Origin of the sequence: Enterobacter cloacae complex sp. IR5450, from assembly GCF_049238665.1 — a bacterium.
Classification (GTDB): domain Bacteria; phylum Pseudomonadota; class Gammaproteobacteria; order Enterobacterales; family Enterobacteriaceae; genus Enterobacter; species Enterobacter hormaechei_C.
Map to the genome: position 1 here is coordinate 1 of NZ_JBMKIC010000007.1, position 112649 is coordinate 112649.

The 112649-nt window shown below is 55.8% G+C and carries 108 protein-coding genes, 1 other RNA gene and 1 other annotated feature (1 of these 110 running past the window's edge); of the genes, 49 read left to right on the forward strand and 60 right to left on the reverse strand.

Annotated elements, in window-relative coordinates; translation table 11 throughout:
* Positions 1-96: 96 nt before the first annotated feature.
* Positions 97-1482 (reverse strand): cysteine--tRNA ligase, encoded by a 1386-nt coding sequence (cysS, locus tag ACOTYB_RS07920; protein ID WP_058659127.1) that lies wholly within the window; start codon positions 1480-1482, stop codon positions 97-99.
* A 175-nt stretch (positions 1483-1657) separates the two neighbouring features.
* Between cysS and ppiB the strand changes: the two genes are divergently transcribed.
* The 5 genes from ppiB (at position 1658) to mnmH (ending at position 5725) form a co-directional block, all read left to right on the forward strand.
* Entirely contained in the window at positions 1658-2152 is a 495-nt protein-coding gene (ppiB, locus tag ACOTYB_RS07925; RefSeq protein WP_000256009.1) for a peptidylprolyl isomerase B, read from the forward strand.
* Positions 2153-2155: 3 nt separating this feature from the next.
* Entirely contained in the window at positions 2156-2878 is a 723-nt protein-coding gene (gene lpxH, locus ACOTYB_RS07930; protein ID WP_022650517.1) for a UDP-2,3-diacylglucosamine diphosphatase, read from the forward strand.
* Positions 2879-2996: 118 nt separating this feature from the next.
* A complete protein-coding gene (gene purE, locus ACOTYB_RS07935; protein ID WP_003858921.1) occupies positions 2997-3506 on the forward strand; it encodes a 5-(carboxyamino)imidazole ribonucleotide mutase in 510 nt (169 codons plus the stop codon).
* Positions 3503-4570 carry a 5-(carboxyamino)imidazole ribonucleotide synthase gene (gene purK, locus ACOTYB_RS07940; protein WP_003858922.1) on the forward strand — a complete coding sequence of 356 codons (1068 nt, stop codon included), beginning with the start codon at positions 3503-3505 and terminating at the stop codon, positions 4568-4570. The genes purE and purK overlap by 4 nt, the downstream gene beginning before the upstream one ends.
* Before the next feature lie 84 nt (positions 4571-4654).
* Complete coding sequence (mnmH, locus tag ACOTYB_RS07945) at positions 4655-5725, forward strand: tRNA 2-selenouridine(34) synthase MnmH (protein WP_022650516.1); 1071 nt, start codon at positions 4655-4657, stop codon at positions 5723-5725.
* A gap of 125 nt (positions 5726-5850) precedes the next feature.
* Here the strand turns inward: mnmH and ACOTYB_RS07950 are convergent, their stop codons facing one another.
* The 3 genes from ACOTYB_RS07950 to ybbA form a co-directional block, all read right to left on the reverse strand.
* Positions 5851-6996, reverse strand: a complete 1146-nt coding sequence (locus ACOTYB_RS07950) for a porin (protein ID WP_022650515.1) — start codon at positions 6994-6996, stop codon at positions 5851-5853.
* A 182-nt stretch (positions 6997-7178) separates the two neighbouring features.
* Positions 7179-9593, reverse strand: coding sequence for a putative ABC transporter permease subunit YbbP (gene ybbP, locus ACOTYB_RS07955; protein WP_220153619.1), 2415 nt, complete (start codon positions 9591-9593; stop codon positions 7179-7181).
* The gene (ybbA, locus tag ACOTYB_RS07960) at positions 9590-10276 is read right to left on the reverse strand and encodes a putative ABC transporter ATP-binding protein YbbA (RefSeq protein ID WP_126524782.1); all 687 of its coding nucleotides are present in this window, start codon (positions 10274-10276) and stop codon (positions 9590-9592) included. The genes ybbP and ybbA overlap by 4 nt, the downstream gene beginning before the upstream one ends.
* Here ybbA and tesA point away from each other — a divergent pair.
* Genes tesA through ACOTYB_RS07975 form a run of 3 tightly spaced genes read left to right on the forward strand, consistent with a single transcriptional unit; the run spans position 10247 to position 12582 of the window.
* Positions 10247-10879 carry a multifunctional acyl-CoA thioesterase I/protease I/lysophospholipase L1 gene (gene tesA / locus ACOTYB_RS07965; RefSeq protein WP_421765790.1) on the forward strand — a complete coding sequence of 211 codons (633 nt, stop codon included), beginning with the start codon at positions 10247-10249 and terminating at the stop codon, positions 10877-10879. The genes ybbA and tesA overlap by 30 nt on opposite strands.
* Positions 10860-11669 (forward strand): SDR family oxidoreductase, encoded by an 810-nt coding sequence (locus ACOTYB_RS07970; RefSeq protein WP_104468573.1) that lies wholly within the window; start codon positions 10860-10862, stop codon positions 11667-11669. Before tesA ends, ACOTYB_RS07970 begins: the two co-directional genes overlap by 20 nt.
* A gap of 58 nt (positions 11670-11727) precedes the next feature.
* Positions 11728-12582: a co-chaperone YbbN gene (locus ACOTYB_RS07975; RefSeq protein WP_220153618.1), complete on the forward strand. Its 855-nt coding sequence runs from the start codon at positions 11728-11730 to the stop codon at positions 12580-12582.
* Positions 12583-12633: 51 nt separating this feature from the next.
* On the opposite strand, the gene fetB is transcribed toward ACOTYB_RS07975, so the two are convergent.
* Positions 12634-13416: an iron efflux ABC transporter permease subunit FetB gene (fetB, locus tag ACOTYB_RS07980; RefSeq protein WP_017383223.1), complete on the reverse strand. Its 783-nt coding sequence runs from the start codon at positions 13414-13416 to the stop codon at positions 12634-12636.
* Positions 13409-14080: an iron efflux ABC transporter ATP-binding subunit FetA gene (fetA, locus tag ACOTYB_RS07985; protein WP_015571235.1), complete on the reverse strand. Its 672-nt coding sequence runs from the start codon at positions 14078-14080 to the stop codon at positions 13409-13411. The genes fetB and fetA overlap by 8 nt, the downstream gene beginning before the upstream one ends.
* A 142-nt stretch (positions 14081-14222) precedes the next feature.
* On the opposite strand from fetA, the gene ACOTYB_RS07990 reads away from it, so the two are divergent.
* The 3 genes from ACOTYB_RS07990 to ACOTYB_RS08000 all read left to right on the forward strand — a co-directional run bounded on the left by ACOTYB_RS07990 (position 14223) and on the right by ACOTYB_RS08000 (position 16594).
* A complete protein-coding gene (locus ACOTYB_RS07990) occupies positions 14223-15077 on the forward strand; it encodes a hypothetical protein (RefSeq protein WP_023324252.1) in 855 nt (284 codons plus the stop codon).
* 153 nt (positions 15078-15230) lie between these two features.
* A complete protein-coding gene (locus tag ACOTYB_RS07995; protein ID WP_003858941.1) occupies positions 15231-16145 on the forward strand; it encodes an SPFH domain-containing protein in 915 nt (304 codons plus the stop codon).
* Entirely contained in the window at positions 16142-16594 is a 453-nt protein-coding gene (locus tag ACOTYB_RS08000; protein ID WP_022650512.1) for an NfeD family protein, read from the forward strand. The genes ACOTYB_RS07995 and ACOTYB_RS08000 overlap by 4 nt, the downstream gene beginning before the upstream one ends.
* Here the strand turns inward: ACOTYB_RS08000 and cueR are convergent.
* Positions 16591-17001, reverse strand: coding sequence for a Cu(I)-responsive transcriptional regulator (gene cueR / locus ACOTYB_RS08005; RefSeq protein WP_017383222.1), 411 nt, complete (start codon positions 16999-17001; stop codon positions 16591-16593). The genes ACOTYB_RS08000 and cueR overlap by 4 nt on opposite strands.
* Before the next feature lie 108 nt (positions 17002-17109).
* Between cueR and copA the strand changes: the two genes are divergently transcribed.
* The 3 genes from copA (at position 17110) to ybaK (ending at position 21131) form a co-directional block, all read left to right on the forward strand.
* The gene (gene copA, locus ACOTYB_RS08010) at positions 17110-19608 is read left to right on the forward strand and encodes a copper-exporting P-type ATPase CopA (protein WP_003858946.1); all 2499 of its coding nucleotides are present in this window, start codon (positions 17110-17112) and stop codon (positions 19606-19608) included.
* 50 nt (positions 19609-19658) lie between these two features.
* A complete protein-coding gene (locus ACOTYB_RS08015; protein WP_003858948.1) occupies positions 19659-20453 on the forward strand; it encodes a TraB/GumN family protein in 795 nt (264 codons plus the stop codon).
* 198 nt (positions 20454-20651) lie between these two features.
* Positions 20652-21131: a Cys-tRNA(Pro)/Cys-tRNA(Cys) deacylase YbaK gene (gene ybaK, locus ACOTYB_RS08020; RefSeq protein ID WP_126524786.1), complete on the forward strand. Its 480-nt coding sequence runs from the start codon at positions 20652-20654 to the stop codon at positions 21129-21131.
* 120 nt (positions 21132-21251) lie between these two features.
* Here ybaK and ushA read toward each other — a convergent pair whose 3' ends face one another.
* Positions 21252-22904 (reverse strand): bifunctional UDP-sugar hydrolase/5'-nucleotidase UshA, encoded by a 1653-nt coding sequence (ushA, locus tag ACOTYB_RS08025; protein WP_022650509.1) that lies wholly within the window; start codon positions 22902-22904, stop codon positions 21252-21254.
* A gap of 164 nt (positions 22905-23068) precedes the next feature.
* On the opposite strand from ushA, the gene ACOTYB_RS08030 reads away from it, so the two are divergent.
* Both ACOTYB_RS08030 and ybaL read left to right on the forward strand, forming a co-directional pair.
* Positions 23069-24289, forward strand: a complete 1221-nt coding sequence (locus ACOTYB_RS08030) for an MFS transporter (RefSeq protein ID WP_022650508.1) — start codon at positions 23069-23071, stop codon at positions 24287-24289.
* 232 nt (positions 24290-24521) lie between these two features.
* A complete protein-coding gene (gene ybaL / locus ACOTYB_RS08035; RefSeq protein WP_409248817.1) occupies positions 24522-26198 on the forward strand; it encodes a YbaL family putative K(+) efflux transporter in 1677 nt (558 codons plus the stop codon).
* A gap of 93 nt (positions 26199-26291) precedes the next feature.
* On the opposite strand, the gene ACOTYB_RS08040 is transcribed toward ybaL, so the two are convergent.
* The 9 genes from ACOTYB_RS08040 to ACOTYB_RS08080 form a co-directional block, all read right to left on the reverse strand.
* Entirely contained in the window at positions 26292-27596 is a 1305-nt protein-coding gene (locus ACOTYB_RS08040; protein WP_022650506.1) for an inosine/guanosine kinase, read from the reverse strand.
* Positions 27597-27658: 62 nt separating this feature from the next.
* The gene (gene hemH / locus ACOTYB_RS08045) at positions 27659-28621 is read right to left on the reverse strand and encodes a ferrochelatase (protein ID WP_022650505.1); all 963 of its coding nucleotides are present in this window, start codon (positions 28619-28621) and stop codon (positions 27659-27661) included.
* A gap of 124 nt (positions 28622-28745) precedes the next feature.
* Positions 28746-29390: an adenylate kinase gene (adk, locus tag ACOTYB_RS08050; protein WP_006809841.1), complete on the reverse strand. Its 645-nt coding sequence runs from the start codon at positions 29388-29390 to the stop codon at positions 28746-28748.
* Between the two features lie 195 nt (positions 29391-29585).
* Entirely contained in the window at positions 29586-31460 is a 1875-nt protein-coding gene (htpG, locus tag ACOTYB_RS08055; protein ID WP_023324248.1) for a molecular chaperone HtpG, read from the reverse strand.
* Between the two features lie 110 nt (positions 31461-31570).
* The gene (recR, locus tag ACOTYB_RS08060; protein ID WP_006809843.1) at positions 31571-32176 is read right to left on the reverse strand and encodes a recombination mediator RecR; all 606 of its coding nucleotides are present in this window, start codon (positions 32174-32176) and stop codon (positions 31571-31573) included.
* Positions 32176-32508 carry a YbaB/EbfC family nucleoid-associated protein gene (locus ACOTYB_RS08065; RefSeq protein WP_003858972.1) on the reverse strand — a complete coding sequence of 111 codons (333 nt, stop codon included), beginning with the start codon at positions 32506-32508 and terminating at the stop codon, positions 32176-32178. Before ACOTYB_RS08065 ends, recR begins: the two co-directional genes overlap by 1 nt.
* Before the next feature lie 53 nt (positions 32509-32561).
* A complete protein-coding gene (dnaX, locus tag ACOTYB_RS08070) occupies positions 32562-34490 on the reverse strand; it encodes a DNA polymerase III subunit gamma/tau (RefSeq protein ID WP_045343201.1) in 1929 nt (642 codons plus the stop codon).
* Positions 33168-33232 (reverse strand) — a sequence feature (DnaX frameshifting element). (Overlaps the previous gene by 65 nt.)
* Before the next feature lie 88 nt (positions 34491-34578).
* On the reverse strand, positions 34579-35130 hold the full coding sequence (gene apt, locus ACOTYB_RS08075; protein WP_000127359.1) for an adenine phosphoribosyltransferase: 552 nt from the start codon (positions 35128-35130) through the stop codon (positions 34579-34581).
* Positions 35131-35281: 151 nt separating this feature from the next.
* Positions 35282-35659, reverse strand: a complete 378-nt coding sequence (locus ACOTYB_RS08080) for a DUF454 family protein (RefSeq protein ID WP_045330219.1) — start codon at positions 35657-35659, stop codon at positions 35282-35284.
* A 50-nt stretch (positions 35660-35709) separates the two neighbouring features.
* On the opposite strand from ACOTYB_RS08080, the gene priC reads away from it, so the two are divergent.
* Complete coding sequence (gene priC, locus ACOTYB_RS08085) at positions 35710-36237, forward strand: primosomal replication protein N'' (RefSeq protein ID WP_045346373.1); 528 nt, start codon at positions 35710-35712, stop codon at positions 36235-36237.
* 12 nt (positions 36238-36249) lie between these two features.
* Positions 36250-36426, forward strand: a complete 177-nt coding sequence (gene rsmS / locus ACOTYB_RS08090; protein WP_022650501.1) for a pleiotropic regulatory protein RsmS — start codon at positions 36250-36252, stop codon at positions 36424-36426.
* Between the two features lies 1 nt (position 36427).
* Here rsmS and mscK read toward each other — a convergent pair whose 3' ends face one another.
* Together mscK and acrR are read right to left on the reverse strand one after the other, a co-directional pair.
* Positions 36428-39775, reverse strand: coding sequence for a mechanosensitive channel MscK (mscK, locus tag ACOTYB_RS08095; RefSeq protein WP_032657418.1), 3348 nt, complete (start codon positions 39773-39775; stop codon positions 36428-36430).
* 113 nt (positions 39776-39888) lie between these two features.
* On the reverse strand, positions 39889-40542 hold the full coding sequence (gene acrR / locus ACOTYB_RS08100; RefSeq protein WP_045337214.1) for a multidrug efflux transporter transcriptional repressor AcrR: 654 nt from the start codon (positions 40540-40542) through the stop codon (positions 39889-39891).
* A 141-nt stretch (positions 40543-40683) separates the two neighbouring features.
* On the opposite strand from acrR, the gene acrA reads away from it, so the two are divergent.
* The 6 genes from acrA (at position 40684) to ACOTYB_RS08130 (ending at position 47520) form a co-directional block, all read left to right on the forward strand.
* Positions 40684-41877, forward strand: a complete 1194-nt coding sequence (gene acrA / locus ACOTYB_RS08105; protein ID WP_022650498.1) for a multidrug efflux RND transporter periplasmic adaptor subunit AcrA — start codon at positions 40684-40686, stop codon at positions 41875-41877.
* Positions 41878-41899: 22 nt separating this feature from the next.
* Positions 41900-45046, forward strand: a complete 3147-nt coding sequence (acrB, locus tag ACOTYB_RS08110; RefSeq protein WP_022650497.1) for a multidrug efflux RND transporter permease subunit AcrB — start codon at positions 41900-41902, stop codon at positions 45044-45046.
* Between the two features lie 509 nt (positions 45047-45555).
* Positions 45556-45930: an Hha toxicity modulator TomB gene (gene tomB / locus ACOTYB_RS08115; RefSeq protein ID WP_409248818.1), complete on the forward strand. Its 375-nt coding sequence runs from the start codon at positions 45556-45558 to the stop codon at positions 45928-45930.
* A 27-nt stretch (positions 45931-45957) separates the two neighbouring features.
* On the forward strand, positions 45958-46176 hold the full coding sequence (locus ACOTYB_RS08120; RefSeq protein WP_015571250.1) for an HHA domain-containing protein: 219 nt from the start codon (positions 45958-45960) through the stop codon (positions 46174-46176).
* A 208-nt stretch (positions 46177-46384) separates the two neighbouring features.
* Positions 46385-46936, forward strand: a complete 552-nt coding sequence (gene maa / locus ACOTYB_RS08125; RefSeq protein WP_022650496.1) for a maltose O-acetyltransferase — start codon at positions 46385-46387, stop codon at positions 46934-46936.
* Positions 46937-47052: 116 nt separating this feature from the next.
* Entirely contained in the window at positions 47053-47520 is a 468-nt protein-coding gene (locus ACOTYB_RS08130; RefSeq protein ID WP_022650495.1) for a YlaC family protein, read from the forward strand.
* On the opposite strand, the gene ACOTYB_RS08135 is transcribed toward ACOTYB_RS08130, so the two are convergent.
* Complete coding sequence (locus ACOTYB_RS08135) at positions 47492-48952, reverse strand: PLP-dependent aminotransferase family protein (protein ID WP_220317125.1); 1461 nt, start codon at positions 48950-48952, stop codon at positions 47492-47494. The two genes, ACOTYB_RS08130 and ACOTYB_RS08135, sit on opposite strands and share 29 nt — an antisense overlap.
* A 101-nt stretch (positions 48953-49053) precedes the next feature.
* Here ACOTYB_RS08135 and ACOTYB_RS08140 point away from each other — a divergent pair, with 101 nt between their 5' ends.
* Positions 49054-49764: a GNAT family N-acetyltransferase gene (locus tag ACOTYB_RS08140; RefSeq protein WP_022650493.1), complete on the forward strand. Its 711-nt coding sequence runs from the start codon at positions 49054-49056 to the stop codon at positions 49762-49764.
* On the opposite strand, the gene ykgO is transcribed toward ACOTYB_RS08140, so the two are convergent.
* Positions 49761-49901: a type B 50S ribosomal protein L36 gene (gene ykgO, locus ACOTYB_RS08145; protein WP_003859006.1), complete on the reverse strand. Its 141-nt coding sequence runs from the start codon at positions 49899-49901 to the stop codon at positions 49761-49763. The two genes, ACOTYB_RS08140 and ykgO, sit on opposite strands and share 4 nt — an antisense overlap.
* Positions 49902-49903: 2 nt before the next feature.
* Positions 49904-50164 carry a type B 50S ribosomal protein L31 gene (locus tag ACOTYB_RS08150; protein WP_015571255.1) on the reverse strand — a complete coding sequence of 87 codons (261 nt, stop codon included), beginning with the start codon at positions 50162-50164 and terminating at the stop codon, positions 49904-49906.
* Between the two features lie 216 nt (positions 50165-50380).
* On the opposite strand from ACOTYB_RS08150, the gene ACOTYB_RS08155 reads away from it, so the two are divergent.
* Positions 50381-51940, forward strand: coding sequence for an EAL domain-containing protein (locus tag ACOTYB_RS08155; RefSeq protein WP_421765791.1), 1560 nt, complete (start codon positions 50381-50383; stop codon positions 51938-51940).
* A gap of 51 nt (positions 51941-51991) precedes the next feature.
* Here ACOTYB_RS08155 and ACOTYB_RS08160 read toward each other — a convergent pair whose 3' ends face one another.
* The 3 genes from ACOTYB_RS08160 to ACOTYB_RS08170 all read right to left on the reverse strand — a co-directional run bounded on the left by ACOTYB_RS08160 (position 51992) and on the right by ACOTYB_RS08170 (position 56944).
* Positions 51992-55081: a beta-galactosidase gene (locus ACOTYB_RS08160; RefSeq protein ID WP_126524788.1), complete on the reverse strand. Its 3090-nt coding sequence runs from the start codon at positions 55079-55081 to the stop codon at positions 51992-51994.
* Between the two features lie 103 nt (positions 55082-55184).
* The gene (locus tag ACOTYB_RS08165) at positions 55185-56255 is read right to left on the reverse strand and encodes a LacI family DNA-binding transcriptional regulator (RefSeq protein WP_023324240.1); all 1071 of its coding nucleotides are present in this window, start codon (positions 56253-56255) and stop codon (positions 55185-55187) included.
* A 77-nt stretch (positions 56256-56332) separates the two neighbouring features.
* Positions 56333-56944, reverse strand: a complete 612-nt coding sequence (locus ACOTYB_RS08170) for a YczE/YyaS/YitT family protein (protein WP_032608660.1) — start codon at positions 56942-56944, stop codon at positions 56333-56335.
* 84 nt (positions 56945-57028) lie between these two features.
* Here ACOTYB_RS08170 and ACOTYB_RS08175 point away from each other — a divergent pair, with 84 nt between their 5' ends.
* Positions 57029-58450: a PLP-dependent aminotransferase family protein gene (locus ACOTYB_RS08175; protein WP_022650488.1), complete on the forward strand. Its 1422-nt coding sequence runs from the start codon at positions 57029-57031 to the stop codon at positions 58448-58450.
* 70 nt (positions 58451-58520) lie between these two features.
* Here ACOTYB_RS08175 and ACOTYB_RS08180 read toward each other — a convergent pair whose 3' ends face one another.
* The 3 genes from ACOTYB_RS08180 to ffs form a co-directional block, all read right to left on the reverse strand.
* Positions 58521-58736, reverse strand: coding sequence for a hypothetical protein (locus tag ACOTYB_RS08180; RefSeq protein ID WP_015571263.1), 216 nt, complete (start codon positions 58734-58736; stop codon positions 58521-58523).
* Positions 58733-58984, reverse strand: a complete 252-nt coding sequence (locus tag ACOTYB_RS08185) for a hypothetical protein (RefSeq protein WP_006809862.1) — start codon at positions 58982-58984, stop codon at positions 58733-58735. The genes ACOTYB_RS08180 and ACOTYB_RS08185 overlap by 4 nt, the downstream gene beginning before the upstream one ends.
* Before the next feature lie 246 nt (positions 58985-59230).
* An RNA gene (gene ffs, locus ACOTYB_RS08190) (signal recognition particle sRNA small type) lies at positions 59231-59327 on the reverse strand.
* A gap of 170 nt (positions 59328-59497) precedes the next feature.
* On the opposite strand from ffs, the gene ACOTYB_RS08195 reads away from it, so the two are divergent.
* On the forward strand, positions 59498-59809 hold the full coding sequence (locus ACOTYB_RS08195) for an MGMT family protein (protein WP_003859016.1): 312 nt from the start codon (positions 59498-59500) through the stop codon (positions 59807-59809).
* Positions 59810-59846: 37 nt separating this feature from the next.
* Here ACOTYB_RS08195 and ACOTYB_RS08200 read toward each other — a convergent pair whose 3' ends face one another.
* A complete protein-coding gene (locus tag ACOTYB_RS08200) occupies positions 59847-60374 on the reverse strand; it encodes a YbaY family lipoprotein (protein WP_003859018.1) in 528 nt (175 codons plus the stop codon).
* 203 nt (positions 60375-60577) lie between these two features.
* On the opposite strand from ACOTYB_RS08200, the gene tesB reads away from it, so the two are divergent.
* Positions 60578-61438, forward strand: a complete 861-nt coding sequence (gene tesB, locus ACOTYB_RS08205) for an acyl-CoA thioesterase II (RefSeq protein ID WP_032657403.1) — start codon at positions 60578-60580, stop codon at positions 61436-61438.
* Positions 61439-61531: 93 nt separating this feature from the next.
* Here the strand turns inward: tesB and amtB are convergent, their stop codons facing one another.
* The 5 genes from amtB to ACOTYB_RS08230 all read right to left on the reverse strand — a co-directional run bounded on the left by amtB (position 61532) and on the right by ACOTYB_RS08230 (position 67422).
* Positions 61532-62818: an ammonium transporter AmtB gene (amtB, locus tag ACOTYB_RS08210; RefSeq protein ID WP_022650485.1), complete on the reverse strand. Its 1287-nt coding sequence runs from the start codon at positions 62816-62818 to the stop codon at positions 61532-61534.
* A 35-nt stretch (positions 62819-62853) separates the two neighbouring features.
* On the reverse strand, positions 62854-63192 hold the full coding sequence (gene glnK / locus ACOTYB_RS08215; RefSeq protein ID WP_006809867.1) for a P-II family nitrogen regulator: 339 nt from the start codon (positions 63190-63192) through the stop codon (positions 62854-62856).
* Between the two features lie 212 nt (positions 63193-63404).
* Complete coding sequence (locus ACOTYB_RS08220) at positions 63405-65186, reverse strand: SmdB family multidrug efflux ABC transporter permease/ATP-binding protein (RefSeq protein WP_022650484.1); 1782 nt, start codon at positions 65184-65186, stop codon at positions 63405-63407.
* On the reverse strand, positions 65179-66933 hold the full coding sequence (locus ACOTYB_RS08225; protein ID WP_023315528.1) for a SmdA family multidrug ABC transporter permease/ATP-binding protein: 1755 nt from the start codon (positions 66931-66933) through the stop codon (positions 65179-65181). Before ACOTYB_RS08225 ends, ACOTYB_RS08220 begins: the two co-directional genes overlap by 8 nt.
* 30 nt (positions 66934-66963) lie before the next feature.
* Entirely contained in the window at positions 66964-67422 is a 459-nt protein-coding gene (locus ACOTYB_RS08230) for an Lrp/AsnC family transcriptional regulator (protein ID WP_015571267.1), read from the reverse strand.
* A 115-nt stretch (positions 67423-67537) separates the two neighbouring features.
* Here ACOTYB_RS08230 and ACOTYB_RS08235 point away from each other — a divergent pair, with 115 nt between their 5' ends.
* Entirely contained in the window at positions 67538-68584 is a 1047-nt protein-coding gene (locus ACOTYB_RS08235; protein ID WP_045343214.1) for a PLP-dependent cysteine synthase family protein, read from the forward strand.
* A gap of 41 nt (positions 68585-68625) precedes the next feature.
* Here ACOTYB_RS08235 and cof read toward each other — a convergent pair whose 3' ends face one another.
* A complete protein-coding gene (gene cof, locus ACOTYB_RS08240) occupies positions 68626-69444 on the reverse strand; it encodes an HMP-PP phosphatase (protein WP_032657397.1) in 819 nt (272 codons plus the stop codon).
* Between the two features lie 101 nt (positions 69445-69545).
* Between cof and ACOTYB_RS08245 the strand changes: the two genes are divergently transcribed.
* Positions 69546-71246: an SgrR family transcriptional regulator gene (locus ACOTYB_RS08245; RefSeq protein WP_045343215.1), complete on the forward strand. Its 1701-nt coding sequence runs from the start codon at positions 69546-69548 to the stop codon at positions 71244-71246.
* A 66-nt stretch (positions 71247-71312) separates the two neighbouring features.
* On the forward strand, positions 71313-72008 hold the full coding sequence (gene queC, locus ACOTYB_RS08250; protein WP_015571271.1) for a 7-cyano-7-deazaguanine synthase QueC: 696 nt from the start codon (positions 71313-71315) through the stop codon (positions 72006-72008).
* A 3-nt stretch (positions 72009-72011) separates the two neighbouring features.
* On the opposite strand, the gene ACOTYB_RS08255 is transcribed toward queC, so the two are convergent.
* The 11 genes from ACOTYB_RS08255 to bolA form a co-directional block, all read right to left on the reverse strand.
* Positions 72012-72341 (reverse strand): DNA-binding protein, encoded by a 330-nt coding sequence (locus ACOTYB_RS08255; RefSeq protein ID WP_421765792.1) that lies wholly within the window; start codon positions 72339-72341, stop codon positions 72012-72014.
* Positions 72334-72678 carry a type II toxin-antitoxin system RelE/ParE family toxin gene (locus ACOTYB_RS08260; RefSeq protein WP_045343216.1) on the reverse strand — a complete coding sequence of 115 codons (345 nt, stop codon included), beginning with the start codon at positions 72676-72678 and terminating at the stop codon, positions 72334-72336. The genes ACOTYB_RS08255 and ACOTYB_RS08260 overlap by 8 nt, the downstream gene beginning before the upstream one ends.
* A 47-nt stretch (positions 72679-72725) precedes the next feature.
* Positions 72726-73124, reverse strand: a complete 399-nt coding sequence (locus ACOTYB_RS08265) for a YbgC/FadM family acyl-CoA thioesterase (protein WP_023315524.1) — start codon at positions 73122-73124, stop codon at positions 72726-72728.
* A gap of 97 nt (positions 73125-73221) precedes the next feature.
* Positions 73222-73602, reverse strand: a complete 381-nt coding sequence (locus ACOTYB_RS08270) for a helix-hairpin-helix domain-containing protein (protein WP_003859045.1) — start codon at positions 73600-73602, stop codon at positions 73222-73224.
* 148 nt (positions 73603-73750) lie between these two features.
* The gene (gene ppiD, locus ACOTYB_RS08275; RefSeq protein WP_421765793.1) at positions 73751-75622 is read right to left on the reverse strand and encodes a peptidylprolyl isomerase; all 1872 of its coding nucleotides are present in this window, start codon (positions 75620-75622) and stop codon (positions 73751-73753) included.
* Positions 75623-75834: 212 nt separating this feature from the next.
* On the reverse strand, positions 75835-76107 hold the full coding sequence (gene hupB / locus ACOTYB_RS08280) for a nucleoid-associated protein HU-beta (protein WP_002444653.1): 273 nt from the start codon (positions 76105-76107) through the stop codon (positions 75835-75837).
* A gap of 210 nt (positions 76108-76317) precedes the next feature.
* Positions 76318-78672, reverse strand: coding sequence for an endopeptidase La (gene lon, locus ACOTYB_RS08285; RefSeq protein WP_006809878.1), 2355 nt, complete (start codon positions 78670-78672; stop codon positions 76318-76320).
* A 184-nt stretch (positions 78673-78856) separates the two neighbouring features.
* The gene (gene clpX, locus ACOTYB_RS08290; protein WP_006809879.1) at positions 78857-80131 is read right to left on the reverse strand and encodes an ATP-dependent protease ATP-binding subunit ClpX; all 1275 of its coding nucleotides are present in this window, start codon (positions 80129-80131) and stop codon (positions 78857-78859) included.
* A 127-nt stretch (positions 80132-80258) separates the two neighbouring features.
* The gene (clpP, locus tag ACOTYB_RS08295) at positions 80259-80882 is read right to left on the reverse strand and encodes an ATP-dependent Clp endopeptidase proteolytic subunit ClpP (protein ID WP_006809880.1); all 624 of its coding nucleotides are present in this window, start codon (positions 80880-80882) and stop codon (positions 80259-80261) included.
* A 260-nt stretch (positions 80883-81142) separates the two neighbouring features.
* Positions 81143-82441, reverse strand: coding sequence for a trigger factor (tig, locus tag ACOTYB_RS08300; protein ID WP_421765794.1), 1299 nt, complete (start codon positions 82439-82441; stop codon positions 81143-81145).
* A gap of 331 nt (positions 82442-82772) precedes the next feature.
* The gene (bolA, locus tag ACOTYB_RS08305; RefSeq protein WP_003859051.1) at positions 82773-83090 is read right to left on the reverse strand and encodes a transcriptional regulator BolA; all 318 of its coding nucleotides are present in this window, start codon (positions 83088-83090) and stop codon (positions 82773-82775) included.
* 303 nt (positions 83091-83393) lie between these two features.
* Here bolA and ACOTYB_RS08310 point away from each other — a divergent pair, with 303 nt between their 5' ends.
* The 8 genes from ACOTYB_RS08310 to ACOTYB_RS08345 all read left to right on the forward strand — a co-directional run bounded on the left by ACOTYB_RS08310 (position 83394) and on the right by ACOTYB_RS08345 (position 92269).
* Positions 83394-83972, forward strand: coding sequence for a lipoprotein (locus tag ACOTYB_RS08310; protein ID WP_003859052.1), 579 nt, complete (start codon positions 83394-83396; stop codon positions 83970-83972).
* 45 nt (positions 83973-84017) lie between these two features.
* Positions 84018-85493: a muropeptide MFS transporter AmpG gene (gene ampG / locus ACOTYB_RS08315; protein WP_022650474.1), complete on the forward strand. Its 1476-nt coding sequence runs from the start codon at positions 84018-84020 to the stop codon at positions 85491-85493.
* A 479-nt stretch (positions 85494-85972) separates the two neighbouring features.
* On the forward strand, positions 85973-86920 hold the full coding sequence (cyoA, locus tag ACOTYB_RS08320; RefSeq protein ID WP_045343217.1) for a cytochrome o ubiquinol oxidase subunit II: 948 nt from the start codon (positions 85973-85975) through the stop codon (positions 86918-86920).
* Positions 86921-86936: 16 nt separating this feature from the next.
* Positions 86937-88928: a cytochrome o ubiquinol oxidase subunit I gene (cyoB, locus tag ACOTYB_RS08325; protein ID WP_022650473.1), complete on the forward strand. Its 1992-nt coding sequence runs from the start codon at positions 86937-86939 to the stop codon at positions 88926-88928.
* Positions 88918-89532 carry a cytochrome o ubiquinol oxidase subunit III gene (locus tag ACOTYB_RS08330; RefSeq protein WP_003859057.1) on the forward strand — a complete coding sequence of 205 codons (615 nt, stop codon included), beginning with the start codon at positions 88918-88920 and terminating at the stop codon, positions 89530-89532. Before cyoB ends, ACOTYB_RS08330 begins: the two co-directional genes overlap by 11 nt.
* On the forward strand, positions 89532-89858 hold the full coding sequence (locus ACOTYB_RS08335; protein ID WP_006809888.1) for a cytochrome o ubiquinol oxidase subunit IV: 327 nt from the start codon (positions 89532-89534) through the stop codon (positions 89856-89858). The genes ACOTYB_RS08330 and ACOTYB_RS08335 overlap by 1 nt, the downstream gene beginning before the upstream one ends.
* A gap of 11 nt (positions 89859-89869) precedes the next feature.
* Positions 89870-90757: a heme o synthase gene (cyoE, locus tag ACOTYB_RS08340; RefSeq protein WP_003859062.1), complete on the forward strand. Its 888-nt coding sequence runs from the start codon at positions 89870-89872 to the stop codon at positions 90755-90757.
* 150 nt (positions 90758-90907) lie between these two features.
* Entirely contained in the window at positions 90908-92269 is a 1362-nt protein-coding gene (locus tag ACOTYB_RS08345; RefSeq protein WP_022650465.1) for an MFS transporter, read from the forward strand.
* Between the two features lie 32 nt (positions 92270-92301).
* Here the strand turns inward: ACOTYB_RS08345 and ACOTYB_RS08350 are convergent, their stop codons facing one another.
* Complete coding sequence (locus ACOTYB_RS08350) at positions 92302-92793, reverse strand: YajQ family cyclic di-GMP-binding protein (protein WP_017383179.1); 492 nt, start codon at positions 92791-92793, stop codon at positions 92302-92304.
* A gap of 125 nt (positions 92794-92918) precedes the next feature.
* Between ACOTYB_RS08350 and panE the strand changes: the two genes are divergently transcribed.
* Positions 92919-93830, forward strand: a complete 912-nt coding sequence (gene panE, locus ACOTYB_RS08355) for a 2-dehydropantoate 2-reductase (protein ID WP_045343219.1) — start codon at positions 92919-92921, stop codon at positions 93828-93830.
* Positions 93793-94383 (forward strand): protein deglycase YajL, encoded by a 591-nt coding sequence (gene yajL, locus ACOTYB_RS08360; protein ID WP_023315520.1) that lies wholly within the window; start codon positions 93793-93795, stop codon positions 94381-94383. Before panE ends, yajL begins: the two co-directional genes overlap by 38 nt.
* A gap of 125 nt (positions 94384-94508) precedes the next feature.
* Here the strand turns inward: yajL and thiI are convergent, their stop codons facing one another.
* Positions 94509-95957 carry a tRNA uracil 4-sulfurtransferase ThiI gene (thiI, locus tag ACOTYB_RS08365; RefSeq protein ID WP_022650463.1) on the reverse strand — a complete coding sequence of 483 codons (1449 nt, stop codon included), beginning with the start codon at positions 95955-95957 and terminating at the stop codon, positions 94509-94511.
* A 178-nt stretch (positions 95958-96135) separates the two neighbouring features.
* On the opposite strand from thiI, the gene xseB reads away from it, so the two are divergent.
* The 4 genes from xseB to ACOTYB_RS08385 all read left to right on the forward strand — a co-directional run bounded on the left by xseB (position 96136) and on the right by ACOTYB_RS08385 (position 100202).
* Positions 96136-96378, forward strand: a complete 243-nt coding sequence (xseB, locus tag ACOTYB_RS08370; protein ID WP_003859094.1) for an exodeoxyribonuclease VII small subunit — start codon at positions 96136-96138, stop codon at positions 96376-96378.
* Positions 96379-97278, forward strand: a complete 900-nt coding sequence (gene ispA / locus ACOTYB_RS08375) for a (2E,6E)-farnesyl diphosphate synthase (protein WP_032608639.1) — start codon at positions 96379-96381, stop codon at positions 97276-97278.
* 24 nt (positions 97279-97302) lie between these two features.
* Entirely contained in the window at positions 97303-99165 is a 1863-nt protein-coding gene (gene dxs / locus ACOTYB_RS08380; RefSeq protein ID WP_015571294.1) for a 1-deoxy-D-xylulose-5-phosphate synthase, read from the forward strand.
* Between the two features lie 62 nt (positions 99166-99227).
* Positions 99228-100202, forward strand: coding sequence for an aldo/keto reductase (locus ACOTYB_RS08385; protein WP_045343220.1), 975 nt, complete (start codon positions 99228-99230; stop codon positions 100200-100202).
* Positions 100203-100271: 69 nt separating this feature from the next.
* Here the strand turns inward: ACOTYB_RS08385 and thiL are convergent, their stop codons facing one another.
* The 5 genes from thiL to nrdR all read right to left on the reverse strand — a co-directional run bounded on the left by thiL (position 100272) and on the right by nrdR (position 103877).
* Positions 100272-101243 carry a thiamine-phosphate kinase gene (gene thiL / locus ACOTYB_RS08390; RefSeq protein ID WP_023315516.1) on the reverse strand — a complete coding sequence of 324 codons (972 nt, stop codon included), beginning with the start codon at positions 101241-101243 and terminating at the stop codon, positions 100272-100274.
* 77 nt (positions 101244-101320) lie between these two features.
* On the reverse strand, positions 101321-101740 hold the full coding sequence (gene nusB, locus ACOTYB_RS08395; protein ID WP_006809908.1) for a transcription antitermination factor NusB: 420 nt from the start codon (positions 101738-101740) through the stop codon (positions 101321-101323).
* Positions 101741-101761: 21 nt separating this feature from the next.
* Positions 101762-102232 carry a 6,7-dimethyl-8-ribityllumazine synthase gene (gene ribE / locus ACOTYB_RS08400; protein WP_003859098.1) on the reverse strand — a complete coding sequence of 157 codons (471 nt, stop codon included), beginning with the start codon at positions 102230-102232 and terminating at the stop codon, positions 101762-101764.
* Between the two features lie 87 nt (positions 102233-102319).
* Positions 102320-103423, reverse strand: coding sequence for a bifunctional diaminohydroxyphosphoribosylaminopyrimidine deaminase/5-amino-6-(5-phosphoribosylamino)uracil reductase RibD (ribD, locus tag ACOTYB_RS08405; RefSeq protein WP_022650459.1), 1104 nt, complete (start codon positions 103421-103423; stop codon positions 102320-102322).
* Between the two features lie 4 nt (positions 103424-103427).
* Positions 103428-103877, reverse strand: coding sequence for a transcriptional regulator NrdR (nrdR, locus tag ACOTYB_RS08410; RefSeq protein ID WP_003859099.1), 450 nt, complete (start codon positions 103875-103877; stop codon positions 103428-103430).
* Between the two features lie 152 nt (positions 103878-104029).
* On the opposite strand from nrdR, the gene ACOTYB_RS08415 reads away from it, so the two are divergent.
* Both ACOTYB_RS08415 and ACOTYB_RS08420 read left to right on the forward strand, forming a co-directional pair.
* Positions 104030-104569 carry a DUF3251 domain-containing protein gene (locus tag ACOTYB_RS08415; RefSeq protein ID WP_003859100.1) on the forward strand — a complete coding sequence of 180 codons (540 nt, stop codon included), beginning with the start codon at positions 104030-104032 and terminating at the stop codon, positions 104567-104569.
* Between the two features lie 268 nt (positions 104570-104837).
* Entirely contained in the window at positions 104838-105722 is an 885-nt protein-coding gene (locus ACOTYB_RS08420; protein WP_032610182.1) for a nucleoside-specific channel-forming protein Tsx, read from the forward strand.
* A 118-nt stretch (positions 105723-105840) separates the two neighbouring features.
* Here the strand turns inward: ACOTYB_RS08420 and ACOTYB_RS08425 are convergent, their stop codons facing one another.
* From ACOTYB_RS08425 to queA, 7 genes are all read right to left on the reverse strand, one after another.
* Entirely contained in the window at positions 105841-106521 is a 681-nt protein-coding gene (locus ACOTYB_RS08425; protein WP_006809913.1) for a helix-turn-helix transcriptional regulator, read from the reverse strand.
* 10 nt (positions 106522-106531) lie between these two features.
* Positions 106532-106897: a VOC family protein gene (locus tag ACOTYB_RS08430; protein WP_032657358.1), complete on the reverse strand. Its 366-nt coding sequence runs from the start codon at positions 106895-106897 to the stop codon at positions 106532-106534.
* Positions 106898-107034: 137 nt separating this feature from the next.
* A complete protein-coding gene (gene secF / locus ACOTYB_RS08435; RefSeq protein ID WP_003859105.1) occupies positions 107035-108006 on the reverse strand; it encodes a protein translocase subunit SecF in 972 nt (323 codons plus the stop codon).
* Between the two features lie 10 nt (positions 108007-108016).
* Positions 108017-109864, reverse strand: coding sequence for a protein translocase subunit SecD (gene secD, locus ACOTYB_RS08440; RefSeq protein WP_220153609.1), 1848 nt, complete (start codon positions 109862-109864; stop codon positions 108017-108019).
* Positions 109865-109891: 27 nt separating this feature from the next.
* On the reverse strand, positions 109892-110224 hold the full coding sequence (gene yajC, locus ACOTYB_RS08445) for a preprotein translocase subunit YajC (RefSeq protein WP_003859109.1): 333 nt from the start codon (positions 110222-110224) through the stop codon (positions 109892-109894).
* A gap of 22 nt (positions 110225-110246) precedes the next feature.
* Positions 110247-111374 carry a tRNA guanosine(34) transglycosylase Tgt gene (gene tgt, locus ACOTYB_RS08450; RefSeq protein WP_045343222.1) on the reverse strand — a complete coding sequence of 376 codons (1128 nt, stop codon included), beginning with the start codon at positions 111372-111374 and terminating at the stop codon, positions 110247-110249.
* A 53-nt stretch (positions 111375-111427) separates the two neighbouring features.
* Positions 111428-112498 carry a tRNA preQ1(34) S-adenosylmethionine ribosyltransferase-isomerase QueA gene (gene queA / locus ACOTYB_RS08455; RefSeq protein WP_006809916.1) on the reverse strand — a complete coding sequence of 357 codons (1071 nt, stop codon included), beginning with the start codon at positions 112496-112498 and terminating at the stop codon, positions 111428-111430.
* A gap of 92 nt (positions 112499-112590) precedes the next feature.
* On the opposite strand from queA, the gene acpH reads away from it, so the two are divergent.
* Positions 112591-112649, forward strand: the 5' portion of a protein-coding gene (acpH, locus tag ACOTYB_RS08460; protein WP_045343223.1) for an ACP phosphodiesterase. 523 nt of this gene lie beyond the right edge of the window; 59 of the gene's 582 nt are visible here — the first part of the coding sequence; it begins with the start codon at positions 112591-112593; its stop codon lies off the right edge, out of view.

Here is a 112649-nt window from a genome sequence, read left to right on the forward strand (position 1 = left end):
AGCTGGGAAAAGAGTACAGTAATATGGTCATGGTGGCATGACCATATTACTGGGGATCCCTCAGCCCTGTGGGAGAGGGTTAGAGTGAGGAGAAAATTACTTACGACGCCAGGTGGTTCCCTGCGGGCCATCTTCCAGAATAATGCCCATCTCGGTCAGACGGTTACGCGCCGCATCCGCCGCCGCCCAGTCTTTCGCCTGACGCGCTTCCAGACGCGCTTTAATCAGTGCTTCAATTTCCGCCACTTCGCCGTCGTCCGCCTGCGCGCCGCTTTGCAGGAACACATCCGGCTCCTGCTCCAGCAGGCCGAGCACGGAAGAGAGCTTACGCAGATGAGACGCCAGCGCATTGGCCGCCGCCATATCTTCTGACTTCAGGCGATTCACCTCACGCGCCATGTCGAACAGCACGGAATAGGCTTCAGGGGTGTTGAAGTCGTCGTTCATGACCTCAACGAAGCGGGCTTCGAACGCCTCGCCGCCTGCGGCTGAAACAGACTTGTCGGTGCCGCGCAGTGCGGTATACAGACGCTCCAGCGCAGCGCGCGCCTGCTTCAGGTTCTCTTCGCTGTAGTTCAGCTGGCTGCGATAGTGGCCAGACATCAGGAAGTAGCGCACGGTTTCCGCGTCGTAATACTTCAGCACGTCGCGCACGGTGAAGAAGTTACCCAGCGATTTCGACATCTTCTCGCGGTCAACCATCACCATCCCGGAGTGCATCCAGTAGTTCACGTACTCGCCGCCGTGAGCACAGGTGGACTGCGCGATTTCGTTTTCGTGGTGCGGGAACATCAGATCCGAACCGCCGCCGTGGATGTCGAAATGGTTTCCCAGCTGCTTGCAGTTCATCGCGGAACATTCAATGTGCCAGCCCGGACGCCCTTCGCCCCACGGGGATGGCCAGCTCGGTTCGCCCGCTTTGGACATCTTCCACAGCACGAAGTCCATCGGATTACGCTTCACGTCAACCACGTCCACGCGCGCACCGGCCTGGAGCTGGTCCAGATCCTGGCGGGAAAGCGCACCGTAGGTTGGGTCCGTCGGCACCGAGAACATCACGTCGCCGTTGTCCGCCACATAGGCGTGACCGCGCTCGATCAGCTTTTGGGTGATATCAATGATTTCATGGATATGGTGGGTCGCACGCGGCTCGCTGTCCGGGCGCAGAATATTTAAGGCGTCAAAATCCTTGTGCATTTCGGCGATCATGCGATCCACCAGCGCGACAAAGCTTTCGCCATTTTCATTAGCACGTTTAATGATTTTGTCGTCGATGTCGGTGATATTGCGCACATACTTCAGGTTGTAGCCCAGGAAGCGCAGGTAGCGTGACACCACGTCGAACGCGACAAAGGTACGGCCATGGCCGATGTGACAGAGATCGTAAACCGTAATACCACACACGTACATGCCGACTTCCCCGGCATGGATAGGTTTAAATTCCTCTTTTTGGCGCGTCATTGTATTAAAGATTTTTAACATCGAAGATTCCATGTAAACACGTGTGTGGATTGTTTGTTCCTTATAATACCCATAATTCGGAGTACGGTCAGCACACAATGCAAGGTGATCGTGTCCTGTGGTTATGCTATAACAAGCCCCTATATGTGACCCGAGCACGGGTCGACGCACCACAATAACGGAACAGGATGCAAAAATGGTTACTTTCCACACTAATCATGGCGATATCGTAATCAAAACTTTTGATGACAAAGCGCCTGAAACAGTTAAAAACTTCCTGGACTACTGCCGCGAAGGTTTCTACAACAACACTATTTTCCACCGTGTGATCAACGGCTTTATGATCCAGGGCGGCGGTTTCGAGCCTGGCATGCGCCAGAAAGAGACGAAAGAAGCGATCAAAAACGAAGCGAACAACGGCCTGAAAAACACCCGTGGTACGCTGGCAATGGCCCGTACTCAGGCGCCACATTCTGCAACCGCACAGTTCTTCATCAACGTAGCGGACAACGACTTCCTGAACTTCTCTGGCGAAAGTCTGCAAGGCTGGGGCTACTGCGTATTCGCAGAAGTGGTTGAAGGGATGGACGTGGTCGACAAGATCAAAGCCGTTTCTACTGGCCGCAGCGGTATGCACCAGGACGTTCCTAAAGAAGACGTTGTGATTACAAGCGTGACCGTCAGCGAGTAATTCGTGGCGACACTCTTTATTGCGGATCTGCATCTGCAAACAGAAGAACCGGCGATAACCGCCGGTTTTCTGCGTTTTTTACGCGGTGAAGCGAAAAACGCCGACGCGCTGTACATTCTGGGCGACCTGTTTGAGGCCTGGATTGGCGACGACGATCCGAACCCGCTGCACCGTGAGATGGCTGCGGCCATTAAAACGCTGGTGGATTCCGGCGTCCCCTGCTATTTCATTCACGGCAACCGTGATTTCCTGATCGGCCAGCGCTACGCCCGCGAGAGCGGCATGACGCTGCTGCCGGAAGAGCAGGTGCTAAACCTCTATGGCCGCAATATTCTGATCATGCACGGCGACACGCTCTGCACTGACGATACCGGCTACCTGGCGTTTCGCGCCAAAGTTCACACCCCGTGGATCCAGAAAGTGTTCCTCGCCCTGCCGCTGTTTATTCGCAACCGCATCGCCGCCAGAATGCGCGCGGGCAGCAAGGCCGCCAACAGCAGCAAATCGATGACCATCATGGACGTCAACCCGCAGGCGGTGGTGAAGGTGATGGAGAAGCATCGCGTTCAGTGGCTGATCCATGGCCATACCCATCGTCCCGATGTGCATTCCCTTATCGCCAACGGCGAGCCCGCCCATCGCGTGGTTTTAGGGGCCTGGCACAGCGAAGGATCGATGGTCAAAGTCACGCCGGAAGGTGTTGAACTGATCGCCTTCCCGTTTTAACCCTCCCCGTCTTTTCGCCCATTTCCCGACCACGCAACCGTTTTCCTTGCCGGTATTACATGCTATTCTCTGTGCCCTCGAAAGCAGTGTGTTCCGCACCACAGGAGTTTTAAGACGCATGTCTTCCCGCAATAATCCGGCGCGTGTCGCCATCGTGATGGGGTCCAAAAGCGACTGGGCTACCATGCAGTTCGCCGCCGAAATCTTTGAAATCCTGAATGTTCCGCACCACGTCGAAGTGGTTTCCGCGCACCGTACGCCGGATAAACTGTTCAGCTTCGCCGAAAGCGCCGAAGAGAACGGTTACGAGGTGATCATTGCCGGTGCGGGCGGCGCAGCACATCTGCCGGGCATGATTGCCGCCAAAACGCTGGTGCCGGTACTGGGTGTTCCTGTGCAAAGCGCCGCGTTAAGCGGGGTTGATAGCCTTTACTCTATCGTCCAGATGCCGCGCGGTATTCCTGTCGGTACGCTGGCGATTGGTAAAGCGGGTGCGGCAAATGCCGCCCTGCTGGCCGCGCAGATCCTGGCGACGCATGATAAAGAGTTACATCAGCGTCTGGCGGAGTGGCGTAAAGCCCAGACCGACGAGGTGCTGGATAACCCGGATCCGCGGGGTGCAGCATGAAGCAGGTTTGCGTTCTTGGTAATGGTCAGCTTGGCCGGATGCTGCGTCAGGCCGGTGAGCCGCTGGGTATTGCCGTCTGGCCCGTCGGGCTGGATGCCGAGCCGGAAGCCGTGCCGTTCCATCAGAGCGTGATCACCGCCGAAATTGAACGCTGGCCGGAAACCGCCCTGACCCGCGAGCTGGCGCGTCATAACGCCTTTGTAAACCGCGACGTCTTCCCGATCATTGCCGACCGTCTCACGCAAAAACAGCTTTTCGACAAGCTCGGCCTCGCGACCGCGCCGTGGCAGCTGCTTTCCGATAAGCGCGAATGGGATGACGTCTTTGCGATGCTGGGAGACCTGGCGATTGTGAAGCGTCGCGTCGGCGGCTACGACGGCCGCGGGCAGTGGCGCCTGCGCGCGAACGACACCGCCGAGCTGCCGGATGACTGCTACGGCGAGTGCATCGTTGAGCAGGGCATTAACTTTAGCGGTGAAGTGTCGCTGGTTGGCGCGCGCGGGCATGACGGGCACACCGTTTTTTACCCGCTAACGCATAACCTGCATCAGGACGGGATTCTGCGCACCAGCGTCGCCTTCCCGCAGGCCAATGCTGACCAGCAGGCGCAGGCGGAAGAAATGCTCTCTGCCATCATGCATGAGCTGGGCTATGTGGGCGTAATGGCGATGGAGTGTTTCGTCACGCCGTCGGGTCTGCTGATCAACGAACTTGCGCCGCGCGTGCACAACAGCGGTCACTGGACGCAAAACGGCGCCTCCATCAGCCAGTTCGAGCTGCACCTGCGCGCCATCACTGACCTGCCGCTGCCGCAGCCGGTGGTGACCAGCCCGTCGGTGATGATCAACCTGATCGGTACCGATCTGAACTACAACTGGCTGAAGCTGCCGCTGGTGCACCTGCACTGGTACGACAAAGAGGTACGTCCGGGGCGTAAGGTCGGTCACCTGAACCTGAACGATACCGACACGGACCGCCTGAGCGCTACGCTGGAAGCGATTGTTCCCCTGCTGCCGCCAGAATACGCGAGCGGCATTGTCTGGGCGCAGTCAAAACTGAAGTAAGTATCCCCCGCCGGGGAGTTGACCTTCCCCTTCCCCGGCGTACAATTCCCGCCCATTGCTGCTCAGTTTTCTTCTGGAATCACCATGAACGATGGAACGGACTATCGCGCGATCCTCGCGTCCGATACCCCTTTAATCGACGTTCGCGCGCCGATCGAATTTGCCCAGGGTGCGATGCCCGCCGCACTCAACCTGCCCTTAATGAACGACGACGAGCGTGCCGCCGTCGGCACCTGCTATAAACGCCAGGGTCCGGACGCCGCGCTGGCGCTCGGCCATAGCCTGGTCAACGGCGAGACGCGAGAGGCGCGCATCAACGCTTGGCGGGAAGCCAGCCTGGCCCATCCTGAGGGCTACCTTTGCTGCGCGCGCGGTGGCCAGCGCTCACACATCTCCCAGGCCTGGCTGAAAGAGGCGGGAATCGATTATCCGCTGATCCGCGGCGGCTATAAGGCCCTGCGTCAGACGGCGATTCAGGTGACCATTGAGCAGTCACAAAAACCGATGGTGCTTATCGGCGGCTGTACCGGAAACGGTAAAACGCTGCTGGTTAAGCAGCATGCGCAGGGCATCGATCTGGAAGGGCTGGCGCACCATCGCGGCTCATCATTTGGTCGCACGCTCACCCCGCAGCTTTCCCAGGCCAGTTTTGAAAATCACCTTGCCGTCGAACTGCTAAAAAAAGACGCCGCGCGCTGGGTGCTGGAAGATGAAGGCCGGATGATTGGCTCTAACCACCTGCCGGAATGCCTGCGCGACCGCATGGTTGACGCCCCTGTCGTTGTCGTCGAAGACCCCTTTGAAGTCCGCCTGGAGCGCCTGCGCGAAGAGTATTTCGACCATATGTGGGCCGATTTTTCTGCTGCCTACGGCGAGAAAGCGGGCTGGAAAGCGTATAGCGAATATCTGCATCACGGCCTGTACGCCATTCGTCGCCGTCTGGGGCTGCAACGCTTCGCGGAATTTACCGCCCTGCTGGATGCCGCGCTTGTCGAGCAACAGCGTACTGGCAGCACTGACGCGCACTTCAGCTGGCTTGTGCCGCTGCTGAAGGATTATTACGACCCGATGTACGGCTATCAGCTGGAGAAAAAGGCGGAGAAGATTGTGTATCGCGGGACGTACGAAGAAATTGCTGAGTGGCTCGATCGCTGAAAAATAAAGCCGGGTGGCGAGGTAAAAGCAAAACGGCAACCTGGGTTGCCGTTTTTAATGTTTTTTCCCTCTCCCCGTGGGAGAGGGTCAGGGTGAGGGCATCAGGCCGCACCCTACATGACAACTTAGAAGTCGTAACGCAGACGCACCAGGTTCATGTCGCCCAGGTTGTCGGTGCTGGAGGTGAACACGTGTTCGTAATCCACGCGGAAACCGTAATCCAGCTGGAAGCTGATACCCACACCGTTGTCGATGCGCTGGTAGTTACGGCCATTCACGTACTCGATACGGTCGCCCATGAAGTACGGCTGGATGGATTTCACCGCATACTGACCAACAGGGAACTTGTAACCCGCAAAGTATTCAATACCCCATGCATCACCGGCGAAGTAGTCGTTAACGGACACTTTTTTGGTGGTCAGGAAGTTTTGATACCAGCCGCCGCCTGCGGAGAAGGTCCAGTTATCCGGCGTCCAGCTCAGGGCGGTACCAAGGATGTTCTGGTCGTAGGATTTGCTGTCGCCGTTGTCCGGGTTACGCATGTCCGCGCGGGTGTAGTTCCACGCTGCGCCCCAGGTCAGATCGGTGGTCAGGTGATAATCGATACCCAGTGAACCGCCGCCTTTACGCTTGTAGCGCAGGCCGTTGCCCGGCAGGTATTCGCTGTCTTCAAACAGGTAAGAGGCGTAGATGTCAGCATCGCCCACGGTTTTCTTGTACTTCAGCATCTGGCGTGAACGGTAAGAGCCGTCGTAGTCGCCATTAATCCCGTTACCTGGCGCCTGACCAATCATGTCGTAGTCCCAGATATCGGTTTTTGCGCCCACCACGTCATAGTACACGCTGTTCTGCTGGCCGAAGGTCAGCGTACCCCAGGTGTCGCTCTTCAGACCGGTGTAGAGCATACGGCGTGAAGTATCGTGCGCGCCGTCGGCGTAGTGGTTATCCCAGTTAAACTGCGCCGGAATGTTCACACCCAGCTCGTAGTAAGTGATCCAGCTGATGTCATCGAACAGGTAGTAGTCTGCCGCGAAACGGAAGCGGGTACCGCCGTCAAAGCCGTTGCGCTTGTAGCCGTTTTTGCCGTCATCGCCGGTCATGTTCTGGAACTGAGGACGAATACTACCGCCAACGGTGAAGTTCAGGCGGCTCAGCGGGTTACCCGCCTGCGGATCCTGTTTCAGAAGAGTGATTTCCGCCTGGGATGCGAAAGAAGCCAATGCCACTGCTGCGCCGATCGTTGTCGCCAGCGCTGTTTTTCTTATAGTCATTCTTTTTCCTTGATAGACACGCTGCTAAATATTTAGCTGGTGAATATTAACCGGAAAAATTCGGGCTGTGTGGGCGGGTTTTTAATGTTTTGTGCTACTAAATGCAGGGGAATTAACGATTTGTGCCGTTAAGCAATGACGCACCAGCAGAAATGCCGGTGCGTCATCATCACGTCAGTAAACTAGCTAACAAACTGGCGGAATAGCGCTTTACCTTTCAACAGCCGGGATCCGAGCCAGCCGCCGCACAGGGACAGCAGCACGGCGCCGCAGACGGGCAGCGTGAACCACAGCCGCCAGTCGGGCTCCCACGGGAAGTCGAAGACTTTGCTCTGGAGTACCGCCAGCGCCGTTTCCGCCCCGATGGCCGCCACCAGGCCCGCCACCAGCCCGAGCAGGGCAAATTCGCTCCACAGCGTGGCGCGCAGCAGCCGTTTACTGGCCCCCAGCGTGCGGTAGACAACCAGCTCCTGATGACGCTGACGCATGCCGACCTGCACCTGCGCCAGCAGCAGCAATATGCCACAGATCGTCACCAGCACCACCATCACCTCCAGCGCGCGGCTTACCTGCTCCAGCACCTGCCCGACCTGTTTAAGGATCGCGCCGATATCCAGCAGGCTCACCGTCGGAAATTCCCGGTTAAGCTGCGTCAGCATGCCGTTGCCGTTTTCCCAGCGGAAGCTGGTGAGCCAGCTCTGGGGCTGTCCGTCCAGCGCACCCGGCGGGAAGATGAAGAAGAAGTTTGGCCGCAGGCTTTCCCAGTCCACTTTACGCAGGCTGGTAACTTTGGCGGTGAAATCCTGGGTATCACCGGTGAAGGTCACGCTGTCGCCGAGGTTCACGTTCAGGCGTGTCGCCAGCCCCTCCTCCATCGACACTTCCCCCGCTTTCGGCGGCCAGGTGCCAGCAACGATCGGGTTATGGTCCGGACGTTTCGCCTGCCAGGTCAGGTTGAGTTCGCGGTTGAGCGATTCATCCTTATTTCCCTCCGTCGACTGGCCGTTGATCTGCGTCAGTCGGGCGCGCACGATCGGATAGAACGACTCGGGAATAATGTGATGCTCGGACAGGAAGCCCTTCAGCGGCGTCACCTGCTCGGGCGCGATGTTGATCAGGAAATAGTTCGGGCTTTCTGGCGGAAGCTGCTGCTGCCAGCGATCCAGCAGATCCCCGCGCAGCACCAGCAGAAGCGCCAGCAGCATAAACGACAGCGAAAATGCCGAGAGCTGGCTGAGGGTAGACCACGGCTGGTGCAGCAGTCGGTTAACCGCTAACCGTATGGGAAGTGATTTAACTGTCAGCTTTCTCAGCACATTAAGCAGTATCCAGCCCACTACGCCGCACAGCAGCGCCAGCACCACCGCGCCCGCCAGCACCGCCCACAGCAGCGTACTACCGCCCATCAGCCAGGCCAGCAGCCCGACCGCCACCGCAATAATCACCGGCAGGTAGAACTTCAGCGGCCAAACGCTGGCCACCACATCGCGGCGCAGCACGCGCAGCGGCTGGGTGGCGAGCAGCAGTCGGTACGGGCGTAACCCCACCAGCAGGGAGATCGTCGTCATCGCGCCGATTGCCCACAGCCACGGCCAGAGGCTGGCAGGCGGTAATGCGGCGGGCAGTACCGGTTTGAGCAGCACCATCAGCAGCTTTTCAAACAGCAGCCCTATCGCCCCGCCGGTCAGAGCCGACAGCGCCAGCACCATCAGCCACTGGCCGACAATCAGCTTGCGCAGTTGCGCGCGGCCCGCGCCGAGGGTTTTGAGGATCGCCACCAGATCGTAACGGCTGCGGCAGTAGTGCCCCATCGCCACGGCAACCGCCGCAATGGCAAGCAGCAGGGTTAACAGCGCCGACAGCAGCAGGAACTGCTGGGAACGTTCGAGGGATTTGCCGAGCGCCCCGTCATCCTGCTCCAGCCCGTACCAGCGGTGTTCCGGCTTGAGCTGCGGCAGGAGCCATTTTTCGTACGCCTCCAGCTGAGCAGGCGTCCCGCCAAACTTATACCGCCAGGTGACACGGCTTCCCGGCTGGACGGCGTTGGTTTTCGCCACATCAGCGGTGTTCATCAGCAGGCGCGGCGCAAGCTGGAACGGATTAAATCCAGAGTCGGGCTCCTGCACCACTTCCCCGGCAATTTTGAGTGTCGCGTCGCCGACGTCGATACTGTCGCCGGGTTTCAGGTTCAGCAGCGCCATCAGTCGCGATGCCAGCAGGACCGTACCGGCCGTCGGTTTTAGCCCCGGCGGGCTGGTTTGTAAGTCACCGTACATCGGGTAGATGTCATCCACGGCTTTTACGCTGGCAAGCTGCGGCGTGTCGCCCGCAAAGGTCATAGTCTGAAAGGTGATCTGCTCCCCTACCTTCAGCCCCTCTTTGCGCGCTTCCTCAATCCAGCCCGGCGGCACGGGGCGAGAACTTTGCAGAGCCCGGTCCCCGGCCATAAATTCCCGACTCTGCTGGCTAAGCCCTTTCTCCATACGATCGCTGACGCTGCCGAGCGCCAGCACGCAGGCCACCGCCAGGCTCAACGCCAGCCAGACAATCAGCAGCGAGGGCGAGCGCCACTCACGCCAGAACCAGCGGGCAATCATGCTTCCTCCTGAAGAATACCGTTCACCAGCCGCAGGCGGCGGTCGCAGCGGGCGGCCAGCTGCGGGTCGTGGGTTACCAGAATCAGCGTGGTGCCGTGCTCACGGTTGAGGGAAAACAGCAGATCGGCAATTTTGTCCCCGGTTTTACGGTCGAGATTGCCCGTTGGCTCATCGGCAAACAGCACTTCCGGGCGCCCGTTAAACGCCCTGGCCAGCGCCACGCGCTGCTGCTCACCGCCGGAAAGCTGTGCCGGAAGGTGGTCGAAACGTTTTCCCAGCCCCAGCTGTTCCAGCAACGCCTTCGCGTGATCGCGGCTTTCACGGGTATTTTCACCGCGCAGCAGGCCAGGTAGCTCAACGTTTTCCAGCGCGTTCAGCGTCGGGATCAGCATGAATGACTGAAAGACAAACCCGATATGCCGGGCTCGCAGCGCGGCGCGGGCCTCTTCATCAAGCGCGTGGAGGGGCTGGCCGACCAGGTTCACTTCCCCACTGCTGCCATCGTCCAGACCGGCGAGAATGGCCAGCAGCGTGGACTTACCGGAACCGGATTCACCAATCAGGGCGATGGTTTCGGCACGTTTGACAACGAGTTCAACTCCGGTGAGGATGGAAAGCTCGTGTTCCCCCTGACCGACGGACTTCTTAAGACGATGAACTTCAACAATGTTTTCCGCTGGCATTTGCCCTTCCTGTTTTTGATGCTGATGACCTTCCGCGCGGCGGCTGCGGACACGTTATTGATTCTGGGCGACAGCCTGAGCGCGGGCTATCGTATGGCCGCCAGTGCGGCCTGGCCCGCCCTGCTCAATGATAAATGGCAGTCCCGGGCCTCTGTCGTGAACGGCAGCATCAGCGGCGATACGTCGCAGCAAGGCTTATCGCGCCTGCCTGCCCTGCTTAAGCAGCATCAACCGCGTTGGGTGCTGGTCGAACTGGGCGGTAATGATGGTTTGCGCGGCTTCCAGCCACAGCAAACGGAGCAAACGCTGCGGACCATTTTGCAGACCATTAAGGCCGCCAATGCCCAGCCGCTGCTGATGCAAATTCGCCTGCCCGCTAACTACGGCCGTCGGTATAATGAGGCGTTTGGCGCGATCTATCCTAAGCTTGCCAAAGAGTTTGATATTCCGCTGCTGCCATTTTTCATGGAAGAGGTCTATCTGAAACCCCAGTGGATGCAGGATAATGGCATTCACCCCAATCGCGATGCCCAGCCGTTTATTGCCGACTGGATGGCAACCCGGCTGGCTCCTTTAGTAAAACATGACTCGTCAAACAGCTGAGAACCTGACAGGTAAAGTTATGCAAAAATCGGTCTTAATAACAGGATGTTCCAGCGGAATTGGCCTTGAAAGCGCCCTTGAACTGAAACGTCAGGGGTTTTGGGTGCTGGCAGCCTGCCGCAAACCCGAGGATGTCGAACGCATGCGAGGGCTGGGATTTACCGGCATTCTGCTGGATCTCGATTCGCCAGAGAGCGTAGAGCAGGCCGCCGATGAGGTTATCGCCCTGACCAACAACCGTCTTTACGGTCTGTTCAACAATGCGGGCTACGGCGTGTACGGCCCGCTACAGACTCTCTCACGGGAACAGCTGGAGCAGCAGTTCTCCGCAAACTTTTTCGGGGCGCATCAGCTTACCATGCACCTTCTCCCGGCCATGCTGCCGCACGGCGAAGGGCGGATTGTCATGACCTCCTCGGTGATGGGCCTGATCTCCACGCCGGGCCGCGGGGCTTACGCTGCCAGTAAATATGCGCTTGAAGCCTGGTCCGATGCGTTGCGCATGGAGCTGCGCCACAGCGGTATTAAGGTCAGCCTGATTGAACCCGGCCCGATCCGCACCCGCTTTACGGAAAACGTTAACCAGACGCAGGCGGACAAACCGGTCGAAAATCCCGGCATCGCGGCGCGTTTTACGCTTGGGCCAGAAGCCGTCGTTGCCAAAGTGCGCCACGCGTTTGAGAGCGATACCCCTAAAATGCGCTATCCGGTCACGCTGGTGACCCATGCCGTCGGCTGGTTGAAACGCCTGCTGCCGGGGCGGATGATGGACAAAATTTTGCAGGGTTGAGTTGAAGCGACCACGCTTACCCCCATGTAAAGAGTAAACCGATAAAAGAGAATGCCGCATGTCCGTACAGAATATCGTCAACATAACTGAAGCTAACCTGCAACAGACGCTCGAACAGTCAATGACTAAACCGGTGCTGTTCTACTTCTGGTCTGAACGCAGCCAACACTGCCTGCAACTGACGCCGGTCCTGGAAAGCCTTGCCGCGCAGTACAATGGTCAGTTCATTCTGGCGAAGCTGGATTGTGACGCCGAACCGATGGTGGCTTCCCAGTTTGGCCTGCGTGCGATCCCAACCGTCTACCTGTTCCAGAACGGTCAGCCGGTGGATGGCTTCCAGGGGCCGCTGCCAGAAGAGGCGATCCGCGCCCTGCTGGATAAAGTCCTGCCGCGCGAAGAAGAGCTGAAAGCGCAGGAAGCCATGGCGCTGATGCAGGAAGGCAAGTACGACGAGGCGCTGCCGCTGTTAAAAGACGCGTGGCAGCTGTCGAACCAGAACAGCCAGATTGGTCTGCTGCTGGCAGAGACCCAGATTGCACTGCACCGCCCTGAAGACGCGGAAGCCGTGCTGAAAACGGTGCCGATGCAGGATCAGGATACCCGTTATCAGGGTCTGGTGGCGCAGATTGACCTGCTTAAACAGGCGGCCGATACCCCTGAAATTCAACAGCTTCAGCAGCAGGTTGCGGACAACCCGCAGGATGCCGCGCTGGCAAGCCAGCTGGCGCTTCAGCTTCATCAGGTGGGGCGTAACGAAGAGGCGCTGGAGCTGCTGTTTAGCCATCTTCAAAAGGACCTGGGCGCCGCAGACGGACAGGCGCGGAAGATGTTCCAGGAGATCCTGGCCGCGCTGGGTACCGGTGACGCGCTGGCGTCGAAATATCGTCGTCAGCTGTACGCGTTGCTCTACTAGCAAAAAAATGCCCGGTGGCGCTAACGCTTACCGGGCCTACAAAAGCAGATATTACCCCGTCTTTTTCAACTGCGTCACCACCAGCTGGTGGCGAGCGTTGTAAAACTTCCGATAGGTCAGGTAGCAGGCAATGATGGTGGACAGGCTCGCCGTAGAGAGCAGCATAAACGTCACCATAATCTGGTATTTAATGGCTTTTACCGGATCGATACCGGCAAAAATCAGCCCCGACATCATGCCCGGCAGGCTCACCAGACCCACTGTTTTGGCGGAATCCACCGTTGGGATTAGCGAAGAGCGAATGCTGTCGCGGATCAATCTCGCCGAGGCCACCTTCGGCGTCGCGCCAAGGCTTAGCTTCTCCTGAAGCTGCTGCTGTTCACTGCTGAACCGTTGCCCCAGATTGTTGTAGCACAACCCGACCGCCACCATCGCATTGCCCGCAATCATCCCGGAAATGGGGATCACCTGCATCGGCGTAAATTCTATCGAGCCGGAAAGCACCAGCACAGCCAGCGTTAACGCGGTCCCGGTAGTGATGGCGATCAACGACGAAATGAACGCTTTATCGATGTATTTACTGCGTTTCTGCGCGTTCCATGCCGCGTTAAAGCAGATAAACAGTACCATCAACAGGGTCAGCACGGCATGATTAACGTTGAAGATGTATTTCAGCACATAGCCGACGATGATGAGCTGAATGACCGCGCGGGCGATACTCCAAAGAATATCTTTTTCCAGCCCCAGCTTTTCCCGGTAGCTGACCACAATCGCCACCAGCACCAGGACCATCGACAGCGCCAGCGATTCGTTAGTTATGTTATGTTCACCCACGGTGAGCCTCCTCCATTTTCCCGCCCTGCGGCCTGAGCGTGATGACATCATCCGCATGGGTAATTTCATTTGAATCATGCGTCACCCACAGCACGGCAATATTCTGCTCCCGGGCGTAGCGATGGATAATGTCATTGACGTTGCGCTTGTTAGCGTCATCCAGCGCGCTGGTGATTTCGTCCAGCAACAGCGCCTTCGGCAAGAATTGCAGGTTACGGATCAGCGAGACGCGCTGCTTTTCCCCGCCCGACAGTTCGGCGATCGATTTGGTCAGCGTCTCCGGCGAAAGCCCGAACCGGGTCAGATCGTCGGTAAACTTTTTCGGATCAGGCGTTTGGTTGCGGATGTGCCAGGGGAAAACCAGATTGTCGTACACCGTGTCGCCAAACAGGGACGGCGTCTGCACGCAGTATGACACCTGCTGGCGATAGCTTTCCGGTGAAAGCGTGGCGATATCTTTTCCTGCAAACAGGATGGTTCCCTCCGTTGGGCTCAGTAGCGAAGCCACGATTTTCAGGAGGGTGCTTTTGCCGCAGCCGGAGGGACCGGTTATCAGTTTAAATTCGCCCGGAGAGAGACAAAAATCGACGTGCTGAAGGATGGTGTTATCACCCACACGAAAGCCAACATCCCTGATATCCAGAAGATTTTTTTTATTATTCATTCCGATTCCATTAACCGCTGTGATAAGAAGAGCCTTTAGCATAATCCTTTCCGCTACGCAGCGCGAATAGCCTTAACCTATAGCAAGTGTTAAACTTTTTGCCTGTTTATTGTCACCTCTATCACTACAGGAAGTCAGCAACATGACACATATCTTTTATGAGTTCTCCTCCCTGAAGCCTGGTGTTCCTGATGTGGAAACATTAATGGAAGTCATCAATTCTTCTGAACTCACGCGTTTTGTCATGGGTGCAGAGGTGGTCGATTTTGTTAAGAAGGCGCTCATCGTTAACACCACAATCGGTAGCTTTAAAAACTGCTATTTTGCTTTTGATGATGGGGCTTACTTTCTCGAGTTTGACGGCAAGGGTAAATCCAGACGCTTTACTGAGGTGCCTGACTGGTTCGTTTCCCCTGCGGAATTTGCCCGCTCGCAATGGCTGATTAACCATGACCTGGCCGATGTGAAGGCGACGGCGTTTATTGACGTGCTGATGTCCTACCCGCTTAAAGAGCGCCGGGCGCACTGCAATCTGCTGTTTGGTCTGGATCTGCATAAGGTCAATGTGGTTCCGGCACCTACAGCCCCTGCCGGAAAAATGGGCAATAAAAATGGAAAAACTACCAAGCCTCGCGTTACGGATCTCGGCTCTTTTGAGCTTTTTACCGCGTTCTTTGCGCGTATGAAAACCGCCGTCAATGCTAATGAATTCCCTACCCTACAGGTGCTGACCGGCCAGGAGGATCTTACAAAAGCGCCGCACAACTTAAAGCAAGGGATCAGAACCTGGTTTAAAGCGATTACTGGCGATCTGCCGCCGAACAACAAACGTGTCGGGGCGGGCAATGCGGTATTGTTCTGCGCTCCCGTTCGCGAGCAGATCCAGCAGATAGAGGCCATCGGCCTGGAAAAATACTATCAGGGCTTATCAAAAGCCATCGCTGACGCCGGGGATGGGTTTATCACTGACTTCAGCTATACCTGGTCTGAAAAGTAACGCTTTGCGCCCCGCATCCCGAACGGGGCGTTTTATTTCTGCCAGTCCGGTTCCCACCTCTTTACAGGGGCGAAATCCTGTTCGTTAGCCGATATACTTACGTTCAACAAATACGCAGTTTTCTCGTTACGGCATGCAAAACAGGAGGTTTTTATGCTCATCGTTGTTCCTGTCCTTATTTTCGTTGCGCTGGTTATCGTGGGCGCAGGCGTCAAAATTGTCCCGCAGGGTTACCAGTGGACCGTCGAACGCTTCGGTCGCTACACCAATACCCTTCAGCCGGGTTTAAGCCTGATCGTCCCGTTCATGGACAGAATTGGGCGCAAGATCAACATGATGGAGCAGGTGCTGGATATCCCTTCTCAGGAAGTCATCTCCAAGGATAACGCCAACGTCACCATCGATGCGGTGTGCTTTATTCAGGTGATTGATGCGCCAAAAGCGGCCTATGAGGTGAGCAACCTGGAGCTGGCGATCGTCAACCTGACCATGACCAACATCCGTACCGTGCTTGGCTCGATGGAGCTGGATGAAATGCTCTCCCAGCGCGACAGCATTAATACCCGCCTGCTGCACATTGTGGATGAAGCCACCAATCCGTGGGGGATCAAAGTGACACGCATTGAGATCCGCGACGTGCGCCCACCGGCAGAGCTGATTGCCTCCATGAACGCGCAGATGAAGGCCGAGCGTACCAAGCGTGCCTATATTCTTGAAGCCGAAGGGGTGCGTCAGGCTGAAATCCTGAAAGCGGAAGGGGAAAAACAGTCGCAGATCCTGAAAGCCGAGGGCGACCGTCAGTCTGCCTTCCTCCAAGCGGAAGCGCGTGAACGTTCGGCAGAAGCGGAAGCCCGCGCGACGCAAATGGTCTCCGAGGCGATTGCCGCCGGGGATATCCAGGCCGTGAACTACTTCGTCGCACAAAAATATACCGATGCGCTGAAGGAGATCGGCTCCGCGAACAACAGCAAAGTGGTGATGATGCCGCTGGATGCCAGCAGCCTGATGGGGTCTATCGCCGGAATTGCCGAACTGATCAAAGACGGCGGAAACGAGCGTAAAAAATGATTGAGCTCATCGTTGCACATCCTCATGCGTTCTGGCTAAGCCTTGGCGGACTGCTGCTGGCCGCCGAGATGCTTGGCGGCAACGGTTATCTGCTGTGGAGCGGGGTTGCCGCGGTGATTACCGGGCTGGTCGTCTGGCTGCTGCCTGTCGGCTGGGAGTGGCAGGGCGCGCTGTTTGCCGTGCTGACGCTGCTGGCCGCCTGGCTGTGGTGGCGCTGGCTGAACAAACGGGTGAAGGCGCAGAAGCCGGTCGACGCGCATCTCAACCAGCGTGGGCAGCAGATCGTGGGTAAACGCTTTACGCTTGATAACACGCTAATAAACGGACGCGGTCATATGCGCGTGGGGGACAGTTCGTGGCCGGTGGTGGCCGATGATGACCTCAGCGCCGGCACGCGGGTTGAGGTCATCGCGGTGGAAGGTATTACCCTGCGGGTTAAAGCCTGTTAGGCGTGGGTTTTACGGTGGCAGCAGCCGGAAAGATTGTCGATAATCGGGCACTCGGCGCTGTCATCTCCCGGGCAGGATTCTGCCAGCTGTAACAGTTGCTCACGCATCGCCTGTAATTCGATGATATGGCGTTCGATCTCCGCCACTTTTTCCAGCGTACGTTTTTTCACGTCGGCACTGTGGCGTTTCGGATCGTTAAACAGGTTAACCAGCTCGCCGCACTCTTCAAGGTTAAATCCTACCTGTCTTGCCTGGCGCAGTAACGTCAGTTCATCAAGATGCAGCTGCGTATAGCTGCGGTAGCCGTTCTCACTGCGCAACGGTGGCGTCACCAGCCCTTTTTCCTCATAAAAGCGAATCGCTTTGCTGGTTAAGCCGGTTTTTTTCGCAACATCGCTGATATTCACATTTCCCCCTTGACCTTCCCCTTGATGGAAGGTTTAACCTTCATAACAGTTAGCGAAAAGCAGAGTGAAGGTCAACAATTGACCAGAACATTATACGGGAGTTTTGTTATGTCTCACACTATTGACCTGACACTGGACGGCCTCTCCTGCGGCCACTGTGTCAAACGCGTTAAAGAAAGCCTGGAGCAGCGTCCTGACGTGGAAAGCGCTGAGGTGACTATCGATCATGCCGCCGTGACCGGCAGCGCCAGCGCCGACGCGCTGATTGATACCATTAAACAGGCCGGTTACGGGGCGGAGTTAAGCCACCCAAAGGCTAAACCGCTGGCAGAGTCATCATCCCCGTCGGAAGCACTGACAGCGGCCACTCCTGAGCTTCCGGTAGCTGATGACATTGATGACAGCCAACAACTGCTGATCAACGGCATGAGCTGCGCCAGCTGCGTTTCCCGGGTACAAAACGCCTTACAGGCGGTACCGGGTGTAGCACAGGCACGGGTAAACCTGGCGGAGCGTACTGCGCTGGTGATGGGCAGCGCCTCCGCCGCAGAGTTAGTGCAGGCCGTGGAGAAAGCGGGCTACGGGGCGGAGGCCATCGAAGATGATGCCGAGCGCCGCGAGCGCCAGCAGGAAACGGCTGTCGCCACCATGAAGCGCTTCCGCTGGCAGGCGATTGTCGCCCTGCTGGTCGGTATTCCGGTGATGGTGTGGGGCATGATGGGTGACAACATGATGGTCACCGCTGACAACCGCACCCTGTGGCTGGTGATTGGTCTGATTACCCTTGCGGTGATGGTGTTTGCTGGCGGACATTTCTATACCAGCGCCTGGAAGAGCCTGAAAAACCGCACCGCGACGATGGACACGCTGGTCGCGCTCGGTACCGGCGCGGCGTGGCTGTATTCGATGAGCGTGAACGTCTGGCCGCAGTGGTTCCCGATGGAGGCGCGCCATCTCTATTATGAAGCGAGTGCGATGATTATCGGTCTGATTAACTTAGGCCATATGCTCGAAGCCCGCGCGCGTCAGCGCTCGTCGAAAGCGCTGGAAAGATTACTCGATTTAACCCCGCCGACGGCCCGCGTGGTCACGGACGACGGGGAAAAAAGCGTTCCGCTCTCAGAGGTACAGCCGGGAATGACGCTGCGCCTGACCACCGGCGACCGCGTGCCCGTCGACGGTGAAATCACCCAGGGCGATGCCTGGCTGGATGAAGCGATGCTGACCGGCGAGCCGATCCCTCAGCAGAAATCTCAGGGCGATGCAGTGCATGCAGGTACGGTGGTACAGGACGGCAGCGTGCTGTTCCGCGCCAGCGCGGTCGGCAGCCATACCACGCTGTCACGCATCATTCGCATGGTCCGCCAGGCGCAGAGCAGTAAGCCGGAGATTGGTCAGCTTGCCGATAAAATCTCCGCCATTTTTGTGCCGGTAGTCGTCGGTATTGCCCTGCTGAGCGCGGCAATCTGGTATTTCTTCGGCCCGGCGCCGCAGATTGTCTACACCCTGGTGATCGCCACCACGGTACTGATCATCGCCTGCCCTTGTGCCCTTGGCCTGGCCACGCCGATGTCGATTATCTCTGGCGTCGGACGCGCCGCCGAATTTGGCGTACTGGTCCGTGATGCTGACGCCCTGCAACGGGCAAGCACGCTGGACACCCTTGTTTTTGATAAAACCGGCACGCTCACCGAGGGCAAACCGCAGGTGGTAGCCGTCAGTACCGTTGGCTGTACGGAGACGGATGCCCTGCGCCTGGCCGCCGCGCTGGAACAAGGCTCCAGCCACCCGCTGGCGCGCGCCATCCTGGAGAAAGCCGGTGATGCCCGTCTGCCGCAGGTAAGTAACTTCCGCACCCTGCGCGGTTTAGGGGTCAGCGGTGAAGCCGAAGGCCATACGCTGCTGCTGGGAAACCAGGCACTGCTGACTGAACACGGCGTTGATACGTCCGCGCTGGACGCAGAGCTGAACGCGCAGGCCTCTCAGGGCGCGACGCCGGTTCTGCTGGCGAGGGATGGTCAGGTGGCGGCGCTACTGGCCGTGCGCGATCCGTTACGCCAGGACAGCGTAGATGCCTTACAGCGCCTGCACCGCGCGGGCTATCGTCTGGTGATGCTGACCGGGGACAACCCGACCACCGCCAACGCCATCGCCAAAGAAGCCGGTATTGATGAGGTGATCGCGGGCGTGCTGCCGGACGGCAAAGCGGACGCCATCAAGAACCTGCAAAGTCAGGGTCGCCAGGTGGCGATGGTGGGCGACGGCATCAACGACGCCCCGGCGCTGGCGCAGGCTGACGTAGGAATTGCGATGGGCGGCGGGAGCGATGTCGCCATTGAAACCGCGGCGATCACCCTGATGCGCCACAGCCTGATGGGCGTGGCGGACGCGCTGGCGATTTCGAAAGCCACGTTGCGCAACATGAAGCAGAACCTGCTGGGGGCGTTCGTCTATAACTCGCTCGGCATTCCGATTGCCGCCGGGATTTTGTGGCCGCTGACCGGTACCCTGCTGAACCCGGTTGTTGCGGGTGCGGCGATGGCGCTCTCGTCAATTACCGTGGTGAGCAACGCTAACCGTCTGCTGCGGTTTAAACCGAAGGATTGAACCTTGTACCCGTACGCGCTAGCATGAACCTTTCCGTTTATGGAGCGCGTATGGGTCTGTTTAATCGTATAAAAACATCGTTTCGCGCCCTTTTTCCCCGCCGTTATGCCTGGCCCGGTATGGATATTTCGCTTCCGGGCGGGCAGCATCTGCACCTGGTGGGAAGCATTCATATGGGCACGCAGGATATGTCCCCCCTGCCCTCCGGCCTGATTAAACTACTGAAGCGCGCCGACGCGCTGATCGTCGAAGCCGACATCTCCGGCCATGAATCGCCGTTTGCCGGGCTGGAAAGCGGCCGCCCCCTGGCGGAACGTCTTAACGAGACGCAGTTGGCTGAGCTTACTCGTCTTGCGGATGAGACCGGCGTCTCGCTCTCAATGCTCGACACCCTGCCCCTGTGGCAAATTGCCATGGTGCTACAGGCAACCCAGGCGCAGCGCCTGGGGCTGCGCGGCGATTACGGTATCGATTATCAACTGCTGAATGCGGCAAGGGCGCGCAACCTGTCCGTTATTGAACTGGAAGGCACGGACAGCCAGATTGCGCTCCTTCGCCAGCTTCCCGATGACGGCAAGATGCTACTGGATGATACCCTGACCCACTGGCACACCAACGCGCGTCTGCTGCAAACGATGATTGGCTGGTGGCTGGATGCGCCGCCCGCAGACGGTAAGCTGGCGTTACCGTCGACGTTCAGTGAATCGTTGTATGATGTGCTGATGAACGCGCGCAACCAGGCGTGGCGGGAGACGCTATATGCCCTGCCTGCCGGTCGTTATGTTGTCGCGGTTGGCGCGTTGCATTTGTACGGAGAAGGGAATTTGCCGTCGCTGCTGAAATAAAAAAATGGCCAATATTTCTATTGGCCCGTCAAAGAGGAATTTCATCGTTTTTATTATACCGAAGTGACCTTCGGCTACGCCGATTGTCGCTCAAAGTAACCATCACTGCCAATACTATTGCGCAAGATGGTGCTATTTTTTAGACAAACGTCAGGCGTATGCTGCTGGCATGAATCGTCTGTCGTAAGAAGGATAGCCATGACTCCCGCCGTTAAATTACTCGAAAAAAACAAAATTTCTTTCCGGATCCACACCTACGATCACGATCCGAACGAAACCAACTTTGGTGATGAAGTGGTGCGCAAGCTGGGGCTGAACGCGGACCAGGTCTACAAAACGCTGCTGGTCGCGGTGAACGGCGATATGAAGCACCTCGCCGTAGCAGTAACGCCCGTCGCCGGACAGCTTGATCTGAAGAAAGTGGCCAAAGCGATGGGAGCGAAAAAGGTCGATATGGCAGACCCGATGGTTGCGCAACGCACAACGGGTTATCTGGTCGGCGGGATCAGCCCGCTCGGTCAGAAAAAGCGTCTGCCCACGCTGATCGATGCGCCTTCGCAAGAATTTGAAACGATCTATATTTCTGGCGGCAAACGCGGGCTGGATATCGAACTGTCCGCAGGCGATCTGGCGAAAATGCTGGACGCGAAATTTGCGGATATTGCGCGCCGGGATTGAGAAAATTGCCCGGTGGCGCTGCGAGGTAAAAGCAAAACGGTAACAGGCGTTACCGTTTTTTGTGTTCGCGCCCTCTCCCGGTGGGAGAGGGTTGGGGTGAGGGCATCAGGCCGCACAACACTACTGCCAGCTCACCTCACCTTTCGGCTCATACGCGTTCACGTCAATCGGTGAATTTTGCTGGATAAACTGCTTCAACACTTCCGCATCAATAAACCCGGTATTTACATAGCCCGGTTTGTTATCGATATGCGGATAGCCGTCGCCGCCGGTGGCGTTAAAGCTTAACGTTGCCAGGCGGTAGGTTTTCGCCGTATCAACCGGTTCGCCTTTGATTTTGAGATCGTTGAGCTTACCGTCCTTCGCGACGAAGCTGACGTTAGCAAACTGCGGATACGCCCCGGAATCTGGCTTCATCTGCGCCACGGCGGTCAGGTAGTCAATCACCTCCTTCCCGCTCATGTCCGCATAGACCACCACGTTGCCAAACGGCTGCACTTTGAGCACGTCTTTATAGGTGATGTCTCCGCCTTCGATGGAGTCACGAATACCGCCGCCGCTCATCACGGCGAAATCCGCATTCGTGCGCGCCATCTGCGCGGCCAGCACCAGACGCCCCATGTTGGTCTGTACAAAGCGGACTTTGCTGCGGTCCCCTTCCAGTCGTCCGTTAAGCGTGCCAATCTTCACGTCCAGCTGCGCTTTCCCTTTGCTCTGGAACGGCGTCAGCAGAGAGAGCATCTGCTGGTTTTCAGCGATCTCTGGCGTGTAGAGTACCCGCTCGCTTTTGCCATCCGGGTAGGTCACTTTCTTCTTCAGGTTGACCGGGATGAGCTGATAGTGCACCAGCTTCATCTCGCCGTTACGGAATTCGAAATCCGCGCGGCCAACGTATTTACCCCACTCGTGGGCCTGTACAATCCAGATCCCGTTCTGACGATCCGGCGCGCACGGCGTGCCGGGCACATAATCTACCTGCTTTTTATTCTCAGAAGCCATGCAGACCGGATCCTGCGAATGACCGCCCACAATCATCGCCAGCGAGCCCGCTGGAAGGCTGCGCGCCATCTCCACGTCGCCCGGCGCGTTAGAGCCGTGCTGACCGTTATCGTAATGCCCCATGTGGGTGGTCGCGATAATCACATCCGGTTTTTCATTCTGCTGCAACTCCTGGATCACCAGCTTCGCTTCGTCCGCCGGTTTACGGAATTCGATGTCGGTGAAAAATTCAGGGTTGCCAATTTTGGCCGTATCGTCGGTGGTTAAGCCGATGACCGCGATCTTCAGATCCTGACGCTTGAACAGCGCCCACGGTTTAAACAAGCGCTCGCCGGTGCTTTTCTGATAAATATTGGCGGAAAGGAACGGGAATTTGGACCACTTCTCCTGCTGGCGCAACACGCTCAGCGGATTATCAAACTCGTGGTTTCCGACCGCCATCGCGTCGTAACCAATTAAATTCATGCCGCGGAAATCAGGCTCGGCATCCTGCAAATCAGATTCCGGTACGCCGGTATTAATATCCCCGCCCGACAGCAACAGCACGCTGCCGCCCTGGGCCGCGACCTCTTTACGAATGCCATCCACCAGCGTTTTTTGCGCCGCCAGGCCATATTCACCGTATTCGCTGCGCCAGAAATGGCCGTGATGATCGTTAGTATGCAGAATGGTAATTTTATAGGTTTTATCTTTTTCATACGCCTGCGCGGGCAGGCTTGTTAGCCCCCATGCGGCGATGAGCGCCAGCGCGACGCCACGCTTCATTAACTTCATCTTCTCTCTCCCTGACCCATAGACAAACGCAAAAATTACAGTGACTCACAAGAATAGACAAATAAGTTTTCAGAATTGCGACTTTCTTCAAATGTCACGGACGGGTATGTTAGTCGGATAATAATTACTCCCTGCATCTCTAATAACAAATCGACGTGGTATTTATGGCAATCAGTGAATCAACCCAGCCCGTCCAGGGCGCTCCGGCGTCGCCGCCGAAATCGCGCACTTCCTTTAAAGTATTAGGCGCAATCAGTCTCTCTCATCTGCTCAACGACATGATCCAGTCGCTGATTCTGGCGATCTACCCGCTGTTGCAGTCTGAGTTCTCATTAACCTTCGTGCAGATCGGGATGATCACCCTGACCTTCCAGCTGGCCTCTTCGCTGCTACAGCCGGTGGTGGGCTATTGGACGGACAAATACCCGATGCCATGGTCGCTGCCCATTGGGATGTGCTTCACCCTGAGCGGGCTGGTGCTGCTGGCCATGGCGGGCAGCTTTGAGGCGGTACTGGTTGCCGCGGCGCTGGTGGGAACCGGTTCATCGGTGTTCCATCCGGAATCGTCCCGCGTGGCGCGTATGGCCTCCGGCGGACGCCACGGGCTGGCGCAGTCTCTGTTCCAGGTGGGGGGGAACTTTGGTAGCTCCCTCGGTCCTCTGCTGGCGGCGGTGATTATCGCGCCCTACGGTAAAGGCAACGTGGCGTGGTTTGTGCTGGCCGCGCTGCTGGCGATTGTCGTCCTGGCGCAAATCAGCCGCTGGTATGCCGCGCAGCATCGCGTAAATAAGGGAAAACCTGCCGTGAAGATAACCAACCCCCTTCCGCGCAATAAGGTGATCCTTGCCGTCAGCGTGCTGCTGGTGCTGATTTTCTCGAAATATTTCTATATGGCGAGCATCAGCAGCTATTACACCTTCTATCTGATGCAAAAATTCGGATTATCGGTACAAAACGCCCAGTTCCATCTCTTTGCCTTCCTGTTTGCGGTGGCGGCAGGCACGGTGATTGGCGGCCCTGTGGGGGATAAAATCGGACGTAAATATGTGATTTGGGGCTCTATCCTCGGCGTTGCACCGTTTACGCTTGTTTTACCCTACGCAACGCTGGAATGGACTGGAATATTGACGGTGATTATTGGTTTTATTCTCGCATCGGCATTTTCAGCCATCCTGGTCTACGCGCAGGAGCTGCTGCCGGGACGTATCGGTATGGTTTCCGGCCTCTTTTTCGGTTTTGCCTTTGGCATGGGCGGCCTTGGCGCAGCCGTTTTAGGGATGGTTGCCGACCACACCAGCATCTTCCTGGTCTATAAAATCTGCGCTTTCCTGCCACTTCTGGGGATGTTGACCATATTCCTGCCTGACAACCGTCATAAAGCGTAACTTCACGGCTGCCAAAGTTAAACTTTGGCAGCCGGATAACCTGATGCCATAAGGCTTTCCTCTCCCTCCCCTCAGCAAATTTATCAAAATCTGCCTTTTTTCATGCTTATTGCCTTTTTATTGTGTTTTCAACAATTATTCATAAACATAAGCGTAAAAATTGTCATAAACTATTAATCGGCTTTTTGGTATTTGCACCAAAAATGGATCACCCATCGCAAAAGGAGACGGAATGCACCACGCCACACCGCTTATCACCACCATTGTTGGTGGACTTGTGCTCGCTTTTATTCTCGGCATGATTGCCAATAAACTGCGTATTTCGCCCCTGGTAGGCTATTTGCTGGCGGGCGTGCTGGCAGGGCCCTTTACGCCGGGTTTTGTCGCAGATACCAAACTGGCGCCTGAGCTGGCGGAATTAGGCGTGATCCTGCTGATGTTTGGCGTCGGGCTGCATTTTTCCCTGAAGGATCTGATGGCGGTAAAGTCGATCGCCATACCGGGAGCGATCGCCCAGATAGGGGTGGCGACGCTGCTGGGCATGGCGCTTTCGGCGGTGCTGGGCTGGTCAATCATGACCGGTATCGTATTTGGGCTGTGTCTTTCAACCGCCAGTACCGTGGTGCTGCTGCGCGCGCTTGAAGAGAGGCAGCTGATAGACAGCCAGCGCGGGCAAATCGCGATAGGTTGGCTGATTGTTGAAGATCTGGTAATGGTGTTGACGCTGGTTCTGCTGCCCGCCGTCGCCGGGATGATGGAAAAAGAGAATATCGGCTTCGCCTCGCTGGCACTGGATATGAGCATTACCATCGGTAAAGTCATGGCGTTTATCGCCATCATGATGCTGGTGGGCCGCCGTCTGGTGCCGTGGATCATGTCCCGCAGCGCCGTCACGGGCTCGCGTGAACTGTTCACGCTTTCAGTCCTTGCGCTGGCGCTGGGCATTGCCTTTGGCGCCGTCGAGCTGTTTGACGTCTCCTTTGCGCTGGGCGCGTTCTTCGCCGGGATGGTGCTGAACGAGTCCGAGCTGAGCCACCGCGCCGCGCACGATACCCTGCCGCTACGTGATGCATTCGCGGTGCTGTTCTTCGTCTCCGTCGGGATGCTGTTCGACCCGTTGATCCTCATCCAGCAGCCGCTGGCCGTGCTGGGTACGCTGGCAATCATCATCTTTGGTAAGTCCGTTGCCGCCTTCTTCCTGGTGCGGATGTTCGGTCACTCGCCGCGCACGGCGCTGACCATCGCCGCCAGCCTGGCGCAGATTGGCGAGTTCGCCTTTATTCTTGCCGGTCTGGGGATGGCCCTGAACCTGCTGCCACAGGCTGGGCAAAATCTGGTGCTGGCGGGGGCGATCCTCTCCATCATGTTGAACCCGGTATTGTTTGCCCTGCTGGAAAAATATCTCGAGAAGACCGAAACCCTCGAAGAGCTGACGCTGGAAGAGGCGACAGAAGAAGAGAAACAGATCCCGGTGGATATCTGCAACCACGCGCTGCTGGTCGGTTTTGGCCGCGTCGGCAGCCTGCTGGGTGAAAAACTGATGGCTCAGGGCATTCCACTTGTAGTGATTGAAACGTCACGCACCCGCGTCGACGAACTTCGCGAGCGCGGCATCCGCGCGGTGCTGGGCAACGCGGCTAACGAAGAGATTATGAATCTGGCGCATCTGGACTGCGCTCGCTGGCTGCTGCTCACTATCCCGAACGGTTACGAGGCTGGTGAAATTGTCGCCACAGCCCGTGAAAAATGCCCGCATATCGAAATCATTGCCCGCGCCCATTATGATGACGAAGTGGAGTACATCACCGAGCGCGGCGCGAATCAGGTGGTGATGGGTGAGCGTGAGATTGCGAATACGATGCTGACAATGCTGACGAAACCGCCGGTTGAAGAGGCAGTAACGGGGTAAGTTTTGTGCTGCCTGATGCCCTCACCCTGACCCTCTCTCGCAGGGAGAGGGAACAAACACTAAAAACGGCAACCACAGGTTGCCGTTTTACTTTTACCTGTCCCAGTACGCCTCTTCGAGGCTGTCTTCCCGTTCCGGCAGCCCCCGCGTTAAGCGCGGAGAATGCTGGTTCAGCACCTGATAACTCACGCGGTTCGCGTACTTACACACCTGCGCCAGCGAGGAATAGGTCAGCCAGTCGAAGGTATGTTTGCTGGAATTCGGCACGTTGGTTTTGTGGTAGGCGTTGGCGGTAATGTCGTGCAGCAGCGCGGCCAGCGCGCCGTCGCCCGCGCCGTTGGTGTTCATGATCTTCTCAGGGCCACCCATATACGGTGCGATGTGAGAGAAGATACGCAGCGGGTTGATGCAGTCTTTATGACGCATAGCGCGGCTGAACTCGTACTGGTTAAATTCGGCGATTGCGCCCGGCAGCAGCGGGTGCTGGGTTTTACGCTTGCTCTCTTCTTCCGTGAAGCCCGCCATGTACAGCCCGACCGGCCCGGCGGTGCAGAGCACCAGGTCCACCCAGTCCAGCGCCTTATCAGACGCCAGCAGCGGATCGCTTTCACCGGTCAGCGCTTCGGCTTCTTCTTCATTCATCGCCAGAATCGAGACGTGTTCTTTCAGGAAGGCCTGCCACCACTCCGGGTTGTCGGCAATGACGAATTTGGTGCCCAGCGTCAGAACCACAGGCACGTTGTATTTCTTCGCGTACTCAATTGCCTTCATGGTTGCGTCCGGCATTGGTTCGCCCGGCTTGCAGCGCACCAGATAGGAGGTCAGTACCAGCGCAGACGCGCCCGCGATCACCTCTTCCGGGATACTTTCAGCGCGCAGCTTATTCATATGGCCGGGGCTGATGGCAAAGGTACGCTCGCCGGAATCGCTTATCAGCGTAAAGCAGCGGCCAATCGGCCCGTCAACGCCCTGTAAATAGTTCAGATCGGTGCGGCTGGAGGTATTGCACAGGTAGCGGTAGGCGTAGCCACCGATTTCGATATTGCTACACATCACGCCAAGCAGCACCGAGCGGTCGTCTGCCAGTACGGAGTAGTTGTGCATGGTGTTGCCGATAGTGCCGCCGGCAAACTGGTGGGTGATAAGATTTTCGCGCACCAGCTCCTGATACAGCGCTTCAGCAACGTCATCCTCAATTACCAGCGAGTGCCCGGCGCTCAGACCGTAACGTGCGACAAATGCATCATCCACTTTGGCTTCAATGTCCACCAGCGTCTGATCGATACCGACCACCCAGGCAGCGCTGGTTTCGCTTTCCTGCTGAATTTGCTGTAACAGCGGATCGCGGGCATCGACGGGGAAATAGTGTTTGGACTTACGTTTACCGGGAAATTTCATGGTCTGAACTGTGCAAAGAATACGGGCCGGGAATGGTAGCACAAACCCGGCCCGTAACGCGATCAGCGGCGGGTGGTGACCAGTGACACCATCATGTCGATGTGTTCAGGGGAGTCGTTAAGCGCAGGAATGTATTCGTATTTCGTTCCGCCCGCCTCCATAAAGAACTCTTTGTTCTGGACGGCAATTTCTTCCAGCGTTTCCAGACAGTCCGCCGAGAAGCCCGGCGACATCACCTGAATGTGCTTCACGCCCTTCTCGCCCAGCATTTTTAGCGTTTCATCAGTATACGGGGTCAGCCAAGGTTCACGGCCGAAGCGCGACTGGAAGGTCATCATCACCTTCTCAGGCGGCAGGCCGAGGGCGGAGACCAGCTCGCGGGTGGTATCGCGGCAACGCTGGGGGTAATCGTCCCCTTCGTTCGCGAAACGCTGCGGAATACCGTGATAGGAGAGCAGCAGCAGATCCGGCTCGCCGTGTTTTTCAAACGACGCGCGCGCGCTGCTGGCAAGCGCCTGAATGTACAGCTCGTTATCGGCGTAGTCGCGGATAAAGGTGATACCCGGTATACGGCGGCGGGTCGCCAGAATGCGCCCCAGTTCGTCCCAGACGGCAGCTACCGTGGAGCACGAATACTGCGGATATAGAGCCAGCACCACAATGTGTTCAACGCCCTGCGCCAGCAGAGAGTCAACGGCGCTTTCCAGGGATGGCTTACCGTAGCTCATGCCGAGCGCAACGGGCATGTCCGGCAGGCGTGCGGCCAGCGCCTTCTCCTGACGACGGCTGTACACCATCAGCGGCGAGCCCTCTTCCATCCACACGGACTGATAGAGCTTTGCCACACGCGGGGAACGAATCGGCAGAATGACGCCACGCAGCAGTGGCCACCACAGCAGTCTTGGGGTATCCACGACGCGCGTGTCGCTTAAAAATTGTCGCAGGTAGCGTTTTACCGCCGCTGGAGTAGGTGCTTCTGGGGTGCCCAGATTGGCAAGCAGGATGCCGGTTTTCGCCTGACTCATTCACGCCTCTTAACCATTTGATAGGCTGTCAATTGTAGCGGAAATGCGTTTAAACGAAACCCATTGCTGCAATAGGTGAGATGAGAATTTTTCTCACCCGGGGCTCCGGGTGAGAGAGGTGCGCTTAGCCGAGAATTTTTTCCAGCTCTGCACGTACGTCAGCCACGGCTTTGGTGCCGTCCACTTTCGCGTATTTGGTGTTACCCGCCTGCGCTTCTTTGGTGTAGTAGCCGATCAGCGGTGCGGTCATCTGATGGTATTCCACCAGGCGTTTACGCACGGTTTCTTCCTGATCGTCTTTACGGGTGGTCAGCTCTTCGCCGGTCACGTCGTCTTTGCCTTCAACCTTAGGTGGGTTGAATTTAATGTGGTAAACGCGGCCAGAAGCAGCGTGTACGCGACGGCCAACGATACGGTCAACGATCAGCTCGTCCGGTACGTCGAACTCCAGCACGTAATCCACGTTGATGCCCGCTTCTTTCATGGCGTCAGCCTGAGGAATGGTGCGCGGGAAGCCGTCCAGCAGGAAACCATTGCGGCAGTCTTCCTGAGCAATGCGCTCTTTTACCAGCGCGATAACCAGTTCGTCGGTCACCAGCTTGCCTGCGTCCATGATGTCTTTAGCTTGTTTGCCCAGCTCGGAGCCAGATTTAACAGCGGCACGCAGCATGTCACCAGTAGAGATTTGCGGAATACCGTATTTCTCCATGATGAACTGAGCCTGAGTTCCCTTACCCGCGCCCGGAGCGCCAAGCAGAATAATACGCATTGCGAAAATCCCCTCAAATGTCGATTCAATTTTTCAAAAGCGCTAAACAATACCACCAGAACGGGTATCGCTCAAGGAAGGCGGGGAGGCTGAAACGGTTAATGAGGGGAGATAATTTGGGAGAGTGCGGTCTGGTGCCCTCATCCCGGCCCTCTCCCACGGGGAGAGGGAGAAGACCAGGGGAGACGTGGTCAGTTACGCCAGTAGCAGCGCATTCACACGTTTAATGAACAGGTTAGGATCTTCCAGCGTACCGCGCTCGGCCAGCAGGGACTGATCCAGCAGCAGTTCAACCCACTCCGCAAAGCGGGCGTCGTCCTGGGTATCCGCCGCGCGTTTCACCAGCGGATGATCCGGATTAAGCTCAAAGATATATTTCACTTCCGGCACGGCCTGGCCCGCCGCAGCGAACAGTTTCGCCATCTGGGTGCTCATTTCGTCCGCATCGGTGGTGACAATGGCTGGCGTATCGGTCAGACGGTGCGTGAAGCGCACCTCTTTCACGCGGTCACCCAGCAGGGTTTTCACGCGCTCAATGAACGGCTCCAGCGCCTTCTCGGCTTCTTTCGCGCTTTCGTCCACTTCATCTGCCAGCTTGTCGATGGACTCGTCAGCTTTGGCAACGGACTGGAACGCCTTACCGTCGAACTCGGTCAGGTAGTTCATCATCCATTCGTCGATGCGGTCAGACAGCAGCAGCACTTCGATGCCTTTCTTACGCAGCAGCTCCAGGTGCGGGCTGCTCTTCGCTGCCGCATAGCTGTCGGCGGTGATGTAGTAGATCTTCTCCTGCCCTTCTTTCATGCGGGAGACGTACTCTTCCAGCGACACGGTCTGGGCGGAGGAGTCGTTGTGCGTAGAGGCGAAGCGCAGCAGTTTAGCGATAGCTTCCACATTCGCGGTGTCTTCCGCCGGACCTTCTTTCAGCACCAGGCCAAACTGTTTCCAGAAGGTCTGGTATTTTTCCGCATCGTCCTTCGCCAGTTTTTCCAGCATCTGCAACGCACGTTTGGTCAGGGCGTTACGCAGGTTACGGGTGACGGTGCTGTCCTGAAGGATTTCACGCGAGACGTTCAGCGGCAGATCGTTGGAATCGATCAGACCACGCACAAAGCGCAGGTAGTTCGGCATGAACTGCTCGGCGTCGTCCATAATGAACACGCGCTGCACGTACAACTTCAGGCCGTGCTTGTGATCGCGGTTCCACATGTCCCACGGTGCCTGTGCCGGGATGTACAGCAGGCTGGTGTACTCCTGCTTCCCTTCCACACGGTTGTGGCTCCAGGTCAGCGGATCGGTGAAGTCGTGGGCAATGTGCTTGTAGAACTCATTGTACTCGTCGTCTTTAATTTCAGCTTTGTTACGCGTCCACAGCGCCTGCGCCTTGTTGATTTTTTCCCAGGAAACCACGGTTTCGCCGTCTTTCTCTTCCTGTTTTTCAATCTCAACCGGCAGCGCGATGTGGTCGGAATACTTGCTGATGATGGAGCGTACGCGCCAGTCGTTCAGGAAATCGTCTTCGCCTTCACGCAGGTGCAGGGTGATTTCGGTGCCGCGATCCGCTTTGGTGATGTCATCAACGGTGTACTCGCCTTCCCCTTTGGATTCCCACAGCACGCCGTTCTCGGCGCTGTCGCCCGCGGCGCGAGTGCGCACGGTGACTTTGTCCGCCACGATGAACGCCGAGTAGAAGCCTACGCCGAACTGACCAATCAGCTGGCTGTCTTTCGCCTGGTCAGAGCCCATGGACTCAAGGAACGCTTTGGTGCCGGATTTGGCGATGGTCCCGAGGTGGTCGATCACCTCGTCGCGGTTCATCCCGATGCCGTTATCGGCAATCGTCAGGGTGCGGTTCTCTTTATTGAACGAGACGCGCACGCGCAGTTCGCCGTCGCCTTCATACAGATCCGGGTTAGACAGCGCGCGGAAGCGCAGCTTGTCCGCCGCATCGGAGGCGTTGGAAATCAGCTCACGCAGGAAAATTTCTTTGTTGGAATACAGGGAATGGATCATCAGGTGCAGAAGCTGTTTTACTTCTGACTGGAAACCACGGGTTTCTTGTCCTTTCATCTAAGTCGACCTCAACAATGCCATTTAATGGGTTTGTAAAACGTTGAGTGAGAGATGGGGATAAGGGGGGAAATTTTCAAGCGGAGGCCGCGCGCGCAGCCTCCGTTTGATCAGAAAATAATCTTGTGACGTCCGGCCAGCGAGTGCGACAGCGTGGTGCCGTCGACCATCTCCAGCTCACCGCCGACCGGCACGCCGTGGGCGATGCGGCTGGCGTCAACGCCGTACTGCGCGCACAGTTCGGCGATGTAGTTGGCGGTTGCCTCCCCTTCCACCGTGGGGTTGGTGGCGAGGATCACCTCTTTGATGGTTTCCGACTCCAGGCGCTGCTCCAGACGATCGAGACCGATATCGTCCGGGCCGATGCCGTCCAGCGGGGAGAGATGCCCCATCAGCACAAAATAGCGGCCGGAAAACTGCCCGGTTTGTTCGATGGCGTAGATGTCCGCCGGACTCTCCACCACGCAAATCTGACCGTTTTCCTGACGACGCGGGTTCGTGCAGATGTTGCATACGTCCTGCTCGGTAAAGGTACGGCAATCCGCACAGTGACCAATTTCTGACATGGCGCGGGTCAGAGCCTGCGCCAGGCGCATCCCGCCGCTGCGGTCGCGCTGCAATAGCGTAAACGCCATACGCTGCGCCGACTTCGGGCCAACGCCCGGCAGGCAGCGCAGTGCTTCCATTAACTGCGTGAGCAGCGGACTGGTTTGCATCAGAATGGCATCTTAAAGCCCGGCGGCAGTTGCATACCGCTGGAAACAGAGGCCATTTTCTCTTTCTGGGTTTCGTCGATACGGCGAGCGGCATCGTTAAACGCGGCTGCAACCAGATCTTCCAGCATCTCTTTGTCGTCTTCGAGCAGGCTCGGGTCGATTTCCACGCGACGGCAGTTATGCGCACCGTTGATGGTCACCTTGACCAGACCGGCACCGGATTCACCCGTGACTTCCAGCTGAGCGATCTCTTCCTGCATCTTCTGCATTTTTTCCTGCATCTGCTGAGCCTGCTTCATCAGGCCACCCAGACCGCCTTTTCCACCAAACATAGGCTTCTCTCTTCTTTCACGTTAAGGATTACAACCGTAAGTCAGACTCACGATCAAATGGGGCGAATACTCTCTTCATCCAGATCGGCGTCGAAGAACCGGCGCAGGGTCTGGATGTTGTTATCCGCAATTATCGCCTCGCGCGCCTGCGCGAGCTTCTCTTCATAAATGGCCTGACGCCACTCGAGCGGCGTTTTCACCGCCGGATTATCATCTTCAATGATAGTCAATTCAACCGGCACACCCTGTAATGCGGTAAGCGCCTCGGCCAGCGCCTTTTGCGCGCCTGGGGAGTTGAGGTGCCGCTGGCCAGGGCGCAGGTGCAGACGCACCTGATTACCGTCCTGCTCTTTCCAGGCGTTCAGCGCGACCTGCTCAACTAGCTTCGGCAGCTGCAGTTTGCTGACCTCTGCGGCCCAGGCGTCGCGCGCAATGGACTCTTCCGCAAGCTTCGCGGACAGCTCCGGCGTTTTTTCATGCTCCAGCGCCTTTTTCAGCGCTTTTGGCGTGGCGACCACTTCCTTGACCGTTTCAACAACGGTAGTCGCCTTCCAGCGGTATGCCTCTTCTTTCGCCGGGGCTTTTTGCTCGAGCGCGGACGGTGCCGGACGCGACTGCACGCGCTCCGTTACCGAGGCCAGTCGTTCAAGCGCGGCGTTGTTCACCGGCCGCGCTCTTGCAGGCGCTGCCGGTTCACTCTTTTTTGGTTTGGTTGCTCCCTGCGCACGTTGCAACTGGCTTCGTGCGGCAAGCACCGAACTGGTGGCATCCGACAGCGGCACGTTTTGCGGCGGCGGCGATGCCGGTTGCGGTGGCACCTGCTGCGGTGACATTACCGCGGTCGGCGCAACCGGCACAAAGGACTGCCGGGGCGTTTCCGGCTCCGGCAGTGGCTTGCGCGGATGGAAGGCCAACGCACGCAGCAGCGTCATTTCAACGCCCATCCGGCGATCCGGTGCAAACGGCAGCTCTTTGCGGCCGATCAGCAGCGTCTGATAATAAAGCTGAACGTCAGCCGGCGGCACGGTGCGCGCAAGTTCACGCATCCGCTGTTCAATGGTCGCCATGTCTGCGCCAATGGCCGACGGGGACAGTTGCAGCATCGCCACGCGGTGCAGCAGGCTGAGCATCTCGACCAGCAGCGCTTCCCATTCAATGCCACGGGCGGCGGCATCGTTGACGAGCGTCATCACCCGCTCACCGTTGGCGGCGATCATCGCTTCAATAAGCGACAGCGCCTGATCGTCATCCAGCGTGCCGAGCATGGTGCTGACCGCGTCGGTGGAGAGTTTACCGTCACCGCTGGCAATCGCCTGGTCGGTCAGGCTTAGCGCATCGCGCAGGCTGCCGTCCGCCGCACGGGCCAGCAGTTGCAGCGCGCGCGGTTCATGAACAATGTTCTCTTCATCGAGAATATGCTCAAGCTGAGCGCGGATCTGCTCAACGTCCAGCGCCTTCAGATGGAATTGCAGGCAGCGCGACAGGATCGTGACCGGCAGCTTTTGCGGATCGGTGGTCGCCAGCAGGAATTTGACATGCGCAGGCGGCTCTTCCAGCGTTTTCAGCAGGGCGTTGAAGCTGTGGCGCGACAGCATGTGCACTTCATCGATCAGATAGACCTTGAAGCGGCCGCGCGCCGGGGCGTACTGCACGTTGTCGAGCAGATCGCGGGTGTCTTCCACTTTGGTGCGCGAGGCGGCGTCGATCTCAATCAGATCGACAAAACGCCCCTGCTCGATCTCACGACAGTTGTCGCACACGCCGCACGGGGTGGCGGTGATCCCGGTTTCGCAGTTCAGACCTTTTGCCAGCAGACGGGCAATAGAGGTTTTACCGACGCCGCGGGTGCCGGAAAAAAGATAGGCGTGATGGATGCGACCTAGCGACAAGCCGTTCGCCAGGGCCGTCAGCACATGTTCCTGACCGACAACGTCAGCAAAGGTTTGTGGTCGCCATTTACGGGCTAACACCTGATAACTCATGGGCAGGCTCTGCAACGCTGGAAGGTGAATTAATGGAGGGGAATGCTATCACAACCTCACCCATTGAGCGAGGTTGTGAGATATGGGATTAATGTCCCGGGAATGGCACCAGGCTGTAGCTGGTAATACCCTGTTTTTCCAGACGCTGCTCGCCGCCGAGATCGAACAGGTTGATGATGAATGCCGCGTCGGTCACTTCCCCGCCCAGACGACGGATCAGCTTCACGGTCGCTTCGATGGTGCCGCCGGTTGCCAGCAGATCGTCCACTACCAGCACTTTGTCGCCTGGCTTGATAGCATCAACGTGAATTTCCAGCTGATCGGTGCCGTATTCCAGCTCATAGCTCTCAGCAATGGTTTCACGCGGCAGTTTGCGCGGCTTACGCACCGGCACAAAACCCACGCCCATCGCCAGCGCAACCGGTGCGCCAAACAGGAAGCCACGGGCTTCAGTACCTACTACTTTGGTGATCCCGGCGTTTTTATAACGCTCAACCAGCAGTTCAATGCTGAGGGCGTACGCTTTCGGGTCTTCCAGCAAGCTGGTGACATCGCGGAAAAGAATGCCAGGTTTTGGATAGTCCTGGATACTTTTGATGCTATTTTTCAGATATTCAAGCTGCTGTGCAGTTGCGGTCATCGGTTTGTGCCTAAATGAAACAGTGTTACTCACGGCGCGCGACGAGTCGGTCAAAGTAACAGTTGTTTAACCTTTGACCAGGCGCACCTGTGCTCGAAAACGGTCGAATTTACTGGCTGTGCGCCATAATTGCAACCGCCATGATGAGGCTTCAGTGCTTTTGTTGCTTTTCATCAACCACGGGGATCCGCCACATAAAGAGCAGCAGGCAAACCAGGATCGCCAGCAGCAGAATGCGCACCCACATCATTTTCACCAGCCATAACGAGACGGCGAAGGTGATCAGGATGAAGGCAATGGCGCGCGGCTTGGCCCCGGGCGGCATAGCCCGGTGTTTTTGCCAGTGCCGCAGGTAGCCGCCGAACCACGAGCGGTACAGAAGCCAGTGGTGAAAACGCGGCGACGAGCGGGCGAAGCACCAGGCGGCCAACAGGATAAACGGGGTGGTCGGCAGCAAGGGCAAAACCACACCCAGCGTACCCAGCACTACCGCGAGCCAGCCAATGATGATTAAAATAGTACGCTGCATAATGCGAATCGTTATCAAACTGAACGGCTACTTTACCACTGGAGAGCGCCTTGAAAACAGCACTGCTTCTTGAGAGGCTGCAAAATCAGCTGATCGCGCTGCGGGCGCAGGCCACACCGCTGATGGGCCACGCCACGCTGAAACCGCGCTTTGACCGGCAGCTCTTCCGCACCCGCAGCACCGTCATTCAGGATTACCTTGCTGAAGCGCAGACCAACCTCGACGAGCTTCGCCACGCGGTTGAGAGTGAACAGCAGGAACAGGTCGCGTGGCTTGCGGAGCATCTTACCGAGCAGATCACCGCCCTGCACCGGGAAATCGCCGCCTGGCCGCTACGGGCGTGGGACAGCGCCTCGCCTGGGCTCGGAAAATGGCAGCGCAAGCGGCTGGAGAACCAGGAGTTTGAGCGCCGTCTGTTTGAGATGAAGCGTGAGCGCGAAGCCCGCCTGAACATCAGCGAAACGCTGGAAGAGCAGCAGTTATTAATGCGTGAAATCAGCGCGCTGGAAGGCCGCATCGTCCGCTGCCGTCAGGCGCTGGATGAGATTGAACGCGTCATTGAACGCCTGACCCGTTAACAGGAGCCGCTGATGTCACTGGAAAATGCCCCCGATGAGGTCAAACTGGCCGTCGATTTAATTATGCTGCTGGAGAATCATGCGATCCCGGCTGAGACGGTGCTGAAAGCGCTGGAAATTGTGCGGCGGGATTTTGAGGGGAAACTTCCCCCTCACCCTGCCCTCTCCCCAGAGGGGAGAGGGAAATAATTCAGGCGGGAGTAGGGTCGTCCCCCTTAATTTCGCGCTTCACTTCCGTATGCTCGTCACCTTTCTCGTTACGCAGGTGCACTTCAAGCTGGTTGAAGGCGATATTAATGTTGTTTTCACGACACAGACGGTCAATGGTGCGGTTCAGCTCATCGACGGTGTAGCTGCGATCGCGCAGTTCGCGTACGTACAGGCGCAGCTCATGATCCAGCGTGCTTGGCCCGAAGGTGGTGAAGAACACGTCAGGCGCAGGATCGTGCATCACTTTAGGATGTGATTTCGCGGCTTCCAGCAGGACCTCTTTCACTTTATCCAGATCTGAACCGTAGGCCACCCCGAGTCGGATCACCACGCGGGTGGTGGTATCCGAGAGCGACCAGTTGATCAGGCGCTCGGTCACAAAGGCTTTGTTCGGGATGATCACCTCTTTACGATCGAAGTCGGTAATGGTGGTCGCACGGATGCGGATCTTACTGACGGTCCCGGAGAAGGTGCCGATGGTGACGGTATCGCCGATACGCACCGGACGTTCGAACAGGATAATCAGGCCAGAGACAAAGTTACCGAAGATCTCCTGCAAGCCGAAGCCCAGACCCACCGACAACGCTGCCGCCAGCCACTGGAGTTTATCCCACGAGACGCCCAGCGAGCCGAATACCGTCATCGCCCCGACAATAATAATGACGTAGTTCAGGATGGTAGTAATGGCGTACGACGCCCCCTGACGCAGATTCAGCCTCGAGAGCACCAGCACTTCCAGCAGACCCGGCAGGTTGCGGATCAACGCCCAGGCAACCACTGACGACACCAGCGCAAAGAGCAGGCTGCCCATGGTGACGCTTTTCATTACCGCAGCGCCCGCTTCGGTACCGTTGTATTGCCAGAGCGTGATACTGTCGAGGTAGGCGAAGACGGTAATTAAATCAGACCAGATGGCCCAGAACATCACCGCAAACAGGGCGATCATCACCAGCATGGTAATACGCATCGTTTGCTGGTTGACCTGCTCCAGGGCGATAGTCGGCTCTTCCTGCGGCTCTGCCCCTTCAGCCCCCTCTTTCACCTGATGCTGCCGACGGGCAACAGCACGACGATACGCAATGCGGCGCGCCGCTACGCTCAAACCACGCAGCACGGTCTGGAACAGCAGGTTCCACACAATCACCAGATAAACCGTTTCGATCCAGCGGCCTGACAGACGCAGCGTGGTATAGAAGTAACCCGTCGCCGTCAGCACCATCAGCGCCAGTGGAATGATCGCCAGCACCGTTACGGTAACCAGACGAAGATTATGGGACTCTTTATCCCGCCAGCTGTCGCGGCACATCGGCCACATAAGGACGGCAATCAGCAGCAGGTTCAGCATAATCACCAGTTGCCCCAGTACGTCATCCATCAGATGCAGCGGCGAAAGCTCGGCCACAACTGACCAGAAGTGCAGCGGCAGCAGCGCGAGGCTGATGCGTACAATCTGGCGACGCCAGTGGCTGGTGAGTTTTTCCGGCATGTTGAAGTGGCGGACGGCGACGCCATCTTTTTCCAGCACTTTCCAGCACAGGCCAAACACCAGCCAGAACAGCGCCAGCTTCTTGCTGAACGCCCACAGCAGATCGCTGATATTCAACTGCATGGTCAGCAGGATCAGGCCCACGGCGAGTATCAACAGGCAGACCGGCAGAGCACGGATCAGATCGATCAGGATCGCTTTCGGGGTGTGCAGCTGGCTGTCGTTACGCAGTTGCCCCACTTCCGAGGCCAGCTTCGCCTGGTACTGTTTCAGCCATTTCAAACGCCAGCGTATTACGCCAGCGATGAGCAGCAAAGGCAGTCCCGCCAGGAAGGCAATCATTACTGCAGGCCAGGCTTTCTCCCAGTTCACGGTAATTTTCATGCTTTTTATCTGGGATTTCAGCGTTTCCGGGAAAGATTTAAACCAGTCCCAGTCCATGGGTTTATTGCTGTTCACCCAGAAAATCTGCTGGGTCAGGATCTCCTGGAGGCTTTTAGAAACGCTCACCAGCTGCTGCTGGTTGATTTGCAGGTTAATCGCCATCATCAACTGGTTGCCCAGCTGCTTGTTGAGCTGATCGAGCAGTTCGCGGCGCATGTCCACCACCTGCAACAGCGCGTCGTGAACTTCAGCGTTCACTTCACCTGAATGGCCCTCTTCCACTTTGGCAACGAAGGTATCGCTCTGGAATAGCGCATCGCGCTGCTGGTTGACGTCAAACTGTTCAAGACGCAAATCCGCAATGCGATTGGTCATGTCTTCCAGCTCGTCGGCGGACGGCAGCGTCTGCTGTTGCTGGTAGAGAATGCGCGACAGCAGCAGGCTGCCCTTCAGGACGGCAATCTGCTCCTTGACGTTACGCTCGGCCTGCAACGCGCGATCCAGCCAGTTTTTGACCTTGATATTCTGCTGTACCAGCGCGCTGCCGTTTTCAGTCGCCTGGATCAGACGTTCGCTCAGCTGGTGGTTAATCTCCAGCTCCTGCTTCACCAGCGGGTTGGCCTGAATACGCGCCGTCTCGTCTGGCGAGACCGCTTCCTGGGCCGTTTTTTCAGTCAGGGTCAGGCGCTTGCTGTTTACCGCTTCCTGCAACAGCTGAAGCTGATGCTCAAGCCGGTTGATATTCGCGGTCACGTAGTCACGCTGTTTTTGCAGCGCATCCTGTAGCACCGTGTTGCCTTCCAGGCTCTTACGCTGCTGTTCAATCTCCGCGTTTAGCAGCGTCTGCTGGATATTCAGCAGCGTTTGCTGGGTGGGGCGAAGCGCCCCTTCCCCAACGGTGACGCCATTCAGACGGTTACGTATCTGCTGTAGCTGTTGCGATGCGGAGTACATGGCGTTCTGCACGCGCTCAGGCTGGGTTTGCAGCGAAACCAGCTGGCTGTTATAGGTTGAGAGATCGGACTGCGCCGTTTGCAGATCGTCCAGCAGCTGCGCCACGCGCGACTCAAGCTGGCGCAACGACAGCGTGGCAAGCGTTTTTCGGGTTTCATCGTCGTTGTCGACGTCGCTGAGCGCATTCAGCGCCTCCGTAGCCTTACGCATGTTTTCCGGCGCCTGAGCGACCTTCTGCCTCAGCTGGGCCGTTTCGGCTTTGATGCGCTCTATCTTGTCCAGCGTTTCCAGGGTTTCCGTCAGGTCCTGCTGAACAAGTTTTTCCAGGGCGGACAGATCTTTCTGCTTATTCAGGGTGTCGAGTTGCGCCTGAACATCAGCACGCGTGGGAATGTCACTGCCGTTGTCTGCACGGGCCCAGGAAAGCGGCGCGGCTGCAAAGTAAAACAGCAGGATCAAAAACAGGGCCAGAACAGGATGTTGCGAGCGATTGGTGTGCAGCATAGTTGTGAATGTGATGTGAGAAATGACCGGAAATAGTCGGGCATGAAGGATATCACGCCCGGCTGAAGCAGAATAGTACGACGGAAAGGGTCTACGATTTTTCCCGTACCCGATCAGGCAGAACGGGGGTGATGCTTACTTTGAAGGGTCGGACAGAGCTGGCACATCTCAAGAAAAATGTCGACATAGCTGCGCGCCTCTGATCTGAGATCGAACGACTCCGGAGCAAAAAGCCAGTTTTCCATCAGGCCGGAAATATAGCTGCGCATCAGGATCGCCGCCCGGCGGGTGAGTAAGGTGGCAGGAAGCATTTTGGCCTGCATGCACTCCGTGAGGACCTGTTCGATGCGATCGTAGCTTTCCAGACACAGGTCGCGTTGCGCCTGCTGAACCACCGCCATTTCGCCAACGAACTCACATTTATGGAAGATGATTTCCATCATCAGACGGCGGCGCTCTTCAACAACTGTCGCTTCAAGGATATATACTAGAATTTCTCTTAACACAGAGAGTGGATCGTGAGGGAATTTTGCCCGATACTCACTCTCAAGATCGCTAATGCTGGACTCTGAAAGCTCCCAGATTTCACCAAACAGATCGGACTTGTCTTTGAAATGCCAGTAAATCGCTCCCCGCGTGACGCCCGCGGCCTGAGCAATCTGTGCCAGCGAGGTTGCCGAAACACCCTGCTGTGAGAACAAACGCATTGCCACATCCAGAATGTGTTGTCGGGTTTCCAGCGCTTGTTGTTTGGTTTTTCGTGCCATACGTTGATGAATTTACAGGAGTCAGATTTACATACATTTATGAATGTATGTACCATAGCATGACGATAATATAAACGCAGCAATGGGTTTTTAGACTCAGGACCCTTGATCAATTTGAAATCGGACACTCGAGGTTTACATATGAACAAAAACAGAGGGTTAACGCCTCTGGCGGTCGTTCTGATGCTCTCAGGCAGCTTAGCGCTTACAGGATGTGACGACAAAGAGGCTCAACAAGGAGCTCAGCAGGTGCCAGAAGTTGGCGTCGTGACGCTCAAATCCGAACCTCTCCAGATGACAACAGAACTACCGGGCCGCACCAGCGCCTATCGCATTGCGGAAGTGCGTCCGCAGGTAAGCGGTATCATCCTGAAACGTAACTTCACCGAAGGCGGTGATGTCAAGGCAGGTGAGTCTCTGTATCAGATTGATCCAGCAACCTACCAGGCGTCTTATGAGAGCGCTAAAGGCGATCTGGCGAAAGCAGAAGCGGCAGCCAAAATTTCGCAGCTGACGTTGAATCGTTATAAGAAGCTGCTCGGCACGCAGTACATCAGCCAACAGGATTATGATTCAGCCCTGGCCGATGCGCAGCAAGCCAACGCGGCCGTTGTGGCGGCGAAAGCGGCGGTAGAAACCGCGCGTATTAACCTGGCCTACACCAAAGTGACCTCCCCTATCAGCGGTCGCATTGGTAAATCTGCCGTCACCGAAGGTGCACTGGTGCAAAACGGTCAGACCAACGCACTGGCCACCGTGCAGCAGCTTGACCCGATCTATGTTGACGTTACCCAGTCCAGCAACGATTTCCTGCGTCTCAAACAGGAGCTGGCAAGCGGTCAACTGAAACAGGAAAACGGTAAAGCCAAGGTTGAACTGGTTACCAACGACGGTATCGAGTTCTCGCAGACCGGTACACTGGAATTTTCTGATGTGACCGTCGATCAGACCACCGGCTCAATCACCATCCGGGCCATTTTCCCGAATCCGGATAAAACCCTGCTGCCGGGTATGTTCGTACGCGCCCGTCTTGAGGAAGGGACTAACCCAAGCGCCATTCTGGTTCCTCAGCAGGGTGTGACCCGTACGCCACGCGGCGATGCGAGCGCGCTGGTTGTGGGTGCCGATAACAAAGTCGAAATGCGCAATATCACTGCAACGCAGGCGATTGGCGACAAGTGGCTGGTGACGGAAGGTCTGAAAGATGGCGATCGCGTGATTATTACTGGTTTGCAAAAAGTTCGTCCTGGCGCGCAGGTCAAAGCGCAGGAAGTGAAATCTGACGACAAACAACAAGCGTCGGCCGCTGGCCAGTCAGAACAAACCAAGTCTTAACTTAAACAGGAGCCGTTAAGACATGCCTAATTTCTTTATCGATCGCCCCATATTTGCGTGGGTGATCGCCATTATCATCATGCTGGCCGGGGGACTTGCGATCCTGAAGCTGCCTGTTGCGCAATATCCAACGATTGCGCCACCGGCAGTAACGATCTCCGCAACCTACCCGGGCGCTGATGCGAAAACGGTGCAGGATACCGTTACGCAGGTTATCGAACAGAACATGAACGGTATCGATAACCTGATGTACATGTCCTCAAACAGTGACTCAACCGGTACGGTTCAGATCACCCTGACCTTTGAATCCGGTACGGATGCGGACATTGCGCAGGTTCAGGTGCAGAACAAATTGCAGCTGGCGATGCCTCTGCTGCCGCAGGAAGTACAACAGCAGGGCGTGAGCGTCGAGAAATCGTCCAGTAGCTTCCTGATGGTTGTCGGCGTGATCAACACCAACGGCACCATGACGCAGGAGGATATTTCCGACTACGTGGGCGCCAACATGAAGGACGCCATCAGCCGTACGTCAGGTGTGGGTGACGTTCAGCTGTTTGGTTCCCAGTACGCCATGCGTATCTGGATGGATCCGAATAAACTGAACAACTTCCAGCTGACGCCGGTTGACGTGATTAACGCCATCAAAGCGCAGAACGCCCAGGTGGCAGCCGGTCAGTTAGGCGGTACGCCGCCGGTCAAGGGCCAGCAGCTTAACGCCTCGATCATCGCGCAAACCCGTCTGACCTCCGCGGATGAGTTCAGCAAAATTCTGCTGAAAGTGAATCAGGACGGTTCGCAGGTTCGCCTGCGTGACGTAGCGAAAGTGGAGCTGGGCGGCGAGAACTACGACGTTATCGCGAAGTTCAACGGCAAGCCGGCATCTGGTCTGGGTATCAAACTGGCGACCGGCGCTAACGCCCTGGACACCGCGACGGCTATTCGTGCAGAGCTGAAGAAGATGGAACCGTTCTTCCCGTCAGGTCTGAAAATCGTTTATCCGTATGACACTACGCCGTTCGTAAAAATTTCGATTCACGAAGTGGTAAAAACCCTGGTTGAGGCGATCATCCTCGTCTTCCTGGTAATGTACCTGTTCCTGCAAAACTTCCGCGCGACGCTGATCCCAACCATCGCCGTACCGGTTGTATTGCTTGGGACCTTCGCGGTTCTGGCGATATTTGGCTACTCGATAAACACCCTGACGATGTTCGGGATGGTGCTCGCCATCGGCCTGCTGGTGGATGACGCCATCGTGGTGGTCGAAAACGTCGAGCGTGTGATGGCGGAAGAAGGCCTGCCGCCGAAGGAAGCAACCCGTAAATCTATGGGCCAGATCCAGGGCGCGCTGGTCGGTATCGCGATGGTACTGTCCGCGGTATTTATCCCGATGGCCTTCTTTGGCGGCTCTACCGGTGCGATTTACCGTCAGTTCTCCATCACCATCGTTTCGGCGATGGCGCTGTCGGTACTGGTTGCGCTGATCCTGACGCCAGCCCTGTGCGCGACGATGCTGAAGCCGATTCAGAAAGGCGGACACGGCGAGCATAAAGGGTTCTTCGGCTGGTTCAACCGCATGTTTGATAAGAGCACGCACCACTACACCGACAGCGTGGGTAACATCCTGCGCAGCACCGGTCGTTACCTGCTGCTCTATATCATCATCGTGGTGGGGATGGCATTCCTGTTCGTTCGTCTGCCAAGCTCGTTCCTGCCAGATGAAGACCAGGGCGTGTTCCTGAGTATGGCGCAGCTTCCGGCCGGTGCGACGCAAGAGCGTACGCAGAAAGTGCTGGATGAGATGACCGACTACTTCCTGACCAAAGAGAAAGACAACGTCGAATCCGTGTTTGCGGTTAACGGCTTTGGCTTCGCGGGTCGTGGTCAGAACACCGGTATCGCCTTCGTTTCTCTGAAAGACTGGTCTGAACGTCCAGGTGCAGAGAACAAGGTAGAAGCCATTACCGGCCGCGCGATGGGCACCTTCTCACAGATTAAAGATGCGATGGTCTTCGCCTTTAACCTGCCAGCGATTGTTGAACTGGGTACGGCGACCGGCTTCGACTTCCAGCTGATTGACCAGGGCGGTCTGGGCCACGAAAAACTGACGCAGGCGCGTAACCAGCTGTTTGGCGAGGTGGCAAAACACCCTGACCTGCTGGTGGGCGTACGTCCTAACGGTCTGGAAGATACGCCGCAGTACAAGATCGATATCGACCAGGAAAAAGCGCAGGCGCTGGGTGTTTCCATCAGTGACATTAATACCACGCTGGGCGCCGCCTGGGGCGGTAGCTACGTTAACGACTTCATCGACCGTGGTCGCGTGAAGAAAGTGTACGTCATGTCCGAAGCGCAGTACCGCATGCTGCCGAACGATATCAACAACTGGTACGTTCGCGGTAGCGATGGCCAGATGGTGCCGTTCTCCGCCTTCTCAACCTCGCGCTGGGAATACGGTTCGCCGCGTCTGGAACGCTATAACGGTCTGCCATCGATGGAAATCCTCGGTCAGGCAGCGCCAGGCCGAAGCACCGGTGAAGCCATGAACCTGATGGAAGAACTGGCCAGCAAACTACCTGCGGGTATCGGCTACGACTGGACCGGCATGTCCTATCAGGAACGTCTGTCCGGTAACCAGGCCCCTGCCCTGTACGCCATTTCACTGATTGTGGTGTTCCTGTGTCTGGCGGCATTGTATGAGAGCTGGTCGATTCCGTTCTCCGTTATGCTGGTGGTTCCGCTGGGGGTTATCGGTGCACTGCTTGCCGCGACCTTCCGTGGGCTGACCAACGACGTTTACTTCCAGGTGGGCCTGCTGACAACCATTGGCTTGTCGGCGAAGAACGCGATACTCATCGTCGAATTCGCCAAAGATCTGATGGAGAAAGAAGGAAAAGGCCTGATTGAAGCCACGCTGGAAGCCGTTCGTATGCGTTTGCGTCCAATCCTGATGACGTCCCTGGCGTTTATCCTCGGCGTTATGCCGCTGGTTATCAGCTCCGGCGCGGGCTCCGGCGCACAGAACGCGGTAGGTACGGGTGTAATGGGTGGTATGGTCACGGCGACCGTTCTCGCCATCTTCTTCGTACCGGTGTTCTTCGTGGTGGTTCGTCGCCGCTTCAGCCGCAAAAATGAAGATGTTGAGCACAATCATTCGGTAGAACATCACTGATACCGGTTTCACATGATAAAAAGGCCGCATTTGCGGCCTTTTTCATTTTCAGAAAAAATCATAAAATAGACCTATTGCTTTTCTATTTATTTTCCTCTTTTTAATGAGGCCTGGCATAATAGGCCGATAACTTACACCAGGAACTCAGCCTTCTTTTATTATCATTTTGCGGCGTAAATTATTCGGACTATTCCTAAGTAACGGAAATTATCTGAAGATATCTGGTTTCGGACTTCACATGAAACTTTGCGCTAACTCAATGAATTTTAAGGAACCGATAAAAAACGGTTTTTTATTTGATTAACGTGGTTGCTGCAAAAGGTACATTTGCGTAAAGGCTCGCACAGTAACGATTTAATTGTAATTTTTCGTAATAGCGCGGTGAAATCTTGATCAGAGTGGCTTATAGTTAGAGTTATCAGGAACACAGCTCCCATGTGGCTAAGCAAGTTATATCCATCCCGACATGATGTTCGGTGAGTAAAAAATCACTCAGAAGGGGATGCGCTATGGACGAGTACTCGCCAAAAAGGCATGATATCGCGCAGTTGAAATTTCTCTGCGAATCCTTGTACCATGACTGCCTTGCCAATCTTGAAGAAAGTAACCATGGCTGGGTGAACGATCCAACGTCTGCTATCAATTTACAGCTTAACGAGCTGATCGAGCATATCGCCACCTTCGCACTTAATTATAAAATTAAGTACAATGAAGATAATAAGTTGATAGAGCAAATTGATGAATACCTGGACAACACCTTTATGTTGTTCAGCAGCTACGGCATTAACGCACAGGATTTGCAGAAATGGCGTAAATCAGGAAACCGTCTATTTCGCTGCTTCACTAATGTCAGCAGAGCTAATCCGGTTAGTCTTTCCTGTTAAAATTATTACAATTACTAAGGTGAATTTATGTCTGATAAACCATTAACAAAAGTCGATTATTTGATGCGCCTGCGACGCTGCCAGTCAATTGACACCCTCGAACGTGTTATTGAAAAAAATAAATACGAGCTGTCTGATAATGAACTGGCGGTATTTTATTCAGCTGCCGACCATCGTCTGGCTGAACTAACCATGAATAAACTGTATGACAAGATCCCCTCTTCGGTATGGAAATTTGTTCGTTAATCGTTGAAGAGAGACTGTAAAGGCATTACGCCCGTTGTTAAGCTGAATTTACCTTTCGAATTACGCTTCAAGTGCAAACGCCAGGTTCCCGTATAAAACGTATTTATGCGCATAAATGTTGTGACTCCCGTCACAGCAGCTTTTAGGGAACGTTCCCTTTCTGGTTAATCCTCTTTACGCTGCGTAAAACGATTCCAGAGAGGTTCCCATGAGTGAAGAAAAACAGAAGATGATTGCAGGTGAATATTACCGCCCTGGCGATGACACGCTGAGGGCTGACCGTTTACGCGCGCGTCATCTTGTTCACCGCTATAACCATACCGCACCCGATGAGAAGGCCGAACGTCGCGCCTTATTAGCTGACCTGCTGGGTCAAAGCGAAGGCGCCTATATAGAACCGAGCTTCCGCTGCGACTACGGGTATAACATCTATCTGGGCAAAAATTTTTATGCCAACTTTGACTGCGTCATGCTGGATGTCTGCCCTGTCCGCATTGGCGATAACTGTATGCTTGCGCCGGGGGTGCACATTTATACGGCCACGCATCCTCTGGATGCGACCGAACGTAACAGCGGGCTGGAGTACGGTAAACCGGTCACCATTGGTGATAACGTCTGGATCGGCGGACGTGCGATCATTAACCCGGGCGTAACCATTGGCGATAATGCGGTTATCGCTTCCGGCGCGGTAGTGACCAAAGACGTGCCGGCCAATGCTGTCGTGGGCGGCAATCCGGCGAAAATCATTAAAATGCTCTAAGCGCATCCTGAGTAACTGTTATGCTTTTTCCTGGCATAACTGTTACTTTCATCGCGTAAACCCCTCTCATAAAATAAGCAGATCACCTGTATTTTCAACAATCATAAAGGCAAAAAATGACAGAGATACAGCGCCTGCTTACCGCCACCATCGACGATCTCAATACTCGCGAAAAGCGCGACAATCGCCCGCGCTTTAGCATCAGCTTTATTCGCAAACACCCCGGGTTGTTCGTCGCCATGTACGCCGCCTGGCTGGCAACGCTTATCGTCATGCTGAAGTCTGAAACGCTGGTCGATTCCGTCTGGCTGCTGGTAGTGCTGTTCGTGGTGTTTAACGCGTTTTTCTTTTTCGACGTCAATCCGCGTTACCGGTATGAAGATATCGACGTACTCGATTTCCGCGTGTGCTACAACGGGGAGTGGTACAACACGCGTTACGTGCCGAAGGAGCTGATCGACAGCATCCTGCACTCGCCGGCTGTCGAAGCCGGGCAAAAAGAGAAGTTGCAGAAAATGGTCACCACCAAGGGCCAGCTCTCTTTTTATGATGTCTTTACCCTTTCCCGCCCCACTGCTGCGTAATTAACGCCTGAAGACGTCGGATACCCGGCGCAAACTGCGAAGCAGAGGTATTGCCGTAACCTAAAACCAGACCGGTTTGCCCCTGCTTCGTCTCAAGGTAATATCCGCTCAGCGCAGCGGGTGCCAGCTGAAACGCTCTTGCCTGCTCCACCAGCCGCTGGTCGTCGATACCGTCAATCGCCAGCGCCAGGTGCATCCCTCCTTCTCCGGCAAGAACGCGATGCGGCGTATGAAGCTCTGCGCTTAGCGCCTCTCGCATTTGGCGGTATCGCTTACGATAAAGTCGGCGCATGGCGGCAAGATGTCGCGCATAGTGGCCTTCCTCAATAAACAGCGCCAGGGTGCGCTGTTCAGCGCGATGCCCGCCGCGCAGCAGCGAGCCGATGGCGGGACGTGCCGCCTTCGCCAGCGCTGGCGGTAACACCATGAACCCCATTCGGAGCGACGGAAACAGCGTTTTGCTGAACGTCCCCAGATACACAACGGGCGCGTTGTTGACCATACCCAGCATCGCCGGGACGGGCTCACCTGTATAACGGAATTCGCTGTCGTAATCGTCCTCAATGATCCACGCGTTGTGCTGCCGGGCCAGTTCCAGCAGCGCCAGACGCCGCCGCGCGCTGAGTACGCTTCCGTAAGGGAACTGATGCGATGGCGAGGTAAAAATCAGCGTGGGTGAAGGCGCACACATCCCTTCCCAGCACATCCCCTCGTCATCCACCGGTATGCCGGTCATCGCCAGGCCGGTTTTGACAAAAGCGCTTTTGGCGCCGCTATAGCCGGGATTTTCCACCCAGGCGACATCCCCCGGCTCGCTTAACAGCATTGTGCACAGATTGACGCCCTCCAGCGCCCCTTCGGTTATCACTATCTGGCTGGCGTCACAGTCAATGCCGCGGGAGAGCGCAAGATGGCGGGCAATGGCGGCCCGTAACGACGGCTCGCCGGCAGGGTCGCCATACCCTAACAGGGCGCTTCCCTCCTCGCGCAGGACGCGATCGTACAACCGCCGCCACAGCGGCAAGGGGAAATAGTTGATGGCAGGCGTTCCCGGCGTAAACGCCATCACCGGAGTGTCACGCGGCACAGGCGCGGGCAGCCGGGCGACACGTTTTGTCAGCCTGACGTCCGGGTCCGGTAATGTCCGGGCAATCGTACGAGGAGCGAATTGCCCCACCCGCGTGCCCTGGCGGCTACGCAGCAAATAACCTTCGAGCGTGAGCTGGTCCAGCGCCGCGTTGACGGTATTTCGGGACACCGAGATCTGATGCGCCAGCGTTCGTGAGCCGGGCAAATGGCTGCCGGAACGAAGCCTTCCGCACAGTATGGCCTCCCGCAAAGCAAGATAGAGCGCGCGCTGGAGCGTCTCTGTCCCACGTTTTTTCAGCGCAGCATGGAGCAAGGTGTATAGCTCATCACCCGGTATATTCATCATTCCTCCTCGTGGTACCAGAAAAACATAACCTGGTGGTTCTTTTTAAGGAACCAGCAATTCATTAATCTGGAGATCTTCTTAACATCATGGAAATAAAGATGAATACATTCAATGAGTTTGGTCAACCTGTAGGGGAAAGCCTTATCGACTGGCAGCCTCGGCCGCACCCGTCCCGGGTGGTACTTCAGGGTCGCTATTGTCGGCTTGAGCCGCTGCGCATGGAGCATGCCCACGCGTTGTTCTCTGCGTATTCCGTGGCCGGAGATACCCGAAGCTGGACGTGGCTGCTGCGTGAGCCCGATGCCACCGCAGAGGAGTTTGCCGAATGGGTGGCGAGCGTAAGCGAATTAGCCGATCCCATCCACTTTACCGTTATCGATAACCAGACCCAGTCTCCTGTCGGGACGCTGTCCCTGATGCGGATCGATCCTAAAAACGGCGTCGTGGAAGTGGGACATGTTCACTTCTCGTCACTGTTAAGCCGCACGCCCATGTCGACAGAAGCGCAGTATCTGCTGATGCGGTACGTGTTCGATACCCTGGGCTACCGGCGTTATGAATGGAAGTGCAATAGCCTGAACGAACCCTCCCGCAAAGCGGCCCTGCGTCTTGGCTTTCAGTTTGAAGGGCGTTTTCGCCAGGCGCTGGTCATTAAAGGCCGAAACCGGGACACCGACTGGTTTTCAATTCTCGACAAAGAGTGGCCAGCGCTGGCGAGCGCCTTTGAAAGCTGGCTTGCCACCGACAATTTTACTGCCGACGGCAAACAGAAAAGATCCCTGGAAAGCTGGCGAGAAACGCGCGTCTAGCGCCTTTTTTTACGCCCCTGCACCGCCTTAAAGCGCGGGTTAGATTTGCAAATCACGTATAAGCGTCCCTTGCGTTTGACTATCTGGCAATCCGGGTGACGCTGTTTTGCACTGCGCAATGAGTTAAGCACCTGCATGATTAGCCTCGCTTCGCATCAAGAAAGCCGCCAAAACGCTTGCGGAAGCGTGCCGCGCTGCCATCTGTCGAGAAGGTCTTCTGCTTCCCGGTGTAAAACGGATGTGATTTAGAGGAGACATCAAGAGTAACGTAAGGATACGTTTTCCCCTCAAGCTCAATTTCACGATCTGTCTTAATCGTTGAGCCAACTTTAAAATATTCATTAGCCGTGGTGTCGTGAAACACAACGGTGCGATAGGTTGGATGGATATTCGGTTTCATCTCTGGCCTTCATGTATTGTTATAACATAACAAAATACTATCTGAGCTTCGCTGCAAAAACAACCCCTGTGACGCGCAGCCTGTTTTTGAAAGGTTTATTCAGATACCTGCCTGAGACGGTTGCATGCTATAACTATATCATTTACCGATAAAAACTTTTTCCTCTGGCGCGCAAACTCCAGGCCCGGGGCGGGCATATGGGAAGGATAAAACAGCATGCGAACCCGACATCTGGTCAGCCTGGTGACAGGCGTACTGATCTTCTCTGTGCTGGTCCCTGTGTGCCTCAGTATCTGGCTGGCGCATCGTCAGGCTGAGGAGAAATTTGTGGACGCGCTGGACAGCTATGCCTCGCGTGTCCTGATCCGTACCGACAGAGTCGTTGCGCAGGCAAAACAGGCGCTCACGCACCTACAGACATTCCACGCCCCGCCCTGCACTCCCCCGCATTTACGCGAAATGCGCCGGGTCGCGTTCTCATGGCGCTATATCCAGGAAGTGATGTATATCGATAATCTGAAACCGCTCTGCTCATCGCTTGAACAATCCAGTGATACGGCGATCTTACCGCCCCCAATGCGGATCACCGAAGATGGTTATAGCGCGTGGCTCACCTCGCAAAACGACCTCGGCATTCAGCGTTATATGGCCGTTCTGGGGAAAGGACATTATCTGGTAATGGTCGATCCGGCGTCGCTTGTGGATGTTGTTCCGTTTGGTGAAATCTCAATGGATGCCGCCCTGGTGGGCAGCTCAACCCATCATATATTTGCCAGAAGCAATGTTCTAGACCCGTATATTCTCTCTGTCGTTAAGGAGCAGCAGGACGTTACGCGCGTGCAATACAACGGCTCAATGTACGTGATGAAACCTGTACCCGAACTGGGGTTTACGGTGATCGCTTGGGCGTCGTTAAAACCGCTGGCGGCTTCCTGGCACCAGCAACTGATCATCTGGCTACCGGCTGGCATACTGCTAAGCCTGGTTGCTGCCCTTATTGTCCTGCGCATTCTCCGCCGTTTGCTGTCCCCGCGTCACCGCCTGATCGACGCGATCAACAACCGGGAGATCGAGATTCACTACCAGCCCATCGTGGCGCTGTGTAGTGGAAAACTGGTGGGTGCTGAAGCGCTGATGCGCTGGCCGCAGCCAGATGGCAGTAACCTGTCGCCTAATCTCTTTGTTCCGCTGGCTGAGCAGACAGGGCTTATTTCAACGCTGACGCGGCTAGTGGTAAATGAGGTATTTGAGGATCTAGGCGCCTGGCTACACCATCACCCGGAACTGCATATTTCTGTCAACCTTGCGCCATCGGATTTAACGTCCCCCGAGCTGCCTCGCCAGCTGAGTCAGTTGCTCAACAAATGGGGCGTCCACCCGCGCCAGATCGCCCTTGAATTAACCGAGCGCGGGTTTGCCGATCCTGCCGTCAGCGTACCTGCTATCGCTGCGTTTCGCCGCGCCGGGCACGCTATCTACATTGATGATTTTGGCACGGGTTACTCCAGCCTGAGCTATTTGCAGGATCTGGATGTCGATACTCTGAAGATTGATAAATCCTTTGTGGATGCGCTGGAGTACAAGCACGTGACTCCCCACATCATCGAAATGGCCAAATCGCTTAAACTGGCGATGGTCGCAGAAGGCATTGAAACTGAAGGGCAGATCGAATGGTTGCATCGCCACGGCGTGCAGTACGGCCAGGGCTGGTATTTCAGCAAGGCGCTGCCTAAAGAGGATTTCATTCTCTGGGCCGCGCACAACCTCAGGAAATAAACCGATTGTGCGGTGTTACGTGCGGCCACGGCAGTGGCCGCACGTTTCGGCTCAGCCGTTCTGCTGCCAGCTAAACGTGTAGCGCAGCCGGCGGTTTTGCAGAATGAAGGCCGGGGCTACGCTCGGGCTCCATGAGTCGTCCCCCCCTACGCCCATGTGAAACGCATCAAGATTCAACCAGCAGCCAGCCTCTTCCCGCAGCAAGTGCTGATGCGTTGTCTCATGCAGCTGCCGCTGGCTATAACGGCTCAGGGAGAAATGGAACTGTCCCTGCAACTGATGGGAGCCAAACGTCAGCTCGCGGGTGTCGCAGCGCAAACCGTTCTCCGTCGGGAAGATATACGGCGTCTGCATCTCTTCCAGCGGTAACGCCCAGCGTCCCTGCTGCGCCGCCAGTTTTCTGTCCGGATAGTTTTCCAGCGGGCCTAGTCCCAGCCAGCGCACCGTTTCCGGGATATCCGCCAGCATAACGCTCAGGCCCACGCGAGCGGGCTCAGGAATGTCAGACGCCACCGTCACCTGCACATCACCGTGCAGCACCCCGTGGTCATCAATCCGCCAGACCTTGCAGCTCATAAATAGCGCTTTACCCTGATGCTCCCAGACGTGCTGCGTGGTCACCACCACCTCACGGTTATGCTGCTCCGCTTCACACTGGAGGAGGCTCGCGGACATCTCATACATCCCTGCCGCTTTCCAGCGTTCCACCCACGCGTTCGGATCGATGCGGGTCGCCTCGCTGACGCCAATGTCATTGTCCAGCGGCGCGCGGGTGAAGTTATCCGTTAGCGGAGAACGGAGCGTTTCAGCGCCCTCGTTCCACCACTGGGTCAAGTTTCCGGTGAGACGGCTAAACTGCCAGCGCTGCTGCTGATGAGTAATGTCCAGCGCCTCGTCCTGCACCGTTAGCTGCGGAGGGGTTCCGCCTGCTTTCGGTGGCGCAAGGTACAGCGGCGCCGGGAGCGGCCACTGATCCCAGGCACAACGGTGGCCGGGCGGCGACCACGGCGTGGCCTGCGGCTGAACGATCTCCACGTTGAGCCAGACCTCGCCCGGCTCAGCGACAAGTTCAGGCAGCGGGATCTCAACGTGCTGCGTCCCCTCGGGCGCAACAGAAAGGGGGGTTTCGCCGGAAGCCAGTACCGCACCGTCACGCGCCACCGACCATCGCAGATACTCGTTGTCAGTATGACGGAACAGATAGTCGCTCTGGATCTCGACGACCAGCGGAGCGGTGCTCACCAGCGTAAAGGTAAAGAACTGCTGGGCACGCTGCGCCTCGTAAAGGGCGGGATGCGGAGTGCGATCGGGAAACACCAGTCCGTTGAGGCAGAACTGACGGTCGTTGGGCTTATCGCCAAAATCGCCGCCGTAGGCCCAGAATACCTTGCCGTCTTCCGCTTTTTTCGTCAGCGCCTGATCGACCCAGTCCCAGACAAAGCCGCCCTGCAACCGGGGATGGCTGCGGAATGCCTGCCAGTAGCTGGCAAAGCCGCCAAAGCTGTTGCCCATCGCGTGGGCATACTCGCACAGGATCAGCGGACGGGTTTCGTCCGGCATACCAATCCACTTTTTAATCGACCACTTTGGCACCGCCGGGAACGGCTGATCCTGATCGACGCGAGCGTACATCGGGCAGACAATATCGGTTGCCGCCGTACTGGCGCCGCCGCCTTCATACTGCACCGGCCGCGTGGGATCGGTGGTTTTCAGCCAGCGGTACAGCGCATCGTGATTCGCCCCATGCCCGGACTCATTCCCCAGGGACCAGATGATGATGGACGGATGATTCCGGTCCCGCTGCACCATACGCGTTACGCGTTCGCTCATGGCAGGCAGCCAGCGCGGATCGTCCGCCAGGCGGCTCATTGGCACCATGCCATGGGTTTCAATATTCGCCTCATCAACCACGTACAGGCCGTAGCGATCGCAAAGCGTGTACCACAGAGGATGGTTCGGATAATGCGAGCAGCGCACGGCGTTGAAGTTATGCTGCTTCATCAGTTCGATGTCGCGGCGCATGGTCGCCTCATCCATCACCTGCCCCTTCTCAGGATGATGTTCGTGACGGTTCACGCCGCGGATCAGCAGCGGTTTGCCGTTAAGCTTCAGCAGGCCGTTGCTGATTTCGACGCGTCTGAAACCGACATCGCAGGCTTCAGTCTCCAGCACGTTACCCTGCGCATCCCGAAGCGACATTGTCAGCCGATAGCATTTCGGTGTTTCAGCGCTCCATAGCGCAGGAGCGTTCACGGGTATCGCCACCCTAAGCCGTTCTGCCCAACTGCCGCGTTCGTCCACGATGGCCGATCCGGGCTGCTGCGTGGTTTGCGCGCAGGCTTCGCCGTTACGCCACAGGGTAAACGCCACCTCGCATTCGGCGTAGCGTGTGCCTTCCAGCGCAACGTCAACCCGGAGTATCGCCCGATCGCATTCGGCATTCAGATCGGTCACGATCTGATAATCGGCAATTCGCGTTTCCGGCTTGTGCAGCAGCGAGACGTCACGGAAAATGCCACTCATCCGCCACATGTCCTGATCTTCCAGATAGCTTCCGTCGCACCAGCGTAACACCATTACCGCCAGGCGGTTCTGCCCCGGTCGCAGCACCGCGCTGAGATCGAACTCCGCAGGCAGACGGCTGTCCTGCGAATAGCCCATCCACTGGCCGTTACACCACAGATGAAAAGCTGAATTCACCCCGTCAAAAATAATGCGGGTTTGCCCGCTGCACATCCAGGCGTCATCCATCTCAAATGTGAGCGAGTAACAACCGGTTGGGTTTTCAGCCGGAACATAGGGCGGGTTCACATTTATCGGATAGGTGACGTTGGTATAGATGGGAGTATCAAATCCCTGCATCTGCCAGTTCGACGGCACGGGCATCTCAACGGCATCAGCCAGATCGTCCGTTATCCATGCCTCCGGAACCTGCTCTGGCGCCGGGAAAAAGCTGAATCGCCAGATGCCGTTAAGCAGACGCTTGCTCCGCGAAGGCTTATCCTCGCGGGCGAAGGTTTCATCGCGCCAGCTATGAAAAGGCGCGTGTGCGGCCAGACGATTCCACTGCGTCACACCCGGGTTTTCCCAGTCACGACGCGCCAGAAGTGCGCTGAGAGTCAGCGGCAATGTAGAAGACATATCAACCTCTTTGCGAAGCGCTCACAATTTTAGCCAACATGCCCTGGTAAACGGTGGCGGTAAAGACTTTGATCGTCACCAGGCGAGCACGATCACAAAAGTGCTAGCTGCGCGCCAGTTTCTCCGCCAGCAGCGCCAGCGTTCTGAGCTGTTGCGCAAGATCTTCACGATCGGCCTGCTGTGCGGCGCGCGGCGCGGTGGAATGACGCACGATCAACGTAACGGGAAGTTGTTCCTGCCAGCATTCGTCGTGATGGGCAGGTGCCATCAGCCACTCCACGCTGCGCTCACCGGCCTCGCGGAACGCCTGCCGAACGGTGGTGAGCGGAGGTGAAAACCACGCGCTGTCAGCCGTATCATCAAACCCGACAACCGAGATCTGCCCCGGTACCGCAACGCCTTTTTCCGCACAGGCGCGTAAAACGCCAAGCGCCATCTGATCGTTAGCGACGAGGATCGCCTCCGGCAGCTGCGCGCCCGCCAGGAGCTGATGCCCTTTCTCATAGCCCGAAGCCGCGCTCCAGTCGCCCTGCGCCACCGCAAACGCCTCCACGCCGGCCTGAGCCAGCGTGGTTTTCCATCCCGCCAGACGAGCCCGGGCAGAGACAGAACTTTCCGGCCCGGCGAGCAGCGCAATTCGCTGGTGCCCCAGCGAAAGCAGATGCTCTGCCCCCAGGGCAGCGCCCTGTTCGGCATTGAAAACGAGACTGTTAACCCGAGCTGTGGGGGACACATCGAGAAAAAGAACCGGGGTCGGCGAGGCCATTTCCTGAAGCATTTCTGCCAGGGCATCTTCCAGCGGAACGTTCACCAGCAGCGCCTCTACGCGCTGCGCCAGTAATTCCTGCAAAGCAGCCTGACACTGCGCGGGTTGCTCCACCATGGAGATGAGTACGCTAGCCCCCTGCTCCACTGCCCGGGATTTTACAGCTGAGGCGATTTGCGACGGCGCATGTAGCGCCAGATCGCTGGTCATCAGCCCCAGCGTGCGGGTGCGTTTCCCGGCCAGCTGCTGCGCGCCACGGTTGGGCACATAGTGTAGCGCCGCCATGGCCTGCCGGACCTTTTCCCGCGTACGGGCAGAAACGTGTTCCGCGTCGTTAATCACCCGGGAAACGGTCTGATAAGAAACGCCTGCCACGCGGGCAACGTCATAAAGAGTGATCGCTTTCATACATTCTGGCGTCGTGAAAAGAGAAGTCTCTATTCTGACACAGTTACGCCATCATAGCCTGTGAGCGCTTCGCAAAATTAAACAATCCGCTCCGGCTGTGGAGCTTTCTGAATGCGCGGTCTCGGGCGAAACCACGGCAAACAAAGCTGGATCAGCGGGCCGATGGTTAATGCATACAGCACGGTTCCAACGCCAAACGCTCCCCCGAGGAGGTAGCCGACGATCAACACAGTCACCTCGATCGCGGTACGCACGCTGCGGATCGACCAGCCCAGCCGGGCGTGTATGCCGGTCATCAGGCCGTCGCGCGGGCCTGCGCCAAAACCCGCGCCGATATACATCCCGGTGGCAAGGGCGTTAACCACAATGCCGGAAACCAGCAGGGTGATGCGCACGGGCAGCGAGGTGAGCTCAGGGATCAGCGCCATTGACGCATCTGCCGCCAGACCAATACAAATCACATTACTGATAGTGCCCAGCCCCGGCAGCTGACGCAGCGGGATCCACAGCAGCAGCACCGCTGCCCCGGTTAAAATAATCACCGTACCGATGCTCATCCCGGTCTGGATGGCGACGCCAAGGTGAAAGACATCCCACGGGTCGACACCCAGATCCGAACGAATAAACATCGCGGTTGAAAGCCCGTACAGGCCTAAACCGACATAAAGTTGTACCAGACGACGTACCATTTTTTCTTCTCCGAAGAACCAGGTTCCATCTTCGGTGAAAATGGCACTATGATTAATGTCCAGTTTTCAAATAGTGGACTGCACATGTCATCACGTCGTTTTGGAAGCCAGTCTCTGGTACGCCTGTTAGGGCACTGGCAGCAAGCCTCTTCCCGTACCCCGCTGTGGCGCCAGCTGGCTGACGCGTTACGCCTGTTGATTCTGGATGGCAGGCTAGCGCTAAACACGCGCCTGCCCGGAGAGCGGGAGCTGGCCACCGCACTGAGCGTAAGCCGCACCACCATCAGCAGCGCGCTGGCGCATCTGCGGGAAGAAGGTTATCTGGAGAGCCGTCACGGCAGCGGTTCGCGGGCGATCCTGCCAGACAGCCGCGCCGTGCCCACGCTTTCCACAGCCAGTGCGGCGCTGGATCTCTCAACCGCCGCGCTCAACGCGGGGCCAGAGATCCACCAGGCCTACGCCCACGCGCTGACGGCCATCACGCCGAATCTGGCGCTGACCGGGTACGATCAGCTTGGGCTTCCGGCGCTGCGTGAAGCTATCGCCGCCCGCTACACCGCACGCGGTCTGCCCACCCGGGCAGACGAAGTGATGGTGGTGAACGGCGCCGTCAGCGGCTTTGCCCTGATCTTAAGAATGATGACCGGTCCCGGGGATCGCGTGGTGGTGGATCATCCCACTTACCCGCTGGCAATAGCCGCCATTCAGGGAGCACTATGCCGGCCCGTGGGCGTCTCGCTGCCTGAAACGGGTTGGGATACCGACGGTTTTGCCGCAACGCTCGCCCAGACCGCCCCGCGTCTGGCCTATCTGATGCCGGATTTTCATAATCCGACCGGGCGTTGCATGGATGCCGCGACGCGCCAGACCATAACCGACATCGCCGCGCAAACCCGCACCACGCTGGTGGTGGATGAAACCATGGTCGATCTCTGGTTCGATGCTCCCCCGCCGCCGCCGCTGGCCGCCTTTAACCCGGAGGCCGCGGTGATGACGCTGGGTTCTGCAGGCAAAAGTTTCTGGGGTGGGCTGCGTCTCGGCTGGATCCGCGCCTCGTCCCGCACTATCGCCACGCTCGCGCAGACGCGCGACACGCTGGATCTGGGTTCTCCGGTGCTGGAACAACTGGCCACGCTGTGGCTTATCGAAAACAGTGAAACCTTCCTGCCTGCCCGGCGGGAAATGCTGGCAGAACGTCGCGACCGCTGCGGCCAGATGCTGCGGGAACATTTCCCCGAATGGCGGTTTCAGGAAGCGGAGGGAGGGCTCTCATACTGGATTGAATTACCCGGCATGCTGGCGACGCAGCTGGCGGCACGCGCCGAGACGACAGGCATCATTATGGGCACCGGCACGCGCTTTGGGCTTTCAGGCGCGTTTGACCGCTATCTGCGAATGCCCTTCTCACTCAGTCCGCCGGAACTTGAAGAGGCATTATTGCGGATCAAACCGCTGTGGCGTGCGTTAAATAAAAGTGTAGCGCCAGTAAAACGGAGCCTGGTGTAAATTATTCGCCAGAAACAATAAAAACTGCTGACTGTAACGCATGCAGTCAGCAGTTTTCATGAAGAACAGCTTAATGTTGAGGAGGAATCGGGAAGCCTTTCAGCGAAATAATGAAATTATCCCCTTCTTTCTTTATTTTTGCACCGGTATCACACCAGTCAGACGCAATTCGAAAGAACTCATCACTTCCTACATTCCAGCCAAGACGAACATGTTTCACGTAGCCGGAACGTAACAGATTGCAGGCCTCGTTGTAGTCACTGGCAGTCGATAGTTGTTGTTTCATTTTCTCTTCTTCAGAAGTTTACGTAGTGCTTTGATTTCTTTAGGAGTAAATGGAGTTACGCTCTCTTCTTCCGTATGCTGATTATCAACATCCTCTTCCGATACTCCCGCCTCTTCTACTGCTTCAAATGCCAGCAGCAGCAGTTTCTCTGTGGTCACGCTTAAATTCTCATTATTGTCTTCCGCATAGTGGCGAAGTCTTTCTTTTAGCGCTTCATCAATTTTAACGTTTAAAACCGCAGTAACCATGATTGTCACATCCTTTCGGAACACGTGTTTAATTTAATACACGAAGATAAGTTTGTTATCCAGATATATATTTTTTAGCTTATGACAGAATAAAGGCATCCGAAAATAAAATGACAGTCTATTATTACAGGTTTATGACATTATTATTTCAGTTAAATGAAGGCTGTATTACAGAAAATACAATAGTCACATAATTTAGAAGGTTTATTCAGGGGAACAACTGAGAGGATCACAAATGGGTGGGGGCCCTGCCAGCTACATCCCGGCACCCACGTCGTCTGCCCTGGCTGCTTCCTTCCGGACCTGACCTGGTGAACAGAGTAGCGTTGCGGGAGAACCAACAGAGCCCCCATTGAGAGCGTTGATAACCAACGCGCTGGCGCATTATCCCTGTGGAGCACCTCAATTGCAAGCCGCTGACAACCGGATGCTGGATTATTGCGCAAACTGCCCCGACAATCTTCTTTATCTTCGTATAACATTACCCTTCGCTGATTTCCCGCAGGAGAAACAATGGACGAACATGACACTTTCCCACAGCGAGTGTGGCAAATCGTGGCTTCGATTCCGGAAGGCTGTGTCACGACCTATGGGGAAGTCGCCCGGCTGGCGGGTTCTCCGCGCGCGGCGCGTCAGGTTGGAGGCGTGCTGAGAAGGCTACCGGAGGGAAGCACGTTACCGTGGCACCGGGTCGTCAATCGCCATGGCGCCATTTCCCTCACCGGGCCAGACTTGCAGCGCCAGCGTCAGGCATTACTCTCAGAAGGGGTGCAGGTGTCCGGGGCAGGACAGATTGATATGCAGAAGTATCGCTGGGAGTACTGACGCCCTCTCCCGTCAACATGGAGAGGGCGAAGGAAAATTACATCTGTGTTGGGGGTGTAGGCAGAGTCGGCTGATTGGTTTGCGTTGCAACAGGCACTTCAGTTTGCTGCACCGGTACCAGGGTCAGGTCGATTTTGGTGCCGCCTTTGTTGACCGCTTCCTGTACGGTATCGGTGATAAAGACCAGCTTATCGTTGATCGTTACCGCCGCGCTCAGGAGGATACGCGCGTTAGGCTGGACGTCAGACGGGTTGTACGGCAGCACGAAGCTGAACGGCGCCTGTTTACCCTCTGTACGAACTGCACGCTGAGCAAGGACTTTAGACGGTGCATCCGCCAGAGACGCATCGGATAACGTGACCGTTAAAACCGCGTCCGGCGGCAGAGCGACTTTCTGTTTGATCCAGATGGTACCGGACACGTTAGGCTGTCGAATAGCTTGCTGTGAAAGGGTGTTAATCCCGTTTGGGGTCGCCGTTGGTACCGCTACATCGGCACTCTTATCCGCACAGGCGGACAACGCCACCGCCATTGCAACACCGCTTAACATAGGCACGAGTTTCATTGAAGTCTCCTTATCATCAATGCACCGGCGGGATCGATCCCATCCGATGTCGTTTTATTCACATAACGTAAACAAGTGTGGCACAAATCACGGATTTATGCCTAATTTTGCCCAGGTATTAAGATTATTCTACCCATCGGACCACTATCGTTTCTGCGTTATACTCAGCGTATCTTTCGCCACGGCGTTTATTGAGGACCACTATGAGTCAGGCACTGAACAATCTGCTGACATTGCTTAACCTGGAAAAAATAGAAGAAGGGCTATTTCGCGGACAGAGCGAAGATTTAGGCTTACGCCAGGTTTTTGGCGGCCAGGTCGTGGGGCAAGCGCTGTATGCCGCCAAGGAGACCGTCCCGGCAGACCGTCTGGTGCACTCGTTTCACAGCTACTTTTTACGCCCAGGCGACAGCGCTAAACCGATTGTGTACGACGTGGAAGTTCTGCGTGACGGTCAAAGTTTCAGCGCCCGTCGTGTGGCGGCCATCCAGCATGGGAAACCCATTTTCTACATGACTGCCTCCTTCCAGGCGCCAGAGCCGGGCTATGAGCATCAAAAACAGATGCCGTCTGCCCCATCGCCGGACGATCTGAAATCGGAAACCGAGATTGCCCGCGCACTCGCACATCTGCTGCCGCCGCAGGTAAAAGAGAAGTTTCTGTGCGATAAACCGCTGGAGATCCGCCCGGTCGAATTTCATAACCCAATGAAGGGGCATACCGCTGAGCCCGCCCGCCAGGTGTGGATCCGCGCCAACGGCAGCGTACCCGCAGATTTACGCGTGCATCAGTACCTGCTGGGGTATGCGTCGGATTTCAACTTCCTGCCAGTTGCGCTACAGCCGCACGGTGTGGGCTTCCTCGAAAAAGGGATGCAGGTAGCCACAATTGACCATTCCATGTGGTTCCACCGTCCATTCGATATGAATGAATGGCTGCTTTACAGCGTGGAAAGTACCTCTGCGTCCAGCGCGCGCGGTTTTGTTCGCGGGGAATTTTACACCCAGGATGGTGTGCTGGTGGCTTCTACCGTGCAGGAAGGTGTGATGCGTAATCGCGGGTGAGGTAAAAAGCCCGGTGGCTATGCTTACCGGGCCTGCAAATTACGCTTTTTCAGGCCGGGTAAGGCGAAGCCGCCGCCCGGCAAGGCACTCAAATTATGCGTTATAGGCATTCTCGCCGTGGCTGTTGACGTCCAGGCCTTCGCGCTCCTGCTCTTCCGGCACGCGCAGCCCAACGGTCATATCAGCCAGCTTGTAACCGATAAAGGCCACAACACCCGACCAGACAACGGTGATCGCGATACTTTCCAGCTGTACAAGCACCTGATGCCCCATGGTTACGCCTTCTGCGTAACCCACACCGCCCAGAGATTGGGCAGCAAAGATACCGGTCATGATACAGCCGACAATGCCGCACACACCATGCACGCCGAATACATCACACGGATCGTCAACGCGCAGAACACGTTTCAGTGCGGTAACGCCCCACAGCCCCGCCAGTCCTGCGACGATACCGATCAGCAGCGCACCGCCTACGCCCACGTAACCGCACGCTGGCGTAATACCTACCAGACCGGCAATCGCCCCGGAACAGGCACCCAGCAGCGATGGCTTGCCGCGAACGGCCCACTCGCCAAATACCCATGAGAGGATAGCGCCGGCGGTTGCCACAACGGTATTCACGAAGGCCAGTGCAGCGATTTCGTTAGCGGCGCTGGCTGAACCTGCGTTGAAGCCGAACCAGCCAAAGTAGAGGATGGCGGTGCCGGTAAAGACCATCGGCAGATTGTGCGGCTTGAATGCTTCCTTCCCGAAGCCCACGCGCTTGCCAATCAGGTAGGCGCCTACCAGGCCTGCTACCGCGGCGTTGATGTGCACAACGGTACCACCCGCAAAGTCCAGCGCGCCATGGGAAGCCAACAGACCACCGCCCCAGACCATATGCGCAATCGGGATATAGGAGAGCGTCAGCCAGACCACCACGAAAATCAGTACCGCAGAGAAGCGGATACGCTCAGCCAGCGCGCCCACAATCAGCCCCACGGTGATGCAGGCGAATGAGCCCTGAAACGCGACATGAATATACTGATAGAAGCTGCCCATTACCGCGGTCAGTTCGATATTTTTCAGCATCGCCCAGTTAACGTTGCCGAAGAAGGCGTTGCCCTCCCCGAAGGCCAGCGAGTAACCGTAAACCACCCACAGCACGCACACCAGCGCGAACGTGACGGCAACCTGCGTCAGCATGGAGAGTACGTTCTTGCCGCGAATCAGGCCGCCGTAAAACAGCGCGATCCCCGGAATCGTCATGAACAGCACCAGCGCGGTGCAAATCATCATAAAGGCGTTATCGGCTTTGTCTGCCACAGCAGGTGCAGCCATTGCCAGGCCCGGCAGCAGTGCCAGCGACCCCAGACCTGTTTTCATTGTTGCTTTCTTCATTTTCTTGATCCCTATCACTGTGTGCCAGGAGTTACTTACAACGCCGCTTCGTCAGATTCGCCGGTACGGATGCGAATAACGCGCTGTAGTTCGGCAACGAAAATTTTGCCGTCGCCAATTTTTCCGGTGTAGGCCGCTTTGCTGACGACATCAATCACCTCATCAAGCTGATCGTCGGCAATCGCCACATCAATTTTCACTTTTGGCAGGAAGTTAACGCTGTATTCCGCCCCGCGATAAAGCTCGGCATGACCTTTCTGACGCCCAAAGCCTTTCACTTCGGTGACAGTCAGTCCCTGAATACCCATGGAAGACAGCGCTTCACGCACGTCTTCGAGTTTGAATGGTTTGATTACCACCGTAACCAGCTTCATATATCCCCTCCAGTCAGAATTCGGTAATGGCCGCAGCTAACACGAGAGTGATATTGCAAAGGGTGTGCCAGAAGTGAAAGGTGAGGAGGAAAGCGCCGCGGCGCGCATGCGCCGGGAAAAAGTGAAAAAAAAACGCACCATGGCAGTGCAGGGTGCGTTTCAGTTTTGCACCAACGGTTAAGTCTGTTAGCGCATTGCCTTGTTATGGTGCATCAGGCGCTGAGTGACTCTTCCTCGCGCACGCTGGCGGCCAGTTCGTCGCCTGCCAGCTGCAGCTGATACATCTGCCAGTAGCGTCCTTTTGCCTCAAGCAGCGCTCTGTGCGTACCCCGTTCAACGGCCTGGCCACGGTGCAGAACCAGAATGGTATCGGCATCGACGATCGTTGACAGGCGGTGGGCGATCACCACCAGCGTAGTGTGATCCCGCACGGCAGCCAGCGCCTGCTGGATCGCCTGCTCGGTACCGGAGTCAATGCTTGCGGTCGCTTCATCCAGAATTAACACCTGCGGCGTCTCAATCAGCACGCGCGCCAGCGCCAGAAGTTGCTTTTGCCCGACGGAGAGGTTGTTGCCCTGCTCACCCAGCCGGGTATTGATCCCCTCGCTTAACCCGCGCGCCAGATCCGCCAGCTGTACCGTTTCCAGCACCTCCCATACCTGCTCAGGGGTGAAAGGACGTCCCAGCGTCACGTTGGCATAAAAGGTATCCGCCAGCACCACCGGATCCTGCTGCACCATCGCGACGCCCTTACGCAACGCGTTGTGGCTAAGCGAGGCAAGCGGCCGTCCGTCCAGACGGATCTCCCCCTGCGTCAACGGATAGTAGCCCATCAGCAAACTGGCGAGCGTGCTTTTGCCGCTGCCGGTATGCCCAACCAGGGCGACAAAACCGCGCGACGGTACCTCGAGGTTGATATCCTGCAAGACAAGCTGGTCGTCGCGGTAGGCAAACGAGACATGATCAAACGCTATGGATCCACTTTCCAGCGGGCGTTCGTCATCGCCATAGGTCTGACGCGGCCTGTCCATGAGTTCGAATACACGTTCGCCCGCGACCACTGCCTGTTGCAGCATCGACTGCTGCGTGGTGAGTTCAATCAGCGGTTCGTTAAGGCGTCCGAGGTAACTGATAAACGCGTACAGTACCCCCACCTCGATGGTTCCGCGCGTCGTCAGGCCGAACAGCATCAGCAGTCCGCACAGCACCAGCGCCGAGAAGAGGCTCAGCAGCGGACGTAACAGGAAACCGTCCAGGCGTAACGTCTGCATCCGCGCCATATAATGCGAGCGGCTGGCTTCCCCCATTCGCTCACCAAAACGCGCCTGCTGGCGAAACTGCTGAATAACGCTCATGCCGTTGATCACTTCGTTGAAGCCATCATTGATATCTGCAAGGTAAGCGCGCACGCGGCGCACGATCGGCGTGCTGTAGCGCTGGTAAATCACCATCACGATCAGCACCGCCGGGAAAATGGTGATTGCCACCAGCGCCATCCGCCAGTCCAGGCTGAACATCGCCACCAGCATCGCGCCAATTAGCGCGGCACTGCGCAGAACCGTTGCAACAACGGTTACATAGAGGTCGCGGATCACCTCGGTGTCATTGGTGACGCGCGAAATAACCTGCCCGACCGGCTGGGTATCAAACTCGCTCAGCGGCTGGCGCAGCGCGGCATCCATCACGTCCGTGCGCAGCTGCTGCACCACGCCCACGGCGGCCCGGTTAAAGAGCAGTGACTGCGCGTAATGCAGCCCTGCCGCCGTCAGCTGTAGCCCGACGTACGCCACGCCCAGCCCGGCGACCAGGCCGAGAGGCAAATAGCTTTTCGCTACCATGTTATCGATGAAATAGCTGATAAGCAGCGGACCGGTCACCTCCGCAATCGCGGCGATCCACAGCAACAGCACGGCGATGGAAAGCGGTTTGCGCCACGGTGAGCCATAGGCCAGCAGCCGTTTTAACGTCGGCCACATCTGTCCAAACTTACGCATCGGCCACCTCCTCATCCAGCGCGGCTTCAAGCTGTTGATAGCGGTACATATCCCGATACCAGCCGGTCTGCCCGGCGAGCTGCTCATGCTGACCACGCTGGGCAATATGTCCGTGCTGAAGCACCAGAATTTCACTGGCTTCGGTAAGCGCCGACAGACGGTGCGCGCTGATGATGACCGTGCGCCCCTCTCCCCACTGGCGAAGGTTATGCAGAATTTGATGTTCAGTACGCCCGTCAACCGCGGACAGCGCATCATCCAGAATCAGGATCTCAGCGTCCAGCAGTAGCGCGCGGGCAATAGAGATACGCTGTTTTTGTCCGCCGGAGAGCATAACGCCCCGCTCACCCACTTCCGTGTCGTAGCCCTGCGGCAGGCGCAGAATATCCTCGTGGACGCTGGCCAGACGCGCCACGTGCTCGATCTGGTCCTGTGTCGCCGTCGGACACCCGAGCGCAATATTGTTGGCAATGGTGTCTGAAAACAAAAACGGCGTCTGGCTGACGACCGCCAGGCGGCTGCGCCAGTCATCCAGCAGCAGACGTGGCAGAGGGATGTCGTGGAAACGGATATCGCCTTCGCTCACGTCAAAATGGCGCTGAATCAGTGACAGAATGGTGCTTTTACCGGAGCCCGTCGGGCCGCAGATGCCCAGCATCTGACCAGGACGCAGCGTGAAACTGACGTTCTCAAGCACCGGATGTTCCGTTTGCGGGTAGATAAAGGCGCGGATATCAGCCTTGAGAATACCCGGACCTTCCGGTACCGGCTCGCTGCCATCGTTCACGACTGGCACTTCCGCCAGCATGGCGCGGATACGGCTGTAAGCGGCGCTCCCACGTTCAACGATATTAAACATCCAGGCCAGCGCCAGCATTGGCCAGATCATCAGCCCAAGGTACATCGCAAAGCTGGTTAACTGCCCGAGGGTCATGGTGCCTCGCACCACCATCCAGCTGCCGCCGCCCACCGCCAGCAGGTTCGCCATGCCAATCGCAATATAAATTGTCGGATCGAAACGGGCATCAATACGCGCCACGCGCATGTTTTTCGCGCCGGTATCGGCGGCGTCGGCGGCAAACAGTGCGGACTGACGGTCTTCCAGACCAAACGCTTTGATCATGCGGATGCTGGTCATGCTCTCCTGGGTGCGATCGTTCAGCGACGAGAACGCCGCCTGCGCCAGCTTAAAGCGTTCATGGAGCTGCTCGCCGTAGCGGTTAATTGCCAGCGCCATCAGCGGCATTGGCAGCAGCGCCAGCAGCGTGAGCTCCCAGCTAATTTGCGTAGACATCACAATTAATACCGCACAGCCCATCACCAGGGAATCCACCAGCGTTAACACCCCTTCACCGGCGGCAAACACCACGCGGTCTACATCGTTAGTGGCGCGGGCGATGAGATCCCCGGTACGGTGACGCAGATAAAACTCAGGGTGCTGGCGGCTCAGCTGACGGTAAAAGTCCTCGCGCAGCTCAACGGCAAGCTGATAGGACGCACCGAACAGTAGCACGCGCCAGACATAACGCAGCAGGTAAACCACCACGGCCGTCAGCACCAGCGTACCGACCCACATCATCACCCGTGCGGCGGTGTAATGTTGTTCGGTAACGCCATCCACGACGTAGCCCACCACTTTGGGGGGGATCAGTTGCAGAATGGCAATGATAATAAGCAGGGCCACTGCGCCGAGGTAGCGTTGCCACTCCCGACGAAAGTACCAGCTTAATTGGGCAAATAATCGCACGCGGTCTTTTCCTGAAGGTATTTTAAGAAGTTATTCAATGGGTAACGCTGTGGTGTATTTAATCTGTTCCATGGCGAAGCTGGAGGTGACATCGGACAAGCCCGGTACGCTATTGACCAGCCGCTTGTAAAAATCATCGTAGCGCTTCATGTCTGCCACCTGAACGCGCATCAGATAGTCGTATTCCCCCGCCATGCGCCAGAAGCCGAGCACCTCGGGCATGTCGGAAACCTGCGTGACGAAGCGGCAGTACCATTCGCTGCTGTGATGCTGCGTTTTTATCAGGACGAAGGCGGTCAGTCCAAGCCCCAGTTTTTCGGGATCCAGCAGCGCCACACGTCCCAGCAGAATGCCATCATCTTCCAGCTTCTTGAGGCGCTTCCAGCACGGTGTGGTGGTCAGATTAACGGCATCTGCCAGCGCCTGCAAAGAGAGGGTACAGTCGCTTTGCAGCAAAGAAAGCAGCTTACGGTCAATTTTATCTAACATAGCCACCTCGAAGAGAAAATTATTCTCCTTACATTCTATTTTAAAGGTCAGATAGCAACAATTTTTTCTGTGCTTTTCGCTATGCTGGGCACAAAATGACAAACGGATAACTACGATGAATAGCACCTGGGTTAAACATGCCATCAGCGAAATAAATGCCGACTATCAGCGCTCGGCAGACACCCACTTGATCCGCCTGCCTCTGCCGGGATTTCCCGGCATTCAGCTTTACCTGAAGGATGAAAGCACACATCCTACCGGCAGCCTGAAGCATCGCCTGGCGCGTTCACTCTTTTTATACGGTTTATGTAACGGCTGGATCAAAGAAGGCACCACGATTATTGAATCGTCGTCCGGATCAACTGCCGTCTCCGAAGCCTACTTTGCCCGCCTGCTGGGCCTCCCGTTTATCGCCGTGATGCCCTCCTGCACGGCGAAACGTAAAGTTGAACAGATCGAATTTTACGGCGGACGCTGCCACTTTGTGGACAGCGCCTGCGAAATCTATGCGGCCTCCGAAATGCTGGCCCGCGAGCTGAATGGTCACTATATGGACCAGTTCACCTTCGCCGAACGCGCCACCGACTGGCGCGGCAATAATAACATTGCGGACAGCATTTTCCGCCAGATGACCCATGAGCCGCATCCTGTCCCCTCTTACATTGTCATGAGCGCGGGCACGGGCGGAACCTCCGCCACCATCGGACGTTATATCCGCTGTCAGGGTTATGATACGCAGCTGATGGTGGTTGACCCGCAAAACTCGGTGTTCCTCGATTACTGGCAATCCCGCGATGCGAGCCTGCGCAGCCCCGTGGGGAGCAAGATCGAAGGGATTGGTCGCCCGCGCGTCGAACCCTCGTTCATTCCGGACGTTGTGGATGAGATGCTCCGCGTGCCGGACGCCGCCAGCGTCGCGACGGCGCACTGGCTGGAGACACAGCTTGGCCGTAAAGTCGGGGCTTCCACCGGCACCAATATGTGGGGCGCGCTACAGCTGGCCGAGAGGATGCGCGAAGAAGGCCGTACCGGCTCTGTCGTCACGCTGCTGTGTGACAGCGGGGAGCGCTACCTGGACACCTATTACAACGCAGAATGGGTGCAGGCAACTATTGGCGATGTAGAACCGTGGAAAGCGCAGATTTCGCAGCTGGTGAAATAAAAAAAAGCCAGGCTAAAGCCTGGCTTGCTGGAAGGGTCTCACTATTCGGGGGAATACGGGAGGTTATTTTTGTCCAGCCAATGCGTCAAAAAATGGGACACCGCTTCGTTACGACAGTGTCCGATAACCGGTAAATGCGGGAGCGCGGCAATAAGTTGCGGCATCGCGTTCCCCATAATCAGCCCACGACCTACGTTGCTCAGCATCTCGTGGTCGTTCATGGCGTCACCAAAGGCCATACAGTCCTGCATCGTCAGCCCCAGATGATCGCTCAGCACCGCCAGCGCAGATCCTTTGTTACAGCCCACCGGCAGCACTTCAAGGCAGTCCACCGCCGAGAAGGTCAGGTGCGCCCGGTCGCCCAGCGCCTCGTTAAGCTGAATACGCAGGCGGCAGAGATCGTCGTGATCGCCACAGAAGCAGATCTTGGTCACCTTGTGTGCCGGAATGCGGCGCAAATCGATAAGCTGATATTTAAAGCCGCTGTAAACGTGAGCGTGCAGCAAGGCCGGGATCTCACGCCCGGTAAACCAGCCTTCATCATTAAAAACATGCACGCTGGCCTGCGTATCCCAGGTGCTGTGCAGGACAATGTCCGCCACCTCCGGATTCAGATCCTGACGGTGCAGCACATCGCCGTCGACGGAGTGAATGCGCGTTCCGTTGCCGGTGATCAAGAACGCATCGAGGGCAAATGTCCCCAGCAGATGGCGCATCTCCAGCACATGACGACCAGTAGCAAACGTCAGGGTAACTTCACGCTCGCGCAGGCGCTTAAGAGTTTTCAGGGTTTTCTCCCCTAAACGGTGATCCGGCATTAACAGCGTGCCGTCCATATCAAATGCAGCGAGCCGAGCCATGATTACTCCCGAAATGTGATGCGGTTAACTTGTGCATCAGTATTACGTGGGATATACGGAAGTAATAGTGAATAGATGATAATTATTGTTCCGGGTTTTTCATGCGCCAGCTTAACCGTCTTAACCAGTATCAGCGTCTGTGGCACCCGTCTGCCGGCGCACCGCAGCAGGTGACCATCAGTGAACTTGCCAGCCGCTGCTTTTGCAGCGAGCGACATGTTCGCACCCTGCTGCGCCAGGCGCAGGAGGCGGGCTGGCTAAGCTGGCACGCCCGCTCCGGACGAGGTAAGCGTGGGGAATTACGCTTTCACGTCACCCCGGATTCGTTGCGTAATACGATGATGGAAGAGGCCCTGAAAAGTGGACAGCAGCACAACGCGCTGGAGCTGGCCCAGCTCGCGCCTGAAGATTTGCGATCGCTGCTGCATCCGTTTATGGGCGGGCAGTGGCAGAACGATACGCCGACGCTGCGTATTCCCTACTATCGCTCGCTGGAGCCGCTTCAGCCGGGGTTTCTCCCTGGCCGGGCGGAGCAGCATCTGGCGGGACAGGTATTCTCTGGTTTGACGCGTTTTAATGGTAACAGCAGTGAACCCACGGGCGATCTGGCGCATCACTGGGAAGTCTCTGCTGACGGCCTGCGCTGGCATTTCTACATTCGCTCCACCCTGCACTGGCATAACGGCGATAAAATAGAGACGGCACAGCTCCGGCAAAGCCTGACGGCGCTGTTATCGCAGCCCGGCATGGGCACGCTGTTCCGCAGCGTCTTACGTATCGAAACCACGCACCCGCAGTGCCTGACGTTTATTCTCCATCAACCTGACTACTGGCTGGCGCACAGGCTGGCAACCTACTGTAGCCGTCTGGCGCATCCCGATTACCCCGTGGTGGGCAGCGGTCCCTTTCGGCTGAGCGTTTTTGAGCCTGAACTGGTGCGTCTGGAAAGCCACGAGCAGTATCATCTTGGCCATCCGTTGCTTAAGGCTATCGAGTACTGGATCACGCCCCAGCTTTTTGACTACAGTCTGGGCACCAGCTGTCGCCACCCGGTGCAAATCGCCATTGGCGAGGCCGACGAGCTGGCCAGCCTGCGGCTGGTGAGTAACAGCACCAGTCTGGGCTTCTGCTACCTCACGCTGAAACAGAGTCCACGTCTGAGCGAACTTCAGGCAAAGCGGCTGATTAATATCATTCATCTCTCAACGCTGCTGCACACGCTTCCCCTGAACGAAGGGCTCATCACTCCTACCGAGGAACTGCTTCCCGGCTGGGCGATCCCCCAGTGGCCTGATTTAACCGACGTTGCGCTGCCAGAGGCATTGACGCTGGTCTACCACCTGCCGGTTGAGCTTCACACCATGGCCAGCCAGTTAAAAGCATACCTTGCGCGGCAGGGTTGTGAACTGACCGTCATCTTTCACGACGCCAAAACGTGGGACGGGTGCCAGCAGCTTGCCGATGCAGACATCATGATGGGAGACAGACTGATTGGCGAAGCGCCGGCGTACACGCTTGAGCAGTGGCTCCGCTGCGATGCGCTCTGGCCGCATCTGCTGAGCGCACCGGCATTCGCCCATTTGCAGGCCACGCTGGATGCGGTGCAGTCGCAGGCCGACGAGTGTGACCGACACGCAGGACTTCAGGCTATATTCAGCCGGTTAATGGAGACAGCCGTCCTGACGCCGCTCTTTAACTACCAGTATCAAATCAGCGCGCCTCCGGGCGTCAACGGCATACGCCTTAACACTCGCGGCTGGTTTGACTTCACCGAAGCCTGGCTTCCTCCACCAAACGCGTGAAGAAGCTGGTCGCCGCTTTAGCCAGGCGTTAACATGACGCTTTTACTGTAACTGTCGAGATGATCTATGAAACGTGCCGTCGTCGTGTTCAGCGGAGGACAAGATTCCACCACCTGCCTGATTCAGGCGCTTCACCAGTATGATGAAGTGCACTGCGTCACTTTTGATTATGGTCAGCGTCATCGCGCTGAAATCGATGTCGCTCGTGAACTGGCTCTCAAACTGGGCGCCCGCGCTCATAAAGTGCTGGACGTGACGCTGTTAAATGAACTGGCCGTCAGCAGCCTTACCCGCGACAGCATTCCGGTGCCTGATTACGAACCGGATGCCAGCGGCATTCCGAACACCTTCGTACCGGGCCGCAACATTCTCTTCCTGACCCTGACGGCGATCTATGCCTACCAGGTGAAAGCCGAAGCGGTGATCACGGGCGTGTGTGAGACCGACTTCTCTGGCTACCCGGACTGCCGGGATGAATTTGTGAAAGCACTCAATCACGCCGTCGATCTGGGAATGGCAAAAGAGACCCGCTTCGAAACGCCGCTGATGTGGCTGGATAAGGCTGAAACCTGGGCGCTGGCCGACTACTGGGGCAAGCTGGATGTCGTTCGCAACGAGACCCTGACCTGCTACAACGGCATTAAAGGGGACGGCTGTGGGCAGTGTGCCGCCTGTAACCTGCGCGCGAACGGTCTGAATCATTATTTTGCGGATAAAGCGGGCGTTATGGCCGCAATGCAGAAAAAGACCGGGCTGAAATAAGGGCTACCTGACCGTGCTGTCGAACAGTTTTACACCGGCAGCACGGGTAATTTTCATCAGTGTAGTCAGCGTTGGGTTGCCATTTTCGGACAGGGTACGGTATAGCTGCTGACGTGAAAGCCCCGCTTTGGCTGAAATCTCTCCAATACCGCCGCGCGCTTCGATAACGCGTCTGAGGGCAATCAAATAGGCTGCGATCCCCTGGTCCTCGTAAATTTCATCCAGTGCAATTTGCAGATAGAGTTGCGCGTAAGAAGGATTTTCGCGCAGCATTTTGACTACAGCTTCATCATGGCTGACGGTACTTGAGAATTTTCGCTCACTTTTACTCATGGAGTTTATCCTTTTGATGATCTTTCCAGTAATCTATTGCCAGCATCACATCCGCTTTCTGGCTCTTTTTGTCACCGCCGATCAGCAACAATAAGATTTCCCGGTGCTGGACCGCAAAATAGACTCGATAACCGGGACCACAATCAACCTTCAACTCCCAGACACCCTCTCTGAGATAACGGTAATCGCCAAAATTCCCCTTCTCAGCGCGGTCGATTCGCAGAAGGATCCGAAACGCCAGCTCCGGATCCTTTCTTCTCAACTTTGCTACCCAATCCTCAAACGGTATTTTTCCGTCGCGGGTTCGGTAACGTTTAACAACGTAGTCCCTGTTCATGATTTTATCCCTGAAAACCCTTCTTGTCTTTTATAAAAGACAAAAATTTACGCGATCATCAGCTCCAGCTTTTCGCGCAACTCCCCTTCCAGCGGCAACGCTTTCTGGGTTTTGAGATCGATACAGACAAAGGTGATCAGCGCATCGGCCACAATCTGCCCTTCTGGCTCCAGCGTAACGACCTGGCTCAATACACCACTTTTGCCATTCAGTTGTTGGACCTCACTGGTCACGGTGAGCACATCCCCCAGCACAGCCGGGCGGCGGTAGTTAATGTTGATATTGACGACCACAAACGCGATGTTGTGTGCGGTTAGCCACTGGAAGCTTTCGCTGTTCTCCAGGCCGTCCCAGCGCGCCTCTTCAAGAAATTCGAGGTAGCGGGCGTTATTGACGTGCTGGTAAACATCGAGGTGATAACCACGGACTTTGATTTGTGTCTGCATAGCGCAATAGCCTTTCGTTGTTATAGGTTCAGAGGTCATAACTGGTATGACCTCTTTATCCTGGCAAATTTTTGCCGCAGTGCAAGTGATTACGCGATTACAGCGTCAGGTGTGCGAGATTGCGCTCAACCAGCGCGCTGCCCATACCCGGCACCTGCTTGAGATCGTCAAGGGTTTTGAAAGGACCATACTCTTCACGATAGCTGACGATGGCCTGCGCTTTTTTGAGGCCCACGCCATTCATTACGCGGGCAAGATCGTCCGCAGAGGCAGTATTAATACTGACCCGCGTACCCTCGTCCTCAATGGCTTTCGTGCTGGCCGTCGCGTTGGCTTTAACCTGACCTTGTGACGTTGCATCGGCCTGAGTTTGTGCAGCCTGGGCTTTAGACGAGGGTGACGCCGCCAGCGCGCCCGCACTCATCCCGGAAGTGGCAATAGCCAGTGTAATTAACAGTGCTTTGATTCCACATTTCATGCTGTTTTCTCCTTGTTTGTTGACAGCCATGCCACGATAGCCGCACGGGAAAACAGGGACAAACAGCAGATTGCAGAAATGGAAAAGGCCGCGAAAGCGGCCTTTAGTTTTTGCAGAACGTTACGAAAATCTGCGAGCAGACACGTAATTATTGCTCCTGAGTGACCACATCACCCAGCTTGATTTTGGCTTCTTTACCCAGGTTGCTCATCAACGCTTCGAAAGCAATCTGGGCATTGTTCTGGGTAATTCCCTGAACCATGGCCTTCTTCTGCGCGTCTGGCAGCGTGCCGGCTTTCACTTCATCCAGTGCCAGAACCACCACGTTACCCTGCATATCGGTCGTGGTGCCAAAGACAGGTTTGTCTTTCGCCGGCAGGCTCAGACCAAACGCCGCCTGGCTGACAGGATCCTGACCGGTACGGCTCAGCGTTTTTGCTTCACCAAAGCTCAGGCCAGCCGCTTTCAGCGCATCGTTCTTACCGGCTTTCAGGTCGGCCAGAATTTTCTCTGCATCCAGTTTTGCCTGCTGTGCCGCTTTGTTGTGTTTCACCAGCGCCACCACCTGATCTTTCACTTCCGCCAGGGGCTTCACTGCCTCGGCTTTGTGCTCGCTGACGCGCAGTACGAACGCACGATCACCGTCAACGGTAATAATGTCTGAGTTGCTGCCCGGCGTACCATTCTCACCGACCAGACCACCATTGAAAATGGCATCTGAAACCGGTTTGAAGTTCAGTTCTTCCGGCAGGTTTTCGTGGCTGAACCAGCCCGTCTCAACCGCTTTCACGCCAGCAGCCTGCTCAGCGCCCGCCAGTGATTCGTTGTCGTTGCTTGCGGCATCGCTCACTTTCTGTTGCAGCGCATAGAAGGCATCCAGCGCTTTCTCCTGCTTCACTTTCGCAGCGATATCATCACGAACGTCAGCCAGCGGCTTGGTTTTCGCCGCCACAACATCGTCCAGACGCGCCACCAGGAAGCCGACGGAGGATTTGATTACACCAGACAGTTGGCCTTTCTCTTTCAGGCCTGCATTTTTCAGCTCATCCGGGGTAGTTGACTCTTCCAGCCAGCCCATATCACCGCCGTTTTTGGCAGAAATAATGTCGGTAGATTTTGCTTTCGCTAAGGTGGCGAAATCAGCGCCTTTGTTCAGCTCGTCCAGCACGGCTTTCGCTTCTGCTTCCGTTTTGGTCTGGATCACGCTGTAACGGTTACGCTGCGGCTGAGTGAACTGATCCTGATGCTGGTCGTAATAAGACTGGATCTCGGCGTCAGTCGCATTTTCCTGCATCGCAGCTGCATCCAGCTTGATATAGCTTACGCGGAACTGTTCCGGAGAGATGAAGTTGTTCTTGTTTTGCTCGTAGTAAGCATTAACTTCAGCGTCGCTAACCTGCTGTTTCGCTGCCAGTGCGTTGACATCAATCGTCGCTTCACGCACCACGCGTTGCTGCGCCACCAGTGCCGCCAGCTCTTCAGTTTCGCCTTTCAGCATGAAATCGGTGCCCACCACCGCGTTGATTAGCTGTTGCGTGGTCAACTGGTTACGCAGTGCCTGAGCGTACTGGTCAGCCGTCATACCCATCTGGTTAACAATGCTGTTGTAACGCGCGTTGTCGAACTTCCCATTAGACTGGAAAGCCTGCGTCGAGAAGATGGCTTTTTTAACCTGCTCATCGCTGATGCCCAGACCCAGGCTTTTCGCGTACTGATCCAGCAGCGCCTCGTCAATAAGGCGGTTTAGCGTCTGCTGACGCAGGTTTTTCATATAGCCTTCGTTGGCTGCAAGTTCAGAGTATTGGTCGCCCAGCTGTTGCTGCATGCGGTTACGTTCACCAGCAAAAGCGTTCTCGAACTGCCCACGGCTAATTTCCTGGCCATTCACTTTTGCGGCGTAGTTCGCGCCACCGCCGATGAGGTAACTACTCACACCGGTCAATATGAACGACACGATAATGATACCGAAAATAATCTTGAGCACGAGACTGTTAGCAGCCGTGCGTAAGCTGTCCATCATGGTGTAACAACACTCCGCTGTAGGTGACTGGTTACCTGACGCTGACGGAAAATCCTGACCGTCGCGCGTAAAGGCGTATTGTGACAAGAAAACAGGGCAATTGTCAGCCCACAACTCGCATAAACTCGCACAAATCAGGTCTGGACAAACAAAAAAGGCACATCAAACGATGCGCCCTTGTACTTTTCAGCTTCCCTGGAGCGGGAAAGCAATCAGTTTACTGCGTCTTTCAGCGCTTTACCTGCACGGAAACCCGGCACTTTAGCGGCAGCAATGGTGATCTCTTTGCCGGTCTGAGGGTTGCGGCCAGTACGGGCTGCACGCTCTTTAACCGCAAAAGTACCGAAGCCTACCAGTGCAACGTCGTCCCCAGCTTGCAGAGATTCAGTAACAGAAGCAATTAAAGCATCTAAAGCACGTCCAGCTGCCGCTTTAGAAATATCAGCACCCGCAGCAATTTTGTCAATCAGTTGAGATTTATTCACTGTTCTCTTCCTCTCTTTATAATTTATATCGCACCTGAATCCTTCACAGCGCGACCGCGCAGCAGTTATATCAGTCCTGCTATGACCTTACAACACCCGTTGTTGATGGCTAACCCAATCAGCAATCTAAATTAGCTATACAAAAAAAGGCTGGCAAGTACGAAATGACTTACCAGCCTTGTTTTTATTGGCGCTCTTTGCGCGAGGTCACTATTTTGCGGTTACAACCTGCATTCCGGACGGTTCATTTTGCAGTGCGAGAGTCAGAACTTCCTCAATGCGTTTCACCGGATGGATCTGCAAATCGGCAATAACGTTGTCCGGAATCTCTTCCAGATCGCGTTTATTCTCGTAAGGGATCAATACGGTTTTGATCCCACCGCGGTGTGCCGCCAGCAGTTTTTCTTTTAACCCGCCGATAGGCAGTACCTGACCACGCAGCGTAATTTCACCGGTCATGGCCACATCAGCACGAACCGGATTACCTGTCAGGCAGGAAACCAGCGCAGTACACATGGCAATACCCGCGCTTGGGCCATCTTTCGGCGTCGCCCCTTCCGGAACGTGAACGTGAATATCGCGTTTTTCGTAGAAATCCGGGTTGATACCCAGTTTTTCCGCACGCGCGCGCACCACGGTCAGCGCCGCCTGGATGGACTCCTGCATCACTTCACCCAGCGAACCGGTGTAGGTCAGCTTGCCTTTGCCCGGAACACAGGCGGTTTCGATGGTCAGCAGATCGCCGCCCACTTCCGTCCATGCCAGACCGGTCACCTGACCAACACGGTTTTCGTTGTCTGCGCGACCGTAGTCGAAGCGTTGAACGCCCAGGTACGCATGCAGATTGTCGCCGTTAATCACGATGTGCTTCAGGCTCTTATCCAGCAGCAGCTGTTTCACCGCCTTACGGCACAGCTTAGAGATCTCACGTTCGAGGCTACGCACACCCGCTTCACGGGTGTAGTAACGAATAATGCCGACAATGGCGCTGTCCTCAACGGTCAGCTCGTTGGCTTTAAGCGCGTTACGCTCAATCTGCTTCGGCAGCAGGTGCTGTTTGGCAATGTTCAGCTTCTCGTCTTCGGTATAACCGGACAGACGGATCACTTCCATACGGTCCAGCAGCGGTGCCGGAATGTTCATGGAGTTCGACGTCGCCACGAACATCACATCGCTCAGGTCGTAATCCACTTCCAGGTAGTGATCGCTAAACGCCACGTTCTGCTCTGGATCAAGCACTTCCAGCAGCGCCGACGCCGGATCGCCACGCATGTCTGAAGACATTTTGTCGATCTCATCGAGCAGGAACAGCGGGTTTTTGACGCCCACTTTCGCCATTTTCTGGATAAGCTTGCCCGGCATGGAACCGATGTAGGTACGGCGGTGACCGCGGATTTCCGCTTCATCACGCACGCCGCCCAGCGCCATACGGATGTACTTACGCCCTGTCGCTTTGGCGATGGACTGGCCCAGAGAGGTTTTACCCACCCCTGGAGGCCCTACCAGGCACAGGATTGGGCCTTTGATTTTGTTCACTCGGCTCTGTACCGCGAGGTACTCAAGAATGCGGTCTTTCACACGTTCCAGGCCGTAGTGGTCGGTATCCAGGATCTCCTGGGCCTGACGCAGGTCTTTTTTGACCTTGCTGCGGGCATTCCACGGAACCTGCACCATCCACTCAATGTAGCCGCGTACAACGGTCGCTTCCGCCGACATCGGAGACATCATTTTCAGCTTCTGCAACTCAGCTTCAGCTTTCTCTTTCGCCTCTTTCGGCATCTTCGCCGCGTCGATCTTACGCTTCAGCGCTTCGTTTTCATCCGGCGCATCGTCCATCTCGCCGAGCTCTTTCTGAATGGCTTTCATTTGCTCGTTCAGATAGTACTCACGCTGCGATTTTTCCATCTGCTTTTTGACGCGGTTGCGAATGCGCTTCTCAACCTGGAGCAGATCGATCTCAGACTCCATCATCGCCATCAGGTATTCCAGACGTTCGTTAACGTCGGACATTTCCAGCACGGACTGTTTGTCAGCCAGCTTCAGCGGCATATGCGCAGCGATGGTATCCGCCAGACGTGCAGGATCGTCGATGCTGTTCAGCGACGTCAGCACTTCAGGTGGGATTTTCTTATTCAGCTTGATGTAGCCTTCGAACTGGCTGATCGCGGTGCGTACCAGCACTTCCTGCTCGCGCTCATCAAGTTCCGGTGAATCAAGGTACTCTGCCTTCGCAGAGAAGTGCTCGCCATCGTCTGACAGAGTGGTAATACGCGCACGCTGTAAGCCTTCCACCAGCACCTTCACGGTGCCGTCTGGCAGCTTCAGCATCTGCAAAATAGAGGCCACGGTCCCGACGGTGAAAAGATCGTTTACACCCGGCTCATCCGTTGATGCTTCTTTCTGCGCGACCAACATGATTTTTTTATCATGATCCATGGCGGCTTCGAGGCAACGGATAGATTTTTCCCGCCCTACAAATAAGGGTATGACCATGTGCGGATAAACCACCACATCGCGCAACGGCAATACGGGGATTTCAATGCGTTCAGAACGCTCAGGATTCATAGAGCTCTCTCTTAGTTTAGTGTCCGCCAGGTAAACTGGTCATGTAACTGTGCTTCACACAACCATTAACATGTAATCCAGTATATGGGGATGTTTCCCATACATTCAACGCCATGAATACGGAAAAAGTAAAGGGGAGATAAAATCCCCCCTTTTTGATTAACTGATTGTATGAAATGGTGAATTATTCGCCAGATGCCTGCTGCGCTTCCGGTTTACCGTAAATCAGTAACGGCTTGGTCTGGCCACCAATGACGGACTCGTCGATCACGACTTTTTCGACGTCTTCCATAGAAGGAAGATCGTACATCGTGTCGAGCAATGCTGCTTCCACGATAGAACGCAGGCCACGGGCACCGGTTTTACGCGCCATCGCTTTCTTGGCAATCGCGTCCAACGCTTCGTCACGGAATTCCAGCTCAACGCCTTCCAGATTAAACAGCGCCTGATACTGCTTGGTCAGCGCGTTTTTCGGCTCTTTCAGGATCTGAATCAACGCGTCTTCGCTCAGTTCGTTCAGGGTCGCCACAACCGGCAGACGGCCGATAAATTCCGGAATCAAACCGAATTTGATCAGATCTTCCGGCTCAACCTGCGCCAGCAGCTGGCCTTCGTTTGGTTTTTCAGACGTGGCTTTCACCGTTGCGCCAAAACCAATGCCGGAGCCGGTTTCCACACGGTGAGAGATCACTTTATCCAGGCCTGCAAACGCACCACCACAGATAAACAGGATCTTAGAGGTATCAACCTGCAAGAATTCCTGCTGCGGATGTTTACGCCCACCCTGCGGTGGAACAGCCGCAACCGTACCTTCAATCAGCTTCAGGAGCGCCTGCTGCACGCCCTCGCCCGAGACGTCACGGGTGATGGACGGGTTGTCTGATTTACGAGAGATTTTGTCGATCTCATCGATATAGACGATCCCGCGCTGGGCTTTCTGTACGTCGTAATCGCACTTCTGGAGCAGCTTCTGGATAATATTTTCAACGTCTTCACCCACATAACCGGCTTCGGTCAGGGTGGTGGCATCCGCCATAGTGAACGGAACATCCAGCAGGCGCGCCAGCGTTTCTGCCAGCAGGGTTTTACCGGAACCGGTAGGCCCGATCAGCAGAATGTTACTTTTGCCCAGTTCTACGCCATTGCTGGTATCGCCGTTACGCAGACGTTTGTAGTGGTTGTATACCGCCACCGCCAGCACTTTTTTCGCCTGCTCCTGACCAATGACATAGTCATCCAGGTGGTGGCGAATCTCGTGTGGCGTTGGTAACGCGCTGCGCTCACGGTGCGGCGCGACTTCTTTAATCTCTTCGCGAATGATGTCGTTACATAAATCGACGCATTCGTCGCAGATATACACGGACGGCCCGGCAATCAGTTTACGCACTTCATGCTGGCTTTTGCCGCAAAAAGAGCAGTACAGCAGTTTGCCCGAACCATCTTTGCGTTTATCTGTCATGAGTCCAAACCTCTTTTTAAGTTCTATGTGCCGCACATGACGACGCAAATGCCATTCTCAGACGCAAGCTGCTTACAGGCAACGTGCCGCCCTACCTTAGTATAGCGGCACACTCGCGTCGCGGGCATCAATTACGATGGGTCAAAATGGAGTCGACTAAGCCGTACTCAACTGCCTCTGGCGCAGAGAGGAAGCGATCGCGCTCGGTATCGCGCTCGATCTGCTCGAGAGGTTGACCCGTATGCTGCGCCATAAGTTCATTCATGCGCGCTTTTACTTTCAGAATTTCTCGGGCGTGGATTTCAATATCCGTCGCCTGGCCCTGGTAACCACCCAGCGGCTGGTGAATCATCACGCGGGAGTTAGGCAGGCAGAAACGCTTACCTTTCGCCCCTGCGGTTAACAGGAAAGCCCCCATGGACGCCGCCTGCCCCATACAGATGGTGCTGACATCCGGCTTGATGAATTGCATGGTGTCATAAATAGACATGCCCGCCGTAATCACACCGCCCGGCGAGTTGATATACAGGTAAATGTCTTTTTCCGGGTTTTCCGCTTCCAGGAACAGCATCTGCGCCACGATCAGGTTAGCCATATGGTCTTCCACCTGGCCGGTCAGAAAGATAACGCGTTCCTTGAGCAGACGGGAATAGATATCGAAAGAACGCTCACCGCGTGAGGTCTGTTCAATAACCATTGGCACCAGCGCCATATGGGGTGCAAAGTTATCTCGTTCGCCACTGTATGACATTTCCGTCTCCTGGTTCAAAATTGAAAACACCTGCTGTACTGATTGTAACCTTATGGACGGATTATCAGCCAGTCTCAATCATCGTGATTACATACTAATGGGGGTCGCCATGCCCTATTTCAAGCATAACAACGTTTTGTTGTAACGCTAACACTGAAAGGGCGTTTTAGCACCCTTCCAGGACTAAAGCTGTGATAAAAAAAACCCGTCGCCGGAGGGCAACGGGTTTTTTGTTCAAACTTTAAACCGTTGGGGCGAAATTACGCCTGCTGGTTCATCAGTTCGGTGAAAGAGGTCTCTTTTTCGGTGACTTTCGCTTTCGCCAGTACCGCTTCTACAGCCTGCTCTTCCAGCGCGACGTTGCGCATGTTGTCCATCAGCTCTTTGTTCTTACCGTAGAACTCGATCACTTCTGATGGATCTTCGTATGCAGAAGCCATCTCTTCGATCAGGCCTTTCACACGCTCTTCGTCAGCTTTCAGCTCGTGGGTACGAATCACTTCGCCCAGCAGCAGGCCAACAACAACGCGACGTTTCGCTTGCTCTTCGAACAGCTCGCGTGGCAGTTCCATCGCTTGCTGCTGGTTGCCACCGAAGCGCTGTGCAGCCTGACGGCGCAGAACGTCGATTTCGCTGTCGATCAGGGCAGCAGGAACGTCGATGTCGTTCGCTTTCACCAGACCTTCAATCGCCTGAGACTTCACGCGGTTACGTACAGCGCCGTTCAGCTCGCGCTCCATGTTTTTACGCACTTCGGTACGCAGGCCCGCAACAGAACCGTCTTCCACACCGAAACGCTTGATGAATTCTTCAGTCAGTTCTGGCAGTTCGCGCTCTTCCACTTTCTTCAGGTTGATAACGAACTTCGCTGCTTTACCTTTCAGGTTTTCAGCGTGGTATTCTTCAGGGAAGGTCACGTCGATGGTGAACTCTTCGCCCGCTTTGTGGCCTTTGATACCGTCTTCGAAGCCTGGGATCATACGACCCTGGCCCATCGCCAGTACGAAATCAGACGCTTTACCGCCTTCGAACTCTTCGCCGTCTACAGAACCGGTGAAGTCGATGGTTACGCGGTCTTCTGCGTCAACAGCGCCTTCTTTCTCTTTCCAGTTCGCCTGCTGCTTACGCAGGGTATCCAGCATGCCGTCAACGTCTTCGTCGGTCACGGAAACGATCGGTTTTTCAACTTCGATAGATTCCAGACCTTTCAGCTCAACTTCCGGGTACACTTCGAACTCTACGGAGTAGATGAAGTCTTCGCCCTGCTTGTATTCGCCTGGAACGTAGTTCGGCGCACCGGCTGGATTGATTTTTTCTTTGATGATCGCGTCGATAAAGTTGCGGCTCATCAGTTCACCCAGCACATCCTGACGCACGGAAGCGCCATAACGCTGAGCAACAACATTCATTGGTACTTTGCCCTTGCGGAAGCCGTCAATACGTACTTTTTTTGCTACGTTGACCAGCTCGCTTTTCACAGCAGTTTCGATGCTGTCAGCAGCGATAGTAATCGTTACACGGCGGCCAAGGCCTTGAGTGGTTTCAACTGAAACTTGCATCTTGTTACCTCAAAAAAATCACAGTGCTCGGTCAACTCTGAATCTGTCTGTTATACCGGGATGCTCTCTTATGTGCAGATTCACATTCCCTGTCGCCAGAATCATCCCGAAGACATTCAATAAGACGCGGCATTATAGCGGCATCACTTAGGTGAGTCGAGAACGGTTGGAGCATGTTGCTGCGGCTTTTTTCACACTTTAAGGCTATTTTTAGCCTTAAAAACGCGCCATCCGCTCAAAACTCAGACAAAACAAAACGGCCCGAAGGCCGTCTTGACGAAATCTGTAAGCAACATACTGGAAAAACTCCGGCGGTTGCAAATCCGATTTATCAGGCGATGGTGCCTGCACCCCGACAAGGCGGTGATGCAAATACCGTATCCTGTAGCCCTTCCCATTCCTTAATGGTGTAGGTATGCAGCGCCAGCGCATGTACGGTTGTGGAGAGTTCTTCCGTCAAGGTGCTGTAGATCAAGCGGTGTCGGTTCAGGAAACGTTCTCCCGTGAAGCGATCGCTGACCAGAACCACTTTAAAGTGGCTTTCAGAACCTGCCGGCACGTTATGACGATAGCTTTCGTCGACAACTTCGAGAAACACAGGGTTGAACGCTGCCCTTAATTTTTCTTCTATCTGTTCACGTATCATCATGAAATCACTCCTCCGACAACGCTAAGATGTCACCCATCCCTTTAAATATTAGCCGCTTTTACCGGTTCCATTACACCTTGACAACAAATATTTAGCTTTCGTCTGATTTTCTCACCCAAACGAATGAAGTTCACTATGTGGTTCATACGTTTTGTCACTTACAGGCAGAGAAAAGCGCAAAGGTGGTCAGTTTTCGGACAAGGCGATGAATTTACATGCGTTGACCACTTCCCCTGGCCGTTAGCGATGTTATGATGGCGGCAATTTTTCTCTCTTTGCTTACGATTCGTTGAGAACCCGAAAATGTTAAAAAAACTCTTCTTTCCGTTGGTAGCACTCTTTATGCTCGCCGGCTGCGCGACTCCGCCGACGACCATTGACGTTTCACCAAAAATTACCCTGCCTCAGCAGGATCCAAGCCTGATGGGCGTTACGGTCAGCATTAATGGCGCCGATCAGCGTCAGGACCAGGCGCTGGCGAAAGTGACTCGCGACAACCAACAGGTCACGCTGACCGCCTCCCGCGACCTGCGCTTCCTGTTGCAGGAAGTGCTGGAGAAACAGATGACCTCCCGCGGCTACATGATTGGCCCAAGCGGCGCGGTTGATCTGCAAATCATCGTGAACAACCTGTACGCTGACGTCTCCCAGGGTAACGTTCGCTACAACATTGCGACTAAAGCCGATATCGCCATCATCGCTACCGCGAAGAACGGCAACAAAATGAACAAAAACTACCGTGCGAGCTATTCCGTTGAAGGCGCATTCCAGGCCTCCAACAAAAATATCGCTGACGCGGTTAACAGCGTGCTGACTGACACCATTGCCGACATGGCACAGGACACCAGCATTCACGACTTCATCAAGCAGAACGCCCGTTAATCCTGCTGACTGACCCGGTGCTTCACCGGGTCAGTTCATAAGAACATGTCCAGTCACTACTTACGCATTTTCCAGCAACCGAAATCAGCTATTCTGCTGATCCTTGGTTTCGCCTCCGGTTTGCCCCTTGCGCTCACCTCCGGCACGTTACAGGCGTGGATGACGGTTGAGAACATCGATCTTAAAACCATTGGTTTCTTCTCGCTCGTCGGCCAGGCTTACGTCTTTAAGTTCCTGTGGTCGCCGGTGATGGATCGCTATACCCCACCGTTCCTCGGGCGCCGTCGCGGTTGGTTAGCGATGACGCAGGTGCTGCTGTTGCTGGCCATTGCCGCAATGGGTTTCCTTGAGCCGTCAACACAGCTGCGCTGGATGGCCGCGCTTGCGGTGGTCATCGCCTTCTGCTCCGCTTCGCAGGACATTGTTTTTGACGCCTGGAAGACGGACGTCCTGCCAGCGGAAGAGCGTGGTGCCGGTGCGGCAATCAGCGTGCTTGGCTACCGCCTGGGTATGCTGGTTTCCGGCGGGCTGGCCCTCTGGCTTGCCGACCGCTATCTCGGCTGGCAGGGAATGTACTGGCTGATGGCCGCTCTGCTGATCCCCTGCATTTTTGCCACGCTATTCGCGCCTGAACCGAGCGATGTGATTCCGGTTCCCCGCTCGCTGGAGCAGGCCGTTGCCGCACCGCTCCGCGACTTCTTTGGTCGCAATAATGCCTGGCTGATCCTGCTGCTGATTGTCCTTTATAAGCTCGGCGACGCTTTCGCCATGAGTCTGACCACCACCTTCCTGATCCGCGGCGTCGGGTTTGATGCGGGGGAGGTCGGCGTGGTGAACAAAACCCTGGGGCTGTTTGCCACGATCGTCGGCGCGCTGTACGGCGGCGTATTGATGCAGCGTCTGTCGCTGTTCCGTGCTCTGCTGATCTTCGGCATCCTTCAGGGCGCTTCGAATGCCGGTTACTGGCTGCTGTCGATCACCGACAAGCATATGATCAGCATGGCGACGGCGGTATTCTTTGAAAATCTGTGCGGAGGTATGGGCACTGCGGCATTTGTCGCCCTGCTGATGACGCTGTGCAATAAGTCATTTTCCGCCACCCAGTTTGCCCTGCTCTCTGCCCTCTCAGCCGTCGGGCGCGTGTACGTAGGTCCCGTCGCGGGCTGGTTTGTTGAAGCCCACGGCTGGCCGACATTTTATCTCTTCTCGGTGGTGGCGGCTGTGCCGGGGATTTTATTGTTGCTGGTCTGTCGCCAGACGCTGGAATATACCCAGCGGACGGAACACTTCATGCCGCGCACGGAATATCAGGCTGCTTACCGGTTTGCCCTGCGTCTGCTGATGGGAGGTTGTCTTGCGCTCGTAGTGTGGCTCGCGGTTCTCATTATCAATGCGACGACCACCTTGTCGCTTCCTTTTGAAACCCAGCTGCTTGATGCAGGCGTGTTTCTCGCCATCGTGGGTATCCTGACCGGTGGGATGCTGGATTTCATGTCACTGCGGAAAACGCAGATGACATGAAGTAAAAAGCGAAAGGTTATTTCCCGTTGTAATAACGACACGAAATTATAACGGCGAAATAACCGCCATCGGCAAAAAAAAATATTTGTTGTTTTGTGCGGGATAGCATTCGGAAGTTATTGGAGCTTATTTCGCTACGCTATTTTCCGTTAAACGATTCAGCATTCGAAAGATTGAATTTTCGTTTTTTAGTTGTCTTTTTATTGATAATTAATTGTTAATTATTTGTGTATTTTCCGCAATGGTTATACCAATTGTCCCTTTTGCGGTATGCTGGGGCACCCTTTCGTTATAACGCCCACTCCGTGCGGCTTCCCCCGGAAAACGCGACATAATTTGCAACACTTGTGACATGTGCGGCAGAACCCGGTAACACCTTCCTGACACAGGGCTAATGATGTTTACAGTAATGTAACCTTCCCGTAAAATGCCCCCACACTTTAAACGCCACCAGACTCCCGTGGAATTGAGGTCGTTAAATGAGACTCAGGAAATACAATAAAAGTTTGGGATGGTTGTCATTATTCGCAGGCACTGTATTACTCAGTGGCTGCGATTCTGCACTACTAGACCCCAAAGGACAGATTGGACTGGAACAACGTTCATTGATACTGACGGCTTTTGGCCTGATGTTGATTGTGGTTATTCCTGCCATCTTGATGGCTGTTGGTTTCGCCTGGAAGTATCGTGCGAGCAATAAAGATGCGAAGTATAGCCCTAACTGGTCACACTCCAATAAAGTGGAAGCTGTGGTCTGGACGGTACCTATTCTGATCATCCTGTTCCTTGCTGTACTGACCTGGAAAACCACTCACGCACTTGAGCCGAGCAAACCGCTGGTTCACGATGAAAAACCGATTACCATTGAAGTGGTCTCCATGGACTGGAAATGGTTCTTCATCTATCCAGAACAGGGCATTGCTACCGTGAATGAAATCGCCTTCCCGGCGAACACTCCGGTTCAGTTCAAAGTGACCTCCAACTCCGTAATGAACTCCTTCTTCATCCCACGTCTGGGCAGCCAGATTTACGCGATGGCCGGTATGCAGACTAACCTGCACCTGATCGCGAATGAAGCAGGCACCTACGACGGTATCTCCTCCAGCTATAGTGGCCCGGGCTTCTCGGGTATGAAGTTCAAAGCTATCGCTACGCCAGACCGCGCGACTTTCGACCAGTGGGTTGCAAAAGCGAAGCAGTCTACCAACACCATGTCTGACATGGCGGCGTTCGAAAAAGTGGCTGCACCTAGCGAATACAACAAGGTGGAGTACTTCTCTAACGTGAAACCGAATCTGTTCAAAGATGTTATTGGCAAATTTATGGATCACGGCATGAGCATGGACATGACCCAGCCTGAAGGCGAGCACAACACGCACCAGGGTATGGAAGGCATGGACATGAGCCACGCGGAAACCGCTCACTAAGGGGCCGAGGAAGAAAATGTTCGGAAAATTGACACTGGATGCAGTGCCCTACCATGAACCGATTATTATGGTTACGGTGGCTGCAATTATCATTGGTGGCGCGGCCTTAGTTGGCCTGATCACTTACTTCGGTAAGTGGAGCTACCTGTGGAATGAGTGGCTGACTTCGGTTGACCACAAAAAACTCGGTATCATGTACTGCATCGTCGGTATCGTCATGTTAATTCGTGGCTTTGCGGATGCAATCATGATGCGTAGCCAGCAGGCGCTTGCGTCTGCGGGCGAAGCCGGCTTCCTGCCACCGCACCACTACGATCAGATCTTTACCGCCCACGGCGTTATCATGATCTTCTTCGTGGCGATGCCGCTGGTAATCGGTCTGATGAACGTGGTCGTTCCGCTGCAAATCGGCGCGCGCGACGTTGCGTTCCCGTTCCTGAACAACCTGAGCTTCTGGTTTACGGTTGTCGGCGTTATCCTGGTTAACCTGTCACTGGGTGTGGGCGAATTTGCTCAGACCGGCTGGCTGGCCTACCCGCCGCTGTCGGGAATTGAGTACAGTCCGGGCGTGGGCGTTGACTACTGGATTTGGGCGCTTCAGCTCTCCGGTGTCGGTACCACTCTGACCGGTATTAACTTCTTCGTGACCATCCTGAAGATGCGTGCACCAGGTATGACGATGTTCAAGATGCCAGTATTTACCTGGGCATCTCTGTGCGCCAACGTCCTGATTATCGCGTCGTTCCCAATTCTGACTGTCACCATCGCGCTGCTGACCCTGGATCGCTATCTGGGTACCCATTTCTTCACGAATGATATGGGTGGCAACATGATGATGTATATCAACCTGATTTGGGCCTGGGGTCACCCGGAAGTGTACATCCTGGTTCTGCCGGTGTTCGGTGTGTTCTCCGAAATCGCGGCAACCTTCTCGCGTAAACGTCTGTTTGGTTACACCTCTCTGGTGTGGGCAACCGTATGTATTACCGTTCTGTCGTTCATCGTCTGGCTGCACCACTTCTTCACTATGGGTGCGGGCGCCAACGTAAACGCCTTCTTCGGTATTACCACCATGATTATCGCGATCCCGACCGGGGTTAAGATCTTCAACTGGCTGTTCACCATGTACCAGGGCCGTATCGTGTTCCACTCAGCCATGCTGTGGACCATCGGCTTCATCGTGACCTTCTCCGTAGGTGGGATGACCGGGGTACTGCTGGCGGTACCTGGTGCTGACTTCGTTCTGCACAACAGTCTGTTCCTGATTGCGCACTTCCATAACGTTATCATCGGTGGTGTTGTCTTCGGCTGCTTCGCTGGTGTGACCTACTGGTGGCCAAAAGCCTTCGGTTTCACCCTGAACGAAAAATGGGGTAAACGCGCGTTCTGGTTCTGGATCATCGGCTTCTTCGTGGCGTTTATGCCGCTGTACGTGCTGGGCTTCATGGGTATGACCCGTCGTCTGAGCCAGCAGATCGATCCGCAGTTCCACCCAATGCTGATGATTGCAGCGGGCGGCGCAGCGCTGATTGCCTGCGGTATTCTGTGCCAGCTGATTCAGTACTACGTGTCTATCCGTGACCGTAACCTGAACCGCGACCTGACCGGTGACCCGTGGGGTGGCCGTACGCTGGAGTGGTCTACCTCTTCTCCACCTCCGTTCTATAACTTTGCCGTAGTGCCGCACATTCATGAGCGTGACGCATTCTGGGAAATGAAAGAAAAAGGTGAAGCGTACAAGCAACCTGAACATTACGAAGAGATCCATATGCCGAAAAACAGCGGTGCGGGCATCGTCATTGCCGCCTTCGCAACGGTATTTGGTTTCGCAATGATCTGGCACATCTGGTGGATGGCGATTGTTGGCTTCGCTGGCATCGTAATCAGCTGGATTGTGAAGAGCTTTGACGAGGACGTGGACTACTACGTACCAGTCCGTGAAGTTGAAAAGCTGGAAAACCAGCATTTTGACGAGATTTCTAAAGCGGGGCTGAAAAATGGCAACTGATACTCTGGCGCACTCGACTGCCCACGCGCATGAACATGCGCACCATGATACAGGACCGACGAAAGTCTTCGGTTTCTGGATCTACCTGATGAGCGACTGCATCCTGTTCTGCTGTCTGTTCGCAACCTATGCCGTTCTGGTGAACGGCACAGCGGGCGGCCCGACCGGTAAGGACATCTTTGAGCTGCCGTTCGTACTGGTTGAAACCGCACTGCTGTTATTCAGCTCCATCACCTACGGCATGGCGGCTATCGCCATGTACAAAAACAACAAGAGCCAGGTTGTCTCCTGGCTGGCGTTGACCTGGCTGTTTGGTGCTGGCTTTATCGGGATGGAAATCTATGAATTCCATCACCTGATCATGGAAGGTTTCGGCCCGGATCGTAGCGGCTTCCTGTCAGCGTTCTTCGCGCTGGTCGGCACCCACGGTCTGCACGTGACCTCGGGTCTGATCTGGATGGCGGTACTGATGTTCCAGATCTCCCGTCGCGGCCTGACCAGTACTAACCGTACCCGTATTATGTGCCTGAGCCTGTTCTGGCACTTCCTGGACGTGGTATGGATCTGTGTGTTCTCTGTTGTCTATCTGATGGGGGCGATGTAATGAGTCATTCTAACGATCATGGCGCTTCCCACGGCAGCGTAAAAACCTACATGACAGGTTTCATCCTGTCGATCATTCTGACGGTGATCCCGTTCTGGATGGTGATGAACGGTTCTGCATCTAAGCCGGTTATCCTGGGCGCAATCCTGGTGACCGCGGTGATTCAGATTCTGGTGCATCTGGTTTGCTTCCTGCACATGAACACCAAGTCCGATGAAGGCTGGAACATGACGGCCTTTATCTTTACCGTGATTATCATCGCTATCCTGGTAGTCGGTTCCATCTGGATTATGTGGAACCTTAACTACAACATGATGGTTCACTAAGAGCGGCGAGTATGTTTAAGCAATACCTGCAAGTCACGAAACCAGGCATCATCTTTGGCAACCTGATCTCCGTAATCGGAGGGTTCCTGCTGGCCTCTAAAGGCAGCATTGATTACACCCTCTTTATTTACACGCTGGTCGGTGTGTCACTGGTGGTTGCGTCCGGTTGTGTATTTAACAACTACATCGACATGGATATCGACAAGAAGATGGAAAGGACCAAAAATCGGGTGCTGGTTAAAGGCCTGATTGCCCCTTCCGTCTCGCTGGTGTACGCCACCTTGCTGGGTATTGCTGGCTTTATGCTGCTGTGGTTTGGTGCTAACCCGCTGGCCTGCTGGCTGGGGGTGATGGGGTTCGTGGTGTATGTAGGCGTCTACAGCCTGTATATGAAACGTCACTCCGTCTACGGCACGCTGATTGGTTCTCTCTCCGGCGCTGCGCCGCCGGTGATTGGCTATTGCGCCGTCACGAACGAGTTCGACAGCGGTGCGCTGATCCTGCTGGCTATCTTTAGCCTGTGGCAGATGCCGCACTCCTACGCCATCGCGATTTTCCGCTTTAAGGATTATCAGGCGGCGAACATTCCGGTTCTGCCGGTCGTGAAAGGCATTTCGGTTGCCAAGAACCACATCACGCTCTACATCATCGCTTTTGCCGTGGCAACGCTGATGCTCTCTCTGGGCGGTTACGCCGGATATAAATATCTGGTGGTAGCAGCTGCGGTGAGCGTCTGGTGGCTCGGCATGGCCCTGCGCGGTTACAAAGTGGAAGATGACAAGGTCTGGGCACGCAAGCTGTTTGTGTTCTCGATTGTCGCCATCACCTCCCTGTCCGTGATGATGTCCGTAGACTTCATGGTGCCTGATTCACAAAACCTGCTGACTTACGTCTGGTAAGCTATAGCAAGGACATAAAGGGGTGCTTCGGCACCCCTTTTTTATTCATGAAATCTATTAGTAACGTATGTAATATTTGTTAAATAACCGATTATTTACCCCGCCCCTTCCCCGCACTACACTATGGCCTGCTTTTGAACTGAGGTGGTAATGAACGATTATAAAATGACGCCAGGCGAACTGCGTGCGACCTGGGGTTTAGGGACTGTTTTCTCGCTGCGGATGCTTGGCATGTTTATGGTCCTGCCCGTTCTGACCACATATGGCATGGCGTTACAGGGTGCCAGCGAAGCGCTGATCGGTCTGGCGATCGGTATCTACGGCCTGGCGCAGGCAATATTCCAGATCCCCTTTGGCTTGCTCTCCGACCGAGTGGGTCGCAAACCGCTGATTGTCGGCGGGCTGCTGGTGTTTGTGCTCGGCAGCATCATCGCCGCCCTCTCCCACTCCATCTGGGGAATTATTCTTGGGCGCGCCCTGCAAGGTTCCGGGGCGATTGCCGCCGCCGTGATGGCGCTGCTGTCAGACTTAACCCGCGAGCAAAACCGCACCAAAGCCATGGCGTTTATCGGCGTCAGCTTTGGCGTCACGTTTGCCATTGCCATGGTGCTGGGGCCCGTTATCACCCATTCACTCGGCCTGCACGCCCTGTTCTGGATGATTGCGGTGCTGGCGACCATCGGGATCGCACTCACGCTGTGGGTTGTACCTGACAGTAAAAACCACGTCCTCAACCGTGAATCTGGGATGGTCAAAGGCTGCTTCAGCAAAGTCATCGCCGAGCCGCGCCTGCTTAAGCTGAACTTCGGCATTATGTGCCTGCACATTCTGCTGATGTCCACCTTTGTCGCCCTGCCCGGTCAACTGGCCTCAGCAGGTTTTCCGGCGGCAGAGCACTGGAAAATTTATCTGGTCACAATGCTGATCTCGTTTGTCTCCGTTGTGCCCTTCATTATTTACGCCGAAGTGAAGCGCAAAATGAAACGCGTCTTCGTGGGCTGCGTAGCGTTACTGCTGATTGCCGAGATTGTGCTGTGGGGCGCCGGCCCGCATTTCTGGGAGCTGATCGCTGGCGTACAACTGTTCTTCCTGGCCTTTAATCTGATGGAAGCCCTGCTGCCGTCGCTTATCAGCAAAGAGTCTCCGGCAGGATACAAAGGCACCGCGATGGGCATTTACTCCACCAGCCAGTTTCTCGGCGTGGCGATCGGCGGGTCACTCGGCGGCTGGGTGGATGGTCTGTTTGACTCCCAGACCGTTTTCCTCGCCGGTGCGCTGCTGGCGATGCTCTGGCTGTTTGTGGCCAGCACCATGAAAGAGCCGCGTTACGTGAGTAGCCTGCGGGTAGAAATTCCCGATGACGTGGCAATCGGTGACGCGTTACAACAGCGTCTGGAAGCGACAGAGGGCGTGAGCGAAGTGCTGATTGTCCCGGAAGAGCGCAGTGCGTATGTCAAAATTGACAGCAAAGTGACTAACCGCTTTGAGGTAGAGCAGGCGCTGAAGGCCTGAAAAAATGCCCGGTTTAGCCGGGCATGATTGTCTTAATCGCGGAAGTTTTTAAACTGGAATGGCTGACCGAGATCGCCGCCACGCACCAGCGCCATCACGGATTGCAGGTCATCACGGGATTTTCCGGTCACGCGGATCTCTTCCCCCTGGATCTGCGCCTGCACTTTGAGCTTACTGTCTTTGATAAGCTTCACGATTTTCTTCTGCACGGCGCTTTCAATCCCCTGCTTCAGCTTCGCTTCCACAAACCAGGTTTTGCCGCTGTGAACAAAATCTTCCGGCACATCGAGTGAGGTCCCTTCAATGCCGCGCTTGAGCAGCTTGGCGCGCAGGATATCCAGCAACTGGTTGACCTGGAAATCAGACTCGCTCAGGACTTTGATCGTCTTGTTCGCGTCGTTCAGTTCAATGGTCGCCTCAACGCCACGAAAATCGAAACGTGACTCAACCTCACGGACAGCATTTTCTACGCCGTTACGCGCTTCCTGCAAATCAACTTCAGAAACAATATCGAAAGATGGCATCTTTTCTTCTCCCTTCATTTTTGTTGCGTTGCATAATACCCGCAACGAGGCATAACGAGAAGCTTAGCTGATGGCGCTATACTTAGCGTCATAGCACCTGGCGCCGTTGCAGGTGAGGAGGAACGATGAAAGTAACAGTGCTTGGATGCGGAGCCCTTGGCCAACTCTGGCTTACAGCGCTATGCAAACAGGGACACGACGTTCAGGGCTGGCTGCGAATTCCCCAGCCCTATTGCAGTGTGAACGTGATGGGTACAGACGGTTCAATTTTTAATGAGTCTTTGACGGCAAACGATCCGGAATTTCTTGCCACCAGCGATTTGCTGCTGGTCACGCTGAAGGCCTGGCAGGTCTCCGATGCGGTGAAAAGCCTGGCCGCCCAGTTACCTGAAAGCACGCCAATCCTGCTGATTCACAACGGTATGGGTACCATTGAAGAGCTAAAATCTGTCCGGCAACCGCTGCTGATGGGGACAACCACCCACGCGGCGCGTCGCGACGGTAACGTCATTATCCATGTTGCCAGTGGCATCACTCATATCGGTCCCGCGCGTGAACAGCCCGGCGATTACAGCTATCTTGCGGATACCCTGCAAAGCACGCTGCCTGACGTCGCCTGGCACAATAACATTCGCGCGGAACTGTGGCGCAAACTGGCGGTGAACTGCGCGATTAATCCGCTGACCGCCCTGCTGGATTGCCCTAACGGTGAACTGCGCCAGCATCCTGATCGGGTAGCGCTGATTTGCCGGGAAGTTGCCGCCGTCATTGAACGCGAAGGCTACCACACCTCAGAGTCCGATTTACGTTATTATGTCGACCAGGTCATTGAGAGTACGGCAGAAAATATCTCCTCAATGTTGCAGGATATCCGGGCTATGCGGCATACCGAAATTGATTACATTACCGGTTATCTGTTAAAACGCGCCCGGGCACACGGCATTACCGTTGCGGAAAACAGCCGTCTGTTTGAGTTAGTAAAACGAAAGGAGAGTGAGTATGAGCGCATCGGCACTAGTATGCCTCGCCCCTGGTAGCGAAGAGACAGAAGCGGTCACCACCATTGATTTGCTGGTACGTGGTGGTATTAAGGTTACTACCGCCAGCGTCGCCAGCGACGGAAGCCTGGCGATTACCTGCTCGCGTGGGGTGAAGATTCTGGCGGATGCACCGCTTGTACAGGTGGCGGACGGTGATTACGACATTATCGTTCTGCCGGGTGGTCTGAAGGGGGCTGAGTGTTTCCGCGACAGCCCGCTGCTGGTTGAAACCGTTCGTCAGTTTCATCTTTCCGGGCGTATCATCGCGGCAATCTGTGCAGCCGCAGGTACGGTGCTGGTTCCGCACGACATTTTCCCCATCGGCAATATGACCGGCTTCCCTGGTCTGAAGGATACAATTCCGGAAGACCAGTGGGTGGATAAACGCGTGGTCTGGGATCCGCGCGTTAACCTGCTCACCAGCCAGGGGCCGGGCACCGCCATTGATTTTGGCCTGAAGATTATTGACCTGCTGGTTGGGCGCGAAAAAGCGTACGAAGTCGCGTCATCACTGGTGATGGCGGCGGGGATTTATAACTACTACGAATAAAAAAGCCGGGTGGCGCCAGGTAAAAGCAAAACGGCAACCCGAGGTTGCCGTTTTTAATGTTTGCGGCCTCTCCCTGCGGGAGAAGGACGGGGTGAGGGCATCAGGCCGCACTCCTCGACAATAAACTACGGGCGATACACCTTCACGTTCGCGAAGCCCTGCTCACGCAGATACAGCGCCTGCAAACGGCTCATGACCCCACGCTCACACCACAGCAGATACGTTTTGCTCTGGTCGAGATCGCCAAACTGGGTGCTCAGCTTGTAGAACGGCAGCGAAACCACCTCCACGCCTTCCACCTGCAACGGCTTGTCATCCTGCTCATCAACAGAACGGATATCCAGAATCGTATCGTTAGCACCAAAGCCGCTGACCGTCTCCACCTCAACCACTTCCTGCTCGGTCTGCTGGGCGATCTCACGGATATCGATGTTGGACGCTTCCGCCACCACTTTTTCCAGGATGCTGAAATCGAAGTTCTCTTCTTCCGCTTCGATCTTCGCCTTCACCGCTTTAATGGTTGGACTTTTTGAGATCACACCGCAATATTCCGGCATGGTACGGGCAAAATCTTCAGTACCGATTTTACGCGCCAGATCGATGATGTGCTCTTTATCGTGAGAGATCAGCGGGCGCAGGATCAGCGTATCAGACACGTTGTCGATAAGACGCAGGTTGGTCAGCGTCTGGCTGGAGACCTGCCCCAGCGCTTCACCGGTGACCAGCGCCTGCACGCCGTAGCGCTCAGCCACTTTGGACGCCGCGCGCACCATCATACGTTTCAGGACCACGCCCATCTGGCCGTCGTCCACTTTTTCGAGGATTTCGCCGACCACCGGCTCAAAGTTGATCGCCACAAAACGCACGCGGTGAGAGCTGCCGAAGCGGTTCCACAGGTAATGCGCCACCTGACGTACGCCGATTTCATGCGCCGCCCCGCCCAGGTTGAAGAAGCAGTAGTGCACGCGGCAGCCGCGACGCATCAGCATGTAGCTGGAGACGCCGGAGTCGAAGCCGCCCGAGATCAGCGACAGCACATCTTCCTGCGTGCCGATCGGGAAACCACCAATACCTTCATAACGACCCTTAACCAGCAGCAGACGATCGTTCTCGATCTCAAGATTAACGGTAACGTCCGGATTAGTCAGGCGCACGCGCGCCGTTTCAACGTGCTGGTTCAGACCGCCGCCAACGTAGCGCTCGACTTCAATCGAGCTGAACTCGTGTTTACCACGACGCTTCACGCGCACGCAGAACGTTTTCCCTTCGATCTGGTCGCGGTACTGTACCAGCGCCTTTTCGAAGATATCGTGCATATCGCTGAACGGAACGTCTTCCACTTCCAGAATATGGTGAATACCCGGGATACGGGTCAGCGCGTCGCGAATATCAAGACGTTTGCTTTCGTCTTTCGCGCGGACTTCAACGTGGTCCCAGTGACGCACCACAGCGAGCGTTTCGTCGTAGTGTTTTAATACGTTACGAATGTTCCCGGTGAGAATTTTAATAAAGCGCAAACGCACAGATTGGCTTTTGATGGTGATTTCGGGGAACAATTTAATGATAAACTTCATGGCGGCAATGTTTCTTAGGCAAGCTTATAAAGGCTTGTAGTGGAAAATGATACAGCAGCCCACACCCGTGGCTGCATCCAGGCGCGCAAGTATACCACCATCGCGCCACTCGCGTTATTTGATAATTGCCCCGAGTCCGTTACCATGTTGGGGCGAAGAATATAAGAGTTAATTCACTATGCCGAAGAAGAACGACGCACCGGCCAGTTTTGAAACTGCGCTGAGTGAGCTTGAGCAGATTGTTACCCGCCTCGAGAGCGGCGATTTACCGCTGGAAGATGCCCTCAACGAATTTGAACGCGGTGTGCAGCTTGCGCGCCAGGGGCAGGTAAAGCTTCAGCAGGCCGAGCAGCGTGTGCAGATCCTGCTTTCCGACAGCGAAGACGCTAAAACCACGCCATTCACACCGGACGCCGAGTAAATGGATTTCTCCAACGCGCTTCAGGCGCGCGTCATCCGCGCCAACGACGCGCTGCGCCGTTTCATTGAGCCGCAGCCTTTTCAGAACACTCCACTGGTTGAAGCCATGCACTATGGCGCACTCTTGGGGGGTAAACGCCTGCGTCCGTTCCTGGTATATGCCACGGGCAACATGTTCGGTATCAGCGATAACACGCTGGACGCCCCGGCAGCCGCCGTGGAGTGTATCCACGCCTATTCGCTGATCCACGATGATTTGCCAGCCATGGACGATGACGATCTGCGTCGCGGTCAGCCAACCTGCCATATCAAATTTGGCGAAGCGAATGCCATTCTGGCGGGTGATGCGCTGCAAACTCTGGCCTTCTCCATTCTGAGCGATGCGCCGATGGTTGAAGTGAGCGATCGCGATCGTCTGGCAATGGTGTCCGAACTGGCAATGGCCAGCGGCGTCGCCGGGATGTGCGGCGGCCAGGCGCTGGATTTAGAGGCTGAAGGTCGTCAGGTTACTCTGGAACAGCTGGAGCGCATCCACCGTCACAAAACGGGCGCACTGATTCGTGCAGCCGTTCGCCTGGGCGCGCTGAGCGCGGGTGAACGCGGGCGTAAAGCCCTGCCGATTCTGGACAGATACGCAGAAAGTATCGGTCTGGCATTCCAGGTTCAGGATGACATTCTGGATGTGGTGGGCGATACTGCAACATTGGGAAAACGTCAGGGTGCGGATCAGCAGCTTGGCAAAAGTACCTATCCCGCCCTGTTGGGCCTTGAGCATGCCCAACGTAAAGCCCGGGATCTAATAGACGATGCCCGCCAGTCGCTGAATGAGCTGGCCGCGCAATCGCTGGATACCTCGGCACTGGAAGCGCTAGCGGACTACATAATCCAGCGTGATAAATAAACTATAAATCTCGATGAGCCTTTGATGAGTTTTGATATTGCCAAATACCCGACACTGGCGTTAGTTGACTCCACTCAGGAGTTACGTCTGTTGCCGAAAGAGAGTCTGCCGAAGCTGTGTGACGAGCTGCGTCGCTACCTGCTCGACAGCGTTAGCCGCTCCAGCGGCCACTTCGCCTCCGGACTTGGCACGGTTGAGCTGACCGTGGCGTTGCATTACGTCTATAACACGCCGTTCGATCAGCTGATCTGGGATGTCGGCCACCAGGCCTATCCGCACAAAATTCTGACCGGACGTCGCGATAAAATTGGCACCATTCGCCAGAAAGGGGGCCTGCACCCGTTCCCGTGGCGCGGCGAGAGTGAATATGACGTGTTAAGCGTCGGCCACTCTTCCACCTCCATTTCTGCGGGCATTGGTATTGCCGTTGCCGCCGAAAAAGAGAATAAACAACGTCGCACTGTCTGCGTGATTGGCGACGGGGCGATCACCGCCGGGATGGCCTTTGAGGCCATGAACCACGCGGGCGATATCAAACCGGACATGCTGGTGATCCTCAACGATAACGAAATGTCGATCTCCGAGAACGTCGGCGCGCTGAATAACCATCTGGCGCAGCTGCTGTCCGGCAAGCTTTACTCCTCACTGCGTGAAGGCGGTAAAAAAGTCTTCTCCGGCGTACCGCCGATCAAAGAGCTGCTTAAGCGTACCGAAGAACACATCAAAGGCATGGTCGTACCGGGTACGCTGTTCGAAGAGCTGGGCTTTAATTATATCGGCCCGGTGGACGGCCACGATGTGCTGGGCCTGGTGACGACGCTTAAAAACATGCGCGACCTGAAAGGCCCTCAGTTCCTGCATATCATGACCAAAAAAGGGCGTGGTTACGAACCGGCGGAGAAAGATCCGATCACCTTCCACGCGGTGCCTAAGTTCGACCATACCAGCGGCTGCCTGCCGAAAAGCAGCGGCGGGATGCCAAGCTACTCAAAAATATTTGGCGACTGGCTGTGCGAAACGGCGGCGAAAGACAACATGCTGATGGCGGTGACGCCTGCCATGCGTGAAGGCTCCGGCATGGTGGAGTTTTCCAAAAAATACCCGGACCAGTATTTCGACGTCGCCATTGCCGAGCAACACGCGGTAACCTTTGCTGCGGGCCTGGCGATTGGCGGCTACAAGCCGGTGGTAGCGATCTACTCTACCTTCCTGCAACGCGCCTACGATCAGGTTATCCATGACGTTGCCATTCAGAAGCTGCCGGTGCTGTTTGCTATCGATCGCGCGGGCATTGTGGGGGCTGACGGCCAGACGCACCAGGGCGCGTTTGATCTCTCCTTCCTGCGCTGTATCCCGGACATGGTGATCATGACGCCAAGCGACGAAAACGAGTGTCGTCAGATGCTGTATACCGGTTACCACTATCAGGACGGTCCCTGCGCGGTACGCTATCCACGCGGTAATGCCCTTGGCGTTGAATTACAGCCGCTGGAAAAACTGGACATCGGTAAAGGTCTGGTGAAACGTCGCGGTGAAAAAGTGGCGATCCTGAACTTTGGTACGCTGATGCCGGAAGCGGCAAAAGTCGCTGAAAACCTGAATGCGACGCTGGTCGATATGCGCTTCGTGAAGCCGCTCGATGAATCTCTGATTCTGAGCATGGCGGAAAGCCATGACGTGCTGGTCACGCTGGAAGAGAACGCCATCATGGGTGGCGCGGGTAGCGGCGTGAACGAAGTGCTGATGGCGAACCGTAAGGCCGTTCCGGTGCTTAATCTCGGCCTGCCGGACCACTTCATCCCGCAAGGCACCCAGGATGAGGCGCGCGCCGACATTGGTCTGGATGCCGCCGGTATCGAAGCCAAAATCCGCACCTGGCTGGCCTGATCCCTCCCCTTTTCTGCTCCTGCTATGCTTAAACGTATTGTTTAAACAGCAGGAGCGGAACCATGCAATACACGACATTAGGAAAAACGGACCTTAAGGTGTCCCGGCTTTGCCTGGGATGCATGACGTTTGGCGAGCCTGACCGGGGAAATCATGCCTGGACGCTGCCGGAAGAGAGCAGCCGCCCCATCATCAAGCGCGCCATTGACGGCGGCATCAACTTCTTCGATACCGCCAACAGCTACTCCGACGGCAGCAGCGAAGATATTGTTGGCCGCGCCCTGCGAGATTTTGCCCGTCGTGATGACGTTGTGGTTGCCACTAAGGTGTACTACCCGTCAGGCGACCTGGCGGAAGGCCTTTCTCGCGCGCAGATCCTGCGTTCTATTGATGACAGCCTCAGACGCCTGAACATGGATTACGTCGACCTGCTGCAAATCCACCGCTGGGATTACAACACCCCGATCGAAGAGACGCTTGAAGCGTTGAACGACGTCGTGAAAGCCGGTAAAGCGCGCTACATCGGCGCATCGTCCATGCATGCCTCACAGTTTGCCCAGGCGCTCGATCTCCAGGCGCAGCACGGCTGGGCGCGCTTTGTCACCATGCAGGATCACTACAACCTGATTTACCGGGAAGAAGAGCGCGAGATGCTGCCGCTCTGCTACCAGGAAGGCGTGGCGGTGATCCCGTGGAGCCCGCTGGCGCGCGGAAGGTTAACCCGTCCGTGGGGCGAAACCACCGCCCGGCTGGTATCGGACGAAGTGGGTAAAAACCTGTATGACGATACAGAAGCCAGCGATGCGTTAATTGCCGAACGCTTAGCCGGGATCGCCGACGATATCGGTGCAACGCGCGCGCAGGTGGCACTGGCGTGGCTGCTGAGCAAGCGCGGTGTCGCCGCGCCGATCGTGGGCACATCGCGGGAAGAACAGCTGGATGAGTTGTTGAGTGCGGTGGACTTATCGTTGACGCCGGAGCAGATTGCCGAGCTGGAGACGCCGTATCAGCAACATCCGGTGGTAGGGTTTAAATAAACAATTCAGGGAACAAAATCCGTAGGCCGGGTAAGCGCAGCGCCACCCGGCAATACAGAGCGCACAAAATTACGCGAAGTGATCGTACCCTTTCCAGTCAAGCGTAACCGGGGCGCCGTCGCGGACAAACAGCAGCCCTTCACTTTCCGGCATCACCTGCCCGATGCAGGTAAATTTCGCCCCCAGATGCGCTAACGCCACATCCAGCGTCCCGCGATTCAGCTCGGGCACCGTGAAGCACAGCTCATAATCTTCTCCACCGGATAACGCCCATCGCAGCGCCTGCTCAGGCTCGGCATGGCGACGCAACGGCTCTGACAGAGGGAACAGATCCAGATCGATCCGCGCGCCCACGCCGCTGGCTTTCAGGATATGGCCGAGATCGGAGATCAGCCCGTCAGACAAATCGATAGCCGAACTGGCCCGCTCGCGCAGCGCCTGACCGTGCAAAATACGCGGCGTGGGCCGCAGATGGCGCTTCACCAGGTACGCCGCATCGTCAGCATCTTCAACCGTTAAACGGTTCTGAAGGATTGCCAGCCCTGCCGCGCTATCCCCCGGCGTACCGGTCACGTAGATCCAGTCGCCCGGTTTTGCACCCGAACGTTTCAGCGCGCGCCCGGCAGGCACATAGCCGTGGATTGCCAGGGTCATCGACAGCGGACCGGCAGTGGTATCACCGCCAATCAGCTGCATATCGTAATAATTCAGCTGCTCAAACAGGGCATCGCTGAAGGCTTCAAGCCAGGCTTCATCCACCTCTGGCAAGGTCAGAGCCAGCGTCAGCCAGGCCGGGTCGGCGCCCATTGCCGCCAGATCGCTGACGTTCACCGCCAGCGCTTTATACGCCAGATCGGCAGGATCGATGTCGGGCAGGAAATGTCGCCCACACACTAAGGTGTCGGTGCTGATTGCCAGCGTCTGTTTTTCGGGAATATTGAGAAGTGCGCAGTCATCGCCAATGCCGGTTTCAACATCAAGACGAGAGGTTCTGACACGGTCGAAATAACGGGCAATCAGGGAGAATTCGCCGCATGCCATACGTTATGCCTCAGCAAATAAAAGAAAAAACCGGAGCCGCACTGCCCGTCAGGCAATGCAGAACTCCGGTTTGCGGATCACTTTTTGTGGGGACGGATCGCAGGTGCGGCTTTATCCAGCACGCCGTTAACAAACTTGTGGCTGTCTTCAGCGCCGAAGGTTTTCGCCAGTTCGATCGCTTCGTTGATGGCCACTTTGTACGGCACATCATCACGTTTAGACAGCTCAAACAGCGCGATACGCAACACTGCTTTTTCGACCTGGCCCAGCTCTTCGAGCAGACGGGACAGGTATGGCTTCATCAGACCATCGAGATACGCGCTATTAGTCGCCACTCCCGACAGCAGTTCACGGAAGTACAGAACGTCAACGTCTTTCACGTCCTGTTCTGACAGGAACTGGTATTCAACATCAGCGATGTCGTTCTGGGACAACTGCCAGGAGTAAAGTGCCTGGACGGCACATTCACGGGCGCGGCGACGAGCAGCAGGTTTCACGGAATTCCCCTTACAAAAAAATCAGGCCTTGATGGCTTTCAATACATTGATCATTTCAAGCGCGGTCAGTGCAGCTTCTGCACCTTTGTTACCGGCTTTGGTGCCAGCACGTTCGATGGCTTGTTCAATACTTTCGGTGGTCAGCACGCCGAACGCGACAGGAATTTCAGCATCCTGCGCAACGTGCGCCAGACCATTGCTTGCACCGCCCGCAACGTATTCGAAGTGCGCAGTGCCGCCACGAATAACAGTACCCAGCGCAATCACCGCGTCGTATTTACCGGTTTTCGCCAGCGCGCCCGCTGCCAGTGGCAGTTCGTAAGCACCTGGTACCCAAACGACGGTAATGTTGTCATCTTTAACCTGGCCGATACGTTTCAGGGCGTCAACCGCACCTTCCAGCAGGCTATCATTGATGAAGTTGTTGAAACGCGCAATGGTGATGGCGACGCGAGCGTCCGGGGTAGCTACAGCAGCTTCAATAATGTTCATACTCTTCCTTTACGGGTTCATTTGGCCCCGCAGGGGGGCGGATTTTATCATAATACTTTGCGTACTGCTTCCCTATTTCAGGAGCAATTACGCTGTCGTTAAATGGAGGCAGACATCCGGGCCTACCGGACGAATCTCACTGAATGAGAGTTGCGGCGCATCGGCCAGTTTTTCAAGGCCGGGCAGCACAAACAGGCCGCGCGCGTCGTTACCTAACAGTTTAGGCGCAACGTAGACGAGAAGCTCATCCACCAGCCCCGCCTGAAGCAGTGCGCCGGCGAGCGTCGGACCGGCTTCAACCCAGATACTGTTGACCTGCTGTTTGCCGAGCAACATCATCAGCACCACCAGATCCAGATGCCCGTTATGTTCCGGCACCGTAATGCTGCGCACGCCTTGCGGCCATTCGCGCGTATCTTCTTTGGTACGTGCAATCCAGGTTTCACCCGGCTGCTGCACGATGCGGTGCTCCGGCGTCACGCGGTTCTGGCTATCAATAATAATGCGCAGCGGCTGACGCAGGTTCTCCTGCGGATAGAGCGCCTGCGTATCTGCATTCAGCTCTTCCCAGCGTACGGTCATGGCCGGATCGTCAGCCAGTACCGTTTCACTGCTGGTGAGAATAGCATGGCTTTGCGCGCGCAGACGTTGCACATCGCGCCTTGCCTGTGGCGAGGTGATCCACTGGCTCTCGCCGTTCGCCATCGCCGTGCGGCCATCCAGTGACGCGCCAAGCTTAAGCTGGATAAACGGGAAGCCGGTGCGCATACGCTTCAGGAAGCCTTTATTCAGGGCTTCCGCATCCTGCATCATCAGGCCGTGGCTGACGTCGATTCCTTCCTGTTGCAGACGATACAGTCCGCGGCCCGCTACCTGCGGGTTAGGATCCTGCATGGCGGCGACAACGCGCGAGACGCCCGCCGCAATCAGCGCTTCACAGCACGGCGGCGTACGCCCATGGTGGCTGCATGGCTCCAGCGTCACATAGGCCGTCGCGCCACGCGCTTTCTCCCCCGCCATGCGCAAGGCATGCACTTCAGCATGCGGCTCGCCTGCGCGATAGTGAAAACCTTCCCCCACGATCTCACCATCTTTAACAATGACGCACCCGACATTGGGGTTAGGGTGAGTGGTAAACCGACCGCGCTGCGCCAGCTTCATGGCTCGCGCCATGTACATCTCGTCGTGCATGGTCTTAATCCTGTAAGCGGGCGATCTCTTCGCCAAACTCTTTGATGTCTTCGAAGCTGCGGTAAACGGAGGCAAAGCGGATATAGGCGACTTTATCGAGCTTTTTCAGCTGTTCCATCACCAGATTGCCGATCATTTTGCTCGGCACTTCGCGCTCACCTAACCCCCGCAGATAAGATTTAATGTGGTTTAACGCCATTTCGACGTCATCGGAGCTGACGGGCCGTTTTTCCAGCGCCTTGAGCATCCCGCTACGCAGTTTTTCTTCATTGAACGGTTCGCGCACATCGTTACTTTTTACCACGCGCGGCATTACCAGCTCTGCCACCTCGAAGGTGGTAAAACGCTCGTTGCACACCAGACACTGCCGACGACGACGCACGGAAGACCCTTCGCCTACAAGACGTGAGTCGATGACTTTGGTATCCACAGCGGAGCAAAATGGGCAATGCATACGATGTCCCTGTTATCTGGTTAACTGATTTCTATTTTACCCTGAACTGGCCCGACAACAAAGGAAGAGCTTTTTGAGACAAAGGATCTATGCCTGACGGCACTATCCTGTCTACCATTGCAGCAATCTGTGATTTCAAGGAATTAAACGCAATGACAAGACGTTACCTGAAAATAGTGCTGGTGGGGAGCCTGTTCACGCTTAGCGCCTGCGCACAGCAAAGCGAAGTCCGCGAGATGAAACAAAGCGTGAATACGCTTAACGTGGCGATGGACAAACTTAATAAAGAAACCGTGAAGATCACCCAGCAGAACGCGCTGAATGCCAAATCCAGCAATGGCGTTTATTTATTGCCAGGTGCAAACACGCCCGCGCGTCTGAACAGCCAGATTGGCACGCTAAAGATGTCTCTGGTGAATGTTGCAGCGAATGCCGATGGTACTCGCGCAACATTACGCATTCAGGGTGAGTCCAACGATCCGCTGCCCGCGTTCAGCGGCACCGTAGAGTGGGGCCAGATTCAGGGCACCACGGAGAGCTATCAGGAAGTGAACGTGAAGAATCAGCTCTTCACCGCCCCCGCCAGCACGCTGGCGCCGAGCGATGTTGACATCCCGCTCCAGCTGAGCGGACTGACGCCAGAACAGCTGGGCTTTATCCGTATTCACGACATTCAACCCGCCGCGCAATAACCCGCCCTTTTAGCGGAGTGAAATGTCACTCCGCTAACATTTACATTTCGTATGGATTGGCAACATAAATGATTGCCGCTACAATCGCGCCCGTCTAAAGTACGCAAACGTGAACGCAATCGATTACGTATGTGAGAGATATGTGAAACAACACATATTTTTGTGAGCAAGGATTCCTATAATAGGCTCCGCAGAAACACGAAATATTTAGAAACGCAATTCGCGCATTTTTCACTCCCGGAAGGGAATTTCAATCAGTGGCATGATTATGAAAAAAACATTACTCGCAGCCGGTGCAGTTCTGGCTCTGTCCTCCTCTTTCACTGTTAACGCAGCGGAAAACGACAAACCACAATACCTCTCCGACTGGTGGCACCAGAGCGTTAACGTGGTAGGCAGCTACCATACCCGTTTCGGACCGCAGATCCGTAACGATACTTACCTCGAGTACGAAGCATTCGCAAAAAAAGACTGGTTTGATTTCTATGGCTACATGGACGCACCGGTATTCTTCGGCGGTAACACCGACGCGAAAGGTATCTGGAACCACGGTTCCCCACTGTTCATGGAGATCGAACCACGCTTCTCCATTGATAAACTGACTGGTACCAGTCTGGCGTTTGGTCCGTTCAAAGAGTGGTATTTCGCAAACAACTACATCTACGACATGGGCCGCAACAAGTCCGGTCGCCAGAGCACCTGGTATATGGGTCTGGGTACAGACATTGAGACTGGCCTGCCGATGAGCCTGTCCATGAACGTCTACGCAAAATACCAGTGGCAGAACTACGGCGCTGCGAACGAGAACGAGTGGGATGGCTACCGTTTCAAAGTGAAATACTTTGTGCCAATTACCCAACTGTGGGGCGGCAACCTGAGCTATATCGGCTTCACCAACTTTGACTGGGGTTCAGACCTGGGCGATAACGATTTCCGCGACCTGAACGGCAGAAAAGCGCGCACTAACGACTCCATCGCGTCCAGCCACATCCTGGCGCTGAACTACGATCACTGGCACTACTCTGTTGTTGCGCGTTACTGGCACAACGGTGGTCAGTGGAACGACGACGCCAGCCTGAACTTCGGCAACGGCGACTTCAGCGTTCGTTCTACCGGTTGGGGCGGTTACCTGGTCGTGGGTTACAACTTCTAATCAGTGCGGGATTGTGCGGGCTGGTGCCCTCACCCCTTCCCTCTCCCACGGGAGAGGGCGCAAACACAAAAAACGGCAACATCGTTGCCGTTTTGCTTTTACCTCGCCACCCGGCTTTTTACTGCTTCACCTTGCGCAAAAAATCCGCCAGCGACCTGTCCGCGCTTTCGCTAAAGCGTCTTTCCGTCAGCGTAATATGCAAACACCGGTCGAGACGGAAGCAGCGATAGTCATCGCGCCGTTCACACCACGCGGCCAGCAGCCAGTGCTCACCCCAGAAGAACAGCCCCAGCGGCTGAACCTCACGCCAGGTTAACTGCCCGGCTTCATCGCGATAGTGCAGCGCCAGCACACGCAGGGCAGAAATTGCCTGGTGGATCACGTCGAAACCACTACGGGAGTGTGGCTGAAGGGCAATATCCGGCGCGTAAATTCGCGTCTGTTCAGCTTTGCGGCGGCTCTCTTCTGGCAGGATCGCCAGCACTTTTTCCTGGGCCGACTCCAGCTCGCGCGACAGCGATTCCCCGCCCCAGGTTTTGAGCAGACGGATCGCCACCATCAGCGCCTCGGACTCCTTGTTGGTCAGCATCAACGGGGGTAAATCAAAACCCGACATTAGCCGATATCCGCTTCCCGCCTCGCCTTCCACCGGCACGCCGGAAAGCGACAGGTCGCGGATATCGCGGTACACCGTGCGCTCGGACACGCCAAGCCTTTCCGCCAGATGCGCTGCCGTTGTCAGACGCCTGCCCCGCAGGATCTGCACAATCTGGAACAAACGGTCAGCGCGTCGGGTCATCGGTTTACTCTCATACCGGTTGATGGAGGCCGACGCGATTACCTTCGCTGTCGGTAAACAGGGCTATAGTGCCAATGCCTTGCGGCAGTTCCAGCGGGCCAAACACGCACTCACCGCCCGCAGAAGCAATACGATCGAGCGTGGCCGCCAGATTGTCAGTATGCAGGTAAATAATAGCGCCCTGCGAAGAGGGTGTAACGCCGTCAAATTTCGCCAGCGCGCCGCCGGTGGCCGGATCCTCGTGCGGGAAAACCGCCAGCTCAGCCACGTCCATCTTCTCGCGCCGCAGCGCGACCTGCATCACCGACTCATAAAATTTGGTGGCGCGATCCATATCGGCGACCGGAATTTCAAACCAGTTAATGACACTTTTCATACGTCCTCCTGCCTGTTGTTAGGGTTCAGAAGGAGTCTACGACAGGGCTCCTGACAGCATACTGTCAGGAGTGTTTGTGAGATGCAGACAAAAAAATCCCGGCCAGCAGGCCGGGATTTCGATACCGCATAAGACGCTTACGGCAGAATGGACGGCTGATCCGCCCCTTCTTTCTCGACTTTCTGCTGGATCAGATGCTCGCGCTTCATGCCCAGCTTCAGCGCCAGCGCGGACGCGACGTAGATAGACGAGGCCGTACCGATAGACACACCGATCAGCATGGTCAGCGAGAAGCCTTCCAGCACCGGGCCACCGAACAGGAACAGCATCAGGATCACCATCAGGGTGGTGCCGGAGGTGATCAACGTACGGTGCAGCGTCTGGGTCAACGACACGTTAAAGATTTCGTACGGCGTGCCGCGACGGATCTTACGGAAGTTTTCACGAATACGGTCAGATACCACGATACTGTCGTTCAGTGAGTAACCGATAACGGACATCAGGGATGCCACAATCGTCAGGTCAATCTCAATGTGGAAGAGAGACAGTATGCCCATGGTGATCACCACGTCGTGCGCCAGGGCGATAACCACGCCTGCCGCCAGTCGCCACTCAAAGCGGAAACCGACGTAAATCAGGATCGAGATCAGCGCCACAAGCAGCGCCATCGCACCGGTCTGCGCCAGGTCAGCACCAACGCTCGGGCCGACAAACTCAATACGCTTAACCGTTGCATCCTGGCTGGTTGTTTCGTTAATAACCTGAACGACCTTGCTGCCCAACTCCTGGCTGCCGTTGGCATCGTGTACCGGCGGCATACGCACCATGATGTCGCGGCTGCTGCCGAAGTTCTGTAGCAGCGGCTCTTCAAAGCCCGCTTTTTGCAGAGACTCACGCATCTGGTCCATATCGACCGGTTTTTCCAGGGTAATTTCGATCACCGTACCACCGGTGAAATCCAGGCCCCAGTTAAAGCCTTTCACGCCCATAATGACGATGGACAAGATCAGCAGAAAACCTGAAATGCCGAAGGCCCAGTAGTCCCAGCGCATAAAGTCCCAGACTTTACGACCGTGGTTCAATTGTTCAACAGTATATTCCTGTGCCACAACGCACTCCTCAGATAGACAGCTTTTTGACGCGCTTGCCGCCGTACAGCAGGTTCACGATGGCACGGGTGCCGACAATAGCGGTAAACATCGACGTTGCGACACCGATACCGGTAGTAATCGCAAAGCCTTTGATCGCGCCAGTACCCACTGCATACAGGATAAGAACCTTAATCAGTGTTGTTACGTTCGCATCGAAGATGGAGCTGAACGCCCCTTTGTAGCCTTCTTCAATCGCCTGCTGTACAGAACGACCGTTGCTCAGCTCTTCTTTGATACGTTCGTTTATCAGTACGTTGGCGTCGACCGCCACCGCAAGGGTTAGAACGATACCCGCGATACCTGGCATGGTTAGCGTCGCCCCCGGCAGCAGGGACATGATACCGATGATCAGCACCAGGTTGGCAATCAGCGCGGAGGTCGCAATCAGGCCGAACTTCTTATAGAAGAAGATCATGAAGATGATGGACACCGCCAGACCGGCCAGACACGCTTCCAGACCCTGTTTGATGTTCTGCATACCCAGGGTTGGACCGATGGTACGTTCTTCAACAATCTGAATTGGCGCAATCAGCGCACCGGCACGCAGCAGCAGAGAGAGCTGACGCGCTTCGTTCGGGTTGCTGATACCGGTAATACGGAAGCTGTTACCCAGACGAGACTGGATGTTGGCGATGTTAATCACCTCTTCCTCTTTCACCAGCACGGCACGGCCATTGGCGTCTTTCTTACCGCTGTCTTTGTACTCCACGAACAGGGTCGCCATCGGCTTGCCGATGTTGTCCTTGGTGAAGTTAGACATGATGTTGCCACCTGCGCTATCCAGCGAGATGTTAACCTGCGGCTGGTTGTACTCATCCTGGCTTGAAGTGGAGTCGGTGATATGGTCACCGGTCAGGATCACGCGTTTGTACAGCACAACCGGCTGGCCTTCGCGGGTCTGCTTCACTTCGGAATCGCCCGGCACACGGCCTGAAGCCGCAGCAGCCTGGTCAACGTTGGAGTTAACCAGACGGAACTCCAGGGTCGCCGTCGCGCCCAGAATCTCTTTCGCACGGGCGGTATCCTGGATACCCGGCAGTTCGACCACGATACGGTCAGCACCCTGACGCTGTACCAGTGGCTCAGCCACGCCCAGCTGGTTTACACGGTTACGCAGAATGTTAATGTTCTGCTGAACGGCGTATTTACGTGCTTCACTCAGACGCGCGTCGGTCATTACCGCACGCAGCTGATTGCTGCCCTGAGAGGTGATCACCAGATCGCGGTGACGCTGAGACAGATAGGTCACAGCCTGATCGCGTGCCGCGCTGTCGCGGAACGTGATGCTCAGGCCGTAGTTATCTTCTTTACGTACGGTGGTGTACGGAATGCCCTTATCGCGCAGATCGCTGCGCAGGCTGTCGATGTTCTGTTCCTGTAGCTTGCCGAGCGCGGTATCCATATCCACTTCCATCAGGAAGTGAACGCCGCCACGCAGGTCAAGACCCAGTTTCATTGGCTCTGCGTTCAGCGCAGCCAGCCAGCGTGGGGTTGCAGGAGCAAGGTTAAGCGCCACGACATATTTATCACCCAGCACGCCCATCAGCGCTTCACGTGCGCGGAGCTGCGTGTCGGTGGTGTCGAAGCGAGCAAGAATTGCGCCCTCTTCCAGTGCCACAGACTTAGCGGTAATTTTTTCTTCTTGTAACGTTTTCTGGACCTGGATCAGCGTTTGCTCACTGGCGGCGACACCGCGCGCGCCAGTGATTTGAACGGCCGGATCCTCACCATACAGGTTGGGAAGCGCGTACAGCAGGCCGACGATAATCACGACGACCAGCATGATGTACTTCCACAAAGGATAACGGTTTAACACGGCAGTTCCCTTTGGGAAAAGTTGGGATTACAGCGCCTTCATGGTGCCTTTCGGCAGAACGGCAGCTACGAAGTCACGTTTGATAACCACTTCAGTGGTGTCGTTGAGGGCGATAGCAATGTAGCCGTTTTCCGCTACTTTGGTTACGCGACCCACCAGGCCACCATTGGTCAGGACTTCATCGCCCTTCGCGATGGAGTTCATCAGGTTTTTGTGCTCTTTAGTACGCTTCTGCTGTGGACGCAGGATCATGAAGTAGAAGATCAGACCGAACACAACCAGCATCAGAATCAGAGACATCGGGCTGCCCTGCGCTGGTGCACCCGTTGCTGCTACCGCATCAGAAATAAAAAAGCTCATTCAAATTCCCTCATTATTAAAATTAATCAACGTTCAACGGTGGAACATCCCGCCCCTGACGTTGGTAGAAATCGGTCACGAAGCTCTCTAATTTACCCTCTTCGATAGCCTTACGTAAACCAGCCATTAAGCGCTGATAATAACGAAGATTATGAATGGTATTGAGACGCGCCCCCAAAATCTCGTTGCAACGATCGAGATGATGCAGGTACGCGCGAGAATAATTGCGACAGGTATAGCAATCGCACTCGGAATCGAGCGGGCTGGTGTCACTCTTATGCTTCGCGTTACGGATTTTCACCACGCCATCGGTAACGAACAGATGACCGTTACGCGCGTTTCGGGTTGGCATAACGCAGTCGAACATATCAATGCCGCGACGTACGCCTTCCACCAGATCTTCTGGTTTACCCACACCCATCAGGTATCGTGGTTTATCCGCCGGGATTTGCGGGCAGACATGCTCCAGAATGCGGTGCATATCTTCCTTCGGCTCACCCACAGCCAAACCGCCGACAGCGTAGCCATCAAAGCCTATCTCTACCAGACCTTTAACCGAGATATCGCGTAAATCTTCGTAAACGCCGCCCTGGATAATGCCGAACAGCGCATTTTTGTTTTGCAGGGAGTCAAAACGGTCGCGGCTACGCTTCGCCCAACGCAGGGACATCTCCATAGAACGCTTGGCGTAGTCCCAGTCCGCCGGGTATGGCGTACATTCGTCGAAGATCATTACGATATCGGAGCCGAGATCGTACTGAATCTCCATGGATTTTTCTGGATCGAGGAAGATTGGATCGCCGTTGATCGGGTTACGGAAGTGTACGCCCTGCTCAGTGATCTTACGGATATCGCCCAGGCTGAAGACCTGGAAACCGCCGGAGTCGGTGAGGATGGGGCCTTTCCACTGCATGAAGTCGTGCAGATCGCCGTGGAGCTTCATGATCTCCTGGCCTGGACGCAGCCACAGGTGGAAGGTGTTGCCGAGGATAATCTGTGCGCCAGTGGCTTCAACTTCTTCCGGCGTCATTCCTTTTACGGTGCCGTACGTGCCCACAGGCATAAACGCGGGGGTTTCTACCACGCCGCGATCAAACACCAGACGACCGCGACGCGCGCGACCATCGGTGGTATCGAGTTCAAATTTCATTTTTTCTCCGACGTCAGAAAAACAGTCCAACGTTGTAACACAGTGCCGCGGACTTATTCCCCGACACGCTCATTCAAAGCCTGCGGATTGTACGTGATAAACATCGCGTCACCGTAGCTAAAAAAGCGATATTTTTGTTCTACCGCAGACTTGTAGGCGTTCATCGTATGCTGATACCCCGCAAACGCGGAAACCAGCATAATCAGCGTCGATTCAGGCAGATGGAAGTTGGTCACCAGCGCATCAATGACTTTGTACTGATAGCCCGGGTAGATAAAAATCTGCGTATCGCCAAAGAACGGTTCAATCAGCTCGCTTTTCGCGGCCTGCGCAGCGCTCTCAAGGGAACGTACCGACGTTGTACCGACGGCCACGACGCGGCTACCGCGCGCTTTCGCCGCCAGCACCGCATCCACCACCTCCTGCGGCACTTCGGCATACTCAGAGTGCATGATGTGATCTTCGATGCTGTCCACGCGCACCGGCTGGAAGGTCCCCGCGCCGACGTGCAGCGTCACGAAGGCCATCTCAATGCCCTTGGCGCGCAGCTTTTCCAGCAGCGGTTCATCAAAGTGCAGGCCCGCCGTTGGCGCCGCCACCGCACCCGGCTTCTGGCTGTAGACGGTCTGATACAGCTCGCGGTCGGCCTCTTCGTCCGGGCGTTCAATGTACGGCGGCAGCGGCATGTGGCCGATGGCGTTGAGGATATCAAGCACCGTGCGTTCGTCGTTGAACTCCACCTCGAACAGCGCGTCGTGACGCGCGGTCATGGTCGCTTTGATGCTCTCGTCATCCCCCAGCAGCAGCTCCGCGCCCGGCTTCGGCGCTTTGGAGGCGCGAATATGTGCCAGAATACGTTTATCATCGAGCATACGTTCGACCAGCACCTCAATCTTGCCGCCGCTGGCTTTACGGCCAAACAGACGCGCCGGGATCACGCGGGTATTGTTAAAGACCAGCAGATCGCCAGGGTTGAGCTTGTCGAGCAGATCGGTGAAAGTACCGTGCGTCAGCGCGCCCGTTGGCCCGTCCAGTGACAGCAAGCGACAGCTGCTACGCTCAGGCATGGGGTAGTGAGCAATCAGGGATTCAGGTAGTTCAAAGGAGAAATCGGCGACGCGCATGACGTATACTCGTGACTTAAAAACAGGCGGCATAGTCTAGTGCTCACACCCTTTTGCTGCAACAACTAGCCGCCACCGGACAACGAAAACGCATGAATTTTCTCGCTCACCTGCATCTCGCTCACCTCGCGGACAGCTCCCTCTCCGGCAA

What these genes read in the sequence shown, in the direction of transcription:
- ACOTYB_RS08170 (WP_032608660.1), bottom strand. Translation starts at nt 56,944, where the DNA reads ATGGTACGTCGTCTGGTACAACTTTATGTCGGTTTAGGCCTGTACGGG.
- apt (WP_000127359.1), bottom strand. Translation starts at nt 35,130, where the DNA reads ATGACCGCAACTGCACAGCAGCTTGAATATCTGAAAAATAGCATCAAA.
- acrR (WP_045337214.1), bottom strand. Translation starts at nt 40,542, where the DNA reads ATGGCACGAAAAACCAAACAACAAGCGCTGGAAACCCGACAACACATT.
- ACOTYB_RS08310 (WP_003859052.1), top strand. Translation starts at nt 83,394, where the DNA reads ATGTTAAAAAAACTCTTCTTTCCGTTGGTAGCACTCTTTATGCTCGCC.
- htpG (WP_023324248.1), bottom strand. Translation starts at nt 31,460, where the DNA reads ATGAAAGGACAAGAAACCCGTGGTTTCCAGTCAGAAGTAAAACAGCTT.
- ACOTYB_RS08155 (WP_421765791.1), top strand. Translation starts at nt 50,381, where the DNA reads ATGCGAACCCGACATCTGGTCAGCCTGGTGACAGGCGTACTGATCTTC.
- ACOTYB_RS08245 (WP_045343215.1), top strand. Translation starts at nt 69,546, where the DNA reads ATGCGCCAGCTTAACCGTCTTAACCAGTATCAGCGTCTGTGGCACCCG.
- ACOTYB_RS08420 (WP_032610182.1), top strand. Translation starts at nt 104,838, where the DNA reads ATGAAAAAAACATTACTCGCAGCCGGTGCAGTTCTGGCTCTGTCCTCC.
- ACOTYB_RS08065 (WP_003858972.1), bottom strand. Translation starts at nt 32,508, where the DNA reads ATGTTTGGTGGAAAAGGCGGTCTGGGTGGCCTGATGAAGCAGGCTCAG.
- ACOTYB_RS08260 (WP_045343216.1), bottom strand. Translation starts at nt 72,678, where the DNA reads ATGAACAGGGACTACGTTGTTAAACGTTACCGAACCCGCGACGGAAAA.
- ACOTYB_RS08135 (WP_220317125.1), bottom strand. Translation starts at nt 48,952, where the DNA reads ATGAATATACCGGGTGATGAGCTATACACCTTGCTCCATGCTGCGCTG.
- ACOTYB_RS07990 (WP_023324252.1), top strand. Translation starts at nt 14,223, where the DNA reads ATGACACATATCTTTTATGAGTTCTCCTCCCTGAAGCCTGGTGTTCCT.
- ushA (WP_022650509.1), bottom strand. Translation starts at nt 22,904, where the DNA reads ATGAAGTTAATGAAGCGTGGCGTCGCGCTGGCGCTCATCGCCGCATGG.
- cof (WP_032657397.1), bottom strand. Translation starts at nt 69,444, where the DNA reads ATGGCTCGGCTCGCTGCATTTGATATGGACGGCACGCTGTTAATGCCG.
- ACOTYB_RS08130 (WP_022650495.1), top strand. Translation starts at nt 47,053, where the DNA reads ATGACAGAGATACAGCGCCTGCTTACCGCCACCATCGACGATCTCAAT.
- thiI (WP_022650463.1), bottom strand. Translation starts at nt 95,957, where the DNA reads ATGAAGTTTATCATTAAATTGTTCCCCGAAATCACCATCAAAAGCCAA.
- rsmS (WP_022650501.1), top strand. Translation starts at nt 36,250, where the DNA reads ATGTCACTGGAAAATGCCCCCGATGAGGTCAAACTGGCCGTCGATTTA.
- ACOTYB_RS07975 (WP_220153618.1), top strand. Translation starts at nt 11,728, where the DNA reads ATGTCCGTACAGAATATCGTCAACATAACTGAAGCTAACCTGCAACAG.
- tesA (WP_421765790.1), top strand. Translation starts at nt 10,247, where the DNA reads ATGAACTTCAACAATGTTTTCCGCTGGCATTTGCCCTTCCTGTTTTTG.
- ACOTYB_RS08335 (WP_006809888.1), top strand. Translation starts at nt 89,532, where the DNA reads ATGAGTCATTCTAACGATCATGGCGCTTCCCACGGCAGCGTAAAAACC.
- ACOTYB_RS08080 (WP_045330219.1), bottom strand. Translation starts at nt 35,659, where the DNA reads ATGCAGCGTACTATTTTAATCATCATTGGCTGGCTCGCGGTAGTGCTG.
- ACOTYB_RS08230 (WP_015571267.1), bottom strand. Translation starts at nt 67,422, where the DNA reads ATGTTAGATAAAATTGACCGTAAGCTGCTTTCTTTGCTGCAAAGCGAC.
- cyoA (WP_045343217.1), top strand. Translation starts at nt 85,973, where the DNA reads ATGAGACTCAGGAAATACAATAAAAGTTTGGGATGGTTGTCATTATTC.
- ybbP (WP_220153619.1), bottom strand. Translation starts at nt 9,593, where the DNA reads ATGATTGCCCGCTGGTTCTGGCGTGAGTGGCGCTCGCCCTCGCTGCTG.
- acrB (WP_022650497.1), top strand. Translation starts at nt 41,900, where the DNA reads ATGCCTAATTTCTTTATCGATCGCCCCATATTTGCGTGGGTGATCGCC.
- mnmH (WP_022650516.1), top strand. Translation starts at nt 4,655, where the DNA reads ATGAACGATGGAACGGACTATCGCGCGATCCTCGCGTCCGATACCCCT.
- recR (WP_006809843.1), bottom strand. Translation starts at nt 32,176, where the DNA reads ATGCAAACCAGTCCGCTGCTCACGCAGTTAATGGAAGCACTGCGCTGC.
- ACOTYB_RS08015 (WP_003858948.1), top strand. Translation starts at nt 19,659, where the DNA reads ATGGGTCTGTTTAATCGTATAAAAACATCGTTTCGCGCCCTTTTTCCC.
- ACOTYB_RS07995 (WP_003858941.1), top strand. Translation starts at nt 15,231, where the DNA reads ATGCTCATCGTTGTTCCTGTCCTTATTTTCGTTGCGCTGGTTATCGTG.
- tomB (WP_409248818.1), top strand. Translation starts at nt 45,556, where the DNA reads ATGGACGAGTACTCGCCAAAAAGGCATGATATCGCGCAGTTGAAATTT.
- ACOTYB_RS08430 (WP_032657358.1), bottom strand. Translation starts at nt 106,897, where the DNA reads ATGAAAAGTGTCATTAACTGGTTTGAAATTCCGGTCGCCGATATGGAT.
- dnaX (WP_045343201.1), bottom strand. Translation starts at nt 34,490, where the DNA reads ATGAGTTATCAGGTGTTAGCCCGTAAATGGCGACCACAAACCTTTGCT.
- ybbA (WP_126524782.1), bottom strand. Translation starts at nt 10,276, where the DNA reads ATGCCAGCGGAAAACATTGTTGAAGTTCATCGTCTTAAGAAGTCCGTC.
- yajL (WP_023315520.1), top strand. Translation starts at nt 93,793, where the DNA reads ATGAGCGCATCGGCACTAGTATGCCTCGCCCCTGGTAGCGAAGAGACA.
- ACOTYB_RS08120 (WP_015571250.1), top strand. Translation starts at nt 45,958, where the DNA reads ATGTCTGATAAACCATTAACAAAAGTCGATTATTTGATGCGCCTGCGA.
- glnK (WP_006809867.1), bottom strand. Translation starts at nt 63,192, where the DNA reads ATGAAGCTGGTTACGGTGGTAATCAAACCATTCAAACTCGAAGACGTG.
- maa (WP_022650496.1), top strand. Translation starts at nt 46,385, where the DNA reads ATGAGTGAAGAAAAACAGAAGATGATTGCAGGTGAATATTACCGCCCT.
- ACOTYB_RS08385 (WP_045343220.1), top strand. Translation starts at nt 99,228, where the DNA reads ATGCAATACACGACATTAGGAAAAACGGACCTTAAGGTGTCCCGGCTT.
- dxs (WP_015571294.1), top strand. Translation starts at nt 97,303, where the DNA reads ATGAGTTTTGATATTGCCAAATACCCGACACTGGCGTTAGTTGACTCC.
- queC (WP_015571271.1), top strand. Translation starts at nt 71,313, where the DNA reads ATGAAACGTGCCGTCGTCGTGTTCAGCGGAGGACAAGATTCCACCACC.
- ACOTYB_RS08255 (WP_421765792.1), bottom strand. Translation starts at nt 72,341, where the DNA reads ATGAGTAAAAGTGAGCGAAAATTCTCAAGTACCGTCAGCCATGATGAA.
- nrdR (WP_003859099.1), bottom strand. Translation starts at nt 103,877, where the DNA reads ATGCATTGCCCATTTTGCTCCGCTGTGGATACCAAAGTCATCGACTCA.
- clpX (WP_006809879.1), bottom strand. Translation starts at nt 80,131, where the DNA reads ATGACAGATAAACGCAAAGATGGTTCGGGCAAACTGCTGTACTGCTCT.
- tig (WP_421765794.1), bottom strand. Translation starts at nt 82,441, where the DNA reads ATGCAAGTTTCAGTTGAAACCACTCAAGGCCTTGGCCGCCGTGTAACG.
- ACOTYB_RS08040 (WP_022650506.1), bottom strand. Translation starts at nt 27,596, where the DNA reads ATGAAATTTCCCGGTAAACGTAAGTCCAAACACTATTTCCCCGTCGAT.
- acrA (WP_022650498.1), top strand. Translation starts at nt 40,684, where the DNA reads ATGAACAAAAACAGAGGGTTAACGCCTCTGGCGGTCGTTCTGATGCTC.
- ACOTYB_RS08220 (WP_022650484.1), bottom strand. Translation starts at nt 65,186, where the DNA reads ATGCGTAAGTTTGGACAGATGTGGCCGACGTTAAAACGGCTGCTGGCC.
- ribE (WP_003859098.1), bottom strand. Translation starts at nt 102,232, where the DNA reads ATGAACATTATTGAAGCTGCTGTAGCTACCCCGGACGCTCGCGTCGCC.
- fetA (WP_015571235.1), bottom strand. Translation starts at nt 14,080, where the DNA reads ATGAATAATAAAAAAAATCTTCTGGATATCAGGGATGTTGGCTTTCGT.
- yajC (WP_003859109.1), bottom strand. Translation starts at nt 110,224, where the DNA reads ATGAGCTTTTTTATTTCTGATGCGGTAGCAGCAACGGGTGCACCAGCG.
- ACOTYB_RS08175 (WP_022650488.1), top strand. Translation starts at nt 57,029, where the DNA reads ATGTCATCACGTCGTTTTGGAAGCCAGTCTCTGGTACGCCTGTTAGGG.
- tgt (WP_045343222.1), bottom strand. Translation starts at nt 111,374, where the DNA reads ATGAAATTTGAACTCGATACCACCGATGGTCGCGCGCGTCGCGGTCGT.
- ppiD (WP_421765793.1), bottom strand. Translation starts at nt 75,622, where the DNA reads ATGATGGACAGCTTACGCACGGCTGCTAACAGTCTCGTGCTCAAGATT.
- ACOTYB_RS08200 (WP_003859018.1), bottom strand. Translation starts at nt 60,374, where the DNA reads ATGAAACTCGTGCCTATGTTAAGCGGTGTTGCAATGGCGGTGGCGTTG.
- ACOTYB_RS08345 (WP_022650465.1), top strand. Translation starts at nt 90,908, where the DNA reads ATGAACGATTATAAAATGACGCCAGGCGAACTGCGTGCGACCTGGGGT.
- ACOTYB_RS08165 (WP_023324240.1), bottom strand. Translation starts at nt 56,255, where the DNA reads ATGAAAGCGATCACTCTTTATGACGTTGCCCGCGTGGCAGGCGTTTCT.
- ACOTYB_RS08195 (WP_003859016.1), top strand. Translation starts at nt 59,498, where the DNA reads ATGGACGAACATGACACTTTCCCACAGCGAGTGTGGCAAATCGTGGCT.
- xseB (WP_003859094.1), top strand. Translation starts at nt 96,136, where the DNA reads ATGCCGAAGAAGAACGACGCACCGGCCAGTTTTGAAACTGCGCTGAGT.
- ispA (WP_032608639.1), top strand. Translation starts at nt 96,379, where the DNA reads ATGGATTTCTCCAACGCGCTTCAGGCGCGCGTCATCCGCGCCAACGAC.
- panE (WP_045343219.1), top strand. Translation starts at nt 92,919, where the DNA reads ATGAAAGTAACAGTGCTTGGATGCGGAGCCCTTGGCCAACTCTGGCTT.
- cyoE (WP_003859062.1), top strand. Translation starts at nt 89,870, where the DNA reads ATGTTTAAGCAATACCTGCAAGTCACGAAACCAGGCATCATCTTTGGC.
- ykgO (WP_003859006.1), bottom strand. Translation starts at nt 49,901, where the DNA reads ATGCAGGTGCTTAACTCATTGCGCAGTGCAAAACAGCGTCACCCGGAT.
- purK (WP_003858922.1), top strand. Translation starts at nt 3,503, where the DNA reads ATGAAGCAGGTTTGCGTTCTTGGTAATGGTCAGCTTGGCCGGATGCTG.
- ACOTYB_RS08415 (WP_003859100.1), top strand. Translation starts at nt 104,030, where the DNA reads ATGACAAGACGTTACCTGAAAATAGTGCTGGTGGGGAGCCTGTTCACG.
- ACOTYB_RS08030 (WP_022650508.1), top strand. Translation starts at nt 23,069, where the DNA reads ATGGCAATCAGTGAATCAACCCAGCCCGTCCAGGGCGCTCCGGCGTCG.
- ACOTYB_RS08000 (WP_022650512.1), top strand. Translation starts at nt 16,142, where the DNA reads ATGATTGAGCTCATCGTTGCACATCCTCATGCGTTCTGGCTAAGCCTT.
- cyoB (WP_022650473.1), top strand. Translation starts at nt 86,937, where the DNA reads ATGTTCGGAAAATTGACACTGGATGCAGTGCCCTACCATGAACCGATT.
- ribD (WP_022650459.1), bottom strand. Translation starts at nt 103,423, where the DNA reads ATGCACGACGAGATGTACATGGCGCGAGCCATGAAGCTGGCGCAGCGC.
- thiL (WP_023315516.1), bottom strand. Translation starts at nt 101,243, where the DNA reads ATGGCATGCGGCGAATTCTCCCTGATTGCCCGTTATTTCGACCGTGTC.
- purE (WP_003858921.1), top strand. Translation starts at nt 2,997, where the DNA reads ATGTCTTCCCGCAATAATCCGGCGCGTGTCGCCATCGTGATGGGGTCC.
- ACOTYB_RS08235 (WP_045343214.1), top strand. Translation starts at nt 67,538, where the DNA reads ATGAATAGCACCTGGGTTAAACATGCCATCAGCGAAATAAATGCCGAC.
- ACOTYB_RS08185 (WP_006809862.1), bottom strand. Translation starts at nt 58,984, where the DNA reads ATGGTTACTGCGGTTTTAAACGTTAAAATTGATGAAGCGCTAAAAGAA.
- adk (WP_006809841.1), bottom strand. Translation starts at nt 29,390, where the DNA reads ATGCGTATTATTCTGCTTGGCGCTCCGGGCGCGGGTAAGGGAACTCAG.
- hemH (WP_022650505.1), bottom strand. Translation starts at nt 28,621, where the DNA reads ATGAGTCAGGCGAAAACCGGCATCCTGCTTGCCAATCTGGGCACCCCA.
- mscK (WP_032657418.1), bottom strand. Translation starts at nt 39,775, where the DNA reads ATGCTGCACACCAATCGCTCGCAACATCCTGTTCTGGCCCTGTTTTTG.
- clpP (WP_006809880.1), bottom strand. Translation starts at nt 80,882, where the DNA reads ATGTCATACAGTGGCGAACGAGATAACTTTGCACCCCATATGGCGCTG.
- ACOTYB_RS07970 (WP_104468573.1), top strand. Translation starts at nt 10,860, where the DNA reads ATGACTCGTCAAACAGCTGAGAACCTGACAGGTAAAGTTATGCAAAAA.
- ACOTYB_RS08425 (WP_006809913.1), bottom strand. Translation starts at nt 106,521, where the DNA reads ATGACCCGACGCGCTGACCGTTTGTTCCAGATTGTGCAGATCCTGCGG.
- lon (WP_006809878.1), bottom strand. Translation starts at nt 78,672, where the DNA reads ATGAATCCTGAGCGTTCTGAACGCATTGAAATCCCCGTATTGCCGTTG.
- ACOTYB_RS08350 (WP_017383179.1), bottom strand. Translation starts at nt 92,793, where the DNA reads ATGCCATCTTTCGATATTGTTTCTGAAGTTGATTTGCAGGAAGCGCGT.
- ppiB (WP_000256009.1), top strand. Translation starts at nt 1,658, where the DNA reads ATGGTTACTTTCCACACTAATCATGGCGATATCGTAATCAAAACTTTT.
- ACOTYB_RS08180 (WP_015571263.1), bottom strand. Translation starts at nt 58,736, where the DNA reads ATGAAACAACAACTATCGACTGCCAGTGACTACAACGAGGCCTGCAAT.
- tesB (WP_032657403.1), top strand. Translation starts at nt 60,578, where the DNA reads ATGAGTCAGGCACTGAACAATCTGCTGACATTGCTTAACCTGGAAAAA.
- cysS (WP_058659127.1), bottom strand. Translation starts at nt 1,482, where the DNA reads ATGTTAAAAATCTTTAATACAATGACGCGCCAAAAAGAGGAATTTAAA.
- ACOTYB_RS08330 (WP_003859057.1), top strand. Translation starts at nt 88,918, where the DNA reads ATGGCAACTGATACTCTGGCGCACTCGACTGCCCACGCGCATGAACAT.
- ampG (WP_022650474.1), top strand. Translation starts at nt 84,018, where the DNA reads ATGTCCAGTCACTACTTACGCATTTTCCAGCAACCGAAATCAGCTATT.
- ACOTYB_RS08265 (WP_023315524.1), bottom strand. Translation starts at nt 73,124, where the DNA reads ATGCAGACACAAATCAAAGTCCGTGGTTATCACCTCGATGTTTACCAG.
- ACOTYB_RS08160 (WP_126524788.1), bottom strand. Translation starts at nt 55,081, where the DNA reads ATGTCTTCTACATTGCCGCTGACTCTCAGCGCACTTCTGGCGCGTCGT.
- ACOTYB_RS08270 (WP_003859045.1), bottom strand. Translation starts at nt 73,602, where the DNA reads ATGAAATGTGGAATCAAAGCACTGTTAATTACACTGGCTATTGCCACT.
- amtB (WP_022650485.1), bottom strand. Translation starts at nt 62,818, where the DNA reads ATGAAGAAAGCAACAATGAAAACAGGTCTGGGGTCGCTGGCACTGCTG.
- ACOTYB_RS08140 (WP_022650493.1), top strand. Translation starts at nt 49,054, where the DNA reads ATGAATACATTCAATGAGTTTGGTCAACCTGTAGGGGAAAGCCTTATC.
- ACOTYB_RS07950 (WP_022650515.1), bottom strand. Translation starts at nt 6,996, where the DNA reads ATGACTATAAGAAAAACAGCGCTGGCGACAACGATCGGCGCAGCAGTG.
- ybaK (WP_126524786.1), top strand. Translation starts at nt 20,652, where the DNA reads ATGACTCCCGCCGTTAAATTACTCGAAAAAAACAAAATTTCTTTCCGG.
- queA (WP_006809916.1), bottom strand. Translation starts at nt 112,498, where the DNA reads ATGCGCGTCGCCGATTTCTCCTTTGAACTACCTGAATCCCTGATTGCT.
- ACOTYB_RS08150 (WP_015571255.1), bottom strand. Translation starts at nt 50,164, where the DNA reads ATGAAACCGAATATCCATCCAACCTATCGCACCGTTGTGTTTCACGAC.
- ybaL (WP_409248817.1), top strand. Translation starts at nt 24,522, where the DNA reads ATGCACCACGCCACACCGCTTATCACCACCATTGTTGGTGGACTTGTG.
- copA (WP_003858946.1), top strand. Translation starts at nt 17,110, where the DNA reads ATGTCTCACACTATTGACCTGACACTGGACGGCCTCTCCTGCGGCCAC.
- bolA (WP_003859051.1), bottom strand. Translation starts at nt 83,090, where the DNA reads ATGATGATACGTGAACAGATAGAAGAAAAATTAAGGGCAGCGTTCAAC.